Genomic DNA, 115,343 nt, shown 5'->3' with positions numbered 1-115,343 from the left:
TTGTCTCGGATCCATGCCGGGAATGAAGCCGGAGAAGAAGAGAATGCGACCGAGGAAGTAGTCGCAGTCCGCACTCAAGATCGCCGGAATCCCCGCCTTGTCCTTTTTCACGTTCTGGGAAAACTTGTCGGCGACGGACATTGCCAGCGTGTATGAGCTGATGAAGTCGCGCTCGAAGTATTCAACTTCGTGCTCGAACAGCTCCTGAAGGACAATGCCTCTTCGATAGAAGATGTCCGATCTGCTTATGCTCGACGCTCCAGGTCGCCGCTCGATCCAATCATCGATCAGAACGTGCATCATCCTGTCGTTGAGCGTCAAGAGACACGCCAGTTCCTGCGTCGTGAGCATCGCGTCGCCCGGTCCGATGTCCGACAGCGTTACGATACGATCGATCGTCAGTCCGCGGATGATTGTCTTGAGATAGTTTTTGACGCTCCTCTTGAGGGCCAGCACGTTTCCCTTCAACCGCTTCGATAGGCCGTCCGACCATTCGCATGCGATGGTATCGCAGAAGAGCCGGGTCTTCGCCTCGCCGATTTTCTCGGAAAGCTCGCTGACGAATTCCGCCTCCATGTCGGACTTGCGGTCGACAAAGAACCCTAGGAGGTCGTTGTTTATTTCGGACTGCTCGACCGTGAGGAACCCGCCGGTGGACGGAGGCATGGCTCTCGCGATCTCTGAATCGTCGACATGCGCGGCTTCCATGAATCGATTGCGGAAGTCATCCGATGCGAAGTATTGCGGAAGACGGGCATGCCGCAGGGCCTTGTTGTTCGAGAGATCGACGTCGTCGGCGTCGCCCAATACAGATGAAGGCTTACCGTCATGCGGCGGCATTTCGCTGCTCCGCAGAACGACGGGTGCGCCTTACCACGTCGAAGTATCCTTCGATGGCCTGATCGCGCGGAATGGCGACGTCCCAGTGTGGCTTTGCCATGCCACGGAGTACCGATCGGCTGAGCAAGTTGTTTCGGCTAATGCAGCAGACTTCCGGAATCAGGATGCAGTCCGGACAGGCTCCCCCGCGCTCGTCGCATAAAGCTCCCGAGCCGCAGCGAAGGCTCGTCGGGTCCAGCATCGACGAGAGCACCAGATTGCCGTCGGTCGCATTGGTTGCCATCCGCCAGGCCGAACTGAGATAACCCAGATCCATCGTGGTGCCCCGGCGATACACGACGAAGGCCAGGTCGGGCAGGAAGATGTGCTCGGTCAGGCTTCCGAGCTCCAGTCCCGACACCTGGGCCACGGAATGCATCATCTGGTGAGCCATCGTGTGCAGCAGCGTGTAGACGTATGAACAGAGATTGCGGGATTCGGGTGTGGCGTTGCCGCGATACTCGTCCAGCCAACTGGAAAACCCGCCGCCTTCCGGCCTGGTCGTGTGATAGCCGTCGATGATCGCGGCGCCCAGTCGGCTCGTCGGGGCGGGCAGTTCGTAGGTGATCCCGTTCGCATCGAGCCATGCCCGGACGCAGCTCTCGTCCAGGCGCACGTAGAACGCTTCGTTGTCCTGCCTCATCACGTAGATCGGCTGGACATGCTCTTCGTGGAAGTACGCGCGCGGGAAAAGGTTGAGCTTCACGGGCATCTCCCACATCTCGCCCGTCTTGTCCCGGCTGACGCGGGGGCCGGATTCGACCCTCGAGTAGCCGAACGTGAATTCGCAGACCGGAAACTTCCGGACGAGACGCATGTCCTCGATGCCGAGCATCGAGAGGACGTTCGATACCTGTGACTTGGTCGCCTCGACTTCGTCCGGGCTCATGTCGGGCAGGATCGGATCCTTCGGCTCCCTGACGTTGATCACCTTGTCGGCGTCGTTGAGGACGTCGATTTCCAGCGTCTTGTGTTCGACCGCCTGCCGGATGGGATCGAATTTGCGGTCCCATTGTTCGGCGCGGATGTCCACGGCGTAGTCGAGCGCGGGAGTGCGTTGGTAGACATCGGGAATGAGTCCTTCCGTCCGCCAGCGATCAAGCTGATCCTGCCGCGCCTTAACCGAAGCTTCGGCCAGATCCTCGCGTTTCATGCCGCGCATCATTGCGATGATTTCGGCGTGGTTCTTGTACGAGAGCCACTCCGTCGCCCGGTTCTTTTCGCGCAGCGTGTTCTCGATGTCCGCCTCGGAAATCGCCGCGACGGGATAGGCGAAGGCCTTCGCGATGAAACCCTTCAGTTCTTCCGTGCGGCTACGCAGGAGCAGCGGGAAGTAGTCTTCGTTGGCCAAGGCGAGGACCCTGTCGCCCTGGACGTAGTACGCGTTGTTGGCGCGATACGACACGGGCTCCATGTTCACCTCGACCTGCTGGTTCGATCCTTGGTTCAGCCCGTCGCCGAGAACCCGCAAGCTGGTAGGATCTTTGAGCACGGGGAGTTTCGTGGCGCTCTTGCAGGCCGAACAGATCAACCGCCATTTGCTGAAGACTGGAGACGAGCGATCGAGGAGGTAGTGCGAATTGCCGCAGTGGCACTGGACGCGGTTCCAGACGATGTCCTGACGGTCGCGGTCCCACCTGTTGTAAAGCGTCGAGACACGGTGGTAGCCGCCGGACCAATGGACTTGGACCACGTCCAGCTGTTCCCAATTGGACCTGCAGGGCTCGTCCTGTATGCGGTGGGGACATCCGTCTTCGAGCGTGCCGCTCTTCGTCTCGAACTCTTCGACGCCACCGAAGTCCTTCAGAAGACCACACCGGCGGCAGACGAAGGTCAGCGGCTCCGGAATATAGTTCATCACGTCCGGAACGAGGAAGGCCAGACGGTCGCCGCGAAGACGAGGGGCCCCGTCGTCGTTGCGGAGCTGAGGGTCGAGCACCAGCTCCGGGTCGACCGGCGGCTGGCCCGCCGAGCGTCGGCAGTTCAAGCCTTGGATCTCCCAGTTCCGTACGCGTTCGTTGATGGTGTCGAGCACCTGATTTTTAAGCATCTCGCTGAGTTTGGCCTCGATGCGCGCGGCCGGCTGGGCGATGCACGCGCCCATGCCGCCCTCGAAGGTGAAGAACGCCCCCGGCGCGTAGATCGTCGCGAGCTGCGACCGGGACCGCTTCATGGTGAAGATTTCGTCAGTCATTGCGAAGCTCCGCGGTGGTTTCGATCATGCCTTGCGGCTTCCTGGTGCCGCCCTCCCTGATGAACCGCATCATCGTCTGGAAGCGGTCCTTGGCGTCCGCCTTGCGGGCATTGATGAGAGGACGGACGGTTCCGGGCGCATCGACGTCGCGCAAAGATGTCATCGGACTGTCGAGGTTGCCCCGAAAATGGTCCCAGAAGGCAGCGAGGTCGCCGTCCGCCGTCGGCATGTCGAGAAGTCTCACGAACTCCTGCAGCCGATCTCTGACCATCGTGGAGACGATCTGCCGTTGCGCGTCGGCCCCGCCGACTTCGGCGTCGATCCCGACGCACCCGGCGATGTACTTCTCCGCTTCGTCGACGAAAGTGGTCGACTTCATGCGGTTCACCAGCGAACGCACGAACGAAACCTTGCTGAAGATGCGCGTCCGCTTCTTTTCCGGATCCGCGTCCGCGACGAACTGCTCCTGATAGATCTTGCCGATGAGCCAGTTTTGGATGAGCGAAGGAATGACCCGGACGACGGCACGATCGGCCCACCGCTCGATCGCCGGGGGCGCGATCATGCGCTCGAGGAAACGATGGAAGGTCTCATGAACCTCTAAGATGAAGCGGTCCCGTCTGTTTTGCGGCGTCGGAATCAGCATCGAAAAGCCGACATGCGTGCGGCCGACGCGTGAACTCGCCTGGATGAACTCGTCGATCGCGGTGGGCATGCCCGCGAAGAACATCGAATTGAAGTTCTCGACGTCGACCCCATGCGAAACCGCCGAGGTGGCAACGATCATTCGCAGCGCGTCCTGGATGTCCTCCGTTGCCGGATCGAACTGCTTTTCGGCCTTGCGCACGATCGCCTCGACCGCCCCCGACTCGACGCCGCCGCTGATCAGATCGGTACGGATGCTTTCGACGACCGCACTTCGCCCGAAGTCCCGATGCTGTCGGTCCGCGATGCCTGGAAGCGCGGACAGTATCTGGTCTCCGCCCTTTTTGTTTGTGACGTAGGTGAGAGCGACGCGATGGAGGTCGACAGCGGATGCGACGATTTCGAAACGGCCGGACCCCGCCAGTCGCTCCAAGGCGGCCCTGTGCCGGGCGGAGACCGGCGTGTCGCCGAGGTTCGAAACGAGCATCCGGCACGCCTTGGCCTGGCGCTCGGGATTCCCGGAACACAGATCGCGCAGCAGTATTGTGACGACCGCGGTGAACGCGCCGAGGATCATGACCGATGCGGTCGTATGCGGTCGGCCGTTTGTCAGAAGACTGACGTAGACGCGCGCCCACGGCGCGAAGGTCTCGATCGCCTTGGCATCCACCGACGACGAGAGCGCGTCATTGCGCTCGCCGGCGCTGCCTTCGAACCGGCTAGGGTTGGCGTAGAACGAACGATACAGACGCGTCCCCTTGCGGGGAAACTGCCGCACGCGCTTCTGGTAGAGCACGCGGATCTGGCGCTCCGGGTCGGAGATGGTGGCGGTGGCGCAGACGACCTTCGGAAGGCGGATGTCCGAGTCATCTCCGGGGACGAGCGACATGCGGTCGCCGAGAATGGGACGCAGCGAGCGGAACCATTGATAGAGGGTGGTTTCGAACAGACCGGCGAAGGTCCCGAGGCTCTCCTCCAGCAGGTGCGCTTCGTCCTGGATGATTAGCGAAGGGACAGGATCGAAGAATACCTCGACGCCGCCTGCGAAGGACGGCGCGATCGGATGGCGCCCTTCCATGGCCTTCGCGACGTTCAGATCGTAGGGCGTCTCCAAGAGGCCGTTGTCGTCGATCAGGCGCGCGAGACCGAACATCCCGCCGATCCTGTTGATCGTGGACCAGTGCTGTCCGATGAGAGCGAGCTTGTCGATGGTGCCGAGGAGAATGCAAGGCGCGGACCGGTAGATGTCGTAATCCACCAGCAGGAATGGTAGCGGCCGTTCTACGTTGCTCTTGGTCTTGATGTTCCACTCGCACTCGGCGTTCCGGCAGACGATGCCGAGCCGCTGATTCTCCTTCGGGTAGCGACGCAGCGCGGTGTCCCGATCGCAGAAGGGGCATTTCGGCAGCTTGTTGTAGTCGCGCAGGGCGGCGGAGTACGCCGGGTCGGCAAGGTTGGCCTCCTCGTCCGCATGTTCCGGTGCGTCGACTGCGGGAATGCACCTGAACTCGTCGAGGACCTGATCGCCGTTCGCCAGGCGGTTAGGCGTGCTGCTGCCTCCGACCCAGAATCCGATCTCGAACGACGCGCCGTCGATGCCGTCGTTTCGGCGGACGATTTCTGCCTTGGCGAGCACCTTGGCCAGGCGGCGCGCTTGCTGCGCCGTCAGAAGGCGAAGCGGATAGCGGATCAGGGCGGAGATTCCGCGGCGCTTCCCGCGGATCCTGTCCAGAAAGAGGGTGAAAAGGAGCAGCCCGAAGAACGCCTCCGACTTGCCGCCTCCGGTCGCGAAGTAGAGCAGCGACGCCGACTCGATGGTCTGCCGGTTGGGCGCATAGAGATGCTCGAATTCCTTGATGCGGGTCGACGGCGAAACGATGTTCGACAGGATGAATCCGAGCTGGAAGAGCCGCCATGACGTCTTGTTCTCGATCAGGCCGACTTCATGAAAAGCCCGGTTCGTCAGATACCAAGCCCTGAACGGCGCCGCGGCGGGCGCTTTCGGATCCTTGAGCCATGCCGCTCGGCTCTGCTTCAACAGATTGATGCCGACGCGCAGATCTTCGATCTCTTCGCCGTAGCCGGCGATGTCCTTCGCGAACTTCGCGCGCTCGCGTTCGCGCCCATCCGCATCGTCGGCGGCGAGCCCAGAGGTCGGGTCAACGGTGCCGCTCTGCTCGTCGACCCAACGCGCGAAGGCATCCGGGACGAGTTCGAGCTGATCGATGGGCTTGTTCGGATCGGCCAGCGCCTTGAAGCTGATGTCCAGCTTCTCGATGCGGTTGGGAACGATGCGGGGCAGGTTATACCGGGGCATCCACGTCGTCGTAAGTCGGATGCCGTCCTCCAGCTCCTTCTGTGCGACTCCGGCGTTCCAGCCCGCGGCCGGTATCGAATGGAATCCTTGGATGTCGTAGGCAGGCTTGACGCGTTCGAGAACGTAGGGGATCAGCGCCGCGGCGGGACGCACGTCGATGTCCAAACGGACCTGGTAGAGCCCGCCGTCGCCGTCCTGATCTCCGACGGCGCCGCAGGTCCGGTGCATCAGGCCGATCGCGGCATGGATGATCCGGTCGTCGGCTGGACTAGTCGCCCACTCGAGAGCGATCTCGACGTTCTGAGCAGGCCAAAGGTGGGCTCTGTTGACCGGCGTCGCCCGGATTGTCGACAGTGCCGCGTCCCAGCTCCGCTGCGACCGGAAGGCGCTTGGCGGCAGACGCATCTTTCGCCAGCACCATTGCGTCCCTTCCTCGGAGCGCATGAAATCGTCGTAGGCCTTCGCGATCGCCCCGCTCATCAGGACGGCGTGTTCGCGGATCGCCTCGCTCCGTTCTCTGTCCGCGCTGCGCAACGAAAGGACCAGAGGAGGAACCACGACGGTCAACCGCCTGAATTTCATCGGGATATCTTCGGGAGAGCACAGATCGTCGGGGTACACGGCTCCGTCGGTCGTCTCGGCGACCTCGACCGGTGTCTCTTCGCCAGCCGTCTTTTTTTCGGTGCTCCGGCCCGGGCGAGGAACCTGCGGTTCGGCACCAAGATTCGTTTCCTCCTCCGGATTGACCGCTACGATGGTCTCAACTGTCCCGGCGAAACGTACGCCGCGTCGCATCAGCAACTGCCGCGCCGTCTCCGCAAAGATGACTTTCCGGGAACGCGTGTCGCCGCCGACGCGCGCGGCTTCGGCGATTGTGAAAGCTTCCGCGTTGACCTCCTGGCGTACGTGCGCCGACAATCTCGGCTTCGGACGAAGGCCCAGGACGTCGTTGTCGAGATCTTCCCATGCCGGCAGCACGCGCACGTAGACCGCCAGATGCGGCTGGACCGTGATTCGGCCGTCGGCATCTCTCCGGAGCTTGAGGCTCGCGCCGTGCACGGGGATCCGGATGTCGCTACTTTCGTCCTCTCCCGCAGGAGACATTTGGTTGAGGAGGAATCCGGATGCGAATTGATCGCGCGGTCGCTGTCCGAGCACGACCGTTCCGAACTCCCCTGCCCCCGAGGCCTTGCCGCCGACCGCGTTGACCAGCGCGTCGCAAACCGCCTCCTTAAGTTCTTGCGCGAGGTCGGGGTCGTCGCGAAGCGCGGAGTTGACGTTTGGCAGACCCGGTTGAGCCGCGTTCATCGGTCATTCTCCTTACGTTGTTTTCCTGAAACGAAGTGCCTGCTGAGGACCACGCTCGCGCTGCGCACCATCTCTTCCCAGAGCTGCTTGAGCTCCGGCTTCTTTTCGGAAGCGCGCGCGTAGAAGCCTTGCGGATTCATGACGAACTCCTGGGCTCTGCCGTGGGCGTGCAGTCCGACCTGGATGGCCATCACGCGCGAGCTGACGACCGCGTTGCGCCAATACTGCGCGGCGATCGTTTCGGGTACGCCGATGGCGTTCATGAACAGGGCGAAATTCTTGACGGATCGGGGGGCATCGGGACGGCCGTTCGCGCGGCCCGTCGACATCCAGCGGATGACGTTGGAGACTTCGTTGCGGCCGGCGTCGAACTCTTCGTCGATCAGCGCAGCCGCCGTCTTCATTCGCGTCAGTATTTCCAAAGCCTGCTTCTGCCGGTCGCCGGGGATCAAGGCGACGCGGTCTCGGACCGCCTGCTGATAGGACGCGAGCAGCGTCGTGCCTTCCGATTTCACCGGGCCCAAGAGAAATTCCAAACGATCGTGGAGATCCCGGCTGAAGACGAAGATGCGATCGCCGACCGAGACCTTGTCCGCAGGCTGTTCTTTCAAAGGCTTCAGTTCGTCTTCCTGGATGACGAGACATTCGGCGTGCGACGGCAGCCGGAGAAGGTACCCGTCTTCGGTATAGAGCTCCACGACCGGACCCTCGTACGGTCCGCCCTCCGAGGAGTCCTGAATGGTGAAGTCGAGCGTCAGGTCCGGCGCGAACTCGGGAATTATCGTCTTCTCGAAGTCGAACGCGGTCATGCGTTCCGCGTATTCGGCGAGGCTGGCCGACACGGCTTTAAGCCGCGCGGCCGGTTCGCCCTCGAACAGCGGCGTCACCGGCGCCAGAACGGTGGCGATCGCGCCGAGCGTTCCTCCGTCTCCTATTAAGCCGACTTTCCGGGGCAACGACGGCGACAGGATGATGCGCTCGAAGTGGCGGACCTTCGGATTGACTAGGAAAAGCGAGTCGACCGGCGCTCCCCGCGAAGTCGCGGACAATGTGGAGGCAAGCGCCTCGGTCGTCGTCATGATCAGCTTGCTTGCGAGCTTCGCTTGGTCGATGTCTTCGCGATCTGCCAGCCACTCCGACACGGCGGAGAGGACGACGCGGTCCCGGAACGCGACGATGGTGCGATTCGCCTTGCTTACGGCCTTGCCGATGAGCTCGCGGACGAGCTCGGCGACCTCCCCGCCGTCGGCATAGCGAACCACCATGCCTTCGGCCCGCTCGCGGAACGTGTGCACGGCATCTCCGAGGCTGTCGGCATCCCGCTCCGCTTTGCGGAGAGAATCGGCGACGCCGAGGAAACGATACTGGGCCGCGACATAGTCCGAGACCGCGCCGGCGCGCTCCATGTAGTCGAGATGCTCTCGGAAGATCGTTAGGGGAATCGGCAGGCAAGCGATCGTTCGCGCGAACGTGACGGCCTTGACGACGGCGTCGGCCGCGCCGGGATAGCCGGCGCTCCGGAGATTGGATGCCAGCGAGAGCGCGTCCTCGCGAAATTGGGCGAGCTCCCTAGCCTTCAGGTGGGCCGTGAACGAGGCCGCATTCCACGTTTCGAAGACCTCCGATTGCGTCGTGAAATCGTTGGGGACGGTCTTGACTACGCTGCGCACGCCAATGCGTTTGGGCCGCGCATGGTCGCCGCCGCCGGCCGACGCGATGATTTCGGAGGCCGTCTTGGCGATGACGCCGTCCTGCGTGATGACCACGATGGGCACCGACTGCCCGGCGCTGCGGGCGAGATGCGCGAGACGACGCAGGCCTTTGAGCCAGGAATCGGCCTGGCCGAACGCGACGTCGGTCGCGTCCGCGACGATCAGGTCGCATCGGTCGCCCAGCCGGGAATCGGCCTTGAAGAGGCGATTGATGCCGTCGACCGACGGGGGCAGACCGAGGATCGCGATGGGGGCTACGTCCTTCGACGATATCTCGCGGCGATACTTCGAGGCCTCCTTGATCAACGTCCTGCGCGAAGCGATGTCGCCGAGGAAGTCCTCGTCGCGGTCGGCGTAGCGGATCGTGTGGTTGTGCTCGATAGGCGCGAATGTCGGGATCAGTTCGCGCAGGTTCGGATGGCTGATCTTCGCGCTGCCGCCAGCCGCGGAGGCCTCCCTAAGGCCCTTCAAAAGGTAGGCGTTTTGATAGTCCGGCCCGCTATATTGGGAACGGTCCATCGCCCTGATGGTCTCGAGATAGCGGGCCGCAAGATCCTCCTCGTCGACGAAGATGGATTTGAGACTATGAGTCTTGCGGTCCGAGAAAGGATAATAGGCCACCGTGCATCGCAGCGTCGGCCGCGCCGACTGGGCCCGAAGCAATGCGGAAATCGTCACGCCAAGCGGCCTATTGATCCGGTCCGGCCACGTGAAGATCACGCCGCTCTTTCGTTTGATCACCGCATCGGCGACGGTCGAAACGGCGGCGTGCGCTGCGGATACATAATTCACTTCCGAATTCAGGTCGGAGCGATGGTAGAGCCGCAGCGCCGGCAGCACGGGGATCGCGGTCGGGGTCGCGGACTGCGCTTGGATCGCCGCGGGCGGCTCGGTCGGGGCTCTCGTCAGAAGGCTGCGGCGCCGCTCGAGATCGTTCCGTTGAGACTGTCTGATGACGTCGAGGTTGGAGCCGAAGCGGTTTCGACGGTCGCCGTCGCGTCCCTTCATTGACGCCCCCCGGTCTTCAGCACGGCCCGGAGCTGCAATTCGATTTCGGCGCGCGCGATCCTCACCCAGTCTCGTCCAACGACGATGTTATAGGCTCCAGCCTCGTTCGGACGGCGCCAATGCGGCCGATCCGTCTGCTGCAGATGATCGAGCGCGCGCCAGTAATCCCCGAACGACCTCTCGGCGCCGCGCGCCCCGATCGTCCATCCACGCAGCCGCATAAGGTCGGGAAGGAACAGCGAACCATCCGCCGCCCGCGGCACGAAGGTCCATTCGACGATCGCGTCCTCGCCATCCGCAGACGTATCTGCAACCTGCTCGGCGTCGAATTCCTGGAAAGGGGCCACCAAGCCCGAATTGATGGCCTCGATGGCTTCGCGCCAGCAGGAGCGAGACCAGTCCTTGCGGTCGGCGAGCCAGCCTCGCGCCGAGTGGGGGTCAGCCGATCCAGAGCCTCCGGTGAGCTGCCCGCGGGAAAGCAGGTTTTGGACGGTCTTGACGCTGACTCGGCCGAGCCATGCCAGTCCGGCGGCCGGCGCCTGACGCGTTCCTTCGTCCACCGCCAAGCGAGCCGACGCGATGTCGTGGACCATTTGAAGGTTCAGTCGTCCTGGAGTGGCTGCCGCCTTGGGCAAATTCTTCAAGAGCGAAGCAAGCGAATCCAGGTCGGATTCGATGCGGCGCACGAACTGCTCGATCGCACCCGGCAGATCGTCGTCGGGTAGCGTTCCGATCGAGCCATAGGCATGTAGACGCCGCATCGAGTCCACGAACGGACCCGAAAGGCTGGCGAGCGGAACCGCCGACCAAGCCCGGCCCGGTGGCGTCGTGGGGGGAATGTCGATCCGACCGGCGCGATCGCCGGTCAGATAGGTGCCGATCAATTCGGCAAGCTCGCGTTCCAAGTTCGCGACAGGGCCCACGACCACGGCCAAGGTTGCTGCCGTCCCGTACAGGAACGCTTCCAGTTCCGCCCACTCAAGGGGCGGAAACGGCCGGTCCTCCCAAGCATCGACGCGCGAACGTTGAGAGGCCCAAGCATCCTTCAACCGCTGATCGTGCTCTAGTGCATAATGGGAGGACATGGGATCATCCGATTTCCTGACACTTGACTTCATTAACCGCGAGATTCGCAGATGGTCAAATCCAGGTATTCAGGAAAATCCTTGTTCCCATTAACTAACAAAAGAATCTGCAGAGAGCGTTGTTTCGGAATGCCGACTTGTTCGGTAGAGTTTGGGCATGGGGCAACAGCAGCATCTGGTATACCAACACGCGACCACCCGCTTCTTCGGCGCGGTTCGCCGCGCAATCGAAACCTCGGAATGGCGCTGTGCGGATCCCGTCGCCAGCATCGCGCATGGGCGGCTTCCGAGGGCGCCTGTGGCCGTTCAGGCAGCGCATGCCCGGATCAAGTCGCTGCCTTTGGAATGGCGCGAGCATGCGGCCGCAGTCGTCGCCGCGCTGCAACTCAAATCAGGCGAGCGCGAGCGTCTTGGTGCGTACTTCACGCCTCCGTATCTAGCGGCATACGTGTTGAACAGGCTGACTGCGCAGGGCTACGACCCGACCCGGCACTCCATCATCGATCCGGCGGCGGGCGGAGCCGCCTTCCTCGCTCCGCTGCACGGCGTCATCAGCCGTTCGCTTCAAGGACGCAATCCGGGCAAGGCGCTCAAACTCCTGCGCGGCATCGAGATCGACCGCCGGCTCGCCCGGGTCTCGAAGGATCTGCTCGCCTGGCGGGTTGCTCTCGCGCGCGGGGCTGACGGTCCTACCGAACAGGACTGGGAAGCAGTCGAAAACTGCGTGGAGGTCGCGGACACGCTGGAAAAGGAAGCCAGCGGCAACTACGACGTGGTCGTCGGCAATCCACCCTACGTTCGCATCGGTCGCGACGACTACCACGCTTACGTCGAACGCTGGCCCGATCTGACCGAAAGAGGAGGCTATCTCAATTTGTCGATGGTCTTCCTGCATCATTGCCGCGGCTTCGTGAAGCCGGGCGGGCTTCTGTCGTTCGTGATGCCGGCGAGCATGATCGGAGGCCCCTCATTCACGGCGTTCCGCAAGTCGATCGCCGACGAAGTCATCGCGATCGATAGGATTGAGAACCGCCAACGCGTGTTCCTGGACGTCACACAGGACTGCATCATCGTGACGATGCGCCGTGGGGTCGAGCAGCGTTCTGCGGTCCGCATCGGCAGCCTGGCACACGATGGAAGGGATCGCGCTCTGGGCAACATCAGGCTCGACCGCGAAGGCGGGCGGTGGGAGCTTCCTACGTCGGACGTGATCTCGACGGGACGCTCGCTGTCCGAACTGGGATGGTTTGGGAAAGTGGGGCCGGTCGTTCCCCATAGATGGCAAGAGCGCATTTCGAAGACCCGCGCGGCTTCGTCCGTTGCGCTGCTGTGGGCAGCGGCAATTCGTCCGGACGGATCGCTGGACTTCGATCACATGAAGGCCAACGTGAATGGCCATCGCGTCACCGTGGATCCCGAGCTTTCCTATGTCATCCGCCGACCATGTCTGGTGGTCCAACGGACGGCGAACCGAAAGCAAAGGCGGCGCATCAATGCCGCCGTGGTCGACCGCAGGTTTTTGGAAGACGTCGGGCCCTTCGTTGCGGAAAACCACGTGATCGTGCTGACTCCGCCGTCCGATGCCTCGATGGCGGACTTGAGAACGATGGCCGACTTGCTCAATTCTCTTGAAATGACCGCCTTGTACGACCGCGTCTGCGGAACGGCATCCGTGTCCCTGAAGACATTGATGTCGATGAAGCTGCCGAAATTCAAAGCGGAACGGGCGCAGAAGGCGGCCTGAACCCGCCACATCTTTCGGGAAGCGGTTCGAGCGCCGCGGGCGGTGCTGCGCGGCTATTTCTTCCCGTCCTGGTGCCGCTCCAGCCATTCGGCGGCGGCCTGCTCCATCACCAGCGAGGCCGTCGTTTCGCGCAGCGCGGCCGCCGACTTGATCCTTCTGATGATCTCCGGGTCCATCGATGTCAGGAGCTTCTCGACGCCCGGCGGCGGCTTCACCGGCGAGAGCGGAGGACGGACGTCGCGGCCAACCGGGACCTGATCTTCGCGGTGGCGCGCCGTCTGGCCGAGAAAGCATCATCTGGCCGGCGCCGAGGTCGAGCGGCCGGCTGCAGGCCCGGCGCCGCCGCCCGACCGGGGAGGGGTACCGATGCCGCCCGTGGAGCCCGTCCGGCGCCCGGCCGCCCCGCCGCCGGCGCCAGCCGCCACGGCCTTCGGTTCAGTTCGCAAAATCGGAACTTCAAGGACTCAATTTCAAGGATTCGAGCCTTCAAGCATTCGATTTCAAAGGCACTCGATTTCAAGGATTCCAATTTCGGCAGATGAATCCTTGAAATCAAATCCTAGAAATTTGGTTGCGGGAATTTCTTGGGTTCGAAGCGCGGCCGGCGGGATCCGGCGGCGGCCGGCGGCGCCGGCGCGGGGCTGAGATAGCGGTTACACTCGGTTCGATCGAAGTCTCTATTCAGCAGCGGCATTAGATCCGCGATGGGGAGACATCGCGAAGGCGGTCGGCGATCAGCCAGCTTCGCTGCGACATGGCTGGCGGGGCGGGCATCACCTCCGATCCGCCGTCTCTCCGGGAAGAGCACCGATGAATTCGAACGGTTCGTGCGAACTCAGGGTACCCATCGTTTAGAGCCCCGCGGCTTCTTCCACCCGAGTGCCTTGGCCAGGGTTCGCTCGACGAAGGCAAAAAGATTCTCCCCGTTGTCCGCAGCGACGTCCTTGGCGGCAAGGATCAGATCGGGCTGGATGTACACGAGCAAGGCTTTCCGCCCGTCTGTCCGCGTCGATTCTGTCGGCACTGCAGATTTTGTTGCGCCCGCCTTGGTCGTCTTTGCCGCCTTCGCCATTTCAGTCGTACCCTTCCCGGTCCGGCCCGGATTCTAACAGGACGGCGACGCGGCGCTAAGAGGCGGTAACCATAAAGCTGTTGACTACGCGCAAGACGGCTATCTGGGCGATATCTTATAGATATCTGTAAGATATCTTTAAAATGACATTCCTCTTGACTTTATAGGGGTTTTGTGATCTTATTCGCACGCCCCACGATTATCAAAGATATGGGAGAATTTGCCGCCCCTCGGTTGACCCCGCGTGATTCGGCGCGAGGCGACCGCTGTTCGCCGTTTCATTTCGACGACATCAGCGAGGACAGATGCAGAAGTTGAATCTCTTCATCAGCCACAAGAGCACCCGGGCTATCCCCTTCGCCAGCACCGTGACACACGATTTCCTGGTCCAGTCGATGCTCGACGGCGACGTGAGACGCATCGAGTACCGGAACAACGTGGTCGTCGACGAGCGCATCGTGCCCGTCGAGGGCATCATCGTGGAAAGATTCGACGGCCGCTATGCCGTCGACATCGTCGACGGCGGCCTGGCCCATGACCCGGCGGCGGCATCACTGACGCAGCTCGCCTTCGCCAGCGGGTGCCACGGCGTCATAGAGGTCAGCGCCGCGGACATCCGTTCCGAACCCCGCTGTTCGGCGGCGCGCGAGGTCTGGAGCCACCGCGCCGTGCGTCTGCATTCTGACGATCGCGCAGAGATCCTCGAGACTCTCGAACGCGACGGGCCCGTCTCGCTCGCCCAGCTCATCGAGACGGTCGCGACCCGCGGCGACGCCCGCGCGCTGATCTTTGCGCTTGCGTCCGAGGGCGCGGTCGCACTCGACCTGCGCGGCGGCATCACCGACGACCTAATCGTTCGCTCGGGCTACACCGGCTCCTCCGCCGGCCTGCGCGCCTACGGCGCATAAACCCTAACATCGCCAGGTACCGGCTTCCCGCGTGAGCACGTCTCGCGCGGGAGGATCCGTTTTGCCGTGCGCGCCTAGCTTCTCGATGAGGAACCTCGAGGTCCGGGGAGCGCAACCGACGCCCCGTTGCCCGATTACGATCGCGGAGGACCGGCGGGCGGATCCGCCCGCACCAGTCAAGGATTCGCCTTTGATCGGCAAAGGCGCTTCGGCCAGCACACCATTGTCTGAAATGGGTCACGACTCGGCGCCCAACGCGCGAGATCTCGCGCCAGCCGCAAGGCTGCGCCGCGCTCATCGCTCACGTCCAACAAGCATGGAGATCCGCATGTCCGAACCTTCCGCAGCGACGACGACAATTGTTCACCGGCCGTTCGGCGGCATGGCGGGCTACCGCATCCTGTCCGATCGCGCGAGCCGTGCGGTGGTCCACGCCTTCTGCTTGACCGACCTCGCTGCCGTATCGTCGTCCGGGCTCCTCGCCGGCGGCTGCGCCTACCTGTTGATCGGTGCGGGCATGGCGTACGTCGGCGAGAGCGGCAAGCCGATGCGCCGTTTGGCCGAACACGCCGCCGACCCCACGAAGGCGTTCGCGCAGGACGCGTTCGTGATCAGCGGATGCGACGGGGCGGCATTCGACAAGAGCTTGAGCTTGGATTTCCAGTGGCGCCTGACGAGAGAGCTAGTCGATTTGGGCTCGGTCGCCGTGGTGAAGGGCGCCAATCCGGTCCGGCCCGATCTGCCGCTGGCCGACCGCTCCACGCACGACCGGATCTATACCGATGCCCTGAGGCTGCTGCACGATGCCGGCTGCACCATCTTCGCGCCGGCGAACCGGTCGAGGGACGTGGCCGGTTCATCTATTCCGACCGCGACGGATACGGCATCTGCCGGCGGAGCCGATGCGGAAGACAGCGGCCCGATGGCCATCGGCGTCTCTGCAGCGGCCGCCGATGGCGAGTCCTTCGAACTTACGTACTGCAACGTCTGGGCGCGCGCTTACCGGTCCGGAGGAAGATTCGTCGTCGCCGCCGGCTCCGACATCAGGACCGCCACCAACGACAGCGTCGATACGGTGACGCGGAAACGCAGGAGCGAACTCTTCCGGGCCGGCGTCCTCACCGAAATCGCCGGCGTATCGGATCGGCGCCGGCTCATGGTGGCGGTCGCGTTCCCCACCGAATCCATCGCGGCGAAGGTCGTGTGTGGTGCGCATTCCACTCCGCCGTGGACGTCTCTGCCGCCGCGGGCCGTGGTGTTGACGGTCTGACGGAAAGGCCAACCGGGCTGAACGTCGCATGAGGTGCTCGCCGCGATCGGCTCGGTCGCAACCGACGACGAGGGACGAGGACTGAGGTCCACGATTGTGAGGTCGCGTACATGACGAAGAAGCCGAAGACCCCGAAGAAGCAGATTGTCGCCCGATGGGGTTTCAAGCGCCTGTCGGACCAGCGGGTCGATCCGACGCTCGGCCCTGCGGATGCCGAACCCGGGGAGCAGGAGGGCGATGCGGTGCCCACGCCGTCCAGGCGTCCCCGGAAGCCGCGCGGCTCCGCCACCGACATCGTCGTGGGCGCGGCCTTGGAGGCGGCGACGACCGTTGCCGTCCGCAGGCGCCTCGCCCGCGGCCAGGCGCTCGCCGTGGTCGTGATCGTGCCCGGCCCCGCCTGGGTTGCGCCCGTGGCGGCCTACGTCAAGTCTGAATTCGGCTCCCGCTGGTGCTTCCACACCCGTGACGGCACGGACCGCAAGCGCGACGACGCCGGCTCGGTAGAGGCTGCGCGCGACCTGTCGCGGGGCTTCTGCGTGATGGGAGTGGCCTACGACGAAAAGCTGCTGCCCGCATCGCTCCAGTCTGCGGCGGACATCGTGATCCACATCGCCTCGCCGGACGGCACCGTGGTGCGCCGGGCGATCACCCGGTTCGTGCGGCGTTCGCCCGGAGAACTCGACCCGCAGATCGCCGCCGGCCTCGACCTGCCGGAGATCGTCGCCGCGTTCAGGCCCGACCAAGGCGCAAAGGATGTCGTCCGGCGGCTCGAAGCCGCACGCCGTTCGCACACCGGGTCCTCCGAGCGCGTGCCGGTTCTCGCGACCGCGGTCGAATACGGCGAGGCGCAGCGCTGGGGTCTCGACCTCGCGCGCGACATCGCGGACTTCAGGAACGGCAAGATCGCGTGGCGCGACGTCGACCGCGGCATCTGCCTGCATTCGCCGCCGGGCTTCGGCAAATCGTGGTTCGCGAGAGTGCTCGCGCAGGGCTGCGGCGTGCCGCTGGTGTCGACGTCCGCCGGGTCGTGGTTCGCGAACGGTCCCGGGTTCCTGGATTCCGTGGTCAAGGAGTGCCGGAAATCGCATGCGCTCGCGGTCGCGATGGCCGCACCGGTCTCGATCTGGCACATCGATGAGGTCGACGCCGCCGTACCGGAACGTGCAAATATGTCGGATCGCGCGCAAGAGTGGTGGAATGTCCTAGTTTCGGATATTCTGAATATTGTGGATTCCGCGTTGGCGGCGAGGGACGCGAAGCTCGTCGTGATCGGCAGCTGCAACAACATCAACCGCGTCGATTCCGCACTGCTGAGACCAGGTCGGCTGGAGAAGGTCGTCGCGCTCGATCCGCCCGACGCGGCCGGCATCACCAACATCTTGGCTTTCCATCTCCAAGGCGAACTCGCGGGCGAGGACCTCGCTGAGGTCGGCGCGGTGATGGAGGGATCGACCCCGGCAGAGGTCATGCACATGGTGCGGACGGCGCGGCGCGCCGCCAGATACGCCGGCCGCGGCCTGGCCATCGCCGATCTGGTCTACGCGGCGATGCCGCACGAAACTCATCCGCCGGCGCGCCTCTTTAGGATGGCGATCCACGAATCCGCGCACGCCGTGATCCTGCTCGCGTTGGCGGCAGGCACGGTGCGCCACGTCTCCCTCGCCAGCACCGGCGACGCGGGCGGCCGCACGTCGGTGCTCTACGCCGACGACGACCTCGCGACCCGCAAGGCGATCGAAGACCGCGCGACGGTCGGGTTGGCCGCGCGCGCCGCCGAGCGTCTGTTCACCGGCTCGGTCTCCACCGGAGCGGGCGGCGCCGCGGACAGCGACCTCGGCGCGGTCACGATCATGGTGGCGTCGCTCCACGCGAGCTTCGGCATGAGGGGCGCCCCGATCTATCTCGGCGCCGGCGAGGAACTGCTGAGGGCGGTCGCCTTAGACGCCGGCCTGCGCGAGGCGGTGACGCACGACCTGTGCCGGCTGGAGCGGAGGGCGGACCGGCTCGTCGCGGCCAACCGCGACGCCATCCTCGCGGTGGCCGCCCGGCTTGCCGAGAAGCGCCGTCTCGACGGCGCCGAGGTCGAGGCGCTGGTGCGCGGGCGGCTGCGCGGGCGGCGGCGCCGGCGCCCGGCCGGGGAGGGATAGCCATGCCGCCCGGGGGGCCGTCCGGCGGCGAGGCCGGTCCGCGCCGGCCCGCTGCCCGCCGACGGAGGGCCCGCCGCCGGACGCCGGCGCCGGCCGCCGCGGAAGCGGATTTATTTCGTGAAATCAGAAGGGCAAGGATTGGAATTCCATGACTCACTTTTCAAGGACTCGATTTCTAGGATTGGATTTCAAGGATTCGAAATTCGGCGGACGAGTCCTTGAAATCGAATCCTAGAAATTTTGATTGCCGGAAGTTTTTGAGCGAAGCGCGGCCGGCGGAATCCGGCGGCCGGCCGCGCTGGCGCCCGGCGCCGGCCTCGGCGGGCGGTCGGGAGGATGGCGCCGGCGATCGAGAAAGGAGACCAGCATGGCACCGAAGCCCCGGCGCGTCGCCGCCCGCCCCGATCCGAAGGATTGGCGCGACGACGAGCTTTTGACTTTTTCCGAAGCCGCCTCGCTCATGTGGCCGGACGGGCCGATCACGAGCAGCACGCTGCGCACCGCCTACAGGCAAGGACTCCTCGAGACGACGATGCTCGCGCGCAAGTTGATGACCACCAAGCGCGCTCTGGCGGCCATGACGGAGGCCGCGCGCAGGCCGGCGCGGGAACGCGCGTGACGGGACGCGGCGCCGGCGCGGCGCGGCCGGCGAAGTCCGGTAACGGAGCGGCCGAGGGCGCGGTGCCGAGCGATCGCATTCGCTCTGGACGGTCGCGGCCGCCGCGTGCAGGAGGGAGACGTCGCCGCAAGACGCCCGAGCGCGTCGCGCGGCGGCCCGATCCGGCCGAATGGTCGGCGGACGAACTGCTGGCGCTGCACGAAGCGATCGCTCTGCTGTGGCCCGCAGGTCCGCTGACCGTATCCAGTCTGCGGACGGCGATCGCGCGCGGCGATCTCGCCTGCGCACGCATCGCGGGTCGGATCTACACGACGCGCGCCGCGCTGGCGGCGATGACGGAGTGCCGACGCGCTTCCGCTTCCCGCGGACGCCCGTCGGATGCCGACTGGGAGGCTCACCTGGCGACTCTGCTGAAGAAGCGGCGCGCCGGATAAGGCCGACCGGAAGACCGAGAAGCGAAACGAAGTCTGGCGGGGGCGCGGATGCGCCGGTCCGTCGCCCAGGGGACGCATGTCCCGCAACCGAGAAGGAGAAGAACACGATGCCCGTTCAAGACGTCCTCGTCCTGCGGACGGCAAAGTCCACCAATCCCGACGGCTACGACATGACCGTCGAGCAGGCCCGGGCCATGCAGCCCGCGGAGTTCGAGCGCACCTTCGGGCTCGGGCTGAAGAGCCTGGACGACGTGCCTGCGGTCCAGCCCGGCGTCTTGCTCGAGCGCGCGCCGAAGGGCTGTCCGTACTACGTCCGGCACTGCGCACCGCCGAAGAACCCCGGACCGAAGGACCGCAAGGAGCCGGCGTTCGACTTGGTCGTCAAGGCCCCGCAGCGCGCGCTTCCCGAGGCGGGTGGCGGCATCGCCGTGCCGCCCCGGATCATCAGGCTGAAGGCCAAGGACGCGGACGGGGCCAGGCTCGAGGCGCTGGTCTTCCTCGCCCGCAAGCAGGGCCGCACGCGCCGCGCCACCGACTGGCCGATCGGAGCCATCCAGGCGCTGCTGGTCGCCGACGTGCTGCGCAGGTACAAGGCCGAGTGCCTCTCCGCCCCGCCGGACGGCGTAGAGGAGGCGAACAGCACCCGCCGGACCTACACGCAGTCGATCGACGCCTTCTGCAGGGCGCTGCCCGAGCTCGAGGTCGGCGACGTCAACGACGCCCTCGTCGCCCGCTATCTCGCCTGCCCGGTCCGCCGCAGCGAGACCTCGAAGCTCACCGACCTCTACACCGTGCGGCGGTCGCTCAAGGTCGGACTCGGCCTGTTCGGCGTGCCGCCGACCTACAACTGCCATTTCCGGATTCCGGACAAGGGCATGCTGCCGAAGACGCCCTGGACGCCGGACGAGTACGACCGCTTGCGGAAAGCCGCGGACGGCTGGGTCTTCAACCCCGACGGCACGCCGAAGATGATTCCGGGACCGCAGGGCCCGGTGCAGATGCGCCGCGCCGACGACTGGACCTGGTCCGGAAGGGAAGCCTGGCGTCGTGCGATCCCGTTCAAGGCCTACTTGGCGACCCGCCACGGCCGCCTGCCGATCACGCGCTGGGTGCCGCCCGAGGTGGAGCCCAAGGGCCGCAAGCTGCCGAAGCACGACCGTCCGTGGATGGAGGTGACCGACCACGGCATCTACTATCACCGCGACGGCGAGGTGCACCACGACGGCAACAAGAGGCGCGGCGCGAACAAGGTCCCCGTCGAGTTCGAGCCGGAGGTGCGCGCCTGGTACGAAGCCGACCTCGAACGCGGCTGCGAATGGGTCTTCCACAAGCGCGACGGCTCGCCCTACACCGGCAGGAAGCTGTGCCGGGAGACCTTCGACAACATCGTCAAGGACGCCGGAATCGACCCGGACCGCATCCCCCATCACCTGAAGGATCTTGCGGTGGAGTGGAGCGACGAAGCGGGCATGGACCGCGACACCTTGGCGGCCCACGCCGACACCACCGCGCGCACGCTCGGCAGGACGTACGGCGACCCGCGCCGCGAGGCCCTCAAGGAGAAGGCGGCCAGGCAGATGAGCCAGGGTCCCTGGCGCGAGCGGGGCGAGCGCAAGGCCAACGTCACCCGCCTGTTCAAGGAGGCCGCCGGCAGGCGCGCCGCGAACGCCGAGACTGCGGCGCCGCTTCCCTTCCGCCGACGGCGTTCGGCCGACAGCTAGGCCTCCTTCCGCAAGCCCGGCAACTTCCAGGGCCCGCCACGCTCCTCCGCGTGGCGGGCCTTTCTTCGTCCGGATCCTGCCGCCCTCGCGCCGCCGCGGCCGGCGGCGATCATGGCAACCGGGATCGCCTCGCGGCGTTTCGGGGTGCGCGGTGTGGACGGGCCCGTCGCCGCGCCGTCGCCGCGTCCACTTCTGTTCTTCGGAAATCGCTGGAATTACCGGGGATTCAAGGGGTTACCGGCCTTCGGATCCTTTTATGGCCGGTACCCGCGCGCATTGAAATCGAAGGATTTTTCGCGACGCCGTGCGGCACATCGCGGCGTTTCGGGGCCTCCGGTCGGGGGGAGGGGGGCCGTTCGTCGCCGCGCCGTAACCGCGGCGAGATCATCGCCGGCGCTTCGGGTGCCCCCGCAATTAAGTGTAGTTGTCCTATTGACAATGAGCCGACTACACTTAATTGAGGGGTCATCATCCCCGAACCCATGGAGTGCCCCACATGTCTGCAGCTACTACCGATCCCATCTCGCTTCGCCTTCCTCCCAACCTCCAGGCCGGCGTTGATGCCTGCGCCGCCGCCAGGGCCCTCAGCCCGGCGGAAGCCGTCGAATATCTCGTCCGCGAGGCGCTGCTCACCGGCAAATGGCTGACGGTCGACCAGCGGCTGCAGCTCGAGGCGGAGGCAGCGACGATGGCCGTCGTCGACGTCATCGTGACCCGGATCAAGGACGAGGACGCGTGGGGCGACGACGTTACGCGGACGGTCTTCGTCGAACTGCGCGACAAGCACCGCGCCGAATACGACGCCGCGATCGCCAACGGCGAGGCGGCGCGCGTCAATCGCGACATCGGCAAGCGGGTGCGCCGCCTGCTCGACGCCGACGTGGTGATCGAGAACGGCGGCTACCGCAAGATGGGGCAGGTCCCGCGCTCCGCCGACGAATTGATCAAAACTTACACGGTCCTGCGCCGCCGCGGCGTCGCAGAGCCGGCGGCCGCGCCTAGCTCTTAAGTGTGATGGCTATGGGGGGGTGCCGCCGCCTCGATCGGCCCAGCTGCGGGTCTTCGAGAAGGACGGCCAGACCACGGCGGAGTGGCGGGTGGTGCTGCCTCGGCAAACCGTCGACCCCCGCGGAGGCGCTCGCCGCCGCGAAGGCCTGCGCACTAGGCGGCGAACGACGTTCGCACCATCGTGCTGGACGATCCCAACGGTCACATCGCAGCCCGAGCCGTCGGCACCGCGACCACGTCACCGACGAAGCCCCGCCTGCCAGGCGGGGCTTTTCGTTGAGCGGGGAGCCAGTCTGCGCCGCGGCGGCCCGACCGGCCCTAGGGTATGCTGCGCCGGTAAGGCGCCATGACCTCGACCGGATCGAGCACCACCTGTGGGCAGCCGGAGGGGCTCCATCGACGCAGGCGGCCTCGCGCCCTGCCTCGATGCAGCCGGACCGGCCCGGCACACCGGCTACGATCACAAGCCCGTCATCAGGTCGTGATCGAGAACAGGTGCCACCGCCCCGCCTGCGGCCAGGGCGGCGTGGGCCCGCGACGCGCGGGCGTCGCCGGCGCAACCCGCTGACGCGAAGGGCGTTTTCGCGCGGAAGGCGAGCGGGCCGCCAACGTGCGCGAGGCGGCAGCGGCGGCCCACCCGCGACGACAAGGAATCGGCCTCGCGCGCGGCAAGGATCGAGAATTCGGGACGGCGGCAGCTCCCGGAACACCGCCCGTCAGGCGGCCGCGGCCCCCTCTCGTCCCGGCGCCCGGCGGCGGGTTTCGGGAGATCTTTGCCGAATTCAAGGATTCGTCTTTCCGCCGCAGAGGGTCGGGCGACCCCGCCGCCCGGTGAGCCGCGGGTGGCGACGGGCCGACCCGCTGCGGGCGGCCTCTGAATCCTAGCGACGCGGCCCTTCCGGCTTTTCCGCTCTTGGTTCGACGTGGATCCCAGGGCACTTCCGTAGTCCTGCGCGAATGCGGTCGAACACGCGGAGCAGGCCGGCAAAGTTGGATCCTTCACCGCCCGTTGCAATCGCAGCCGACACGCGTCGCTTTTATTTATTATAACACATTGATTTATAAGGATTATTTGACTGGACGCAGATTCCGCGCTTAGGATCTCCCGCGTCGGCCCAAGCGTGAGCGCGGAGGCCCGGATCGGAAGGAGATTTCAGCATGATCCGTTTTTTCGACCGCGAATACGTCCTGATGGAGCCGGATTTCCTGGCCGAGCCCTCCTGGCTGGTGGGGCCCCGTATGATCGGAACGGTGCTCGCCATGGATTATCGGGGCGCCTCAGCCGCGCTCGCCCTGTCGGTGCTCGAGGCCTACGACGAGACCGAGGGCGCCGTGCACGGGGCGGACACCCAGCGCCTCGGCCATGGCCACGTCTACGTCCATCCCTACGATCGTTCCGGAATGTTGGCCATGGACATCGTCTGCGGTCCCAAGGGCCGCGCCAGTTCGCTGCTGATCCGCGAGGGCATCCCCGTTTTCGGTTTGGAGGCGATGGCAAGGCGCCGCAGCACCGATCCCGCCGCGGACCGCCGCATCCGCACCCGCGCCAAGGGCTACGAGAAGATCCTCGCCAAGGGCCCCTGCAACGTGGGCGAAGCCTTCGACATCCAGCCCGCGCTCGACGGAGCCTGGCTGTTCGACACACCGTTCCGCGTCTACCAGCCGGTCGAGCCGATCGTCGACATCGAGGTCGGAACGCGCATCAACGTCGGCACCGACGCCCATCTGCCCTGGCGCTGGAAGTGGCGCAATCCGCCCGCGCCGGCGCGGTCCGAGACCGCCGCCTGATGAGGGAAACGACCCTCCGCATTCCGGCCGATTTCGAACCTCACGCAAACACCGTGATGTCGTTCGCGGTGCACCGCGAATGGGGGTCCGACCGCGAGTGCGTCGAGGACGAGCTCGAAGAGGTGATCCGCGCCATCGCCGAAGACGAACCGGTGACGCTGCTGACGCCGCCCGATCTCCTCGGCGCCGTGCGCTCGCGCGGCCTGCCGCCGGAGGTCGAGATCGTGCCGGCACCGGTCGACGACATCTGGATGCGCGACATCGCCCCGGTCTTCGCCCACGGCCCGGACGGCATCGTCGCCATCGATCTCAACTTCAACGGCTGGGACAATTCGTGGCGGCGCCCCTCGCGTCCGGGCGACCGTCTCGCGCGCATCTTCGACTTCGGCGTGCCGGTCGTCTCGGCCTCCTTTGTCGGTGAGGGCGGCGCGCTTCTCTCCGACGGCAGGGGGCTCGCGATCGCCACGCGCAGTTGCCTGCTCGCGCGCAATCCGCACCTGACCGAATCCGACCTCTCGGCGGCGGTGGCGGCGCTCGGCCTCAGCACGGTCCTCTGGCTCGACGGTGACCGGAAGGAGCCCATCACCTCCGGACATCCCGACGGCCATCTGGCCTTCCTGCCCGACGGCGGTCTTCTGGTCGAGACCATCGACCACGGCGCCGGCCACCGGGGCCGCCGCCGCGACGTCATAGCGCTCCGCCGCGCCTCGGCCGAGGGCATCGTCGGCGGACTGCGCTACATCGCGCGTCCGGGAGAGCGCTGGCGGGAATTCGCCGACAACCTCTTCGCCGCGACCTACGTGAACCTGTTCGTCACGCGCCGCCAGGTGATCACCGCCCGCTTCGGCAATCCGTTCGGCGACGGCGCGGCGGAGCGCACCCTCGCCGCCTGCTTTCCCGGCCGGCGGATCTGCATGCTCGATCTCAACAAGATCCTGCGCGGCGGCGGAGGCGTCCGCTGCCTGACCCAGCCGGTCCCGGCCTAGGGAGAGAAGGTTCGCTCGCCCTGCCTCTGGCCGCGGCGGCGCCGATCCACGGGCTTCGCTGGCGCCTCGATCTTGTACCAGCGGTATTTCTGGATCTCCGGCAGCATCACGTCGGGCCAGGACCTCGCTAGTCCTCGCGGACTCTGGTGCCTCGTTCCGGGCTCGTCGTATACATCCAGTCGCGGCGATACAACCCTCGAGCGAGCGACATGAGCGAAGATCCGTTTTTCAGCCTTTCGGAGGACAGCACCTGGAACGCCTGCATCGGGCAACAGGGTGACGAACTTCACTACGTCGAGGGCTACCTGGAGGCCGCGAGCGAGCTCGCCAACGCGGTGATCGACAAGAACATGCTCGACAAACGCGACACGCTCGTCCTTCCAATTCTCTACAATGCGCGCCATGCCATCGAACTCGTCCTGAAATACGTCGCCGGGCAACTGTTCGATTGCGGCGTCCTCGCGCAACGACATCCGGCCAATCACGACATCAAGGGACTTTGGGACCACTTGGTCGCGGCCGACGTCGCCGATGAAGCGATAAGGAACCACTTGAAGGCGCTGGAGCGCTTCGTCATCAGCCTCGATCGGATAGACGACGATGGACAGGAATTGCGGTACCACGTCAATCGCGACGGCGAGACGAGCCTCAAGGGAGAACCCCTGGCCAACATCGTCGTCATCCGCGACAACCTCAAGGAACTGTCGTCGGTGGTCGATGGATTGATGCATCGAACGATCAACTTCGTCGCCGAGCGGAAGAGCGGCACATACACATCCCGCTGCTCGCGCGCCGACCTCCGCGAGATCGCCGGCATGATGCCGGCGCTCGCCGACTGGGGCACCGAAGCCTTCACCCAGGCGAAGAACGCAGTGAAGGAACGTTTCACGCTCAGCAACACCCAGTTCAGCAAGGCCATCGACGCGATCAAGGCTAACCGTGAATTCTACGGAATGATCGGCGGCGAGACCGACCTTCCTTATCTTCTTGACGACGAGGTTATGCTAGTTGTCGAGCAGTGGCGCATCCTTCACCCCGACCGCGAGGAAAAGAAGCCTGAGGTCGGCCAAGGTAGCCGGTTTAGGTCAGCGGGCCTCATCGCGAACATCAAGAAGAGACGCGAATGCGTCGATGCCCTTAGCGGGACCATCACTAGCCATGAAGCCGCGGACCTCGAAGCACTGTTCTATCTGGGCCGCGGAGATTTCTTGCCGGAACAGTTCGAAGATCGGGCTGCAACCTACCTGGAGCCGCTTAGCGACGACGCCGAACTGCGCGCACAGACCGGAAGAATGTTGGACAAGACGAACCTGCTCGTCTGTCTAGAGCGAGGTGCGCGTCGGGCGGGACGACTGTCTCTCGTCGAACGGCTGAACAGCCCCCCGGCGCAGCATCCGCCGCAGGAGGCCAAAGATCCACAAGCGAGGGAATGATGGCAGGCAAGGTCGTGGCGTCGCAATTCACCGGCGCCTTCGCACATCTGAACGTCTCGGCGGACATCACCGCCACACGGGCCGACATCATTCGTTCGCTGCTCACGGTGGGTTATCCGAGCCGCAAGAAGGCAATACGCAAAGTCGGGCCTTGGCGGACTCGGATGTTGTCCGCCCTAGCCATTGGCTATCTGGACAGGGCACTGCGAACCACCGAATACTTCCGCAATCTGGAGCAGACGGAGAAGGTGGGCGTATCCTTCCTGCTAGGCCAAGCCTTCACGCATTGGTTCGCTCAGGATCGGATGGATATTCCGTTCCTCGTCCACGTCGCCGGCCTCAAGACGACCACGTGGGGCACATCGTCTGCCGCCGTACCAACGAAGACAGGTGCGTCAACTCCGTCGCCGAAAAGCCGACCCGACTTTATCGGTGTCAAGAAAGCAGAGAGGCACGTGTTCGAGAGCAAGGGCCGCATCCGCAGACCCTCAAAGAGCGCCGTAGCAAAGGCTCTCGGACAGGTATCGGCGCTTCGCGCGATCAACGGCTCTCAACCCGCAACCCGCTGCGCGACGTTCTTCATGCTGAAGGCGTCGGGCGCCGAAGGGCAGGTCGTCGATCCCGCAGGAGCAGCCACCGGTGTCGAGGTCAAATTCGACGAGTGGGAGATGATCACGAATGCCTACGCGTTCTTTCTCGATGGCGAGAACGTCGACCTGCCGGAAGTGGCGGGCGAAGGGTACGTAGGACGTGAGATCGACAACGGCGTATTCTACGCGATCGACAAGAAGGTACTAAGCGCTCCCGCCGGACAGGAGCCCGCGTCGGCTTCCGAGCGCCAACAGAGGCGGAACGAGGTCTTTGAAATTCTCGAACATCGTGCGGGCACCTATCGGGAGCGCCACACCGAGGAGGTTTCGCCCGGACCGGACGGAACGTTGCTCATCGATCGACGCCCAGGCGGAATCCGGCCACGCCGCAAAAACGTTTGAGGCCGCAGCTCGAGAGATCGGTCTCAAGAATTTTCAGCACCGTCATCACTTTGGATTTTGGGTAGTGCAGGAAACTTAGCGGTTAACACCGGCGCGGATCTTAGGGTCGACACCGGTCGGGCCGGATCTAGTCCTATGGCGCAGCGGCCTCGTCGGCCCGCCTCTGGCTGCGACGCCGCCGATCAACGGGCTTCGCCGGCGCGTCGATTTTGTACCACGGATATTTCTGGATCTCCGGCAGCATCACGTCCACGGGGATCTCGCCGTAGTTCTCGCCGTCGGTCCGTGGGGCATGGCCCTGGATCGCGTCGAGCACCTGCCACAGCATCTTCGCCCGCCGTCCCTCAGTCTTGAAACGATGCCTCCACCCATGGTTGGGGGCGACTTTCGGGTTGGTGATCTGAAGGCCCTTGCGGACCCAGTCGGCGAGCTTGTTGCCGACGCTTGTGTAGGTCGGATTCTTCCGGTCCTTCTTTCGCTGCCGTTCGATCGCGTAGAACAGCGGAGTATCTCCCTTCTTTCGGTGCGCCCAATCCACGAACTGCATCTGCAGCAGGTGCGGATGGAGTGGAACGGTGCGCTCTGCCGTCTTCACCGTTCCCGCTTCGGGCCTGATGTGGATGCACGGGATCCCATCCTTCTCGATCACGTCGCATGCGCGCAATTGGGTGATTTCGTTCACGCGCGCGCCGGTGTAGGCGCAGAGCCACGGCACCCACCTGCGGGCGGCGGCATTCTCCTCGGTCATCCGCTCGTTCTGCGGCCCGAGCGCGGCCGCAAGGATGGTACGGGCCTCCAGATCGTCGAAACCGACCTTCTTCGTTTGCCTTTTCTTCTTTTCGGAAATGGTGACGACGACTTCGGCGGCCGGATTGGTCGCCAGTTTCTTCTCGTTCTTGGCCCACCCGAAGAACGCGCGGGCAGCGGCGATGTAGCCGAACTTTACGTTACGCCGCGACGCCTTCGATGCCAGCAGCGCGTCGCGCCAATCGAGCAGATGCTGTTCGGTCACGCTGCTCATGTCGTCCGTGCCGATGCGTTTGATCAATTGGCGGAAATACGGCTCCCACTTCTTGCGAGTCGACGCCGCCAGTTCCTTCGCCTCAGCGAACTCGGCCCACAGCACGTCGAACTTCTTCTCGGGATTCGGCGGCTTGAACTCCGGGAAGCGTTCGGCCACCGCCTTGTTGGGCGTGTAGTCCTTCTTCGCGTTCTGCAGGAGCTCCCGCTCGGCGAGCTCTTTGGCCTCGACGTAGGAGCGGATGAAGGAATGGAGCCTGTCGCCGACGAGATGGATTCCCTTCCGCTGCAGAAAAGCCCGCGCTTCGAGTCCGAACGTCACGTACAGGTGCGGATCGAGCGGGCCGATCGGCGGCCGTTTGCGCTTCGCGTGCTCCCTCAACGACCGTTCGATCTCGGCCGGAGGACCGGGCTCGTCGCGGCGGGCCGCCACCGTTTCCTTGTAGAATTCGCCGGCGAGCGCGGTGATCTGGAGGTGCGTGAGCTGCGTCGGCTGCTGGCCCGCCATCGCGCGCCACTCCCGCTCCAGCTTCAGGTTCTCCTCCTGGCAAAGGATCTTGGCCTCTTCCAGGTCGGTGGTGCCGAGACTGAACTTGATCTCCGCGGGCATCCCGAACCTGCGATATTTCGCCGGCACGCGACGCCTGAACCAATAGACCTTCGAACGCGGATTCTTCCAAGGACCAATCACGACAAGTCTCACGGTGACCACTCCTGTGTACCACCGGGACTTTTCGGAAAGCCTTATTTTATAGGTAAATGCGGAGTTTCAGGCGCTTAGCGGGGCCGATGGCGGAGAGAGTGGGATTCGAACCCACGGTACGGTTTCCCGCACACACGCTTTCCAAGCGTGCGCCTTAAGCCACTCGGCCATCTCTCCGGAGCGCCCTCTCTTGAAGGGGCGCCGGTGATTTTGCAAGGGATCGCGGGGAAATCGGGTGATTTTTCCATAAGATGTTGTAATTAAAAGATAATATCTGGCGCCCGCTGGCGCTTCGGAACCGCCCGATGGCTGAACCGGAAGCGGGTTTGGCGCGACGATTCACTCAAGACCGCCAAACACGACCGGGGACGCCATGACCATCCAAAAGACCATCGCCGCCCTTAGCCTGATTTCGGCCCTTGGCTCCGCGTTTGCCGTGCCGGCCGCCGCGCAGGTCTGCACCCGTCAGGGCGTCGACGTGAGCTGCGACGACGGGCGGCGCGGGGTGCTTTCGGGCGATGCCATCCTCTGGCCGGACGGGACGCGCTCGAGCGCCTCGCCGCATCCGAGCGTGATCATCGGCAACAAGAGCTCGGTGCATGTCGGACCCGGCGTGTTCGTCGGCCAGGGCAAAGGCATGGTGCCGCTGGACGATCCCAACGCGCCGAACAAGCGGCAATGCGCGATTTTGGACGGGGTGTCGTATTGTTATTAGGCGCCTCTCCCCGCAAGCAAGGGGAGAGCAAGAGAGCTCAAATCAGCCGCACACCTGATATCGCCGACTTCAGCCAGCGCAGCGCCTGCGGTGGCTGGGTCTCCAGCGGCGCGACGACGGCCTTCTCGGTCCGGCACTTCTCCAGCTCGGCGACGAAGTCGGCGGACCATTGCTGGATGGTATGGCCGCGCAGCTTCTTCATCATCGCATCCCAGCGCATCTTGCGCTCGGCGAGCGGCATCGCGGCCGCAACCGCGATCGCGCGCGCCATGCCATCGATGTCGTGCGGGTTGACCAGCAGCGCCGTTTCGAGCTCGTTGGCGGCGCCGGCGAACTTCGACAGCACCAGCACACCGGGATCGGCCGGGTTCTGCGCGGCGACATATTCCTTGGCGACGAGGTTCATGCCGTCATGCAGCGGCGTCACCACGCCGATCTGCGCGGTGCGATAGAGACCCGCGAGCACAGCCTGGCTGAAGCCCTTGTTGAGGTAACGGATCGGCGTCCAGTCGACCTCGCCGTGGCGGCCGTTGACGTCGGTGACGAGACGCGCGACCTCGTTCTGGAGATTGCCATAAGCCTCGATCGCACCGCGCGAGGGGTTGGCGATCTGGAGCAGCGAGATGCTGCGCGCGAACTGCGGATGCTCGGTCCAGAGCCGGTCGAACGCGCTGATGCGGTTGACGAGTCCCTTTGAATAGTCGAGCCGGTCGACGCCGATCGCGAGCCGCTCGCCATTGAGACTGCGGCGCAGCCGCGACACGTCGGGATGCGAGGCCGACTTCGCGGCGTAAGCTGCGAACTTCTCTGCATCGATGCCGATCGGAAAAACCTCGCAACGCGTACGGCCATGCTGCGAGATCGCAACGCCGTCCTCGACGGCGAGGCCGAGCTCACCCGCGACATAGCCGAGGAAATTCTGGCAGTCCTCATTGGTCTGGAAGCCGAGCAGATCGTAGGCCAGCATCGCCGTGATCAGCTCGCGATGATTGGGAACGCCCTGCATCACCGCGGCGACCGGCCACGGCGTGTGAAGGAAGAAGCCGATCGGATCATCGACGCCGAGATCGCGCAGCTCCGCGCCGAGCGCGAGGAAATGATAGTCCTGCACCCAGAAAGCCGTTTTCGCTTTCCGGAAGCGCATCAAGGCGCGCGCCATGAAGGCGTTGACCTCGCGATAGCTGACATAGTCGTCTCGCGAGACGCGGATCAGATCGCTACGCGAATGCAGGGCCGGCCACAGCGCCGAATTGGCAAAGCCTTCGTAGTAGCCGCCGTAATGCGCCGCCGGCAAGTCCAGCGTCGCAATCGCGCCCGAGCCCAGCGCTTCGATCTCGGCGAACGGCTCCTTCTGATGACCGTCACGCACGCGGCCCGATGAACCCACCCAAATAGCACCCGAATGTTCCACCACGGGAAGCAATGCGGCAGCCAAGCCACCCGTCATGGGCTCGTTGGGTTTTCCGCGCGCAACTCGATTCGAAACGACGACTAAGTTCACAGGTCGTCCCCTCCTGTTCATTCCACCCCGTTTAACTGCCGTTCATCAATATGGTTCCTGATCATCATTTGTACGAATTGAAACCAAAATCAGGCGCGTGCGTTGGAACCAGTTTTCCTGCAGGGAACCCGGCGGTTTCACTCAACAAAGTCAATTTTCGCGGCTGTGTTGCCCACCATGAATTGCGCGCGCGAGGGAACTACGCGAGCGACAATGTGGCCCCGAAGTGTCGGTGCCTTATTCCAACCTTGTATCGTCGAGCAGATGCGCGAGGAACGCGCGGACATCCTTCGGCTCGTCGAAATGGCCGTTGACGCCGATGGCGCGGCGGCCGACCGAGAAGGCGAGCCCGTTCATGTCGGGCATGATCGCGAACACGGTCTCATCGGTAACGTCGTCGCCGATGAAGATCGGACGGCGCCCTTTGAAAGGCTCGTGCTTCATCAATTCGCGCACGCCGGTCGCCTTGGTGAAGCCGGCATGCTTGATCTCGCAAACGAACTTGCCGGGCAGCACCTCGATCGGCGCATTGGGTAGATCGGCGCGGATCAGCGAGACGGATTCGTAGATCGCCTTCTCCGCATGTGGCGCGAGACGATAATGCAGTGCCAGCGAATAGCCCTTGTCCTCGAGCAGAATGCCGGGGCTGAGCTTTGCGATCGCGGCAAGGCGGCGCTTCAGCTCCTTGTCCATCGGCGGCGCATGCACGTCGTCGGCTTCATTGCCGACCGACAGGCGCATCTCCGCGCCGTGTCCGGCGACCGCGCGAAACACGTCGGGTGCGAAGATCAGATCGATGTCGTTGAGCGAGCGGCCGCTGACCATCGCCAGCGCGCCGGAGGTGCGCTCGGTCAGGCGGTTCAGCGTTTCCGACAGGCCCGGCGGCACCCACACCTCGCGCGGCGTCGGCATCAGGTCGAGCAGCGTGCCGTCGATGTCGAGCAGAATCGCGGTCTCCCCCAGATGCGGCACGAGCGCGTGCGGCACCGGCACCGCGTCGGGCGCTTCTTCGTCAACCATGGGGCGCTTCTGATCCAGTTCAGCCAGTTCCGATTTCATAGTCTACTCCATAAAGGCAAGCGGCCGCGCGATTTGTTCGAGCGATTTTCGTTCCGCGGCGACGGCGTAGCGCCACGCCACGATCGCAGCCGCGATCATCAGGAAGGCCCCCAGCAAATAGCCCGCGAACACGCTGGTGCGTGATCCCGTGTCGATCAGCGCGCCGAACAGCGCGGGCCCGATCACGCCGCCGATGCCGGTGCCGACCGCGTAGAACACCGCAATCGCCAGCGCGCGCACTTCCAGAGGGAACGTCTCGCTGACGGTCAGGTAAGCCGCGCTCGCGGCGGGCGAGGCGAAGAAGAAGATCACCATCCAGGCTATGGTCTGCCCCTGCGCGCTCAGCGCGCCGATCGAGAACAGATAGCCCGAGAGCGCCAGCAGCACGCCCGATACGCCGTAGGTGAACACGATCATGACGCGGCGGCCGAGCGTGTCGAACAGGCGGCCGAGCAGCAACGGCCCGAGGAAGTTGCCGGCAGCGAACGGCAGGAGATACCAGCCGACATGATCGGCGCTGATGCCGTAGAAGTCGGTCAGCACCAGCGCGAAGGTGAAGAAGATCGCGTTGTAGAAGAACGCCTGTGCGACCATCAGCACGAGGCCGACCAGCGCGCGCTGGCGATAGACGAAGAACAACGTGTGCACGACCTCCCTGATCGGCGTGTGGTCGCGCATCTTCAGCCGGATTTTCGCGAAGCGGCCGTCGCTCGCGTGCTGGTCGTGCCCGATCACCGAGCGCTCGATCTCGTCCACGATGGCGTGGGCCTGGTCGGGCCGGCCGTGGATCATCAGCCAGCGCGGGCTCTCCGGAATCCACATCCGCATCAGCAGCACGACAAGACCGAGGGCTGCGCCGATGAGATAGGCGAGGCGCCAGCCGAGATCGGGACCGATCAATGCGGGATCGAGCAGCACGATGGCCGCCACCGCGCCCATCGCCGCGCCGATCCAGAAACTGCCGTTGATGACGAGATCGGTCCAGCCGCGATAGCGCGCCGGCACCAGTTCCTGAATCGTCGAGTTGATCGCAGTGTATTCGCCGCCGATGCCGGCGCCGGTGAGAAAGCGAAACAGCGCGTAGCTCGCGACATTCCACGACAAGGCGGTCGCTGCGGTCGCGGAGAGATAAAGCGCCAGCGTGATGAAGAACAGTTTCTTGCGGCCGATGCGGTCGGTGAGCCAGCCGAAGCCGAGCGCGCCGAGCACCGCACCGGCAAGATACGCGGAATTGGCGATACCGAGATCGAGATTGGAGAATTGCAGCGACGGACTCTGCTTCAGCGCGCCGGAGAGCGCGCCGGCGAGCGTCACCTCGAGCCCGTCGAGGATCCAGGTGATCCCGAGCGCCAGCACGACGCGGGTATGAAAGCCGCTCCACGGCAGCGCATCGAGCCGCGCGGGGATGCTGGTCTCGACGATGCGGTCGGCCGCGGCCGCCGCAGAGACTGCAGGTCCATAATTCAGCGCTGGGCTTTGCTGCAATTCCATCGCGTTGCTGGGTCTAACCAATGGAAGCGGCCCCGGTTCACATGGTGTGGACGGGGGCGATCCGATCATCGGGGGTGCGGCATTCCGCCTGCCACCTGCGACAACGTCTGCGGCAAGGGCAGGTTCCCGCAGGAACAGCCCTGGGGTCGTCCGTTTGCGATGGAGCCGCAGGGTGTTGACGCATGGCTCACGTCAGAAAGACGACACATTCTCGAAAGGCAGGAGCGCGGAAAACCAGTGCGAGGCGCCGCACGACCACGCGCAAGGGCACGACGCGCGCCTCGCCAAAGCGCTGGTCGCAGCGCGTGACGAAGGAGAGCGATGCACTCGACCTCAAACAGAGCGTGTTCAGGCTGACCAGCGCGAAGAACATCGCGACCTCGCTGAAGCGCTCGGCCGAACACAGCTCGCGCCGCAAGACCGGCGCCTACCGCTCGGCGCGCTCGATGCTGACCTTCTACATCAACCCCGCCGGCAAGACCCTGCCCAAGACACAACGCGCACGGCTGGAACGCGCGAAGGTCGAGTTGAGGCGGGCGTTCGGGTGGGAGAAAGACTCGGTCTGAGTCTTAAGCCGCCCGGATATTCCCCATGAAGCGATCGAGCTCGGCGCGCAGGCGCGTGCTTTCGGATGACAGCGTCTTGGCCGAGTTCAGCACCTCCTCCGAGGCCGAACCGGTTTCGGCGGCGCCGCGGTTGACCTGGCCGATGTCGGTGGCGGCGGTCTGGGTGCCCTGCGCAACGGTCTGGACGCTGCGCGCGATTTCCTGCGTCGCGGCGCCCTGCTGCTCGACGGCGCTCGCAATCGACGTCGAGATCGACGAGATCTGGCCGATGGTGGCGCCGATCTCCTTGATCGCTGCGACCGATTCGGCCGTCGCGCCCTGCATTCCGGTAATGTGGGAGGAGATTTCGTCGGTCGCCTTCGCGGTCTGGCTCGCCAGCGACTTCACTTCGCTGGCGACCACGGCAAAGCCGCGGCCGGCCTCGCCCGCGCGCGCCGCCTCGATGGTAGCGTTGAGCGCCAGAAGGTTGGTCTGCTCGGCGATCGCGGTGATCAGCTTGACCACTTCGCCGATCTGCTGGGCGGCGTGCGAGAGCTTGCCGATGCGGCCGTCGGTTTCCTTAGCCTGCACCACGGCAGCTTCCGCGATGCGGCTGGAGTCACGCACCTGGCGGCCAATCTCCTCGACGGAGGCCGAGAGCTCTTCGGTCGCGGTTGCGACCGACTGCATGTTGCTGGAGGCCTGCTCGGAGACACCGGCGACCTGGCTCGACAGGCTCTGCGTGGTCTCGGCGGTGCGGGTCAGCGTGGAGGCCGCCGATTCCAGTTGCACGGCGGAGGCGGAGACGTTGGAGACGATGGCGCCGACGGCGCTCTCGAAATCATCGGCAAAGCGAATCAGCTCGGAGCGTCGGCTTGCGGCCTGCTCGCGGTTCTGGACTTCGCTGGCTGCGGCGTCGCGCTCGGCTTTCGCGACCGCCTGAACCTTGAATTCCTCGACTGCACCGGCCATCTCGCCGATCTCGTCCTTGCGGCCCAGGCCCGGCAACACGACGTCGAAATTGCCCGACGCAAGCTCGCGCATCGCCTTGCACATCGCGATCATCGGACGCGAGATGCCGTTGCCGAGCATCAGGGCCAGCACGGCACCAATGGCGAGGCCGCCGAGCGCCATCATCAGCATCAGCCGTTCGGTCTCGGTGATGGTGGAGTTGGCGCTCGCTTCGATGCGCTGCTGATCCGAGGTCAGATCGGACCGCAACTCGGCGGAGAGTTTCAGGATCCCCGTCGCCGTCTTGGTCATCTCGCCGTTCAACTTGACGATGACCTTCACGTTCTCGGTCAGCTTCGCAAACGAGGTGCGGTACTGCTTCAGCAGATTGCCGATCTCGGTGACGCGGTCGGTGATCTTCTGGTCGTTGGCATAGATCGAGACCAGCAGCGTCTCCAGGAATTTGATGCGGGCGATCACGCCGTCGGCGGTCTTCGGCTCCGGCTTGGCGACGAAGGCGCTGACCGAGGTCGAGACCGCGAGATATTGCGAGGTGACGTCCTTGGCGGTGGTCTGAACCGAGTTCAGGCCCGCCAGCGCGGCCGTATCGGCGAGATCGTCGAACTTGAAGCGGATCTTGTTGCCGACGCTGTTGAGCTCGTCGGCGGCGATCTTGTTGTTCTCGCGCGTCAGCGTGATGATCTCACCGAACACCTTGGTGAAGCGCTGGAATTCGGCCTCGAGCTTGCCCACCTGCTCGCGGCGCGCCGCGCCGGTCGTGGCCGCCACCGACTTGGCGATCGCGCTCTTCAGATTCTCTTCGGCGGCCTTGGCCGCGGTCTCGTCATCGGTCGCGCCCGTCAGCGTATAGGCCCGCGCCAGTCCCTGATAGGCGATCAGCTCGCGGTCCACGGTCCGCGCGAGGTCCGCTTCCGACACGCTGGCCCGGTAGGAGGTTACGGCGGCCTGGATCCGCTCGAAGCCGAAATAGGCGAAAGCCATGCTGACCGCGAGGATTGCCAGCACCGCCACGAAGCCGAGGATGATTTTTGCACGAAAACGCAGGGTGAAGAGCTTCGATGTGTTCGGCGTCGACTTGACGGGCATTCCCCACCCCATTCCATTCGCGGAAAACCAGGCGCAGCCCGGAAGCAGCCCGCTTCCTGACTCGTGCGCACGGTAGAGTGCAAAGGATAAGCCGCGGTAAATTTATGGCGTCGCAACTTGCGGTTAGGTGACGCGGGGAGAAGCGTACTCCGCTGTCGTCCCGGACAAGCGAAGCGCAGATCCGGGACTCATAACCACAGGGAGTGGTTTGGCGAGGACTCGGAGTTACCAGCTCACACCGCGATTTCTTCTTGGGGTTATGGGTCCCCGCCCCCCGTGCGCAATTGCGCACTAGGCGGGGACGACAGTGGAGGGTGGCGCTACAGCGCCCCCTTAAGCCGCCCGGATATTCCCCATGAAGCGATCGAGCTCGGCGCGCAGGCGCGTGCTTTCGGATGACAGCGTCTTGGCCGAGTTCAGCACCTCTTCCGAGGCCGAACCGGTTTCGGCGGCGCCGCGGTTGACCTGGCCGATGTCGGTGGCGGCGGTCTGGGTGCCCTGCGCCACCGTCTGGACGCTGCGGGCAATCTCCTGCGTCGCGGCGCCCTGCTCCTCGACGGCGCTCGCGATCGAGGTCGAGATCGACGAAATCTTGCCGATGGTGGCGCCGATTTCCTTGATCGCGGCGACCGACTCGGCCGTCGCGCCCTGCATGCCCGCGATGTGCGAGGAAATCTCGTCGGTGGCCTTCGCGGTCTGGCTCGCCAGCGACTTCACTTCGCTGGCGACCACGGCAAAGCCGCGGCCGGCCTCGCCTGCGCGCGCCGCCTCGATGGTGGCGTTGAGCGCGAGAAGATTGGTCTGCTCGGCGATCGCGGTGATCAGTTTGACCACCTCGCCGATCTGCTGGGCGGCGTGCGAGAGCTTGCCGATCCGGCCGTCGGTCTCCTTGGCCTGGACTACCGCAGCTTCGGCGATGCGGCTGGAATCGCGGACCTGGCGACCGATCTCCTCGACGGAGGCCGAAAGCTCTTCGGTCGCGGTTGCGACCGACTGCATGTTGCTCGAAGCCTGCTCGGAGACACCGGCAACCTGGCTCGACAGGGTCTGCGTGGTTTCGGCGGTTCGGGTCAGCGTGGAGGCCGCCGATTCGAGCTGCACGGCGGAAGCCGACACGTTCGACACGATGGCACCGACCGCGCTTTCAAAGTCATCGGCAAAGCGAATCAGCTCGGAACGGCGTGCGGTGGCCAGTTCCTTGTTCTGGGCTTCGCTGGCGGCGGCGTCGCGCTCGGCCTTGGCCACGGCCTGAACCTTGAATTCCTCGACCGCGCCGGCCATCTCCCCGATCTCGTCCTTGCGACCGAGGCCCGGCAGCACGACGTCGAAATTGCCCGACGCAAGCTCGCGCATCGCCTTGCACATCGCGATCATCGGACGCGAGATGCCGGTGCCGAGCAGGAAGGCGAGGATCGCGCCGAGCAGCGTGCCGCCGACGGCCAGCATCAGCACCAGTTGCTCGGTCCGTCCGATGGTCGCTTCCGACTCCGAATCCAGCCGCTGCTGTTCGGCGACGAGGTCTGCCTTCATGGCGGTGGCGCCTTGCAGGATCGCACCGGCCGAACCGCTCATCTCGGTGACAAGCTCATCCACCATCTTGGCGTTGGCGATCAGCTTCTCCAGCGCTTCGCGATAGGCCACGAGGATCGTCTTGGCATCCTTCAGGCCGGCGACGATCTTGTCGTCCATGGAATAGACCGCGCCGAGCGAATTCTCGACGAATTTCAGCCGTGCCAGCGCGCTGGTCGCGATCGCCTGATCGGAGGTCAGCACGAAATTGGTGGCTGCGGCGCTCGCGGTCTGGAACTGGGCGTTGACCTGCTTGGTGCCGAACTCGATCGACTGCGCCTCCGAATCGGAGGCGTTGTTGCCGATATCGTCAAGCTTGTATTTCAGGAGATTGGCTTGGCGCGTGAGCTGGTTCTGCACCAGCAGCGCGCTGTCGCGCTTGGCCTGGAGGACCTTGGCGAAGGTTGCGGAGAAGTTGGAGAATTCCTTGGCGAGCTTGTTGAGGCCCTCCTGCCGTGCCGGCTTCTGGGCACTCTTGACGGCCTGATCGATGGCGCTCTTCAGGCCGGTCTCGGCTTCCAGCGCCGCCTTGGCATCGTCCTCCTTGCCGGTGACGACGAAATATTTGACGGCCGAACGGTAGGCGAGCAGCTCGCGGTCGATGTTGCGGGCGAGATCGGCCTCGGTGACGCTACTGCGGTAGGATCCGACCCCGGACGAGACCCGCTCGAAGCCGAAATAGGAGAAAGCCATGCTGCCGGCGGAGATCACCAGCACCGCGGCGAAGCCGAGGATGATCTTGGCGCGGAACCTGAGGGTCGGAAATATTGTACGCTTCGACGGCGACGCGATACGCCCGGACATTCCAACCCCCATTTTCTATTCAGCCGTGATCCGGAGGCGCCCCGCCCCCGGACCCGGATGCGCAAAACTAGGGCACAATGGATAAAGGGCGGTAAATTCGGCAGGCTCGTGCAATCCGGGGCTTTATCGGCCAAAGGCCGACCGGATGGGATGACGGCTGGCATCCCACATGGGCCGACCATTTTGCGGCTGTCGACCCGCTCCGCCCGCCCAAGTCATTGCCCGCTCGTCAGGATCGATGACTTTTCCATGACCGGCGTGACCAAAATCCTAGTTGCAAAGTCCGGGGGCGGCGGTCTCTAATTAGAAACAATCAAAATCAATCCGGGGAGGTATGTTCCGTGTCTACAGTCAAACTGACGGTGAACGGCAAGGCCGTTGCCGTCGACGTCGAGGACCGCACGCTGCTGGTCCAGCTCCTGCGCGATCACCTCAACCTCACCGGGACCCATGTCGGCTGCGACACCAGCCAGTGCGGCGCTTGCGTCGTACACGTGGACGGCCGGGCGGTGAAATCCTGCACCATGCTGGCGGGCCAGGCCGACGGCGCCAGCGTCACCACCATCGAAGGCATCGCCAAGGGCGACGAGTTGCACCCGATGCAGGCCGCCTTCCGCGACAATCACGGCCTGCAATGCGGCTATTGCACGCCGGGCATGATCATGTCGGCGATCGACATCGTGCACCGCCATGGTGGTGAGCTCGACGAGCCCACGGTCCGCCAGGAGCTCGAAGGCAACATCTGCCGCTGCACCGGCTACCACAACATCGTCAAGGCCGTGCTGGACGCAGCCGGACGCATGAAGGTCTCGCAGGCGGCCGAGTAAATCGGCGCGCCTCGAATAAAGAACCACCGCTGCTGCTTTCGAGGGAAAGCGCAGTCAAGACAATTCCGGTCGGGAGGACCAGACATGGGTGTTGAAGGCATCGGCGCGCGCGTCGTGCGCAAGGAAGACAAGCGTTTCATTACCGGCAAGGGCCGTTACGTCGACGACATCAAATTGCAGGGCATGACCCATGCCCATTTCATCAGAAGCCCGCATGCGCACGCCAAGGTGAAGAAGATCGATTCTTCCGCCGCGCTGAAGATGCCGGGCGTGGTTGCAGTGCTCACCGGACAACAGGTCGTCGACGACAAGGTCGGCAATCTCATCTGCGGCTGGGCCATCACCTCCAAGGACGGCAGCCCGATGAAGATGGGCGCATGGCCCGCGATGGCGCCGGAAACCGTGCGCTTCGTCGGCCAGGCCGTCGCCGTCGTGATCGCCGACAGCAAGAACCTCGCGCGCGACGCGGCCGAAGCTGTCGTCGTCGACTACGAGGAACTTCCCGCGGTCGCCGATATCCACGCCGCGATCAAGTCCGGCGCACCTCAGCTTCACCCTGAAGCCCCCGGCAACCAGGTCTATGACTGGGTGATCGGCGACGAGGGCGCGACGGATGCCGCCTTCGCCAAGGCCGCCAATGTGGTGAAGCTCGACGTCACCAACAACCGCCTCGCCCCGAACGCGATGGAGCCGCGCGCGGCGATCGCGGACTACGACGCGGCGGAAGAGCACTTCACTCTCTATACGACGTCGCAGAACCCGCACGTCGCCCGCCTGGTGCTGTCGGCGTTCTACAACATCGCCCCCGAGCACAAGCTGCGCGTGATCGCCCCCGATGTCGGCGGCGGCTTCGGCTCAAAAATCTTCATCTATCCTGAGGAGATGGTGGCGTTGTGGGCCTCGAAGAAGGTCGGCCGCCCGGTAAAATGGACCGGCGACCGCACCGAGGCCTTCCTCACCGATGCGCATGGCCGTGACCATGTGACCCATGCCGAGATGGCGTTCGACGCCAACAACAAGATCACCGGCTTGAAGGTGAAGACCTACGCCAATTTCGGCGCCTACATGTCGCTGTTTTCCTCGTCGGTCCCGACCTATCTCTACGCGACGCTGCTGTCGGGCCAGTACAACATCCCGGCGATCCATGCCGAGGTGGTCGGGGTCTACACCAACACCACGCCGGTCGACGCCTATCGCGGCGCAGGCCGTCCCGAGGCGAGCTACCTGATCGAACGTCTCATGGAGACGGCCGCGCGGCAGCTCAAAGTCGATCCGGCTCAGCTGCGCCGGACCAACTTCATCACCCAGTTCCCGCACCAGACGCCCGTGATCATGGCCTATGACACCGGTGATTTTAACGCTTCGCTCGATGCCGCGATGAAGGCGATCGACTATGCCGGCTTCGCAGCCCGCAAGGCCAAGGCGAAGGCGGACGGCAAGCTGCGCGGCATCGGCGTGTCCTGCTACATCGAGGCCTGCGGCATCGCGCCCTCGAAGGCGGTCGGCAGCCTCGGCGCCGGCGTTGGTCTGTGGGAATCCGCCGAAGTGCGGGTCAACCCGGTCGGCACCATCGAGATCCTGACGGGGTCGCACAGCCACGGCCAGGGTCACGAGACCACGTTCTGCCAGCTTGTGGCGGATCGCCTGGGCGTTCCCATCAGCCAGGTCTCGATCGTTCATGGCGACACCGACAAGGTGCAGTTCGGCATGGGCACCTACGGCTCGCGCTCCGCGGCCGTCGGTCTGACCGCGATCCTGAAGGCCATGGAGAAGATGGAATCCAAGGCCAAGAAGATCGCCGCGCATGCGCTTGAAGCGTCCGAGGGCGACATCGTCATCGAGAACGGCGAGTTCAAGGTGGCCGGTACCGACAAGGCGATCGCCTTCCCGATGGTCGCGCTCGCGGCCTACACCGCGCACAATCTGCCTGACGGGATGGAGCCGGGCCTGAAGGAAAGCGCCTTCTACGACCCCTCCAACTTCACCTTCCCGGCCGGCGCCTACATCTGCGAGCTCGAGGTCGATCCCGGCACCGGCAAGACCTCCTTCGTCAACTTCGTCGCGGCCGACGATTTCGGCCGGTTGATCAACCCGATGATCGTCGAGGGACAGGTCCATGGCGGCCTTGCCCAGGGCATCGGGCAGGCGCTGCTCGAGCACGCCATCTACGATGCCAACGGCCAGCCCGTCACGGCCTCGTTCATGGACTACTCCATGCCGCGCGCCGACGACCTGCCCTCGTTCAACCTCTCCCACACCACGACGCTGTGCCCGGGCAATCCCCTGGGCATCAAGGGCTGCGGTGAGGCCGGCGCGATCGGCGCCTCTGCGGCCGTGATCAACGCGATCACGGATGCGATCGGCAAGAACAACCTGGAAATGCCCGCAACCCCGGACCGGGTGTGGCGCACGATCCACGCGGCCTGAGAGGAGCAACAAGATGTACCAGACCACTTATCATCGCCCCTCCTCGGTCGACGAGGCCGTCGCCCTGTTCGGCAAGAGCAGTGAGGCGAAATTCCTCGCCGGCGGCCAGACGTTGCTGCCGGTCATGAAGCAGCGGCTCGCCGCACCGTCAGACGTGATCGACCTCGGCAAGATCAAGGAGCTGCAGGGCGTCGAGCTCTCGGGCGACGTGCTGACCATCAAGGCCGGCACGACCTATTTCGACATCATGCAGAATGCCGATGTGAAGAAGGCGATCCCCGCGATCGCCTATCTCACCTCGGTGCTCGGCGATCCCGCCGTGCGTTATCGCGGCACGATCGGCGGCTCGATCGCCAACAACGATCCCGCCGCGGATTATCCGGCCGCGCTGCTCGCGCTCGGTGCCACCGTCAAGACCAACAAGCGGTCGATTTCGGCCGAGGACTTCTTCCAGGGCCTGTTCACGACGGCGCTGGAAGACGGCGAGATCATCACCGCGGTGTCGTTCCCGGTGCCGGCGAAGGCGGGCTACGAAAAGATGCGGCACCCGGCCTCACGCTTCGCGCTGACCGCCGTGTTCGTCGCGCAGACGAAGTCGGGCGAGATCCGTGTTGCCGCCACCGGCGCCTCGCAGAGCGGCGTGATGCGGGTGCCCGCGATCGAGGCCGCGTTGAAGGCGAACTGGTCGCCGTCGGCGCTCGACAATGTCAGCATTCCGGCGAGTGGATTGCTGGCCGATATCCACGGCTCGGCGGAATACCGCGCCAACCTCGTCAAGGTGATGGCGCAGCGCGCGGTGGCCGCCGCGGGCTGATCGGGTCGATAAAGCGCGACAGCGCGTCGCGCCTTAGCGCCTCAACACAAATCTTCCGCGGCGCGCAGCAATGCGCGCCGCTTTTATTATGCGCCCATGCATGAAAACCGCTTGCCTCGCGGACATGAAGGCGAGAAAAGTTAATCAGCCAATTAACTCGCCCCGAAAGAGGAACGTCAAAGGCGATCGCCGGACCACCGGCATTCGCCGGCGACCCGAGGAAACAACAACGTGCTCGATAAACCAGCGCCCACCTCCTCCGTCCGCACCTCCGGCCCGCTCTCGGGCTTCCGCGTCGTCGAATTCGCCGGCATCGGACCCGGCCCGTTCGCCTGCATGATGCTGGCCGACATGGGCGCCGATGTCGTCACGCTCGATCGCGTCGGTGCCAAGAAGAGTATGAAGTCGGTCGCGGGCCGCGGCCGCAAGGTGATCGAGCTCGACCTCAAGGACAAGGCGGCGATCGCAGAGGTGCTCGACCTGCTTGCTAGCGCCGATGCGCTGGTCGAGGGCTTTCGTCCCGGCGTGATGGAACGGCTTGGGCTCGGCCCGGACGTGGTGCTCGCGCGCAATCCGAAGCTCGTCTACGGCCGCATGACAGGCTGGGGCCAGGAAGGCCCGCTCGCCAACGCCGCCGGCCACGACATCAATTACATCTCGATCACCGGTGCGCTCGCCGCGATCGGCACCAAGGAAGCCCCGGTGCCGCCGCTCAATCTGGTCGGCGATTTCGGCGGCGGCGCGCTCTATCTCGTCGTCGGCGTGCTCGCCGCCCTCCTCGAAGCGCAAAGGTCCGGCAAGGGCCAGGTCGTGGACGCCGCGATGTGCGACGGTGCGGCATCGCTGATGTCGTTCTTCTTCGACATGACCACGATCGGCCGCTGGACCGAAGGCCGCAACCAGAACTTCCTCGACGGCGGCGCGCATTTCTACGGCGTCTACGAATGCGCCTGTGGCCATTTCGTCTCGATCGGCTCGATCGAGCCGCAGTTCTACGCGCTGCTCCGCGAGCACGCGGGCCTGACCGATGCCGATTTCGATGCGCAGATGGACCGCAAGGCCTGGCCCGCGCTGAAGCAGAAATTGCAGGCCGTGTTCAAGAGCAAGACCCGCGAGGACTGGTGCAGGATCATGGAAGGCACCGACATCTGCTTCGCGCCGGTGCTGACCATGTCGGAAGCGACCGAGCATCCGCACATGGTCGCCCGCAACGTCTTCCTCGAACGCCACGGCGTGAAGCAGCCGGCGCCGGCACCAAGGTTCTCGCGCACGCCGTCTGCGGTGCGGGAGCCGGAGGGCGCGGAGATTGGTGCGGTGATGGCTGCGTGGAAAGCAGGCCGCTAACAGTACGCCCGCACCACGTACTGCGCCGTCGTCCCGGACAAGCGCAGCGAAGCGGAGCGCAGATCCGGGACCCATAACCACAGGGAGTAGTTTGGCGAAGACTCGGAGTTATCAGGTCGCGCCGCAACTGCTCCCTGTGGTTATGGGTCCCCGCCCTCGTGCGCAATTGCGCACTAGGCGGGGACGACACCGATAATGCGGATGCAGTTCGCGTCTAACGCAGCGACCTACGCCGCGTTATCCACCTTCAACACGCCGCGGCGGATCTGGTCCTCCTCGATCGACTCGAACAGGGCCTTGAAATTGCCCTCGCCAAAACCATCGTCGCCCTTGCGCTGGATGAACTCGAAGAAGATCGGACCGATCGCGTTGGCGGAGAAGATCTGCAGCAGCACCTTGGTCTGGCCGCCATCGACCACGCCCTCGCCGTCGATCAGGATGCCGTTGGTCTGGAGCCGCGCGACGTCCTCGCCGTGCTTGGGCAGGCGCGCGTCGATCCGCTCGAAATAGGTCTCCGGCGGCGACGGCATGAACGGCAGGCCGGCTTCGCGCAGGCCTTCGATGGTGGCGTGGATATCGCGGCAGCCGCAGGCGATGTGCTGGATGCCCTCGCCGCGATAGATATTCAGATATTCCTCGATCTGGCCGGAATCGCCGGCGTCCTCGTTGATCGGAATCCGGATCTTGCCGTCGGGGCTGGTCAGCGCGCGCGAGAACAGGCCGGAGGCGCGGCCCTCGATGTCGAAGAAGCGGATCTGGCGGAAGTTGAACAGCTTTTGGTAGAAGCCCGTCCACACATCCATGCGGCCGCGATGGACGTTGTGGGTGAGGTGATCGAGATAGAACAGGCCGGCGCCGACCGGCCGCGGATCACGTGCGCCCAGCCACTCGAACTCGGTATCATAGGCCGAGCCCTTGGCGCCGTAGCGATCGACGAAATAGAGCAGGCTGCCGCCGATGCCCCTGATCGCGGGCACATCGAGCGTCTTCCGCGCCGACGACACATCGGCAGGTTCGGCGCCGAGCGCGATCGCACGGTCATAGGCAGCTTTCGCGTCGACCACGCGAAACGCCATCGACGGCGCGCAGGGGCCATGTACGGCGACGAAGTCGAAGCCGTGGGTGCCGGGCTCCTCGTTGACGAGATAGTTGATGTCGCCCTGGCGATAGACCGTGATCTTCTTGGTCCTGTGACGCGCGACGGGCGCATAACCCATCAGCTTGAACAGCGCGTGCAGTTCTTCCGGATTGGGATGCGCATATTCGACGAACTCGAACCCGTCGGTGCCCATCGGATTGTCGGCGGTGATGGTGGCCGGCGGTGCATCGTGCGGAAACGGACCCATGGTGCTCTCCAATTGCTGCTGCCATGAACTATCCTTCACCGGTCGTGCAATGAGCGTGCAAACAGGATGTATTTTGGCTATCATATGCACGATCCGTGCATGAAATGGATAAATTGCGCATGACCTCGGTAGACACCTTCGACCTCAAGATCCTGGGCGCGCTCCAGGATGACGGCCGCCTCACCAACCAGGAACTCGCCGACCTGGCGGGACTCTCGGCCTCGCAATGCTCGCGGCGGCGGATGCGGCTGGAGGAGGAGAAGGTGATCTCGGGCTATCACGCCGATCTCTCCAGCGAGGCGCTGGGCTTCGGTGTGATCGCCTTTATCCAGGTGGGGCTCGCGACCCACTCGCCGGACAATTCGAAACGCTTCCGCACCTTGGTCAACCGCATCGACGAGATCCAGGAAGCCTATTCGCTGACGGGCGACGCCGATTACGTGCTGAAGGCGGTTCTCCGCGATCTCAAGGGTCTCTCCAACCTCGTCAACGACGTGCTGATGCCGCACCAGAGCGTGGCGCATGTGCGTTCCTCGATCGTGCTCGACAGGCTCAAGGAGAGCTCGCGGCTGCCGCTCACGGACTTGAAGGCTGGCTGAAATCGAGGGAACTACGCCATTCGCGCCTCACGCGCCGTCTGCGATGATCAAGCCAATCTGCGGAGATTCAGCCATGGCCCTCCAGCTTCGACCGAACTGCGAATATTGCGACCGCGACCTGCCGCCCGATGCGACGGACGCGCGGATCTGCTCCTATGAATGCACGTTCTGTGCGGATTGCGTGGAGACGAAACTCTCCAACGTCTGTCCGAATTGCGGCGGCGGTTTTGCGCCGCGCCCGATCAGGCCGACGCAGGAATGGCGGCCGGGCGTGTGTGTCGCCAAGCACGTGCCATCGGACAAGCGGGTGCATTTGAAGTACAGCGTGGAAGATGTCGCGGCGCATTGCGCGCGGGTGCGCGGCGTGCCGCCGGAGCGGCGGTAATTTCGAGGCCGTCGTTCCGGGGCGATGCGCAGCATCGAACCCGAACCTCGAGATTCCGGGTTCGCGCTACGCGCGCCCCGGAATGACAGTGACCCTACTCCGCCGCCAAAATCGTCCCCTCGACCTCGCCGAACCCGACGCGATAGCCGTTACCCTGGCACCAGCCGCGCATCACGAGGCTGTCGCCGTCTTCCAGGAACGAGCGCTTGGCGCCGCCGGGCAATTCGACCGGCTCGGTGCCGTTCCAGCTGATCTCCAGCAGGCTGCCGCGCTGGTTCTTCTCCGGGCCGGAGATCGTGCCGCTGCCGAGGAGATCGCCGACATTCATCGCACAGCCGCTGGAGGCGTGGTGCATCAGCTGCTGCACCGAGGACCAGTACATGTATTTGAAATTGGTGCGGCTGATGCCGGCGGGCGCATTGGCGCCGGCCGCGCGCAGGGACACGTCGAGCTCGAGATCATAATTCTGCGGCTTCGCCTGCTTGAGATAATCCAGCGGTACCGGCTCTTGCTCCGGCCCCTTCAGCCGGAACGGCTCCAGTGCCTCGCGCGTCACCACCCACGGGCTGATCGAAGTCGCGAACGCTTTTGCCAGGAATGGGCCGAGCGGCACATATTCCCATTGCTGGATGTCGCGCGCGCTCCAGTCGTTGAGCAGCACGAAGCCGAAGATCATCTCCTCGGCCTGTTGCTCCCCAAGCATGCCGCCCATGGCTGAGGGCTGGCCGACCACGACGCCCATCTCCAGCTCGAAATCGAGCCGCTTGCACGGCCCGAAGCTGGGTACCTCGACATTCGGCGGCTTCAACTGCCCGCGCGGCCGCTTCACTTTTGTGCCGGAGACCACGACGGTCGAGGCACGGCCATTATAGGCGATCGGCATATGCAGCCAGTTCGGCTGCAGCGCGTTGTCCTTGCCGCGGAACATCACGCCGACATTGGTGGCGTGCTCCTTCGACGAATAGAAGTCGGTGTAGCCGGAGACCGCGAAAGGTAGATGCAGTCTTGCATCGCGCATCGGCACCAGCACCTGCTTGCGCAACTCCTCGTTGTCGCGCAGCTCCGGATGATCGTGGCGCAGCAGCTCGCTGATCCGCGCCCGAGTCTTCGTCCAGACTTTTGGTCCGAGCGCCATGAACGGATTGAGCGAGGGACCGGAGAACACGCCGAGCGGACCGACATCGAGCCGGCAATCCTGCTCGAGCGCCCAGAGATCGAACACGTAGTTGCCGATCGCGACACCGACGCGTGGCGTCGGATTCGCCGCGGTCGAGAACACGCCATAGGGCAGGTTCTGGATCGGAAAGTCGGAGGCGGGATCGACCTCGATGAAGGATCGGAGGCTGGGGTCGTTGGGGTGGGGCATTGGTTTCCCGTGGCGCAGCGGTGATGGTGTCACCCTCCCCTGGAGGGGGAGGGTCGGCTCATATTGAGCGCAGCGAAATATGAGACGGGGTGGGGTGATCTCTCAACACGGGCAGTGCTCCTTGCGGAGAGACCGCCACCCCACCCGCTACGCATTCCGCTTCGCTGCATGCGTGGCGACCCTCCCCCTCCAGGGGAGGGTAAGCAAGACTACCGCCTGTTCGGATCGAACCGCTTCTCCAGGCCCGTCCAGCAATCCGCGTAATTGTCCTGCAGCGTCGACGACTTCGCGGCATGCGCCGTCACGCGCTGCGGGTAGCGGGTCTCGAACATGAAGGCCATGGTGCCGGTCAGCTTCACCGGCTTCAATTCACCGTTGCTCGCATGCTCGAAGGCATCGCGATCCGGGCCGTGCGGCAGCATGCAATTGTGCAGGCTGATACCGCCCGGGACAAACCCCTGCGGCTTGGCATCATAGACGCCGTAGATCAGGCCCATGAACTCGCTCATGATGTTCATGTGATACCAGGGCGGGCGGAAGGTGTTGTCGGCCACCATCCAGCGCTCGGGGAAGATCACGAAGTCGATGTTCGCGGTGCCCGCGGTCTCCGACGGCGAGGTCAGCACCGTGAAGATCGAGGGATCGGGATGATCGAAGCCGATCGCGCCGACCGGGGAGAAGGTGCGCAGATCGTATTTGTAGGGCGCGTAATTACCGTGCCAGGCCACGACGTCGATCGGCGAATGCGGCAACGTGGTCTTGAACAGCGATCCGCCCCATTTCACATAGAGTTCGGTCGGCGTGTCCTTGTCCTCGTAATGCGCGACCGGCGTGAGGAAGTCGCGCGCGTTGGCGAGGCAATTGGCGCCGATCGGCCCGCGCTCCGGCAGCGTGAAGGCGCCGCCGTAATTTTCGCAGAGATAACCGCGCGCAGGACCGCTCGGAATCTCGACGCGGAATTTGACGCCGCGCGGGATCACCACGATCTCGCCGGGCTCGGCGTCGATACGGCCGAACTCGGTGACGACGCGCAGATTGCCCTGCTGCAGCACGAACATCAGCTCGCCGTCGGCATTGTAGAAGTGCTGGTCCACCATCGATTTGGTGATGAGGTAGACATGCGCGGCCATGCCGGCCTGCGTGTTGACGTCACCGGCGGTCGTCATGGTCTGCACGCCCTGAAGGAAGGTCATGTCCTCCTTCGGGATCGGCGCCGGGTCCCAGCGCAGCTGCGCGATCGGCAGATCGTATTCATGGCAGGGCGCCGAGCGCCACAGGCCGGCATCGGCCTTCTCGAAGCGGCCGGAATGCTTCACCGACGGGCGGATGCGATAGAGCCAGGAGCGCTCATTGGTGCCGCGCGGCGCGGTGAAAGGTGAGCCGGAGAGCTGCTCGGCATAGAGGCCGTAGGCGCAGCGCTGCGGCGAGTTGCGTCCGATCGGCAGCGCGCCCGGCAGCGCCTCGGTCTCGAAGCTGTTGCCGAAGCCGGACATGTAGCCCGGCGTGACCTGCGCCGAGCTGCGGATGATCTGATCAGGCGAGGTGTTGACGTTCATGACTATCCTCCTCCTTGCAGGGCGGCCCACATTTCCTGGTCGCGCTTGTCGGTCCAGATCACGGGGTCGTCGATCCCCGACGCCTCGTCATAGGCGCGCGATACGTTGAACGGCAGGCAGTGCTCGTAGATGGCGAAGCTGTGGAATTTCGGATCCATGACTTCGCGCGTCGCCGCCATCGATTCCTTCAGCGTACGCCCCCTGGCGACCGAGATTTCGGCCGCGCCATAGAGCGTCGTGACGAAGTCGCGCGTCATCGCGATGGCTTCGCGCACGGTGGCCGTGCCCTTCAGCGCATCGCCGCGGCCCGGCGCGATCGCCTTGGGATTGAAGTTGCGGATCTCGTTCAGCGTCAGCGGCCATTCGCGCAAATGCGCGTCACCGCAATAGCAGGCCGAGTGATATTCGATAAGGTCGCCGGAGAACATCACTTCGGCATCCGGCACCCACGCGACGATGTCGCCGGAGGTGTGGCCGGCGCCGAGCTGCATCAGCCGCACTTCGCGCTTTCCCAGATAGATCGACATCTCGCCTTCGAAGGTCAGCGTCGGCCAGGTCAGGCCGGGAATGCTCGCTGCATCCTGGAACAGCCGCGGGAAGCGGCCATATTCGGAATCCCAATCCTGCTGGCCGCGCTCCTCGATCAGACGATAGGTCTCCTGCGAGGCCACGATGCCCTGCGCCTTGTAGGCGGAGGCGCCCAGCACGCGCACCGCGTGATAGTGCGACAGCACGACATATTTGATCGGCTTGTCGGTGACGGTGCGGACGCGCTCGATCACCTTGTTGGCCATCGCCGGCGTCGACTGCGCGTCGAACACCAGACAGCCGTCATCACCGACGATGATCGCGGTGTTCGGATCGCCCTCCGCGGTGAAGGCATAGAGATCGGTGCCGATCTCGGAGAAGGTGATCTTCTTTTCGGAGAGATCGCCGGTGGATGCGAAGTTCTTCGCCATCAATTCGTCCTCAGGTCTTTGGGTTATTGTTGTTGCTGTTGTTGCTGCTGGCCGTCGGTCATGCGCCGCTTCGCGAGCACGATCGCTTCCCGCAACACGTCGATGTCGCCGATATGGTTGGCGAGGATCAGGACCAGTGCCGCGTCGAAATCGGCGCTCTGCTCATCGGTGAAGCCGCGGTGCGCCTCGACGATGGCACGAAAGGCATCGTCGGGCCGCGCGAAGTTGGAGCTGGTTGAAAGCGGCATGCGAATCCTCAATTCAAGCCTTAATTCAAGCCTTGGGCCCGCGACAAGGCGGCCGCGATCGCCGCACGCGTCGGATGGCGGAAGCGCGCCGCAACATAGCCGTCGGGCCTGAGCAGATAAGCTGTATCAGGCTCGGCGTCATAGCGCTTTGCGACCAGGCCCGAGGGATCGGCGAGCCCGCCCTCGCCACCGATGCGGATATCCTTCACACCATCGGGTGCATCGATCGCCGCGCCATTGCTGAACGACAGCAAGGTGAAGTCCGTTCCACCCCGGCGGAATGCGTCCGTCAGATAGGCCTGCTCGCCAACGGGGGCGTCCAGCATGGAGGAGCCGGGCAACGGTCCGCCGCGCCATGCCTCCGCATCGGGCGATGACAGCGGCGAGTCGTAGCTGCACGGCACCGAGAGCCGCCCGCCATTGACCATGCGCTTGCCGAATTCGGTCTCCTTGGCCAGCGACAGCACCGCTTTGCGCAGCCGCGCTTCCTGATGCGAGTTCGGCGCCATGAAATCGGTCGAGCGGGTCGATTCGCGGATGTTCTCGTCGGCAGCCAGGCTCCGCTCGACATGGTAGCTCTCGAGCAGGCTCCCGGGCGAGGTACCGCGCAGCACGCGGTCGAGCTTCCAGGACAGATTCTCCGCGTCCTCGAGCCCGGAATTGGCGCCGCGCGCGCCGAAGGGCGAGACCTGATGTGCGGAATCGCCCGCAAAAATCACCCGGCCGTGGAGGAAGCGATCCATCCTCCGGCACTGGAATTTGTAAAGCGATATCCACTCGAACTCGAACTTGTCGTGGCCGAGCATGCGTGCGATCCGCGGCCGCACGTTCTCCGGCTTCTTCTCGACGACGGGATCGGCAAAGCGATTGAGCTGGAGATCGATGCGCCAGACGTCGTCGGGCTGCCGGTGCAGCAGCGCGGAGCGCCCGGCATGAAACGGCGGATCGAACCAGAACCAGCGCTCGGTCGGGAACTCCGCCGTCATCTTGACGTCGGCGATCAAAAACTGATCCTCGAACACCTGTCCTGCGAACTCGGCGCCGACCATCTGCCGCAGCGACGAGCGCGCGCCGTCGCAGGCGACGACATATTGCGCGTGCATACGATAGGCGCCCTCCGGCGTCTCGATCGTCAGCGCGACGGAATCGTTGCGCTGTTCAAGCGCCGTCACCTTGTTGCGCCAGCGCAGATCGATCTCAGGGAGATCGCTGATGCGATCGACCAGATAGGCCTCGGCATAATATTGCTGGAGGTTGATGAAGGCCGGCCGCTTGTGACCGTCTTCCGGCAGCAGGTTGAACTGGTAGAGCTGGGACTCGCCATGGAAGATGCGGCCGACGCTCCACACCACGCCCTTCTCGACCATGCGGTCGCCGACGCCGAGCCGGTCCCAATATTCGAGCGACCGCTTGGAGAAGCAGATCGCGCGCGAGCCTTCGCCGATCCGGTCGGCGTCATCCAGAAGGACGACGCGCTGGCCGCGCTGGGCCAGGTCGATCGCGAGCGACAGCCCCACCGGCCCCGCGCCGACGACCACCACGGGATGCTCGGCCGCACTCTGGCCGGGACGATCCTGGTCGGGGTGGCGGCGATAGCCGAACTGGGTTTTGGCCTGCTGCGTATTGGCCTGCGCCATGCGCTAACCTCGGCTCTGGTCAAGAGAGGACTGATCTGCTAGATAGTCTCACGTGCAACTATTTTGGACCGGAGCCGGCCGGCCGTCAACTGGAATTCGGAGCGCTCTCCTTGGCGAGGACATCCAGCGACATCGCGCTGAAGGCACGTGAGGCCGATGAGGCTTCGTCGCGGCCGAAGTCGCGGCTCGATTTGTTCAAGTTCGTGCCGTTCCGCCTCAACCGGCTTGCTGCGGAGGTGAGTTCCGCGCTTGCGGTCGAATATCAGGAGCGTCACGGCCTCGACATTCCAGCCTGGCGCGTGATCGCCACGCTCGGCTTCCGCAACGATGCCTGTAGCGCGCAGTACATCTCGCAATGCACCCGCACGCACAAATCCACCATCAGCCGCGCCGTGACCACGCTGCTGCACCAGGGGCTAATCGAGCGGGTCGAGAACGAAGCCGACCGCCGCGAATTCCGCCTGCAACTGACGAAGAAGGGTCGCGCGCTGTACGAAGAGCTGTTCCCGCAATTGCTGCGGCGGGAAGACGAGATCCTCGCCTGCCTCTCCGCGCAGGAGCGCAAGCAACTTTCGGCCCTGCTCGGCAAGATCGAACAGAGCCTCGACCTGATCCAGACCAGCGAAGAGGCCGACGCGAAAGAGGCGTATTAGGGCGCATACTCATAGAGGTGCAGACGTCGGCTTTTGGGAGGCCGATTGAGAAAGCTTGGCAGGTCCGTGACGGCACTGGCTTATATAGCGGCGCTACTTGTGGCGTTTGCCGCAACTCGCGCATACGCCGCTGACATAGGTTATCTGGCTCCCCCCGGAGTCGCTGCAAACGAGTTTCCCTCACCACAGCGCCCTGTTGCACGGATCGTCAGCCCGCGCCGCGCCGCCGAAGAGCGCCGAGACGCCCTCAATGAAGCCGGTCAAATCGCACGTGCTCTTGAACTGAAACCAGGCATGACAGTCGGCGATATTGGAGCAGGCAGTGGCTACCACACGGTCAAGCTCTCCCGCCTCGTCGGACCCGCCGGCTCTGTCGTTGCCCAGGATGTCACGCGGGATTACCTCGTCGAGCTCGCCAGGCGAACAGAACGTCTGAAGTTGACGAACGTGCAATTCGCCCTCGGCGAACCACACGATCCGCGTCTGCCCGCTTCCTCGCTGGATGCCGCAATCCTCGTGCACATGTATCACGAGGTAGCCCAACCCTACGCCTTCCTCTACAATCTCGCGCCCGCCTTGAAGCAGGGTGCGCGGGTCGGGATTGTCGATCTCGAGCTTCCGACGTCGAAGCATGGCACGCCAATTGAGCTCTTGCGCTGCGAATTGACCGCCGTCGGCTATCGCGAGGTCGCCGCATATAAGCTCGCAGGGGACGGAGGATATTTGGCGGTATTCTCTCCGCCGGAGGTAGCGGCTCGAAAATCTCCCCGCGATATCGTTGCTTGTGCGGATCCTGCCGGCACTCGCTGACACCACGCCCGCCGCCCGCCTCAGAGGCTGAACATGTCCGAAGAAGAAGTCAGACCGCAAGTCGCCGGCTGAGGCTCGGACCGGCGCTTTTGATCCTAAGCGGTCATCAGAGACGGACAACCAACGATACCGGCATGGACGCTTCGTTCCAACTGTCTTAGGTTCAAGCCGCAGGTGATCTACAGGCGAGCATGGAAGAACGCTCCTCCGGCAGTTCTAAAGAGCGCGCGAATAATCGCTCCACTACGCAACCGTTAATATGGTGGTTCGTTCTAGCCCTCATGGCGCTAGTTGCGTCACAAGTCATGCGGCTGCATCAACATCAAGCGCTAAGTTGGCTTCTCTGGGACTATGCGGGTCGGATCACTGCTCTCACCATTTTGGCGGCAGTGCCTCCTGCTCGGATCGCTGCATTTCGAACAGGTGAACGTCAAATTTCACTTTTTGAGATTGTCCTTTGGATCGTCGGAATTTGCTTGCTAGATCGCTTTGTCCAGTTGCCGCAATCTCTCCTCAATGCGGCATTCCCGACAACCGTTCTCGGCGCATATCCGCACCCGACCGGATGGCTAAAAGCGTTCGATCTTTTTCTTGGCTTAGCCTTGGTAGCTATCAGCGAAGAAGTCATATTTCGCCGATACATCCGGCTAGCATTTCGGCCTTATCTGGGTGACGGCATCTTTGCCGTTCTCGCTACGTCAGTTTTGTTCGGCGCATCTCATTGGTGGGCCGGCCTTGGTAATGTCCTTTCTGCGGCCACTGTTGGCCTCTTCCTCATGTTAATGCTGCGGCGGTCGGGTGTGCTATGGCCGGTGGCACTCGCGCATTACCTGATAGATTTGATTAATTTCGCCTAACGCGCCTTGCAGGTTCGGAAGTCTTACGACTGCTACTGGCCCGAATCGAACGAACGGCGATGCTCCTTTGCGCGCTGCTTTCAGGAGCGCAGCGGACACCAGGCTCGCCTGATCTGAGCCGCGCTTAGGACTCGCAAGTACACGCCCCGGATTCCGTCACTTCGCAAACGACCGCGACGGCGGCAAATGCAGCGCCCAGGCATCGACCTTGTCGCTGGCACGCGGATAAATTTCCGTCACGATCGGATCGTGGCCGGGGATGAAACGATCGGGATGACCGGCGAGGCGTTCGATCGTCTCCCAGCCCTGCGCCATGTCGCCGATATTGTAGACGATGGGGAACGGGCTCTTGCGCTGCAGATTGGCGTAGTAGTGTGCGGCATCGGACGCCAGCACCACCGTCCCGCGCGCGGTCTCGACCTTGACCACCTGCAAGCCGTCGGAATGGCCGCCGACACGGTGTACGGTGACGCCGGGCGCGATCTCGCCGTCGCCGGAATAGAAGGTTACGCGTTCGCCATAGACATGACGCACCATCTGCGTGACGTGCTCGACCGAGAACGGATGTCGCAGCAGTCCGTTGCACATGCAGCGTCCCGTCGCGTAAGCCATCTCGCGCTCCTGGAGATGGAAGCGCGCATTCGGAAAGCGATCGAGATTGCCGGCGTGGTCGTAATGCAGATGCGTCACGATAATGTCGCGAACGCTCGAGGCCACGACGCCAAAGCGCTCCAGCGCATCGACCGGATTGAGCGTCAGCTTGCGCGCCCGCGCGCTCGCCTCCTCGGCATTGAAGCCGGTATCCACCAGGATCTCGCGGCCGCCGCCGCGGATCAGCCAGACGAAATAGTCGAGATCCTGCGCCGCGCCGTCATGCGGGTCGGGCTGAAGGAAATTCATGTTGGGGGTGCGTGGCGACATCGTCGCATAACGTAGGGCGTAGATTTCGTAGGCGTTTCCCATGATTTTCTTTTCTGAGTTGGACCTTCGGGGACGATCGAGCCCACCAAGCCATCGTCCGCCGCAAAGGTCAAACAGTGGAAGGCCGCGACAGCGTCCGGCCTGCTATGTGAGAACCCTCACATCTTCTTTGTCGCGGCGGCTCCAGCATCCTGCCGCAAAGTCGAACCAGATGGCGCCGAACACATCCGTGACAGCCCGTTCATTCCCCTCCCGGCGTGCCCATGCATCGCGGTCAATTGTCGCGATAATGCCGAATCTCCAAGCGGTTGACGCCCCCCTTCCGCGGTTTGATAATGCACATTGCGTAAGTTAAGGTCGCCGCGGCGCAAGCTGGTAACGGCGCCTTTTTGGCTGGACCGCGCTGATTATGAAAATTCGCTTCCTTTTTCTTCTGCCCTTGCTCGTTTCGCTCGTCCCGGTTGCGCCATCCCTGGCCGCCGGCGACCGTTATGCGTTGGTCATCGGCAACGCCAAATATCCGGACGCGGACGCCCCGCTGAAGGAACCGCTCAACGACGCGCGCGACGTCGCCGACGAGCTCAAGCGCGACGGCTTTTCCGTCGAGATCGGCGAGAACCTGACCGGCGACGGCATGCGCCGCGCGTTCGACAAGCTCTATGGCAAGATCAAGCCGGGCTCGGTGGCGCTGATCTTCTTCAGCGGTTTCGGCATCCAGTCGGCGCGCCAGAGCTACATGCTGCCGATCGACGCGCAGATCTGGACCGAATCCGACGTCCGCCGCGACGGTTTCAGCCTGGAGACCGTGCTCGGCGAACTCAATACCCGCGGCGCGGGGGTCAAGATCGCGCTGGTCGACGCCTCCAGGCGCAATCCCTTCGAGCGCCGGTTCCGCAGCTTCTCGGCCGGCCTGACGCCGGTCATCGCGCCGAACGGCACGCTGGTGATGTACTCGGCGGCGCTGGCCTCGGTGGTCTCGGACGCGGGCGGCGAGCATAGCCTGTTCGTCCAGGAGCTCCTGAAGGAGATCCGCGTCCCCGACCTGATGGCCGAGGAGACGCTGAATCGCACCAAGATGGGCGTCACCCGCGCCTCGCGCGGCGAGCAGGTGCCGTGGATCTCCTCGTCGCTCGCCGAGGATTTTTCGTTCATTCCGGGCGCCGGCGGATCGCGTCCGTCGGTGACGGCACCGCCGCCATCGCCGCCGCCGGTCGTCGCCAACAACCCGCCGCCGGCTCCGCCCGCACCGCCTCCGCCGCCGAAACCGGCGGACACGGCAGCTGCACCTGCTCCAGCACCTGCACCTGCTCCGGTACCGGCACCGGCGCCCTCACCGAAACCGCAGGTCGAGGCCGCCTTGCCGCCGGCGCCACCGCCGGTGAAACCAGCCGAGACCGCCCCCGCACCGAGCATGGATAGCGGGCCGAGCGCGGCCGCGCTGGCGGAGGATCCGACCATCAAGGGCCTGACGGCCAAGATCGCCGCCAATCCGGACGACGTGAACGCGCTGTACCGGCGCGGTCAGGTCTATGCCAGCAAGGGCGCCTACAATTTGGCCATCAAGGATTTCGACGAGACGCTTCGGATCAATGCGAAGGACGTCGAGGCGCTGAACAACCGCTGCTGGACCCGCACCGTGGTCGGCGACCTCCAGGGCGCGCTGAAGGATTGCAACGAGGCGCTGCGGCTGCGGCCGAATTTCGTCGATGCACTGGACAGCCGGGGACTCGTCAATCTGAAATCGGGAGCGGTCAAGAACGCCATCGCCGATTTCGACGCAGCCCTGAAGATCAACCCGCGCCTGACCTCCTCGCTCTTTGGCCGCGGGATTGCCAAGCAGCGCAACGGCTCGGCGCAGGAAGGCGCGCTCGACATCGCCAATGCCAAGGCGATGGACCCGAACATTGTTCAGGAGTTCGCAAGCTACGGAGTACGCTAGTATTTTTTTGAGTTGAGGCGGCAGACGCCTCGAACCCTCGGCAGCCCAGGGAAGACTAACGGACGGATGCCGCAGGCGGCCTTTCCCGGGGGGGCCATTGCAGGAATTTTGGAACCGCGCATGTCCGCTGCGCAGGAGGGACTGGCAATGAGATTGGCTGCAAAGGGATTTACCGCGATCCTGTCCATCATCACGGTCGGCGCGGCTCTGTCGCTGACGACCCCGCTCGCATTCGCGGGCGACGACGGCAACAGCAAGAACGTCACCGAGGACGAGATCGTCCGCGCGCTGGCGCCGCCGCCGAAGAAGCCGTTGACCCGCGGCCTCTCGATCGCCCCGCAGGCCGATCCCGCACCCAGTGCGGCGGAAACCAAGCTGATCCAGTCCGTGCGCGGCCGCTCGACGCGCTCGCTTTCGTCGACCGAGCGCGAAGAGATCGCGTCGGTGGCCAAGGACAAGCCGAACATCGATCTTGAAATCACGTTCGACTACAACTCGGCCAATATCAGCGCCAAGTCGCTCGCCTCGGTACAGGCGCTCGGTCGCGCGCTGACCAGCCCCGACCTGAAGGGCTCGACCTTCGTGGTGGCCGGCCACACCGACGCCGCCGGCGGCGAGGGCTACAATCAGGACCTGTCGGAGCGCCGCGCGGATTCGATCAAGCGTTACCTCGTCGACAAGTACGGCATCGCCGCGACCGATCTCGTCACCGTCGGCTACGGCAAGAGCAAGCTGAAGGATCCGGCCCAGCCGATGGCGGAGGTCAATCGTCGCGTGCAGGTCGTCAACATGGAAAACAAGACCACCGCATCAAAGTGAGAGCACGACGTAATCCTTTGAAGTGCCAAATCCTTTGAAGTGCCAAGTCGTGATGTGGTGTAAGGTCTTGTTTCAAAAGCGCGTCCCGCGTCCTTGCGGGACGCCGCTTTATTTCAGGGAAACGCTCTCAGCAGGCCTCGTGCGGATGGCCGTGAGCCAGGCCAGGACAATCCGGCGATGAACGCCTCCGAATATCTCAAGCCTGCCGGAACCGTGGTGTTCGTCGTTGCACTCGGCGTCGGCTATTATCTGTTCGAGCATCGGCATCGCCCCGAGGCGAAGGAAACGCCGAGCGAGGCGCTCGTCATCGTGACGAAGTCGACCAACGCCTGCTTCTCCGACCTCGTGCGGGTCACCGGCTTCTTCGTGCCGCGCCGCGAGGCCGTGGTCGTCGCCGACCAGGAAGGCTCCAAGGTCACCGACCTCTTCGTCACCGAAGGCGCCATGGTCACCGAAAATCAGGAGCTGGCGCGGCTGACGGCGCCACCGCAGATCCCCGGCCAGCCGCAAAGACCCGGCCCGCAAGGCCCGATCTCGCTGAAGGCGCCAGCGCCAGGCCTCGTCACCGAAGTACGTACCATCGTCGGCGCGCCCGCCTCGCCGCAGGCCGGCCCGATGTTCCGCATCGCCGTCAACAACGAGATCGAGCTCGACGCCCAGGTCCCGGCGGTGCACATGCCCAAGCTAAACCCCGGCGCGACCGTGCGCATCAGCCGCGACGACGCGCCCGATTTGATCGGACGGGTCCGGCTGGTCGCGCCCGAAATCGACCGCACCACGCAGCTCGGCCGCGTCCGCATCAGCGTCACCAACAATCCATCGCTCAAGGTCGGCGTGTTTGCCCGCGCCTCGATCGACGCCAAGCGAAGCTGCGGCGTCTCGATCCCCAAGACCGCGATCGACCATCTCACCATTCAGGTCGTCAAAAACAATATTGTCGAGACGCGCAAGGTACGGGTCGGGCTGTCGTCCGACAGCGCGACGGAAATCCTGGAGGGGCTCGAGGTCGGCGAAATCGTCGTGGCCGACGCCGGCTCTTCGCTCCATGACGGCGACCAGATCAAGACCATGTTCGCCGATGAACTCGATCGCACGCGGGTACGCTGATGGCTCTCAATATCTCGGCTTGGTCGATCCGCAATCCGCTGCCGTCGGTCGTCTTCTCGATCATCCTTCTGGTCCTCGGCTGGGTGTCCTTCACCAAGCTCGCGATAACGCGGCTGCCCTCGGCCGACATTCCCGTGATCTCGGTCGTGGTGTCGCAATTCGGTGCAGCACCAGCAGAACTCGAATCCCAGGTCACCAAGACGGTTGAAGACGCTGTCTCCGGCGTCGAGGGCGTCAGGCACATCACCTCATCGATCACCGACGGCGTGTCAGTGACCACCATCCAGTTCGCGCTGGAGACCAACACGGACCGCGCGCTCAACGACGTCAAGGACGCGGTGACGCGCGTGCGCTCCAACCTGCCGCAGAACGTCACCGAGCCGCTGATCCAGCGCGTCGACGTCATCGGCCTGCCGATCGTCACCTATGCCGCGATCTCGCCCGGCAAGACGCCGGAGCAGCTCTCTTACTTCGTCGACGACGTGGTCAAGCGCGCGCTGCAGGGCGTGCGCGGCGTCGCCCAGGTCGAGCGCATCGGCGGTGTCGAGCGCGAGATCCTGGTCTCGCTCGATCCCGACCGCCTGCAGGCGATGGGCCTGACCGCGGTCAATGTCAGCCAGAGCCTGCGAGGCACGAATGTCGACGTCGCCGGCGGCCGCGCCGAGATCGGCAAGAACGACCAAGCGATCCGCACGCTCGCGGGCGCCAAGACGCTGGGCGATCTCGCCGGCACCATGATCCCGCTGTTCGGCGGCGGCGAGGTCCGGATCGACGATCTCGGCACCGTCACGGACACCATCGCGGACCGCCGCACCTTCGCCCGCTTCAACGGCGAGCCGGTGGTCGCGCTCGGCATCAAGCGATCCAAGGGCGCCAGCGACGTGAAGGTGGCCGAGGCCGTGGAGAAGCGCATCGAAGCGCTCAAGGCGGCCTATCCCGACGTCGACCTCAAGCTGATCGACACCTCGGTCGAATACACCAAGGGCAATTACCACGCGGCGATCTCGACCCTGTTCGAAGGCGCCATCCTCGCCGTCATCATCGTGCTCCTGTTCCTGCGGGACCTGCGCGCCACCATCATTGCCGCGATCTCGCTGCCGCTGTCGATCTTCCCGGCGTTCTGGGCGATGGACCTCCTCGGCTTCTCGCTGAACCTCGTCAGCTTCCTCGCCATCACGCTGTCGACGGGTATCCTGGTCGACGACGCCATCGTCGAGATCGAGAACATCGTCCGGCACATGAACATGGGCAAATCGCCCTACCGTGCCGCGCTCGAGGCCGCCGACGAAATCGGCCTCGCGGTGATCGCGATCTCGCTGACCATCATCGCGATCTTCGCGCCCGCAAGCTTCATGTCGGGCATCGCCGGACAGTTCTTCAAGCAGTTCGGCATCACCGTCTCGGTGCAGGTGTTCTTCTCGCTGCTCGCGGCGCGCTTCGTCACACCGGTGCTGGCCGCCTACTTCCTCAAGCACCATGCCCACGAAGAGCCGCCGCCCGGCCGCGTGCTGCGGACCTATCACAGGATCGTGGCCTGGTCGGTGAAGCACCATTTCATCACAGTGCTGATCGGCTTCGGAGTGTTCGCCGCCTCGATCTGGAGCATCACGCTGCTGCCGCAGGGCTTCCTGCCGGCGCAGGACAGCGCGCGCTCGCTGCTGGCGCTCGAGCTGCCGCCGGGCACCCAGCTTGCCTACACCGAGAAGGTCACCGAGGACATCGTCGCACGCCTGCGCAAGCGGCCGGAGGTGAAGAGCATCTTCGTCGATGGCGGGCGCGTCCCGCCGGGCACCCAGGAAGTCCGGCGCGCCTCCTTGATCATCAACTACACGCCCAAGGACAGCCGCGACATCACCCAGCGCGAGCTCGAATTCTCGATCAGCCAGGAGCTGGAGAACGTTCCCGACATCCGCTTCTGGTTCCTCGACGAGAACGGCCTGCGCGCCATCTCGCTGGTCGTAACCGGCGTCGACGCCAACATCGTCAACAACTTCGCCAGCGAGCTCGCGACGCAGATGAAGCGGATTCCGACGATCTCCAACGTGATCTCGGAAACCACGCTCGAGCGGCCCGAGCTGCGCATCGAGCCGCGCGCAGATCTCGCTGCGCGCCTCGGCGTCTCCACGGAAAGCCTGTCGCAGACCATCCGCGTCGCCACCATCGGCGATGTCGGGCCCGCGCTCGCCAAGTTCGACGTCGGCGACCGCCTGGTGCCGATCCGCGTCCAGCTCGAGGACGCCGCTCGCGGCAATCTGAGGACGCTCGAACAATTGCGCGTGCCGCTCGGCGAGCGCGGCGAGAAGGGCGGCGTGCCGCTCTCGGTCATCGCCGACGTCAAGCTCGACCAGGGTCCGACCAGCATCAACCGCTACGATCGTGAGCGGCAGGCAACCGTCGCCGCCGACCTCGTCGGCTCCGCCGCGCTCGGCGACGCGACCAAGAAGATCTACGACCTGCCGGTGATGAAGAGCCGGCCGAAGGGCGTGAAGGTGTCACCCTCCGGCGACGCCGAGAGCCTGAACGAACTGTCCGACGGCTTCGCCACGGCGATCACGGCGGGCCTGATGATGGTCTACGCCGTGCTGGTGCTGCTGTTCGGCACCTTCCTGCAGCCGATCACCATCCTGTTCTCGCTGCCGCTCTCGATCGGCGGCGCCATCGCCGCCCTGCTCATCACCGGCAAGCAGCTTACCACGCCGGTGTGGATCGGCATCCTGATGCTGATGGGTATCGTCACCAAGAACGCGATCATGCTGGTGGAATTCGCCATCGAGGCGATCCGCGCCGGCAAGCCGCGCGAGGAAGCGATGATCGACGCCGGCATGAAGCGCGCACGCCCGATCGTGATGACCACGATCGCGATGGCCGCGGGCATGATGCCGAGCGCGCTCGCGGTCGGCGCCGGCGGCGAGTTCCGCTCGCCGATGGCGCTCGCGGTGATCGGCGGGCTGATCTTCTCGACCATCCTGTCGCTGGTATTCGTGCCCGCGATGTTCATGGTGATGGACGATCTCGGCGCCCTGATCTGGCGATTTGCCAAGCGGCTCATCGTGCACAGCGAGGATGCCGAGACCGCCGACCATCACGGCGCGGCGCCGGATCCGAAGAACGTTGCGCGCCCTGCGGCGGAGTAGAATTTGCGCCAACGTCGGCACGATCGTCGAAGAGCTTGACGACAGCATGGTGCTTGTCGAATTCAGTGACGATGATGGGCGACCATATGCCGTCGCCCCGTGCCGACGATCAGAGCTGCCGACTTTGCACTATGCGCCGGAAGCAGCGTAGCTACCTCCCTACTCGTTCCGCGCGATCGCCGTCAGCTTGGTCATGTTCCGCAGCAGGATGCGGCCGCGCTGGAGATCGAGGATCGCCTCCTTGCGCCAGGCCTGAAGCTGGCGGTTGACGCTCTCGCGGGCCGCGCCGACGAAGATGCCGAGCTGCTCCTGCGAGATGTGGACCTCCGAACCGAAATCGGCGGCGAGCGCGCAGAGGCGCCGCGCCAGCCGCACCGGCAGCGGTTGCAGCATGGATTCTTCCATGCGCTCGCTCTGCCAGCGGATGCGCTGGCAGAGCAGCGCGATGATCTTGATCGCGACCTTCGGCTCGCGTTCGAGGAAGCTGAGAAAATCCTCGCGCCGCAGCACGAACAGTTCGCTGGCTTCGCCTGCGGTCGCATCCGCAGTGCGGCTCTGGCCGTCCAGCACCGCGACCTCGCCGAACAGGTCGCCCGGCCCCATGAAGTTCAGTGTCAGACGGCTGCCGTCGGAGGCGCCGGTCTCGATGCGGACCTGGCCCCGGCGCACGCCGAACAGCGCGTCCCCCGCATCGCCCTTCTGGAACAGCACCTCGCCATTCGCCAGATGCTGGGTGTGGCAGAGATTCGACAGCCGCTGGAGCTCGTCTCCGCCGAGATCGGCGAACATCGCGTTCATCTTCAGGATGACCGCAAATTCGGCCTGCTTGCTCATTTCAATGTCCTTGTGAATTTCCTTAGCCAGTTTTCCTGGCAAATCGCTTGGAACCATCAAATCAGGATCGCGTAATACCGAGCCGGGGAAGTGTGTCATAAGTCACATAACTTTGCAGCACCCCCCGACTATTTTTACGTGCTTGGAGCCGCTTCCCGTCCGGGGATAAACTCAGGCGCAAAGGACGGATGCATAGGACGGTCATCTGCGGGATTCGCCGCCGATTGTCCGTCGTTGGAAAGTCGACATGAGAGCAGTGAAATTCGCCGGCGCGGCGATAGCCGCCGTCATCATCGTGATCGGGCTTCTCCTCGTGGTCGGGATCCCCTCGGGATTCCTGACCACGACGGTTGCCTCGCGGGTCGAGAGCGCGACCGGCTATCGCCTGTCCATCGACGGCACCACGAAGATCAGCCTGTGGCCGACACTGAACGTCACGCTCAACGATCTCACGCTTCAGGACCCGAAGGACCGCAGCGGTATCACGCGCCTGACGGTCGACAGCGTGCAGGCCGACATGTCGCTCGCGAGCGTATGGTCGGGCAGCCCGAAGATCAGCCAACTCGTCGTCACCCATCCCGTGCTCCATCAGCCGCTGCTGCGCGAGCGACTGCCGAATGCCGGCACCGCGTCGAAGCCGCTGGCGCTCGACACCGGTGGCGCGACCATCGACCGCGTCAAGGTCATCGACGGTGAAGTCGCATTCGAGCGCGTGCGCGATCGCGTCGAGGGCCGCATCAGCGCCATCAATGCCGATGCCGTCGTTGGCCGCGACCGCAAGGTCGACATCGCCGGCACCGCGCGGGTCGGCGATCACCCGACCAAGTTCGACATCAAGGCGTCGACGCCGGCGACGCCGGCCGACCGGCCGACCATTCCGGTGGATTTCGCCATCGACATGCCTGATGTGCTGAAGTCCCAGCTCGCCGGCCATGCCGAGATGCGGCTGAGCGGCGATGTCGTGATGATCAACGGCGTGAACGGCAGGCTCGGCGACGGCGCCTTCAACGGCTGGGCCTCGGTCGATATTGCGAGCAAGCCCCTGGTCAAGGTCGATCTCGACTTCCAGCGGCTCGCGATCCCGGTGGCGAAATCGCCGGACGGCACGTCGGGACAACCCTGGAGCAATGCACCGATCGACGTGTCCGGGCTCAATTATGTCGACGCACAAATCAGGATCTCCGCGAACGAGGCCGTGATCGGCGATGCGCGCCTCGCGCCGCTGGCGCTCGACGCGAAGCTCGCCGGCGGCGTGCTGAAGGCCGGCACCGCCAATCTCGGCGCCTATGACGGCCAGGTCTCGGGCGAAGTGATCTTGGATGCCACAACCGGCGCACCGAGCTTTGCCATGCATTCCGATCTCGTCGGCGTGCGCGCGTTGCCGCTGCTCCAGGGCCTTGCCGAGTTCGACCGGATCGACGGCAAGCTGCAGGCCAAGCTGGCGCTGCGCAGCGCCGGCACCAGCCAGCGCGCGCTGATGGCGAACATGCAGGGCACGGCCTTCGTCAATTTCCAGGACGGCGCCATCCGCGGCATCAACATCGCGCAGATGATCCGCTCGCTGACATCGGGCACGCTGTCCGGCTGGCAGGACAGTGAGGCCCAGAGCACGGATCTGTCGCAGCTCTCGGCGTCGTTCCGCATCGACAAGGGTCAGGCGGTGACGACCGATCTCAATCTGATCGGACCGCTGGTGCGCGTGACCGGCGCCGGCACCATCGCCCTCGACACCAAGATGATGGGTTTTCGCGTCGAGCCGAAGCTCGTGATGACCACCGAAGGCCAGGGCCGCGCGTCGGAGCCGGTCGGCTTCGGCATTCCCGTGATGATCCAGGGCTCCTGGTCGCAGCCGCGGATCTACCCTGACATGGCCGGCATGCTGGACAATCCGGACGCCGCCTATGCCAAGCTGCGCGAGATAGGCAAGGGCCTGTTCGGCCCCGACGGCGCCGGGCTCGGCAATATCCTGGGCAGCCTCGGCTTGGGCGGTACCGCCGCGCCGGGCGGCGGAAACGCGGCCGGCAATGCCAATCCACAAACCCAGCAGCCGGGACAGAACAACCCACTCGGCGGCTCGCTGGGCGAGGCGATCGGCAATTTGATCCAGCAGGGGCTTTCCAGCGGCGCGGGGACCAGCACTGGCACCGGCCGCAGCCGCGGCCTGCCGGCGACACCGTCCACCCCCGCTCCGCAGGCCTCTCCCGCGCCCCCGGCCCAGGACGACCCGGCTGTGGCGCAGCAGGACAGCCAGCCGATGAACGACGTGCTGCGACAGCTCTTTAATCGATGATTGGCCGACCAACGCACTGGACTCCACGCCAATCCTTACATCGGCCTCCCCGTCCGCCGCTTCCTCCAAAGGGATGAGGCCGCGACAATTCACGCCCCTTGCGGCCCAGCCCGGCCTCGAAGTGGGTAACCACGCTGGCCGGTCCACAGGTCGCTGGACGGTCCGCTGGCCCGAATTGTGGTAGAAGGGCGCCTGGACCGGTACGGCCCGTAGCGCCGGCGTCGATGACGGCGCGAGAGGATCTGGATGGCGGGAGCGAAAGACAAGACACGGTTTCTGCGCGAGGGCCTGTTCGCCAAATATGTCGTCTCCCTCGTCGGCCTCGTCGTGTTTGTCCTCGCCGTCAACGGCGCGATGGAGACCTGGATCTCCTATCGCGCCACCAAGACCCAGCTGACCGACGGGCTCGACGACAAGGCGCAAGGAGCCGCCCGGCGGATCGAGCAGTCGATCTCCGAGCTCGAGCGCCAGATCAGCTGGGTGACGCGGGCAAGCCAGGACACGCTCGAGAAGCGCCGCGCCGACTACGCATCGCTCCTGCACCAGGTCTCGGTCGTCACTCAGCTGTTCCAGCTCAACGGCGAGGGACGCGAGGTGCTGCGCGTCTCGCGCCAGTCGACCACGACCGGCGGCAATGCCGACCTCTCCCGCGACATGCGCTTCACCGACACGGTTGCCCGCGGCGTCAGCTACGCGCCGGCCTGGTTCTCCGACCGGACGCCGATGATGTCGATCTCGGTGGCGCATTCCGGCTTCAATGCCGGCGTCACCGTGGCCGAGATCGACCTCAGCTTCCTTTCCGACTTCCTGTCCGACACCCAGGTCGGCAAGGCCGCATTCGCCTATGTGGTCGATCCTCGCGGCCGCGTGCTGGCGACCTCGTCGAAGGGGCCCGATGTCGGCAAGGACCTGTCGAAGCTGCCGCAGGTGGCGGCGGCGATCGCGCCCGGCCGCGAGCCCGACACCTCGGGCACCGACTTCAACGGTCATGCGGTGATGAGCGCCGCAAGCACCGTGCCAAAGCTCGGCTGGAACGTGATGTTCGAGCAGCCGACGACGCAGGCGTTCATGCCGATCCGAGACCAGCTGGTGCGCATCGCGCTCTTGATCGGCATGGGCCTGATGGTCGCGATCCTCGCCGGCACGCTGCTCGCCCGCCGCATGATCATCCCGATCACGGCGCTGCGCGACGGCGCGCACAAGCTCGGCGAAGGCGATTTCAGCCACCGCATCGACGTCCACACCTCCGACGAGCTCGAAGACCTCGCCGGCCAGTTCAACCGCATGGCCGGCCAGCTCCAGGAAACCTATTCGGACCTGGAGACCAAGGTCGAGGAGCGCACCCGCGATCTCGCACAGTCGATCAACGAGCTCAAGGCGCTGGAAGAGGTCGGCCGCGCGGTTGCCTCCTCGCTCGATCTCAACGCCGTGCTGCCGACCATCGCGGCGCGCGCGATCGAGATCACCCATGCCGATGCGGTGCTGATTTATGGCTTCGATGCCGAGACGCACCGCTTCAACCTGATCGAATCCAACGGCATCGACAAATCGGCCGACGGCGCGCATGTCACGATCCAGCAAGGCGCGAACATCCTGAGCGATGCCGCCGACAGCGGCGAGCCGATCGCGATCGCCGATCTCGACCGGGCCTCCGAGCAGCCGCTGCGCGACGTCGCGATCGACGCCGGCTTCCACTCGGTGCTGGTGGTGCCGCTGGTCGACCAGCAGGGCACGCTCGGCTCGCTGGTGGTGCTGCGCCGGGCCGGCGGCGAGTTCGCCGGAAGCCTCATCGGCCTGATGCGCACCTTCGCCAACCAGGCCGTGCTGGCGATGCGCAACGCGCGGCTGTTCACCGAGGTCGATCACAAGGGCCGCGAGCTCGCGGCTGCGCATAACACCGTGCAGCAGCAGGCGGCAAAGCTGCAGGAGCAGACCGAGCAGCTTCGCAACTGGAACCGCTCCCTGGAAGAGCGCGTCGAGAAGCAGCTCGGCGAGATCGGCCGCATCAAGCGGCTCGAACGCTTTCTCGCGCCGCAGGTCGCCCAGCTGATCGCTTCGTCGGATGGCCATGACTCGCTGCTCGACAGCCATCGCCGCGAGGTCACCGTGGTGTTCTGCGATTTGCGCGGCTTCACCGCCTTCACCGAGGCGACCGAGCCGGAAGAGGCGATGAACGTGCTGCGCGAATATCACGCCGCGCTCGGCAAGCTGATCTTCAAATACGAGGGCACGCTCGACAAATATGCCGGCGACGGCGTGATGATCCTGTTCAACGCGCCGATCCAGTTCGAGGACCACACGCGGCGCGCGGTGCAGATGGCGGTGGAGATGCGCGACACGATCGGCCCGCTGACCGAGAAGTGGCGCAACCGCGGGCACACGCTCGGCTTCGGCATCGGCATCGCGCTCGGCTATGCCACGCTCGGCCAGGTCGGCTTCGAGCAGCGGCTGGAATATGCCGCGATCGGCAGCGTCACCAACCTCGCCTCGCGTCTCTGCGACGAAGCCAAGGCCAATCAGATCGTGGTCAGCCGCCGCGTCTACGGCATCGTCGAGCCCTGGGTCGAAGCCCGTGCGCTCGACGATCTCGTGCTCAAGGGATTCAATCACCCCGTGCTGGCGATGGAGATCCTGAGCTGGCGCGAGCAGGTGGAGAACGTGGTGGATGCGTCGGCGGCGCGGCGGAGAGGGTAGCCAACAACAAAAACGCGAAAACAACCCCATGCACAGTAGGCGGGGACTGTCGGATCAATGACTTACGCGGGTGCCGCGTGGTTTGACACGTCGGGCAAAACACCGGCAGCATGGCATCATCTCCCACACCTCTCCCACGAACCACATCCCTCCTCCCCGCGACTAACCATCGCCTCAACGACGAGGCGAGAATTCGGATGGGAGACGATCGTGGCGTTTGCCTTGCCTTCGCGCGCGTATGATTTGCAGATGCTGGACCGTCCCGCTGATCGTGCGCGCGATCACGGTTGGGTCTTTGGCCTGCCGCCGGGCATCACATCCGAACAATGGCCGCTCGATCCCGTCACCGGCTTTCCGCTGATGCACGGCTTCACCTTGAAGCTGCCGGAGGACTATCGCGTGCATGGCGAGGGCATCGTTGCGGTGTCGTTCTTCGCCACCGCGCCCGATCACAATGACGGCGGGGCGCCTGATGATCCCGAGATTCGCGAGGCCGTGGCGGCGCGACCAGCGCATCCGCGGCTTTCGCGCATGACCGACATTCTCGACTACGAATATGCCGCGCTGCTGCTGACCAAAGCCGAATATGAGGGCGCATTCGCGGCGCCGCCGGCACCGCTTCCGCTTGCGACGGCAGATCGGCCGCGCTGGCTCGACGTCGGCGGCGCCAGCGCCTTCTTCGAGGCCGCCGCGCCTTACGCAAAAAAGATGTTTGCCGCGCAGCCGCGCGCCGATCTCAGCGAGACCCGCGCGATCGCGCTTGTGCCGCGCGCGACCGATCCCAATGCCGGCAAGGGCCCGCAGGACGAGCACACCCGCCAGAACCCGCCGACCGGCTATCAGCCATACTATTACTATGTCGGCGGCGTGCCGAGCCGCGACAATTTCCGCCTGCATGACTGGGGCAAGGACCACGCGCACAACCATCTCGGCGGCACCATGCGGCCGTGCCAGGCCGTGCCGGAGATGAGCCCGTTCTACATCGAGTTCGAGGAATATTTCGGCGGCTACAATTTCGGCGGCGGCAATGCGCAGCTCGACTTCAGGGACATGAAGTTCGATTGGGCGTGCGGCTGATCACGCCCCCCGCTTCGGCCCGATCGCCTCGAAGCCAGCCTTCTGCTCGTCGCTCAAGTCTGCCTTGAAATCGTCGAGCGCGTCGGCGACGCCGCTCACCGCTCGCAGCATCGTCTCCAGCCGCGCCTTTACGGCGGTGAGGCGGGCCTGCGGCGTGGGCTCGGCCTTGGACGGGCACGCACTCAGCGTTTCCATGGTGCGGAGCGCGGTGTCCTGGAGCACCTCGAACCGGGCGCGAGCGGTGTCGTCGAGCCTCAGCGTGGACCCGATCTCGCCGGCGGGCCATTGCTGCTGCACGAGCTGCTCATATTGCCGCTGCGCCTGCACATCGTAGCGGGGATCGTAGCCGGCCTCGCAGGCGGCTGTTGGCGCCTGCGCGTCCTTGCGCTGTCCGGCCGCAAGCGCGGCACGGCGCTCATTGGCCAGCGCGTCGAGCTTTGCCCTCTGGCCGGCATCAAGAAGGTCGACGAATTTGGCGAGCGGCGGCGCAATCGCGTCCGTCGCCTTGATCATGGCCGCGAGGCGCGTCTGCATCAGGCCGAGGCGCTCCGCGGCGGTCGCGGGGGCCTGCGTCGGGCAGGCCGTGCGGATAGTGTCGCGCGCAGCGACCCAGGCGGTCGCGAGCTCATCGAGCGCGGCGCGCTGCAATTCGTTCGGCTGCACCAGGGCGGCGATACGGTCGACCGGCAGGCCGCCGGTATCGCTGGCATCGCAAACGGCCTCGACCGAAGGCACCTTTCGTGCGCGCCTGCCTGGCGGCGCTGTGTAGGCAGCGAGCTCCGTGGCCGCATAGGGCGCGAAGATCGCGGCGTAGATGTCGCCATAACCATAGAGCGAGAGGCTGGTCGTATCGCCCAGGATGATTGCGGTGGTGAGGTCGTCATGCGCGAACGGCCAGAACACCGGGCCCGCCCAGCCATAGCTGCCATCGGGGTGGCGCCACCAGCCCTGCGGGCGGCGGCCACCGTGCCAGCCCGACAGCGCAGCTTGCGCCGTGAGCGCCGCGCGCAGGATGTAGGGGTTGGCCGGCTGGCCGCGCTCGGCGCCGCGAGGATCCTGTGACCTCAACGCGGCGGAGCGGTATCGGCCGCCCCTTACCGCCATGCGCGAATGGCGCAGGCGCGACATGCCGATCACGTGGCCGACGGCAAAGCGCGCGACACCGAGCGGACCGCCGCGCAATCCGAACTGCGCCTCGGCCTTGTTCGGCAGCAGCACTGCCGCAATCATGAGAGCAGCGCCCGCCAGCGCCAGTCCCATGCGTCCCGACATGAAAGCGGACCTGACCACCTCGGCCTCCTCCCAGCGCCAAGCGCGCACTGGGTCGCATCACAATGACGCGCTGGGGAACCAAATGTTCCGGAGAGACGGTGGGCAAAGCGTCGCAACGCGCACCGGCGTTGCCGATGCGGTCTCAATCCGCCTTCCGCGGCACCACAAAAGTCTGGCCGGGATAGATCAGGTTGGGGTTGTGGATCTTGCCCCGGTTGGCGTTGAAGATCACTGCGTAGCGGGCGCCGTCACCGTAAGCGAGCTTGCTGAGAGCCCACAGGCTGTCGCCGCGGGAGATCACGCGGTTGCCGCCTGCTTCGGCCGGTGCGCCGCTGATGATTTCCGCCGGCGACGCCGATGCAACGGTCGTGGCCGCGGGCGCTCGCGCCATGACCCTGGGTTTCGGTGCACCGATAAATCTCGGCTGAACCGTGGGCCTGTCATGTGCCGATGCCTGGCGCGCCGATGCCGACGGCAGGGATGCCACGACATCAGACTTGTCGTCGGGCTTCTCGGCCTGCTTCACGGCCGGTGCCGGGCGCGCGGGCGGCGGCGCGGCTTCGGCGATGGTCACCGGCATGCTGCGGCCCGACTGCGTCACGGTACCGTCAGGCGCTTTCGCCCGCAGGGTCAGCTCATAGGAGCCGGCGGGAAGCTGTGGCGGGGTCATCACGAACTGGCCCGAGGCATCGGCGACCACTGTGTCGAGCGGCTTGCCGTCGCGCAGCAGCTCGACCTGTGCACCCGGCGCAGCGCGACCCGCGATCACCGCCGCCTCGCCGTGATCGTCGACGCGCGCGACGTCGAACCGCGGGCCGGTATCGGTCGTGGCTGCCGGCGGCTTGGCCGGCACGAGATCGGCTAGCGCTGCGGCCTGCTTCTGCGTCTCGGCCAGCGCATCGACCTTCGGCGCGGAGGCGGGGGGCGCCGATGGCGCAGGCGGCGCGGCGGCGAGCTTTGGCTCGTCCAGCTTCGGCTCTGGCTTGGTCTCGGCCTTAATCTCGGCCTTGGTCTCCGCCTTGGCTTCGGGCTTTGCCTCCGGCTTGGCGGCGACGGCGGTCTCGGTCTGCGCGCCGCCCGGCAGCAGGCGGCGCAGCTCGGTGGGACCGATCACCAGCACGGTACCGCCCACCGCGAGCAGGCAGAATGCAATGAAGGCCTTGGAAGCGGTGATCATCAGACAATGAACCCTTGGGTCGCAAATCAGCCGAGGCCGGCAAATTGCGCCGATTTGGCGGCGTCAGCAAGTCGATCATTGGGATGATGCACCTTTCGTTCCGAGGCGCCCGGCGTGAACCGACGGGACGCCGACGGCGTCAAATCACGGAGGCCGCATCGCGGTCATTCTTTAAGGATTTTTCCCGTGACCGCATTTTGCCGTCCTGCACCATGGCTGGCGCTTATCCTGACACTGGCCGCCTCTCCGGCGCTCGCCGCATCCGGCCCGCCGCCGGGGTTCGTCCTCACCGACAATGCCGGCCTCGCCTTCACCTCGCCCGACGGCGCCACCAGGATCGAGCAGTACATGAAGGACGGCGGGGATTGGGACGTCAAATGGCAGGCCTGGGCTCGCCGCGGCGAGCAGATGACGGAGCTGAAGCCCGAGCAGGGCTACGGGGCCGGCTTCCGCTTCACCAGCGACTCGCAATGGCTGGTGCGGATGCAGAAGACCGGCTCGGGCGAGCAGGATCTCTTTCTCTACCATGTCGAGAAGGGCGCCTTCGCGAGTGCGACGAAGAAGCCGCTCAGCAATCTCGCCTGGGCCTATTTCTACGGCCGGCCGGAGACGAAGAGGTTCGCCAAGCTCGACTTCCACATCTCGGCCAATCTCATGGAGGGTACGGAAGAGGCCTATCGCTCGCTCGGCATGGAGTGGCCCAACAACCGTTACCTCGTGATCTCGCTGTCGGGCGAATACGACAATCATCCCAAGAACGTCGCCATGAAGGGACTGGGCGGCTGGCGTTGCCGCTATGATCTCGAGACCGGAACGTTCGACGTGCCCGAGACGTTCGCCAAGAAGAATGCGGAAGCCTTGAGGTGGGAAATCCGCCGGTGATCCACCGCAATCGCATCAGCGTAAATCCAGCCATCCGAACTCTGGCCGATCGAGGGAAACCAACCCTCTGATTCCGTTCCGATTCATGTTTTCCTAACCCTTACTGGTAACGGGCTCTTGTCGGTTTTGCTGCATCTTGCATCCCACGGGAGGGCTGGATGGGCACATCAATTCGATGGACCACGCGCATGCGCGCGTTGCTCCGCCGTTGGCAGGGCGCGCCGCTGACGTGGCTGATCGCCGGCGGCTTCGTGCTGATGGTCGCGATGGCCATCGGCACCGCGCTCACCGTCGATCGTTTCCGGCAAAATGCGATCGAAAGCGGCCGCGACAGCCTGGAAAACTCCGTGCGCATGCTCGCCCGGCATTTCGACCGCGAGTTCGAGGACTTTGCGGTGCTCCAGAAGAGCGTCATCGCCGAACTCGAAAGTCACGGCATCGCATCCGCCGATGTCTTCCGCAGCGAGATGGCCACGCTGGCCATGCACGAGGTGCTGCGCGCCAAAGCCAGCGGCTGGTCCGACGTCGCCGGCGCCAACGTGTTCGATTCCAACGGCGTGCTGATCAACTCGTCGCGGCGCTGGCCGGTCGCCGATATTTCGGTCGCCGACCGCGGCTACTTCAATCGCCTCAGGAACGACCCGGCCTCGCAGGAAGAGATCGAGGTCGTGCCCGGCCGGTTCGGCAACGGAGCTGCGATCGTGTTCGCGCGGCGCGTCTCCGGTCCCCACGGCGAATTCCTCGGCATGGTGTCGCGGGCCATTTCGCCGGAGCAGCTCGAATCCTTCTTCGCCTCGGCCGGGCTCGGCGAGGAATCCTCGATCGCGATGCACCACCAGAATGGCCAGCTGCTCGCGCGCGTTCCACATGTCGACGCGATGATCGGACAGAATTTTCGCAACGGCACGCGCGAGCAGATGGCGGTGTTCGAGCGCACCTTCGTCACGACGCAGCTCGCCAGCCCGATCGACGGCAAGGACCGCATCGTCGCCGCGCGCCTCCTGACCGGCGAGCCGCTGGTCGTGGTCGCGACCAAATCGCTGGACGCGACGCTGGCGACCTGGCGGACGCAGACAAAATTCTTCGTCGCCGTCGCCGTGCTGTCGATCGGCCTGCTCGTGCTCACGCTGTTCCTGATCTTCCGCCAGATGACGCGCCGGCTCGCCGCGGAGAAGCAGCAGCTCGACACCGCGATGAACACCATGACGCAAGGCCTGTTGATGTTCGACCGGGACGAGCGGCTGATCGTCTGCAACCGGCGCTACATCGAGATGTACGGTCTGTCGGCCGAGGTGGTGAAGCCCGGCGCCTATTTCCGCGACGTGATCCAGCATCGCCATGACACCGGATCGTTCCACGGTGACGTCGCATCCTATTGCGACGACATTCTGAGCAATACCGGGCGAACCCAGAGCGCCGTCGTCGAGACCGCGGACGGCCGCCTGATCGAGATCAAGAACCAGCCCGGTGCCGCCGGCGGCTGGCTCGCGACCCACGACGACGTCACCGAACGCATCCGCGCCGACGAGCGCATCGCGCATATGGCGCATTACGACGCGCTGACCGACCTGCCCAACCGCGTGCTGATGCGCGGCCATCTGGAGCGCCGCATCGCGGAGCTTGCCCAGGGCCAGCCGTTCGCGATCCTCTACATCGACGTCGACGAGTTCAAGGGCGTCAACGATTCGCTCGGCCACGAGGTCGGCGACGAGCTGCTCCGCCAGGTCGCCAACCGCCTGCGCGCCTGCGTCAGCGGCAACGACCTCGTTGCGCGGCTGGGCGGCGACGAATTTGCCATCGTCAAGGCCGGCACCAATGACCAGGCCGAACTGACGGCGCTGGCGGAAAACATCCTGAAAGCGCTGCGTACGCCCGTGGACTGCAAGGGCCAGGAGATCCCGACCGATGCCAGCATCGGCATCGCGATCGCGCCCGATCACGGCGACAATCTCGACGATCTGCTCAAGCGCGCCGATCTCGCGATGTATGCCGCGAAGTCCGAGGGCCGCCGCACCTTCCGCCTCTTCGTGCCCGAATACGACGCCAAGGCGCGGCTGCGCCGCCAGCTCGAGCTCGACCTGCGCCAGGCCCTCGCCCGCGGCGAGTTCGAGGTGCATTACCAGCCGCTGGTCGATCTCGCGGCCAATGTGGTCAACGGCTGCGAGGCGCTGCTGCGCTGGCGCCATCCCGAGCGCGGCATGATCTCGCCCGCCGATTTCATTCCGGTCGCGGAAGAGACCGGAATGATCGGCGAGATCGGCGAATGGGTGCTGAAGCAGGCCTGCACCGAGGCGGCAAGCTGGCCCGGCGATATCCACGTCGCAGTCAACGTCTCGCCGGTGCAGTTCCGCGCCAGGACGCTGGCGCTCAAGGTTGCAGCCGCGCTCGCCGAGTCAGGACTTGCACCCGGACGGCTCGAGCTCGAGGTCACCGAGACCGTGCTCATCCGCGACGACGAGGAGGCGCTGACGATCCTCCAGCAGCTGCGTGAGCTCGGCGTGCGCATCGCGCTCGACGATTTCGGCACCGGCTATTCGTCGCTGAGCTATCTGCACCGCTTCCCGTTCGACAAGATCAAGATCGACCGCAGCTTCATCAGCGACATCGGCCAGTCCGAGGATTCCTCCCCGATCGTGCAGGCGGTGGTGCACATGGCGGCCGCCCGCCACATGGCGACGACGGCCGAAGGCGTCGAGACCGAAGCCCAGCGCGAGGTGCTGCGGCAGCTCGGATGCAGCCAGATGCAGGGCTGGCTGTTCAGCCCCGCCGTGCCGGCGGCGAAGCTGAGGCAGCTGTTGTCGGCGCAGGCGGTGGCGGCTTAGCGCGGCCAACCAACGTTCCGGGAGGTGCGAAGGTTCACATCAGCCGTTTTGCGGCACGCACTTCGGCGATTTCGGCATCGGGATGGCTGACAATGGTGGCAACCCAGATGCCGCTGATGATGAGCGACCAGGCGGTGTTCCAATAGATCCAAAACACGTGGCAGCCTCCGGTTCGACCTCGTCCGCTTGCGGGATCAGCATAACGGCAAGGCGAGGCTGACGTTCCCGGCGCGAAATACGGCGCTATTTTTGTTTGGTCGGCGGCGGCATGCGATCGGTTTGGCCGGTGTGGCGCTTTGCCACGACGTCCTCATCGCGCGGCCCCTCGCGCGGGCGCGGCGGCGGCTTGGGCTGGCCTTTCTGGCCGCCATGCTTGCCGCCCATGCCCGGCTTGCCTTCGAGGTCGTTTTCACGCGGCATATGGGCCAATGCACTCCCGCGGCATTGGTTCGCAATGCCGATGCGATGCGATGCTGCGCCTGTGAACGAGTTCATAGGATCGTCGCCGTTTGCAGTGCACGATCATGCCCGGACCCCGGGGCTTCAAACGACGGATGGACTTGGTCTGATGCGGAAACGATTGGTCGCCTGGACCATTTTGACCTGCGCGCTGCTGGCGGTGGCCGTATGGGGACTGCTGGGGGCACCCGACACTGCGCCCGGCCCGCATTTGCCCTCCCGCAGCCAGACGGCCGCAGTGCGGTAGCCTCCCCCGCGACCGATACAATTTCGGCATCGATCGATCCCAACTGGAATTTGGTACGGCGGCACAGCTCCCGCTATCCTGCACGACAAAACGACAAGGCCGTAACGCTGTCTGGAGGAGCCCCATGTTGAGACCGACACGTCGCATCGCGCAACGCGCTGCGATCGCCACCACAATCGCCTTCCTCACCCTCGTTCCTGGAGTCCGCCCCGGCATGGCCGAGACCTTCGCCTATGTCGGCAACGCCGACAGCAACGACATCAGCGTGTTCAAGCTGGCCGAGAGCGGCGAGATGACACCGGTGCAGACCGCCGCCTTCACCGGCGTCGACAAGCCCGGCTCCTCGACACCGCTCGCGATCACGCCCGACCATCGCGTGCTGATTGCCGGCGTGCGCTCGCAGCCATTCCTCGCGGTGAGCTTTGCGATCGATCCCAAAACGGGCCAGCTCAGCCCTATCGGCAACGGCCCGCTCGCCGACAGCATGGCGAACATCGCCGTCGACAGCACTGGCAAATTCCTGTTCAGCGCCTCCTATGGCGGCAACAAGGTCGCGCTGAATCCGCTCGGCCCGAACGGCGTCGTGGCCGAGCCGAAGCAGGTGATCCCGACCGGGCTGAACGCGCACGCCTTCCTGCCCTCGCCCGACAACCGCTTCGTGTTCGCGACCAATCTCGGTTCGGATCAGGTGCTGACCTTCGCGTTCGATGCAGTGGCGGGCACGCTGACGCCGAACGACCCGCCGGTGACCAAGGTGCCGGAGAAATCGGGGCCGCGGCACTTCGTGTTCCACCCCAACGGCAAGTTCGTCTATCTCATCCATGAACTGAACGGCGACGTCGCGGCGTTCAGCTATGAGGCCAAGAGCGGCGCATGGGACGAGATCCAGCGCACCACCGCGCTGCCGGAAGGCTTTACCGGCAAACCCTGGGCCGCCGACATCCACATTACTCCGGACGGCCGCTTCCTCTACGCCTCCGAGCGCACCACCAATACGCTCACCGGCTACAAGGTCGACGCAACAAGCGGCAAGCTGACCACGATCGGCAGCGTGCCGACGGAGAAGCAGCCGCGCGGCTTCCACATCGATCCGTCGGGGCGCTACCTCGCCGCGGTCGGCGAACTCTCCGACAGCATGACGGTCTATGCGATCGACCAGAGCAGCGGCGCGCTCGCCAAGCTGAAATCCTATCCCACCGGCAAGAAGCCGAACTGGGTGGAGTTCTTGAGTTTGCCGTGAAGCTACTTTCCTACCCTCCCCCTCCAGGGGAGGGTAAGGGGCGGCGAACCTCTTGGCTCACGCCACGACTAATCTACCAAGCGGCATCGCGCCGCCTGCGCTGCGGCATTCTCATCCGGCCGGCCCATGGTCCGCCGCGGTTGCTTCTGCTAACGATGAGGCCGTCAAGGCCCCAACCGGAATGACCGATGCGTCCATTGCCTGCGCGTTCCTTTTCCAAAAAACTCGTTGCACTCGCCGGACTGGTCCTGCTGTCCGCCCAGCCCACGCGCGCCGCCGATGACGACGCGCCCAAGGGGCCCGCGGTCACGGTGCTGAAGGTCGCAAAATCCTGCTTCTCCGACATCGTCGAGGCCACCGGCACGATCATCGCGCGCGAGGAGACCTCCGTGCGGCCGGAACGTCCCGGCCTGAAGGTCACGGACGTGCTGGCGGAAGCCGGCGACACCACCACGGCCGGTCAGGTACTGGCGCGGCTGGCGCTGCCCGAAGGCGGCACGCTTCAGGTTACCGCCCCCGTGGCGGGCGTGATCGCGACGTCGACCGCGCAGATCGGCAACCTCGCCTCGGCCAAGGGCGAGGCACTGTTCACGATCGTGGCGCGCAGCGAATATGATCTCGTCGGCCTGGTCGCGACCACCGATATCCGGAAGCTCGCGGTCGGGCAGCAGGCGACCGTGCGCATTGCCGGCGCGGGCGATCTCGACGGCAAGGTGCGCCGCATCGGACCGACCGTCGAGCCGAACATCCAGCAGGGCATGGTCTATATCGGCATCTCCTCGCAGAAGCGGCTGCTGCTGAACGCGAGCGGGCGCGCGCTGATCAAGACCGGGCAGAGCTGCAACGTCGCGGTGCCGCTGACCTCGGTGCAGTATTCCACCGCCGGCACCGTGGTGCAGGTGATCCGCCGCAACCGCGTCGAGACCAAGCGGGTCGAGATCGGGCTGATGTCGGGCGGCAATATCGAGGTTCGCGACGGCCTCAACGAAGGCGATATCGTCGTCGCCCGCGCCGGCGCGATTCTGCGCGAAGGCGATCCGGTGCGCCCGGTGATGGCCACGGAAGCTGCGAAGTAGCAGACGATTTCGTAGGGTGGGTAAAGCGAAGCGTGCCCACGTCTTCTGTCGAAATCTTGGAGAGATGGTGGGCACGGCGCTTTGCGCCTTTGCCCACCCTACACTTTGCGGCTAGCCGCCGGCTGCTTCGCCGAAATGGACGTCCTCGAGCAGCGAGGAGGAGATGGTCGGGACCTGGTCGCCTTCGGAGGCGCGGGAGATCGCGACGCGGGTCTTGTTGAAGACGCTTTCGGCGCTGCCCTGCGCATTGAGGTTGGTGAGGAACTCGCTGACCAGCACGCTGTGCTCGCCCTTGCCGTCGTCGACGACCTTGCCGGGCGAAGCCGAGGACAGGATCAACGCGTTGTCGGGCGCGCTGATCGGTGCGAGGCCGTGGCTGTAGGAGCGGAAGCGGCGCTCGTAGGGATTACGGCGGGAGGCGTCGACGACGACGAGCTTGGCCTTGGCGCCCTGCTCCTTCATCATGTCGAGCACGCCGTCGATGGACACGCCCTGGCGGCGGACGTCGCTTTCCCTCCAGATCACGGCATCGACCGGCAGCATGTAGCTCTCGCGGCCGGCCTGCACGCCGTAGCCGCCGAAGAACAGCATGACGACGGTGTCGCGCTTGATCCGGGACTTCAGGCGGTTGACGGCGCGGACCATGTCGTCCTTGGTGGCGTCTTCCACCATGTCGACGTCAAAGCCGTTCTTGCGCAGCGACGAGGACAGCGCGCGGGCGTCGTTGATCGACTGCGTCAGCGGCGCGTTGGCGTCGGGATAATGTCCATTTCCGATGACGAGGGCCAGGCGGGACGACTGGCCGATCGAGCCGGTGACCTGGTCGGTCGACACGGCCTTGGCGGCATCGATCGCGCGCATGTTGAGGGCAGCATGGGCGCCGATCACGAGCGACACCGTGCCGATGAGGGCTGCGGCCACCGCGATCGTGCGTCTGGAAAGCTCGAGCTGCCTTACATTCATCTCGGTTCGTTCCTGTGCCAAAGACCAGCCAAGCGCGCGCACAATGTTTGAGTAGCGCGATGGTGGCTTCAGGTTTGAGGGATTGGCCGGGGATGTGCCCCCGAACTGCGCGCAATTTGCGGCGCCGCACCAAACAAACCCTTAACCGGATATGGCCTCGCGGGCAATAGATTGCCCAAAAATTGATCTAACCTGCTGAATATATTGGTTAATTCAGCAGGCCTATTTTCGCCCTTCTTATGCCTCCCCGCAGCCTTCCGGGCCCTGATCGTGCAGCCCTCGTGCCCGATATTTCGGTAACCACCATCGCATTTGTATTTCCTGCGAATCCGGATAGCTTTTTCAAAGACTTGCAGGGGGTGGTGCGCAGATGGGAGCGCGCCGGCCGGCCCCCGGCCAGGGCCCCGCGACCAGGTATTTCATGAACTTTCATTATTTTGCCGGTGCCGCCTGCCGGGCGCTGACGGCGCGAAAAGACGGCCCCTCGCTTTACGACGTCTGCGATCCCGTCTTGTCGGGCCCAGCCAGCGGCGATCCGCATCTGGCCAAGTTCTACAATACCGCGCTCGGCAATCCCGCATTGCGGATCCTGCTCCGTCGCGCCGGGCTGCCCGAGTTGCGCGACGAGGCAAAGCTGAGCCGGCTTCGCACGGCGCTGGTGCGGGCGCGCGACGACGCCGAGCCCGACTGGGCGGCGGTCGGCCAGCCAATCGCCGATCTCGTCGACAGCATCGCGCTCGATCATCCGAAACCGCCGCCGGCGATATTCACGGGCCTGGCGCCGCAACAAGCGCAGATCGACGGCGTGATCCGCGACTGCGCGCAGCATCTGCTCGGCTCGTACCGCAAGAACGGTTTCCTGCCGACCTATGCCGCCTTCAACCTGATCGGCGACCCCGATGTTCGCGGGCGCGAGCTGACCATGGCGCTGACGGGGCTGAACGCGCGCGGTTACAAGAACTCCTCGCTGCTGTTCAACCTCGCCCGCGTTTTCATCGCGCGCTCACAGGCAGCGGCCGTCGTCAATCCGCCCTGGAGCGGCATTGCCGAGCCGATGTGGGAGCCGGTGCAGATCCGACACCGCTCGGCCTATTACGACGCGTTCTTCATCGAGGCGCTGCTGAGCTATGTCGAGACCGGGCTCGCCTCGCCGGCCGACAAGATTGCAACCGAGCGTGCGATCGCCGACATGGTCGATTTCTGCGTCAACATCAGCCGCGAAGAGGTCGAGGGTATCGACGGCACACGCTTCAATGTCATCACCGCGCTCGCGCCGGCGCCGCATCCGCGCTTTTCCCGCTACTTCGCCCAGATCAAGCAGGACCTCGGCTTCGGCGTCTACGTGCCGGATTGCGACACCACGGCGTGCTCGATCTCGGCGGCGACGCAAGCTGGCTGCACCGATCCGATCATCGACCAGCCGCTGCTGGACTTCTATTCGGGCTATCAGGTGCTCGCCGGCGTCAACGAACCGCGCGTGACCGTGCCGCTCAACGACAACATCGACTACGAGGGCGGCGTCGCGACCTGGATCGACAACCTCAAAGGCGAGCGGCCCTACGGCAACGATCTCGATCCGACGCTCAATCTCGACATTCTCGAGGTGAGCTTCCGCAACCTCGCGCGCTGGAAGGTTTTGGAGACGCCGGCGCGGCTGGCCACCGTGCATCGCATCATCGGCTTCCAGAAGCGGCTCGCCGCCAGCGGCGCCTTCGCCAATCCGCGCTCGCACATCTATTATCTGCCCGAGCTCTACAGCGCCTATTTCGGCCGCTGCTATGCGGCCTTCCTGGCGCTGCCGCTGGCGGCGCAGGCTGTGATCGACCCCGACGGCGATTTCGATTTCATCCGTCATCGCGTGCTCTCCTACGTCAAGGGCGAGTTGATGGCCGCGGAGATGAACGTGTTCGACGCGGCGCTGGCGCTGATCGCGCTCGGCCATCTCGGCGCCGACCCGCGCGCCTTCGCGCCGGCGCTGAACGTGATCGTCGCGAGCCTCGGCGAAGGCGGCCGCCGCGGCCCATTCCGCGCTTATGAATGGAACAAGATGAAGACGCCGACGCGGATTCTGGTCGGTGGTCCCGAGGTGACGTCGGCCTTCGTGCTGATGGGGCTGGCCGTGGCGAAGCGGGCGATGGCGCGGGGGTGATGAGTCCAGCTCGCCACAATGACGGGAAGTTGAAAGCTCAATCGTTGGGCAGGCGCTGGCCGGGCGGCCAAAAGCCGACCACAATTGCCGGGTCTATCGACATTTTCATCACGCGCGGACCGGCATGTTGCGAAAATTCCTGATTGCGCTGTCTTTGCTCGCCATCCCCTCGCTGGCCGAGGCCGCTGACATCACCGGGACCGCAAAGGTCCGCGCCGGCGATTCCGTCCTGATCGGGAACACGCGGATCCGGCTCGGCGGCATCGACGCACCCGCAGTCGACCAGCTCTGCCTCAATACGAAAACCGAGCGCTGGACCTGCGGCATCGCGGCGCGCGACGAGCTCGCCAAATACACCGAAGGCAAGAGCTGGGTCTGCCACGCCCGCGCGATCGACCGGCGCGGCCGCACCGTGGCGCGCTGCGAGGTCGGCGGCGAGGACATCCAGAAATGGCTGGTGCGCAGCGGCTGGGCACTCGCCTACACCCGCGTCTCTCGCGACTACGAACCCGACGAGGCCGCCGCGCGCGAGGCAAAGGCCGGCATGTGGCAGGGCGCCTTCATCGCGCCGTGGGACTGGCGCGTCCGCAACAAGAAGACCACCATCCTGGGCGCCACCAAGCCGCCCGAGGGCGCGCATGCGGTGCTGCTCGCCTCGGCCTCCGGTCCGGTCGCGCCGTCGCCGGACTGCACCATCAAGGGCAACGTCAACACCGCCGGCGAGTGCATCTATCACCAGCCGACCAGCCGCTGGTACACCCAGATCAAGATGAAGATCAGCAAGGGCACCCGCTGGTTCTGCTCGGTGGAAGAGGCCGAAGCCGCCGGCTGCCGCGAGACCAAGAGATGAGCGCATGGTCCGGAAAAGTGTGAGGCGGTTTTCCGACAAGACCATGCTCGAAACAAAAACCACCCCAGACCTGCGTTTTGCGTGCTTTTCTTGGGCTTCCGCGGCGCGTAGAACGTGAGTCAGCGACCCACCAGCCTGTTCTCAAGCAACAAGGACCAACAGCAATGACCGTTCGCGCGGGCCGGGAATTTCTGGCCATCCCCGGGCCCACCACGATGCCCGACGAGGTGCTGCAGGCGATGCATCGTCCGGCGATCGACATCTACTCCAAAGAGATGCACGAGCTGACCGATACACTTCTCGCAGACATCTCCAAGCTGTTCGCGACCAAGGGCAAGTCCTACATCTACATCGCCAACGGCCATGGCGCCTGGGAAGCCGCGCTGAGCAACGTGCTGTCGCGCGGCGACAAGGTGCTGGTGCTGGAGAGTGGGCGCTTCGCGATCGGCTGGGGCAACGCCGCCGCCCTGATGGGCGCCGAGGTCGAGGTGCTCAAGGGCGACTGGCGCCGCGCGGTGCGGCCGCACGAGGTCGAAGAGCGCCTGCGCCGCGACAAGGAGCACACCATCAAGGCCGTCGTCGTCGTCCAGGTCGACACGGCCTCGGGCGTGCAGAACGACATCGAGGCGATCGGCAAGGCGATCAAGGCCAGCGGCCATCCCGCACTGTATATGGTGGACACCGTCGCTTCGCTCGGCTGCATGCCGTTCGAGATGGACAAATGGGGCATCGATGTCGCGATGTCCGGCTCGCAGAAGGGCCTGATGACGCCGCCCGGCCTCGGCTTCGTCGCGGCGAACGCGCGCGCGCTCGAGGTGCAGAAAAAGGCCAACATGTCGACGCCCTATTGGAGCTGGAGCGAGCGCGAGGGCAGCGAGAATTATCGCAAATATGCCGGCACCGCGCCGGTGCATCTGTTGTTCGCGCTGCGCCAGGCGATCGACCTGCTGCAGGAGGAAGGGCTGGAGAACGCATTCCGCCGCCACAGCCTGCTCGGCGAAGCCGCGCGCCGCGCCGTCGCCGCCTGGTCGGAAGGCCAGGTGCTCGGCTTCAACGTCGCGGAGGCGAGCGAGCGCTCCAACACTGTGACCACGGTGACCATGAGCAACGGCCACGATCCGGCGCTGCTGCAGCGCTATTGCAAGGACAAGTGCGGCGTCGTGCTCGGCACCGGCATCGGCGATCTCTCCGGACAAGCCTTCCGCATCGCCCATATGGGCCACGTCAATGCGCCGATGCTGCTCGGCACCTTGGGGGTGATCGAGATCGCCCTGAATGCGCTGAAGATCCCGCACGGCAAGGGCGGGCTGGAAGCCGCGGTCGCGTATCTCGGCGAGCAGGTGGCGGTGTAAGGCGGGCTCCGCCGTCGTCCCTGCGAAAGCAGGGACCCATACCGCGCGATCTGTCGATAAGGCGCGGCGCAGTACCCAAGGCCTTTCCACTACGAGTCTTCGCCAAACTCCTCCCTGTGGTTATGGGTCCCGGATCTGCGCTTCGCTTGTCCGGGACGACAGCGGAGTGTTTGGTTACGGCCGCGGCACGCGATACGCCTCGATCTGCGACTTGAGCTCTTCGAGCGATTTTAGCGCCGCCTCGGGATCGACCCGATACTCCTCGCTCGCCAGCCATTTCAGCACCATCGCGTCCACCGCCGGCGAATGGTGGATGACGTCGCTGTAATTGCCGAGATCGTGCGTCACCTCCCTGATCGCGCGGAAATCGTACAGATGCACATTCGGAAGCTGCGTCAGCTGCTCGGCGATGCGCGCGGTGAGGTCGGTGACGATCTTCAGCGTCGCAGGCGAGGCATCGCGCATCGCCACGAACTGCAGGATCGAGTAGGGCGGGAGGTAGATGTCGAAGGTCACGTCCGGATGACGCGTGATCAAGCCGACGGCGTCGCGTTCGAAATGCCGGAGCATGGCGTCGTAACCGTAGCCTTCGCCGAGGAAGCGGCTGCGCACGGGGCTCGTGATGTACGCGAACGAGGCAAGCGTCTTCTTCGCATTGTAGTCACGCTCGACGTCGAAATCGCGCGGCAGCGCGTAGATGTCGTCAACGTCAGGCAGCGCGAACTTGACGGGGAGAAACGGCGCCGCCAGCGTCAGCTTCTGCTGCAGCGGCGGGATCGACCGCAGCAGCGCGAACAGGGATTCCTTCGCCATCGCGGCGCTGAACAGATAGGACGCGATGCCCTTCGCTGTCTGGCGATAGAGGTCGACGGAGAGATAAGGATCGGCCTCGATATCGGCTGCATCGACAAAGATAAAATCGTCCATCGCCCAGATCACGCGCCGGGCACCGCGCTCGATCGCCCGCTCCAGCACAAAGCCCTGCTGGCGCGAATTGGACCCGGTCATTGCCAGCTTGAGCGAGTGGACGCCGAGCGCGCGATCGATGTCGCTCTGGCGGAAATGGATCGCGAGCGAGGTGCCCATGAAGGCGGTGTCGAACGACTGGCTGCGGATCAGCCCGGCATTCTGCACGCGCGTGTCGTCGGAATAGTAGGCCAGCCGCGACGGGCGAAAAAGTTGCAGGGGATCGACGAGATAGGTGAGCGCCGCCGCGCCCAGCACGCAGGCGATGCTGGCAAGCAGAAGGCGCCTCAGATGTGTGAAATTGCCCCGCATCAGAACCGGAAATAGATGAATTCGCTGTGGCTCTGGATGCCGAGAATCCCGAGAGCGAGCACCAGCGACGCGCCGTAGAGAAACACCGGCCGCATCCGCCCTGCCGGCAGGGCCTCGCCGACCCCGCGATTGTCGTGATCGTATCCCATGATTGCTTGCGTGTTCGGCGCCAGCCACACCAGCGCGGCGTAGATCGACACCAGAACCAATGCGGCGATCTCCTCGCGGCCGAGGACGATATTCGACGGATCGGCCATCGCGTGGAGGACGCGCAGCGCCCAAGTAACGCTCTCGGCGCGGAAGAAAACCCAGCCCACGACGACGGCGAGGAATGTCAGCACGGCTCCGACGATGCGGACCGGGCGCACGAGCAATGTCGGGACGTTGGGCACCAGCGCGTTGAAGGCGTGATTGACGCAGAGATAAGCGCCATGCAGCGCGCCCCAGGCGACAAAAGTCCAGGCCGCGCCGTGCCAGAGCCCGCCGAGCAGCATTGTAATCGTCAGATTGACGTAGCGCGGCACGCGGCCGCGGCGATTGCCGCCGAGCGAGATGTAGAGATAGTCGCGCAGGAATTGCGACAACGTCATGTGCCAGCGGCGCCAGAATTCGACGATGCTGGTGGCCTTGTAGGGCGAGTTGAAATTCACCGGCAGGAAGATGCCGAACATCAGCGATATCCCGATCGCCATATCGGAGTAGCCGGAGAAGTCGAAATAGAGCTGGAACGTGTAGGCGAGCGCACCACACCAGGCCTGATCAAAGCTCGGCGAGCGCGCCTCGAAGGCGAGCGCCACCAGGGGCTGGATGCCGTCGGCAAGGCAGGTCTTCTTGAACAGGCCGATCGCGAAGATGACGATGCCGCACAGGATCAGGTGCGCGTCCGGATACTTGGTCTCCTTCCGCTCGAATTGCGGGATCATGTCCTTGTGGTGGAGGATCGGCCCCGCGATCAGATGCGGAAAGTATGTTACGAACAGCGCATAGTGCGGCAAGGCATAACGCGCGACCTGGCCACGATACGCATCCACCAGGAACGCGATCTGGGTGAAGGTGTAGAAGGAGATGCCGACCGGCAGCAGGATGTGGACCGCGACATGCGTGCCGGCCAGCGCATTGATGTTCTCGGCGACGAAGCCGGCATATTTGAAGATACCGAGCACGAGGAGGTCACCGACGACGCCGAGCGCGAGCGCCGCCTTTCGGTGTATGGGGGCGAGCTTCGCCGCGATCAGGAGATGGCCGACGCCGTAGTTGAAGGCGATCGAGGTCAGCAGCAGGGCCAAGAACTGCCAGCTGCCGATGGCGTAGAAGGCGAGCGAGGCCAGCGCCAGCCAGATCACTGGCGCCAGATTGCTGCGCCGCCCGAGCCAGAAATAGCCGGCCAACACGGCCGGCAGGAACAGCAGGATGAACGGGTAGGAATTGAACAGCATCAGGCTGGACCGGCGGCGGCGGGGGTATCGCCCCTAAAGCATACAAGGGGCCGGTCAACAACCCGGCGACTTGGCGCAGTCCTTGGCGCAGCGGCGCTGGCAATTCGCGGAATCGGGACGATATAAGGTGGAACACGCAGTTGAATGAGGACCGAGTGACCCAGGCCAAGACACCTTCCCAGCCCCCCGTCGCCCCGCGCCGGCCGCATTCCTTCAGGCGGCACGGCATCACCGTGACCGACGATTATGCCTGGCTGAAGGACGAGAAATGGCAGGAGGTGCTGCGCGATCCCGCCGTGCTCGATCCCGACATCCGCAAATATCTCGATGAAGAGAACGGCTACACCGAGAGCCTGCTCGGCCACACCTCGTCACTTCAGAAGACGCTGGTGCGCGAGATGCGCGGACGGATCAAGGAGGACGATTCCAGCGTGCCCTCGCCCGACGGCCCGTTCGCCTATTTCCGCAGGTTTCGCGAGGGCGGCCAGCACGAGCTGTTCGGCCGCATGCCGCGCGACGGTGGTGAGGGCCAGATCGTGCTCGACGGCGATGCGCTCGCAAAGGACCACAAATATTTCAAGTTCGGCGGCAGCCGCCACTCGAACGATCACAAGCTGCAGGCCTGGAGCGCGGACACCAAGGGCTCGGAGTATTTTTCGATCCGCGTCCGCGACTGGGCCACGGGCAAGGATCTTGACGATTTGGTCGAGGAGACCGACGGCGGCGTCGTCTGGAGCAAGGACTGCAAGAGCTTCTTCTATGTGAAGCTCGACGACAACCATCGCCCGATGCAGGTGTGGCGGCACAGGCTCGGTACCAAACAGGCCGACGACACGCTCGTCTATGAGGAGCAGGATTCCGGCTGGTTCACCCATCTGCACGAGAGCACCAGCGGCCGCTTCTGCGTGATCGCGGGCGGCGATCACGAGACCTCGGAGCAGCGGCTGATCGACCTCGCCCACCCCGAAGCGCCGCCGCGGCTGGTCGCGGCGCGCGAGGACGGCGTGCAATATTCGCTCGCCGACCGCGGCGACGAACTCTTCATCCTCACCAATGCCGACGACGCCATCGACTTCAAGATCGTCACCACGCCGCTTGGCGCAACCGAGCGCAAGAACTGGCGCGACCTGATCCCGTATCGTCCCGGCATCTACATCATCGACCTCGATCTCTATGCCGGCCATCTGGTGCGGCTGGAGCGCGCCAATGCGCTGCCGTCGATCGTGATCCGCGATCTCAAGACGAGCGAGGAGCACGCGATCGCCTTCGACGAGGCGGCCTATTCACTTGATACAATGGGCTCCTACGAATTCGAAACGACGAATTTGCGCTTCTCCTATTCGTCGATGACGACGCCGTCGGAAGTCTATGATTACGACATGGTCAAGCGCACGCGCACCTTGCGCAAGCGCCAGGAGATTCCGTCCGGCCACGATGCGGCCGACTATGTCACGACGCGCATCATGGCGAAGGCGCTTGACGGCGCCGAGGTGCCGGTCTCGATCCTCCATCGCCGCGGGCTGAAGCTCGACGGCTCGGCGCCGCTGCTGCTCTACGGCTATGGCTCCTACGGCATGGCGATGCCGGCCTCGTTCAACGCCAATCGGCTGTCGCTGGTCGACCGCGGTTTCGTCTACGCCATCGCCCATATCCGCGGCGGCGCCGACAAGGGCTGGGGCTGGTATCTCGACGGCAAGCGCGAGAAGAAGACCAACTCGTTCGACGATTTTGCCGCCAGCGCCCGGGCGCTGATCGATGCGAAATACACCAGCGCAAAACGCATCGTCGGCCATGGCGGCTCGGCGGGCGGCATGCTGATGGGCGCGGTGGCAAACCGCGCCGGCGAGCTGTTCGCCGGCATCGTCGCCGAAGTGCCGTTCGTCGACGTGCTCAACACCATGCTCGACGACACGCTGCCGCTGACGCCGCCGGAGTGGCCGGAATGGGGCAACCCGATCGAGTGCGAGAAGGATTTTCGCACCATCCTGTCCTACTCGCCTTATGACAACGTCGCGGCGAAGGACTATCCGGCGATCCTGGCGATGGGCGGCTTGACCGATCCGCGCGTGACCTACTGGGAGCCGGCGAAGTGGATCGCGCGCCTGCGCGCGACCATGAGCGGCGGCGGCCCGGTGTTACTCCGCACCAACATGGGCGCCGGCCACGGCGGCGCATCGGGGCGGTTTGACCGGCTGGACGAAGTCGCGATCGTCTACGCGTTCGCGCTGTGGGCGGCCGGGATGGCGGAGGCCGGGGTGTAGCCCCTTGTAGCCCGGATGGAGCGCAGCGAAATCCGGGGTTCGTGCGGACGGCAAGACTGTTCCCGGATTGCGCTGCGCTCCATCCGGGCTACGGGCCGGCAGTCTTGTAGGGTGGGCAAAGGCGCGTCGCGCCGTGCCCACCATCTTTCTGCGATTGTGACGCGAGCGGTGGGCACGCTTCGCTTTGCCCACCCTACGGAAGCTTAGTCTGTCACTTCTCTCTCACACCGCCCCGTGCGCCTCGACGTACAGCGCGTACACCGAATGGCTGCTCGCCATGTACAGCCGGTTGTTCTTCGGACCGCCGAAGCAGAGATTGGCGCAGCGTTCCGGCAGCTTGATGAAGGCGAGCGGCTTGCCTTCAGGGTTGAACACCATCACGCCGTCGAGATCCTCGGACTTGCCCCTGAGCTGAAACACCCTGCGGCCGCCGACATCGGTGGGCTCGGATTGCAGCGCGCCGTTGGAGCCCCAGCCGCACCAGAGATTGCCGTCGCGGTCGACGCGAAAACCGTCGAGCGAGGCCTGGTCGGCGGCGTCGATCAGCTTGGTCTTGCCGCTCAAGGCACCGTCGTCGCCGACATTGTAGCTCCAGATGCTGCGGTTGGGCGTGCCCTTCCATTCGACGATGTAGAGCTTCTTCTCGTCCGGCGAGAAGGCAAGGCCGTTCGGATTGACGAGGTCGGTAAGGACGGCGCTGATCTTGCCGTCCTTGGCAATGCGGTAGACGTTGGTGGTGGCCTGCTCGGCCTTCTCCTTCTTGCCTTCCCACTCGCCGTTGATGCCGAACAAGGGATCGGTGAACCAGATGCTGTCGTCGGACTTCACCACGATGTCGTTCGGCGCGTTCAGCCGCTTGCCCTCGAACTTGTCGGCGAGCACCGTGATCTTGCCGTCCTTCTCGGTGCGGGTGATGCGGCGGGTCACGGAGTGCTCGCAGGTGACGAGGCGGCCCTGGCGGTCGCGCGCATTGCCGTTGGCATAGTTGGCGTTGGCGCGGAACACGCTGGTCTGCCCGGTCTTCTCGTCGAACTTCATGATCCGGTTGTTGGGAATGTCCGAGAACAGGAGATAACCGCCCTCCGGGAAATAGGCCGGGCCTTCGGCCCAGCGCATGCCGGTCGCGACCTGCTCGACCGTCGAGGAATAGAGCCGGTATTTTCCAAAGCCGGGATCGAGGATCTGGATGGCGGGATCGGGGTAGCGCTGGTTGGGCGTGAACGGAAACGACTGGGCACCGGCGGCGCGGGCCAGAAGTGCGGAAGCCGCCGCCGCACCGGCGCCGGCCATGAGACTACGTCGCGTGAAATTCATAAGTATCCTCCCTGCTCGATAAAAGGCCGGCGCTTGATGCGCCGGCTCGTTTCTTGACGTGACTTAGCTTCGGCCTAGCGGCCGTTCTTCTTCCGCCATTCCGCGAAATCGGTGAGCGTCTGCGGATCGGTGGCGGGATAGAGACCGAAGATGCCGCGGCCCTTGCCGACCTCCTCGGTGACGAAGTCCTCGAACGCGGTCATCTCAAAGGTTTCGTTGGCGATCTCGTCAGCGAGATGCGCGGGGATCACGATGACCCCGTCGCTGTCGCCGAGAATGACGTCACCCGGGAAAACCGGCGCATCGCCGCAGCCGATCGGTACGTTGATCTCGATCGCCTGGTGCAGCGTGAGGTTCGTCGGCGCCGAGGGTCGATGATGATAGGCGGGGATGCCGAGCTTGGCGATCTCGGCGGAATCGCGAAAGCCGCCGTCGGTAACGACGCCGGCAACGCCGCGCTTCATCAACCGCGTCACCAGGATCGCGCCGGCCGAGGCCGCGCGCGCGTCCTTGCGGCTGTCCATCACCAGCACGCTGCCGGGTGGACAATCCTCGATCGCCTTGCGCTGCGGATGCGAGCGGTCCTTGAAGACGTCGATGGTGTTGAGGTCCTCGCGCGCCGGCATGTAGCGCAGCGTGAAGGCCTCGCCGACCATGGTCGGCTGGTCGGCGCCGAGCGGGTGCACGTCCTGGATCATCTGGATGCGCAGGCCGCGCTTGAACAGCGCGGTGGCGACGGTGGCGGTGGAGACGGATTTGAGCTTGTTGCGGGTGGCTTCGGAAAGTTTGGTCATGTCATGCTCTCTCTTGTCGTCATTCCGGGGCACTCGCGTTAGCGAGTGAACCCGGAATCTCGAGGTTCCGGGTTCGCTTCGCGCCCCGGAATGACGGGGACATCAGTAGATGGACGGCTCGCCGATCGGCGCGCCGAAATCGGTCTCCAGGAAGTCGAAGTCACAGCCGTCATTGGCCTGTTTGATGTGTTTGGTGAACATCCAGCCATAGCCGCGCTCGAAGCGGCGCTCGGGCTGCTTCCAGGCGGCGCGGCGTTTTTCGAGCTCGGCTTCGCTCACATCGAGATTGATGGTGCGCGCGGCGACGTCGAGCGTGATGCGATCGCCGTTCTGCACCAGCGCCAGCGGGCCGCCGATGTACGACTCCGGCGAGACGTGCAGAATGCAGGCGCCGTAGCTGGTGCCGCTCATGCGCGCGTCCGAGATCCGCACCATGTCGCGCACACCCTGCTTCACGAGCTTGGTCGGGATCGGCAGCATGCCCCATTCCGGCATGCCCGGCCCGCCCTGCGGCCCCGCATTGCGCAGGATGAGGATGTGATCCTCGGTGACGTCCAGGTTGGGATCGTCGACCGCCTTCTTCATCGCGGGATAGTCGTCGAACACCAGCGCGGGTCCCGTATGCTTGAGGAAACGCGGCGCGCAGGCGGAGGGTTTTATGACGCAGCCGTCGGGCGCGAGATTGCCCTTGAGCACGGCGAGCGCACCCTCCTTGTAGATGGGATTGTCGACTGAGCGGATGACATCGGCATTGTGCACTTCGGCGCCGTCGATGTTTTCGCCGAGGGTCTGGCCGGTGACGGTGATGCAGTCGAGATGCAGATGCGGCTTGATCTGGCCCATCAGCGCCGGCAACCCGCCGGCATAGAAGAAGTCCTCCATCAGATAGGCATCGCCGCTCGGACGGACATTGGCGATCACGGGCACCTTGCGGCTCGCCTTCTCGAAATCGTCGAGGCCGATGTCCTGGCCGGCGCGGCGAGCCTGCGCGATCAGATGGATGATCGCATTGGTCGAGCACCCCATGGCCATGGCCACTGCAATGGCATTCTCGAAGGCTTTTCGGGTCTGGATCGTCTTCGGCGTCAAATCCTCCCACACCATCTCGACGATACGGCGGCCGCATTCAGAGGCCATCCGGATGTGGTTGGCGTCGGCGGCCGGAATCGAGGAGGCGCCGGGCAGCATCATGCCGATCGCTTCCGCAATCGCCGTCATGGTCGAGGCGGTGCCCATGGTCATGCAGGTGCCGTAGCTGCGCGCAATGCCGGCTTCGATATCGAGCCAGTCCTTGTCGGAAATCTTACCGGCGCGCCGCTCGTCCCAGTATTTCCAGCCGTCGGAGCCGGAGCCGAGCGTCTTGCCCTTCCAGTTGCCGCGCAGCATCGGTCCCGCCGGCAGATAGATCGCCGGGATGTTCATCGAGGTCGCGCCCAAGAGCAGCGCCGGGGTGGTCTTGTCGCAGCCGCCCATCAGCACCACGCCGTCGACGGGATGGCTGCGCAGCAGCTCCTCGGCGTCCATCGCCAGAAGGTTGCGGTAGAGCATCGTGGTCGGCTTCAAGAGCGATTCCGACAGCGACAGCGCCGGCAGCTCGATCGGCAGGCCGCCGGCCATCAGGATGCCGCGCTTGACGTCGTCGACGCGCGACTTGAAGTGCATGTGGCAGGGCTGCGCGTCCGACCAGGTGTTGAGGATCGCGATGATCGGGCGGTCCTTCCACTCCTCGGGGGCGTAGCCCATCTGCATGGTGCGGGAACGGTGGCCGAACGAGCGGAGGTCGTCGGGCGCGAACCAGCGCGCGCTGCGGAGCTGGTCGGGCGTGATTTTCTTCTTGGTCATGATTGGGTGCCCCATTTCTGGACCGTATTCCGCTCGATGGCGCGGAAGATCAGGTTCTCGACAAAAAGCCCGATGATGATCACGGTCAAGAGGCCCGCGAACACTGCGGGTATGTCGAGGAGATTGCGGTTCTCGAAGATGAACCAGCCGAGCCCGCCCTGCCCCGAGGACACGCCGAACACCAGCTCGGCCGCGATCAGCGTGCGCCAGGCGAAGGCCCAGCCGATCTTCAGGCCGGTGAGGATCGAGCCGAAGGCGGCGGGAATGAGGATCTTGGCCACATAAGGCAGCCCGCGCAGGCCGTAATTGCGCCCGACCATGCGCAGCGTGTTGGACACGCTCTTGAAACCGGAATGGGTGTTGAGCGCGACCGGCCACAGCACCGAATGGATCAGCACGAAGACGAGACTGCCGTTGCCGAGGCCGAACCAGATCAAGGCGAGCGGCAACAGCGCGATCGCCGGCAACGGGTTGAACATCGCCGTGACCGTTTCGAGGAAATCGGTGCCGATCCGCGTCGAGATGGCGAGCACGGTAAAGATCGCGGCCAGCACGATGCCGGCCGAATAGCCCATGAACAGCACCTTCAGCGAGGTCCAGGCGCGCATCGGAATGGTGCCGTCTTTCACGCGGTCGTACAGCGTAGCGATCGTATCGTGAAGCGTTGGAAACAGCAGGGGATTGTCGAGAAAGACTCCGTAGGCCTCCCAGACGGCCGCGAGGAACAGGATGATCACACTCTTGCGGACAAAGCCGTCGTTCCACAACAGCTCCGGCACGCTCAGCTTGCGCTCGACCTCGCCCGCACCGCCGGTCGCGGCGACCGACGCGTTACGCAGCAATATTCTCGCTTCGCCCATGAGAGGCTCCCCTAGTGCGCCGTGGCTTCGGCCGCGAACAGGAGATCGTGGATCTCCTTCTCCAGCCGGCCGGCGCTGCCGTCGCCATTCGAGACCTTGTCGACATCGACCACCTCGGCCTTGACGCGGCCGGGATGCGGCGACAGCAGCAGGATGCGGTTGCCGATGCGGATCGCTTCCGCGATCGAATGCGTCACGAACAGCACCGTGAACTTGGTCTCGTTCCAGAGCGCAAGCAGCTCGTCCTGGCAGGTGCGCCGCGTCAGCGCGTCGAGCGCGGCGAAAGGCTCGTCCATCAGCAGGATATCGGGCTCCATCGCCATGCCGCGCGCGATCGCGACGCGCTGCTTCATGCCGCCGGACAGCGTGTGCGGATAGGCATCGACGACGCGGGTGAGACCGACCTTCTCGATATAGGCCCGCGCCTTCGCCTCGGCGTTCTTGCGCGACAGCTTTCGCGCGGTCAGCAGCGGAAACATCACATTGGCGAGCACGCTCTTCCAGGGCAGGAGCTGGTCGAACTCCTGGAAGATCATCATGCGGTCGGCGCCCGGACCATGGATCTCGCGATCGTTGATGCTCATGCGGCCCTCGCTCGGCGTCATGTAGCCGCCGACGGCCTTGAGCAGGGTCGACTTGCCGCAGCCGGACGGCCCGAGCAGCACGAAGCGGTCGGACCTGTCGACAGTGAAGCTGACCCTTTCGGTGGCGGTGACGACCGCGCTGGAGGTCTTGTAGCGCAGCGTCACCCCGTTGACGTCGAGCAGCGCCATCAGTTGCCTTTCAGATCGTGCGCGACGGGGAGATAATAGTCGGTCCAGGCCTTGGGCTGGTTCTTCAGCGTGCCGGTCCTGAACAGATGGGCTGCGAACTTCATCGTGCCCTGCGGCTGGAGATTCCATTCCATCATGCCGGGCTCCTTCAGGAGATCGAGCAGCTCTTCCACCGAGGTCTTGTCGCCCGTGATCTCCTTGTAGATCTCGACCGCCTGCTTGGTGTCGCTGCGGATCAGATCCTGCGCCTCCTTGGTGGCATCGCGCACCGCCTGGATGATCTTCGGATTGGCGTCGGCGAATTTCGTCGTGGTGAAGAACTGGGCCTGGCTCAGCGGACCGCCCATCACGTCCGGCGAGTTCAGCACGACATGCGCGCCCGGCACGTTCTTCAGCTCGAGGAAGGTGAAAGGCGGGATCGAGAAGTGGGTGTGCACCTCGTGCTTGGGATTGGACAGCGCCGCATAGGCGTCGGGATGGCCAAGCTGCACGGTGTTCGCGTCCAGCTTCGACCATTGGTCGGCGCCGAAGGCCTCGGCGGCCGCGATCTGGAGCACGATCGCCTGCGTGGAAACCTTCACCGTCGGCACCGCGATCTTGTCGCTCGGACCAAAATCCTTGATCGACTTGATGTTGGCGTCGCGGCTGATCAACGTCATCGGCTGCGCCGAGGTCGCGACGATGCCCTTCACGCCGCCGCGGGTGCGGTCCCACAGCAGCAGGAGATTGCCGGTGCCGGTGTTGAGGATGTCGACGCCGCCGGCGAGCAGCGCATCGGTCTGCGCGCCGCCGCCGGAAAAGGTCACCCATTTGGTGGTGACGCCGGGTACACCGAGCGAAGCTGCGTGCTTCTCGATCAGCTTCTGCTTTTCCATGATGTGGCTCGGCATGTAGAAAATGCCGGGCTGGCGCGACAGCGAGATCTCGGATTTCTGCTGCGCATGCGCCGCGGATGCCGGCAGGACGGTTGCGGCGATCAGGGCGGCAGCCGCAAGCTTGCTACGAAGATGCTTGATCATTGTTGTGTGTTTCCTCCGGGTGCGCGTCGCACTGCGTTGACCCTGCTGATGCACTAATATATTAGTGCATCAAAGGCAAGCCTGCGGGACCCGCCATGGAAGCAACCCATACCGCGCCGCGCGCGGCAAAAACCGCTTCGAGACGTGCCGCCCGGCTCGACCGCGCCCGCCAGGCCGCGCCGCAGGTGTTCGAGCGGCTGCGCAATGCGATCATCGCCCTGGAACTGCCGCCGGGCGCGCCCCTGTCGCGCGCCGAGCTTGCCGGCCAGTTCGGCGTCAGCTCGACACCGGTGCGCGATGCGCTGATGCGACTCGAGGAAGAGGGTCTGGTCGACGTGTTTCCGCAACACGCAACTGTCGTCAGCCGGATCGATATCAGCCGCGCCGAGCAGGCCCATTTCCTGCGTCAGGCACTGGAACTGGAGATTGTCCGCCTGCTCGCCGCCGGCAGGGGCGCGGCGCTCGTGGGCCGCCTGGATCATGCCATCGCGCTACAACAACAATTTGCCAAGGCCGGCGACTTCGAGGCCTTCATGGCCGCCGACAACGACTTCCACGCTCAGCTCTACGCCGCCGCCGGAAAGCAAGACCTGTGGACGCTGGTGCGCAGCCGCAGCGGGCATATCGACCGGCTGCGCCGGCTGCATTTGCCCTCGCCCGGCAAGGCCCAGAACATCGTCCGCCACCACAAGCTGATCACGCGCTCGATCGAGGCCGGAGAGGCCGATGCCGCGCAACAGCATCTGCGCAAGCACCTGTCGGGCACGCTGAGCGAGCTCGACAGGATCCGGAGCCACCATCCCGAATACCTGACCGATTAGGCGCGCGACACGAGCCGGGCGCGCGTCAGGGACTTCATGTGCACGTAAGCAGGCATATGGCCGACCTCGCCGGAATCGCGCGAGGCGGACAAGGTCTCGGCCGCGAAGTGCTTGCAGGCTGGACGGAATCCGCGCAACAATTTCGCATTTGATGCTTTGATTTGGGGCCGCTGGACGTCCCATCCGGCCCGGAGGGTTTCATACGTGGCCAACATCCTGATTGTGGATGACGACCCGGCCGTGCAGCTCACTATCCGGCTGATCCTGGAGAGAGCGGGTCATCACGTCACGGTCGCCGGCGATGGCTACGAGGGACTTGCCCGGTTCGAGACGAGCCAGTTCGACCTCCTGTTCCTCGATATATTCATGCCCGGCATGGACGGACTGGAGACGATGCGCCACATCCGCGTGCTGCAGCCGGCCCTTCCGATCATCGTCATTTCCGGCCGCCGCGCCGTCACCCCGGACGCCTATGCTGAGCCGGACTTTCTGAAGATGGCGACCAAGCTCGGCGCGGCCGCAAGTCTGCAGAAGCCGTTCCGGCCGGACGCCCTGCTCGCCGCTGTCGACGGCTGCCTCACATCAGCGCCGCAAGCTAATGTCGGCTCCGGCAGTCGATGACGGGGTGATCCATGTTGCAGCGTAGCAGGACATTCGGGACCGCTCGCGACGCGGCGCGAAGGCCGATATGACCCTCGCGACCCGGCTGGCCATCGCAATGATCCTGCTGGTCGCGGCTGCGGTCGCCGCCGTCGGATGGCTGAGCCATTACAGCCTGGAGCAAGCCTTCCTGCCGCGCGTGCTCGACCGTATCGAGGGCCACTCGAGGCTCCTGGCCTCGCAGCTCGAAGCGCATGTGAACGGCGCCCGCGCCGACGTTGCGACGTTCCGCTCCCGTGCCGCCGCGCGCGGCATGATCGACGCCCATTTCAACGACGGGGTCGATCCGGTCGATCACCTCGCGGAGAGGACCTGGCGCGACCGGTTGCTGACGCGCCTCGTCGCCGACGTCGGCGCCAACCCGGCCTACGCAAAAGTCCGCATCATCGGTGCCGATGGCGTCGAATATCTGCGCGTCGACCGCTCCGGCCCGAACGGAGCGGTGCGAGCAGTTCCCGACGATGCCTTGCAGAACAAGGGCGAGCGCTCCTTCTTCCAGGCGGCGGTCAAGCTGGCAGAAGACCGGGTCGTCGTCTCCCCGGTCGAACTCGACGTCGACGACGGCGTGGTTCAGATGCCCTATGTTCCGACCTTGCGCGTCGCGGCGCCCCTGTTTGGCTCCGATCACCGGCTGTTCGGCATCGTCGTCGTCAATGTCGACATGCGTCAGGTGTTCGATCGTATCAGGATATCGATCCGGAACGGTGAAGCGGTCTATGTGGTCGGCCGTAACGGCGATTATCTCGTGCATCCGGACCGCACCCGCGAGTTCGGTTCGCAACTGGGGACACCAACACGCTGGCAGGACGACTTCCCCTATTTCGCAGCCATCACCGGATCGACGCTGGGCGCGACCCAGGTCGTGCCGGGCAGTGACGGCAAGCCGAGCGGCACCGCGATCGCACCCGCAATCCTGGCCGAGGACCAGTGGGTCGGTGTCATCCGCGTCGTGCCCAACGCCGTCTTCATGGCGCCGGCCGCCACCATCGAGAAATCGACCATCACGATCGGCGTCATCGCGGTGCTGGTCGCCGCCCTGCTGGCCGTGCTGCTGGCGCGGTCGTTGACCCGGCCGATCGGGCAGCTCACTGCTGCGGTCGAGTGGCTCGGTCGGGACAATTCCATCAGAATTCCAACCGACGCCCCCGGCGAGACCGGCGTGCTGGCGCGGGCATTTGCCCGTTTGATCGATGAAATGCGGGCGAAGACGGCGGCGCTGGAACATGAGGTCGAGGAGCGGCGGCGCACCGAGGCCGCGCGCGACCAGCTCGCCGTCCGCGAACGCCTGTTCAGCGCGGCGGTCGAATCCTCCGACGATTCGATCGTCATGCAGACGCTCGACGGCATCATCATCGGCTGGAATGCGGCGGCCGAGCGCCTCTACGGCTATACGGCCGAGGAAGCGGTCGGACAGCCGACCTTGATCCTCCTGCCACCCGATCGCCGTGAAGAGGGCAGGGACTATCTGCGGCGGATTGCGACCGGCGAGCGGATCGAGCATTTCGAAACGGTGCGCCTGCGCAAGGATGGCAGTCCGGTCGAAATCTCGGTGAGCCTGTCACCGATCAGGGACGATTCGGGCGAGATCATCGGCGCGTCCGGCACGGCGCGCATCCTGACCGATGCGCGACGAACCGAGCGCGCGCTGCAACAGCAGATCGAGGAACGGCGGCAGCTGTTCGACGCCTCGGAAGATCTGATCATGATCATGAACTCGCGGGGCCATATCGTGCAGATCAGCCCGAGCAGCCAGGCCGTGCTCGGCTATGCGCCGGACGAGATGATCGGCCGCAGCGGCGTCGATTTCATCCATCCCGCGCATCTCGAGCAATCCCGCGAGGAGATGCGCGCGCTCCGGCGCGGCGGGCACCCCAAGCTCGCCGACACCCGCTGCATCCACAAGGACGGACGCGAGGTCTGGCTGTCCTGGCTCGGCAACTGGTCAGATCAGGCCAAGCGCTTCTTCTTCGTCGGACGCGACATGACCGAGGCGCGGCGCACGGAAGAGTCCTTGCGCGAAAGCGAGCTGCTCGCGCGCAACATCGTCGAGACCGCGCTCGACGCCTTCGTCCAGACCGATGACCGCAGCATCATCCTGAACTGGAGCTCCCGGGCCGAAGAGCTGTTCGGCTGGCGGCGCGACGAGGCGCTGGGCAGGAACGGGGTCGACCTCATCGTCGCCGAGAGCGAGCGGGAGCGGGTCAAGGCCGGCCTCGCGCGCTTCCTCGAGTCCCAGGACGGCCAGACGCTCAATCGCCGCCGCGAGCTCACGGTTCGCCGTCGCGACGGCAAGGAATTCAGGGCCGAGCTGAGCGTCACGGCGCTGAAACGCCGCGAAGGCATTCTGTTCAACGTGTTCTACCGCGACCTCACCGACAAGATCGCGTCCGAGGAGCGCATCCGCCACGCCGAGAAGATGGAGGCGGTCGGCCAGCTCACCGGCGGCGTGGCGCACGACTTCAACAACATCCTCACCGTCATCACCGGGACGATCGAAATTTTGGCCGACGCGGTCGCGAAGGAGCCGGAGCTTGCGGCGATCACGAAGATGATCGACGAGGCCGCCGGGCGCGGCGCCGAGCTGACCCAGCACCTGCTCGCCTTCGCGCGCAAGCAGCCGCTCCAGCCGCGCGAGGTCGACGTCAACGCGCTGATCATCGACACCGCAAAGCTGTTGCGCCCGACGCTGGGCGAGCACATCCAGATCGAATCGGTGTTCGAGGACGAGAGCTGCGTCGCGATCGTCGACCCCAACCAGCTCACCACCGCGATCCTCAACCTCGCGCTCAATGCCCGCGACGCCATGCACGGCGGCGGCAAGCTGATCGTGGAGACGGGCGCCGCCTATCTCGACGAGGTCTATGCCAGCGTCAACGACGTCAGGCCCGGACACTATGTGCTGATCGCGGTGAGCGACACCGGCACGGGCATTCCTGCGCACATGCTGGCCCGGGTGTTCGATCCGTTCTTCACCTCGAAGGGACCGGGCAAGGGCACCGGGCTCGGGCTTTCGATGGTCTACGGCTTCATCAAGCAGTCCACGGGCCACATCAAGATCTACAGCGAGGAAGGCCACGGCACCACGATCAAGATGTATCTGCCGCCCGGCAAGACGCCCGCAGCCGTGGGCGAAGGCGTGCCCCCGTCGACGATCGAGGGCGGACACGAGACGATCCTCGTGGTCGAGGACGACCGGCTGGTGCGCGACTACGTGCTGGCGCAGCTGCATTCGCTCGGCTACGTCACCTTGGAGGCCGCGAACGCCGCGGAGGCGCTCGCGATCGTCGCCACCGGCAAGCCGTTCGACCTGCTGTTCACCGACGTCATCATGCCCGGCAAGTTGAACGGACGGCAGCTTGCCGACGAAGTGTCGAAGACACGTCCCGACCTCAGGGTGGTCTACACCTCAGGCTATACGGAGAACGCGATCATCCATCACGGCCGGCTGGATTCAGGCGTCCTGCTGCTGGCGAAGCCGTATCGCAAATCCGATCTGGCGCGGATCATCCGCAAGGCGCTGAGCGGCTGAGGCGCTGTAGCCCGGATGGAGCGCAGCGCAATCCGGGACAGTCTTACCTCATGTTCGCTCCCCGGATTTCGCTACGCTCCATCCGGGCTACGACACGTCACCGATAGAGTTACGACGCGCGCTGGGCCGCGGTCATCACGATGCGGATCAGATCGGCGGCGTTGCGTGCCCCGAGCTTCTTCATGATGTTGGCGCGATGGTCCTCGATGGTGCGCGGGCTGATGCCGAGCGTGCGGCCGGCTTCCTTGTTGGACGCACCGGAAGCGAACTGCTCGAGCACCTCGCGTTCGCGCCGCGTCAACGGCTCGCGTCCGGGGAAGTGCAGCGAAGAGAATTTCGGCGACACGCTCTCTGCCTGCCTGCGTGCATAGGCTCCGATCGCCTCGTCCAGCCGGCCGACGATCTCGCTGCCGCGGAACGGCTTTTCGATGAAATCGAGCGCGCCGCTCTTGATGGCGCCCACCGCCATCGAGATGTCGCCCTGCCCCGAGATCATGAAGATCGGCGCCGGATAATCTTCGCCGTGCAGTTCCTTCAGAATGTCGAGGCCCGACTTTCCGGGAATGTGCACGTCGAGCAGGATCGCAGCCGGCGTGCGGTTCCGCGCGACGGAGAGCAGGGCTGCGCCGTCCGCAAAGCAGATCACCTCATAACCCGCAGCCTTCAACACCATCGACAAGGTGTCGCGAACCGCAGGGTCGTCGTCGACCACGAAGATTTCACCACGAGAGGTTTGCTCGGCCATGTGCCACATCCAGTTGGCATTACGGACTCGCGTCCGCGCCAACCGTTATGGCGTTCGGCGCGGATTCGGCCCACCCGTATTTGTACGGGACATAGACTTAACGCACAAGTAGCGGCATTGCGCCTAATTGCAGGAGACGGAGAATATCCATGCTAAATTTGGCCGATACGCCGCCGCAGGTCGCGACATCCGAGGCCGACAGCCAACGATTGATTGCCGCCGACCTTCGCTTGCTGATCGCGCAGATCGAGACCAGTATGCGCCGGATCGCCGCAGCCATGGATCGAGAACACAGCAACGATCCGGAAGGTTCCGCCGACGTCTTCATACTCGACGACGTCACGCCGCGTTATGCCACCGCGAACGCCGCTCTCAACGCGTGTTGGGTAGGCCTTGGCCACGCCCTGCAATGCCTGTCTGAATCCGGCAACCCGGCTTGAATTGCGACCGGCGCGGAGTGCCCGCGTCCGATCGCATGGCAGCTCCGCGCCTCAGGCGCGGTGCCGTTCCACGATCGCGTCGGTGGCGACGCCGCCCCAAGTGTGCATCGCCGGCAGCCCCATTGCGGTCTTGCCGAGATTGGCGAGGCTGATGCGCAGTGCCGCGAGATCGAGCGGCTTCGGCAGGCCCTGGAGCTGGATCCCGACGGAACGGGCGAAGCTGCGGGCGGCGCTGCGGCGCTTGCCGTCCATACCGCTGATGACGATCACATGGCCTGCGAATTTCGCCGCCGCCATCTCGCGCAGCACGTCGATGCCGTCGCCATCCTCCAGCACCAGATCGAGCGTCACGCAGTCGAAGCGGGCGGCGCGGAGCTTCTCGATCGCCTCGGCGACGGACGGCGCCACCGTCACTTCATGGCCGGCCTGCCTGGCGGCGACCGTGATCAGGCTGCGCTGCGTGGCGTCGTCGTCGACCACCAGAAGCTGAAGCGCACGCCGCTCGGCGACGTCGGGCAGGTTTGACGGGATGGGGGAGAGGGAGCTTCGGGGCATTGCCGTATCCTGAGATTGAGACGGGCAATTGCTACACGGCTCGCGCTTAGGCCACGTAAAGCCGGTGCGGCGAATTCGTCCGGATGTTTTAGCAAATATGAACCAACGTCTCGGAAACCGGCGACGGGGCGCGCGGGACGAGGCCTATTTGGCGATCACGCCGCCTCGTCACGGCCGCCGGCGGCGCCGCGCTTCTTGCGGTTCTTGCCGCGCAGGAACTGGATGTCCATTTCGGCGCCGTTGACGCGCACCAGCTCGCAACGACGATAGGCGAGCCCGGTCGACGACAGCAGCAGAAAGAATTCCTTCAGGTTCAATCCCTGGATCGAGCCATCCACCGTGAGGATGGCGTCGGTGTCGGAGATCGCATTGAGCTTGCAGTCGCGCCGCCACGTGCCGTCGATCGCCATGATGCAGACATCATAGCCACGACTGAACGTGACGCGCTCCGCGCCCTTGCCATCCTCTGCCATGCCTATCGTCCTGCCATCACCGCCATGCGCGGCGGCGCGGCGCTGGCGATAACCGGTTTGGCTGCCGCTGCACGCGGGTCGTTCGGCTTGTAGAGACCGCGACGATCCGGGATCGGCCTGAACGTGTCGGTCAGTCCGACCACGGTTTCGGCCGCGCCCAGCACCAGGAAGCCGTCTCCCTCGATCTGGCGGGCGAGGCGGTTGAAGATGTTGATCTTGGTGTCCTGGTCGAAATAGATCAGCACGTTGCGGCAGAAGATGACGTCGAAGGTGCCGAGCTGGGCAAAATCGTGCAGCAGGTTGAGCTGCCGGTGCTGGATCATCGCGCGCAGCTCGGGATTGATCTGCCACGTCTCGCCGGTCTGCTTGAAATATTTCATCAGCATCTGGATCGGCAGGCCGCGCTGCACCTCGAACTGGCTGTAGATGCCGGCCTTGGCCTTCTCGAGCACCTCCTGCGACAGGTCGGTCGCGATGATCTCGACGCGCCAGCCGGTCAGGGCCGCGCCCATCTCCTTCAGGCACATCGCCAGCGAATAGGGCTCCTGCCCGGTCGAGCCGGCGGCGCACCAGATGCGCACGCTCCGTCGGCCGGCGCGCGCCTTGATGACCTCGGGCATGATGGTGTCGCGGAAATGATCGAACGGGACCTTGTCGCGGAAAAAGAAGGTCTCGTTGGTGGTCATGGCTTCGACCACGCTGGTGACGAGCGCGCTCGAGCCGCCCTGCAGCTTCTGCACGAGCTCGCCGATCCCGGAGAGCCCGGCCTTGCGGGCGAGCGGCAACAACCGGCTTTCGATCAGATATTGCTTGTCTGCGGACAGGTCGAGCCCGGAATGATCCCTCAGGAACTTACGCAGATACTCATACTCGGTCGGGGTCACGGATAGCCTCTCGGAAGCTTTACTGGGGACACTCTGGCTGAAGCGCTCGGGCCAGATACTCAGACCATGGCTTGTCCGACCGGGATCAAGCCGACTTCAGCGAACTTGTCGGCGATGATGTCTTTGTCAAAGGGCTTCATAATGTACTCGTTGGCGCCGCCGCTGAGCGCCTGGGCGATATGAGCCACGTTGTTCTCGGTGGTGCAGAACACCACTTTCGGCTGGTCGCCGCCGGGCAGGCGGCGCATGTGGCCCATGAACTCGAAGCCGTCCATCACGGGCATGTTCCAGTCGAGCAGCACCGCATCGGGCAACTGCCGCTGGCAGATCTCCAGCGCCTTCGAGCCGTCCTCGGCCTCGGTGACTTCAAATTGCAGGCCTTCCAGGATGCGGCGCGCGATCTTGCGCACGACGCTGGAATCATCGACCACCAAACAGGTCTTCATCTTGGTTCTCCGGCTTTAAAATGTCTTTCGTGAAAGTTCAGGCAGCCATTTGTACTTCGGTCTTGAGTTCGAGGACGCGATCGACGTCGAGGACGACCATGAGCTGGCCGTCGAGGCGGTGGACGCCGCCGGCGAGCTTGGCCATGCGGGGATCGAGGTTGACGGGGTTCTCTTCCTTGCCGTCCTCGGCAAGCCGCAGCACCTCGCCGATCTGGTCGATCAGGAGGCCGTAGGATTCACCGCGCAGGTCTACGCCGACCGCCATCGGGGTCTTGCCGTCCTCGGGCTTGGGCAGGCCGAGCCGGGCGCGCATGTCGACCACGGTGACGATGCGGCCGCGCAGGTTCAGCACGCCCGCGATCTCGCGCGAGGACAAGGGAACGCGGGTGACGCGCTCGGGCATGAACACGTCCTGGACCCGGGAGATCGGCAGGCCGAACAGCTGGCCGCCGATCATCGCGGTGACGTATTCGACCATGGCGCCTTCGCTGGTCTGCATCTTGTTGCTCATCTGCGTATCTCCTGATCCATCCCGCTCTTAGGCCGCTGCCCGGCTCAGCTCGGAGGCGCCGGCGGCGCCTGCGGTCTGTTCCTTCAGCGCCGCGATCAGACCGGGACGGTCGAACTTGGCGACATAGTCGTGGAAGCCGGCCTGACGGCCGCGCTCGATCGCCGCCGGCGACACCAGCGCGGACAGGCCGATGATCGGCATCGCGCCCAGATTGGTGTCGGAGCGGATCACTTCGGCGAACTCGAACCCGTTCATGTCGGGCATCTCGATGTCGGTCAGGACCACGTCGAAGCTCTGCGCACGCAGCGCAGCCAGGCCCTCCTGCGCGGTCGGCGCGGTGCGGACGCGGTAGCCGGCCGCCTTCAGCACCGGGGCCAGCATGTTGCGGAAGAACGCCGAGTCGTCGACCAAGAGCACCGACTGCGAATGCATCGACGGCTTCATCTCCTTGCGGGTGAACCAGTCGGCGAACGCCATCGGCAGGAAGTGGCCGACGTCGATCACTTCGGTGGCCTGGCCCTTGATCACGGCCGAGCCGAGGATGCCGGAGGCGGAGCCGCCGACCTCGATGTTGAGCCGTTCCTCGACGATGTCGATGATCTCGTCGACGACGAGGCCCATGGAGCGGCCGTCATCGGCGAACACCAGGATCGGCTGGGCGCCCTGGCTGGCGATGGTGACGCTCTCCATGGCGACGAGCGGCATCAGCTGCTCGCGGTACTGCACCATGTAGCGGCCGTTGGAGAACTCGATCTTGTCGGCCGGGAGCTCTTCCAGGCGGGTGACGAGCCCGAGCGGGACCGCCTTGGGCTGGCTGGAGCCGGCGCGGAACACCAGCAGCGAGGTGGTCTGCTCGCCACTTCCGATGTGATGCGCGCCGTTCTCGTCGCCCATGTCATGGGCCGATGAGCCGGCGGCGCCGAGCGCCTTGGCAATGCCGTTGGGGTCGATGATCATGATGACCGCGCCATCGCCCAGAATGGTGTTGCCGGAGAACATGTCGATGTGACGCAGCTTCGTCGACATCGGCTTGACCACGATCTCTTCGGTATGGAACACGCCGTCGACCACGATGCCAAACGTCTGGCTGCCGACTTGCGTAACCACGATGAAGCCGTTCTCGGGATCGCTGGCCGCGCCGTCGTCGATCTTCAAGAGCTTCTTGAGGTGGATCAGCGGCAAGAGCTTGTTGCGCAGCCTGAGGACCGCGGTGTCCTTGATGCGCTCGATGCGGTGCTCGCTGTTGGCGCGGGCACGGACGAGCTCGACCACCGAGAGCTGCGGGATCGCAAAGCGGTCGCCGGCGGCCTCGACGATCAGCGCCGAGACGATCGCCAAGGTCAGCGGGATCTTGATGGTGACGGAGGAGCCTTCGCCGGCGACGCTCTTGATGTCGATGGTGCCGCCGATCTGGTCGATATTGGTGCGCACCACGTCCATGCCGACGCCGCGGCCGGAGACCGAGGTGATCGCGGCTGCCGTGGAGAAGCCGGGCGCGAAGATGAACTTGTGGATCTGGGCTTCGCTCATCTTCTCGAGCTCGGCCTCGGTGACGAGACCGGAGGAGATCGCCTTGGCCTTGATCCTCTCGGTGTTGAGGCCTCTTCCGTTGTCGGCGATGCAGATGATGATGTGGCCGCCCTCGTGATAGGCGGACAGGCGGATGGTGCCCTGCTCGCCCTTGCCGGACGCGAGCCGCTCGGCGGGGGTCTCCAGGCCATGGTCGGCGGAGTTGCGCACCATGTGGGTGAGCGGGTCCTTGATCAGGTCGAGCACCTGGCGGTCGAGCTCGGTGTCGGCGCCGTGCATCTCCAGCTCGATCTGCTTGCCGAGTTCGCTCGACAGGTCGCGGACGATGCGGGGCAGCTTCTGCCAGGCATTGCCGATCGGCTGCATGCGCGTCTTCATGACGCCTTCCTGCAGCTCGGCGGTGACGTTGGACAGGCGCTGCAACGGCACCTTGAACTCGGTGTCCTCGTTGCGGCGGGAGATCTCCAGCAGCTGGTTGCGGGTCAGCACCAGCTCGGAGACCATGGTCATCAGATGCTCCAGCGTATCCACGTTGACGCGGATCGACTGGTTGGCGATGCGGTCGCCCTCGGCGGCGCCCTCGTCGGCCATCGACTTCTTCGGCGCGGCCTTCTCCTTGGCGGGCTTCGCAGCTTCTTTCGCAGCTTCCTTGGCGGCGGGCGCCGGAGCTTCAGCGGTCGGCTCGGCCTTGACGACGGGGGCCGGCGCTTCGATCGCGGTCTCGCGGAAGGCGCGCTCGAGCTCGTCGAGCGAGACTTCGCCCGGACGCAGCGGACGCTCCAGAGTCTGGTCGATCAGCGAGCCCGTGGTCATCTCTTTGGCAGGCGCGGCTTTGGCTTCGGCGGGGGCTTCCGGCACCAGCGGCGGCGCCTCAGCGACAGAAGCGGTAGCACCGGCCGCCATTGCGGCCATGCCCTGCTCGACCATCGCTTCCAGTTTGTCGATGAGATCGCGGTCGGTGCCCTCGGGCTCGGCTTCGGTCGCCTCGAGGCCTGCGAGGATCTCCTTGATGCGGTCGATCGAAGCCAGGATCACCGTCACCGCGCCGGCCGTCACTGGCATGCCGTCGCGGAATTTGCTCATCAGGGTCTCGCCGGCATGCGCCAGCGCTTCAAGCCGCGGCAGTCCGAGGAAGCCGCACGTGCCCTTGATGGTGTGGACCAGGCGGAAGATGTTATCCAGGATCTTGGCGTTGTTCGGCTCCTGCTCGAACTTCACCAGCTGATTGTCGACGGTGTCCAGGCTCTCGCTGGTCTCCGTCAAAAACTCCCGCAACAGATCATCCATGAGCTACGCCTTACTGAGCCGGACTTCGACGCCTGGGCCGCACCTGGAGTTCGGCGGAGGTCGGCAGCTGGATCGTTAGACAACCCCTTTCACGGTCCCGTTAATTTCAGCCTCCGTGCTAATACGGATATTGAAGACAAGTTTGCGTTTCGAGACCTGCGATGGCGTCTTTCGACAAAAGCGGCGGCGCATCTCACGCGACAGACGCGATAGGTAAACGCTCCGATAACAACACTGCGACGTGCGCGAAAAATCTTGCCGGCGAAGCACGATATGCACGGGCAGCGCGAATTGAATCAAATCACGCGCAATCAGAATCGCTCACGCGGCCGCCTGCTGCTCGCCTGCTCGATCCGCAAGAGCTGCGCTTGCGGTAAACGGACGCTTATTTCGCGGCCGCCGCGATTGCTACTGCGCTAACCCAATTGCGGAGACAGCACGATGCTCCGCAAGGCGTGCTCGTGAAGGATCCGGATCGACTCGAACCCGCGCATATGCGGCATGAAGATGTCGATCATCATCAGATCGACCTGTTCGCTTTCGAGAGCGCTGAGTCCGGCTTCTCCTCCGTCGGCAATCGTCCCCGGAGATGATTCCGGTGCCGATAGATCTCGATGGCCATGCACACCATCGGGTCGTCGTCGACAACGAGAATGTGACGCAGGTCTGCCGTCCCCGTTTGAGCTTCGCGTTTCGGCGATTCAGATCGCACCGTGGGACACGCCGTTCTCCTCAGGCTGGGGTCGAGACATTGATGGCCGCAAGCGTCAACGGTGCTGTCGGGAAATCAGGGACAGGTGCGACAGTCGCGGCGCTGCGAAGCCGCGCAGACAGTCCCGGATGGTGGGAAATGCGCGTTTGAGAGGCGAAGCCGCAGGTGTCGGCCGGCGTCTGATGGCGGCGCGGATGCGATGCTTCCGGCTCACGACAGCCCCCTTGCCGCTTTTTCCTGCTGCCCCGGCACAAGACGAACACCCCTGATCAGCGTGCGTTTCTCAATTTCCGCCGCAAATGCCGCAGCCTGTCTGCCCCCCAACGGGTATATGGACGGCTCCACAACCTTTACAATATGTTTTGGTCGCCGTGCAACTGGATGACGCACAGGACGCGGGGCCCGATCGTACTATTGAACGCGCCGGATTGACCTGCATGACCGCGAGCGGCCAACCGTCCAACCAGTTGCTGCAAATGCTCGACGCAGCGGATTTCGATCTGCTGCGTCCCCATCTCGCGACAGTCGAAATGGTCAGGGAATCTGTCTTGGCCGAGGCAGGCGCCGCGCTGCGACATGTCTACTTCCCGCACGGCGGATCCGTTTCGATCACGGTGGGTCTCTCCGAGGGACAGATGATCGAGGTCGCGATGCTCGGCCGCGACGGCGCCGTGGGCGGCGGCGCCGCACTTGCCGACGGCATCGCACCGACAGACGCCGCCGTGCTATTCCCCGGGACTGCGTCCGTGCTCGAAATCGCGGCCTTCCGGGCGGTGGCGGCCGCAAGCGCGCAATTTCGCGGCCTGATGATCCGCCATGAGCAGGTGTTGCTCGCGCATGCGCAGCAATCGGTGCTGTGCAATACGGTGCACCCGGTCGAAGCGCGGCTGGTGCGCTGGCTCCTGCGTGCCCGCGACCTGTCCGACAGCAAGTTCCTTCCGCTGACACAGGAGACGCTGGCCCAGATGATGGGCGTACGGCGCAACGCGATTTCTCTCGTCGCAAATGCGCTCCAGCGCGCCGGCATCATTCACTACACCCGCGGCCAGATCGAGATCGTCGACGAGCGCGCATTGGAGACGAGGTCCTGCGACTGCTATGCGGCGGTGAAGGGCTGCCACGCCCGCTTACTGGGAGCCCCGCGGTGAGGATAGCCCGGCGCAACCGGCCTGCTGCATGCCGGTGTGCACACAGCGCAGCGGGGGCGCCAGCGCAGCCGGACATCTTGTCCCAATTGCCAATATATCCCGACGGGAACATGATCAAACTTATCCGTGCAGCGAGCAGCCCGTCCGCTTCGAGTTCGGGGGCTGATTGAAACGGAGGCAGTCTTGGAAACGATGGCGCGCCCCTCCAACGGTTTCCTGTCCGCACTGTCGGCGGAGGATTACGAATTGATCCGCCCGCATTTGCGCATGATCGATCTGCCGCATGAAGCGATCCTGGTGGAGACCGGCGAGACGCTCAAGCGCGCCTACTTTCCCCACCGCGGCGTCATCTCGCTGGTGGTGAAACTCGCCAAGGGCGAGCATGTGCAGGTCGCCATGGTCGGCCGCGACAGCCTGCTCGGAACGCTCTCGACCATGGGCGATGCCTGCGCGCTGAACACGGCGGTCGTGCTGGTCCCCGGTGCCGCCTCCGTGATGGATCTCGACCGGCTGCGCGACGCGGCGGACCAGAGCAGCACCTTGCGGACGCTGCTCACCCGTCACGGGCTGGCCGTCTACGCACAGGTCCAGCAGACCGCAGGCTGCAACGCCGCCCATCCGGTGGAGTCGCGGCTGTCGCGTTGTCTGCTGCACACCCATGACCTGTCGGGCGACTACCGGCTGCTGCTGACCCAGGAGGCGATGGCGCAGATGATCGGGGCGCGCCGCAACAGCGTGTCGCTGGTCGCCAATACGTTGCAGCACGCCAATTTCATCCACTACAGCCGCGGACACATCCAGATCCTCAACCTGGACGGCCTGCGCCAGACGGCATGCGAATGCTACGCCACGGTGAAGGCCCAGTACGACCGGCTGCTCGGCCCGCGCTGACCGGCGCCTTGGTAAACCGCCGGCTAACGCCGGCCCGCAAACACGGATCGTCCTGCTACCGGAACTGAAATTCGGATGCCGTAGACACCGGGCGTGCCGCGCGCCGTACAGGCAGCGCAGCAGACGAATCGTGACCAGGACAGGCCAAAGCCATGTTTGAAGTGACCGCCGCGCCGATGCCAAAAGCGCTCGATGCCGCGCCCGCGCGCGAGCCGGGCGCCTATGAAGCGCTGGTGCGGGAGATCGGCGAGGACGGGGCCGGTGAAGTCCGTGACGTGTTCTGGAGCGAGACCTGCGCGCGCCTGCAACTGTTCCGCACGCTCTCGCTGGCGCGGCAGCTTGCCAGGATCATCCGCGAAGCGCATTCGCTGAAGAGCGCGGCCGGAACGTTCGGCTATGTCAGGCTTGCGGCGCTGGCGCTGCGGCTGGAGCAGACCGCGGAGACGCTTGGCGAGGCCGAATTCCACGGTCTCCTCGACCTGATGGATGCCGCCTACGCCGCCGCGCGCGCACAGGAGCCGCAGGGCTAGAGCCATTTTCGTTGCGATGGGATCGGAGCGGGGCTGGCGCAAACCCTATCCACCTCGCTCGAAAACACTCCGACGAAAACCCTGCCGAGCCCGCCGTACTTCTACGGTTTGGGATTTTCACAGATGGCTAATCATAGGTGGCGATAGTCGCCAGAAACCAGGAGGGTTTCCATGTTCACCTATGAGACTGCGGATCAGAAAGAGGTCCGTCGCTTCCGCATCGCACAGTTCAACGGCAGGACGGCGACCGTGAAGTCTGGCGAGGCGACGGTGACTGGTTTCGTTCGCTCGGTGCTGGAGCAGGAATCGAGCATGCCGCCGCGCTGGACCATCACGATCATTCCGAGCGCGCCGAAGGAAGAGCCCAAGTCGCTGCGGCCGCCGTCGCGGGTGCGCCCCTTCGCCGAGGATTATCTCTGAGCCCATCGGGTCCCCAGGCCATTCTCCGGCTTGATCGCCCGCCCGGCCGCTCAGGATAGAACCTCAATCGATCGAATGCAGCAGCGCCGCACGGACGAGGTCCGCGGTGTTGCGCGCGCCGAGCTTGCGCATCGCCTCGGCGCGATGGCTCTCGAATGTGCGCGGGCTGATCTGCATCCGCAGCGCGCCCTGCTTGTTCGAGTAGCCCTCGCTGATCAGCCTCAACACCTCGCGTTCGCGCTTGGTCAGCCGCTTCTGGCCCGACAGGCCCAGCAATTCGGTGCTCGGCACGCGCTGCTGCTGCTGTGCGCGGGCGGCGTTCGATTCGGCGCCCTCGGTCCTGGACGGGATCGGCAAGCCATCCCTGTGAGGACCGGCAAGCTGCTTGACCACGCCGCAAACACGTTCGGTCTGCGCCAGCGCATTCTCCACCACGCGCTGCAAATAGGCCCGATCGGCCGTAACCGGCGCGAACTGGTCGCTGTGGTGCTTGATCTCGCCCATGTAGAGCAGGAGCGCGGTCAGGGGGCCGTTGAGCTCGCGGGCGATGGCGGTGGCCATCTCGTCGGCGGCCTTGGCGCGGACTGCGTTCAGGCGGGCGAAATCGAGCTCTTCGGTCGGAGCAGAGCTGCTTTCGAACCATTCCGACGGCCGCGAATCGGTGGCCGTATCGTTCTGTGACCCCATGTGACTCGTTTAGCGGAACCGAGGCCGGTCTGTGGTTAACTTTTTGCTCCGTAAGACTACGGTAATTTTGGCGGTTTTGTGCTGAAATACCGGCGTAGGCACAATTTATGCTTGAGTATCCACGCAATCGACCACGCGCAGGTTGAGGTTTTCGCCCAGAATTTAAGCAGGCGACGAAATGCCTCCTTAACCAACGCTCCCCAGCGGGTGCCCGCGCCTCCCGGCTTTTACGGATAAATTAACAATGACTTGCTTCTCTTGGTCACGATTGAGAGCGCGCAAATGCCTCCACGCATGAGGCCGGTAGGCCTGCGGGAAACGCTGCGGAAGATTGCGTGCCATGAACGAGATCGATCGGCTGTCCGAGTTCTTGCAGAGGCTGACGCCGCTCTCGCGCAGCTGTCTGCTCAGTGAGCTCGAGCGGCTCGAACTGTGCGGCATCGACATGCCGGGCTCCTCCGACATCCAGGCGAAGTTGCGCGCCGAGTTCCGCAAGGACGGATCGACCCAGGCACGCGCCACCAGTCCCTCGCGCTATTTCTTCGCGCCGCTCGAACTGCTCCTGATCGACGGCGCACCCGAGCATGCCAATGCGGGGCGGATTTCACGCAACACGCTCACGCCGATCTGGGAGTGGATCTGCCGCGACCTGCTGCCGACCATGGCGCGCGACTACATCAAGGCGATCAACGACCAGGTCACCGCCAACAACCCGAAGGAAGTACTGAAGACTGCGTCGATCTTCCAGACCAAGGTCCTCAAGGTCCTCGAGAACACCCTGGCATCGGCGGAGAGCACCGAGTTCGCACGCGCCAAGCTCACGCAATACACGGCCTCGCGCACCGCCTTCGACGACGTGAGGAAGATGCAGCAGGTGCTGCGCGCCGGCGACGCGCTGCCGAAGTTCAACGAAAAGCTGCCTGAGAAGATCGCGAAATTCGACGACGGCCAGGTTGCCCAGATCACCGCGCAACTCGATGCGTTCAGGAAGTCCCACCCCGACGCGCTGCCCTTTGCGCTGGCGCTGGTGGCGAGGCGCCTGACGACGTCCTGGCAACTGATGCGCCTTGCCACCAGGACCGCCGCGAGCAAGAGCGTGGCCGACGTCGCCGCCACGCCCTATGCCTGCGTCGTTCCCATGGTGCTCGACCGGCTCGACGACAAGCGGCTCGCCCTGCGGGTCGCGCTCAAGCACAACCGTGTGCTGGTCGCCCGCGACCTGCTCGCCGACATCTACGACACCGAATATGCGCTCAAGGTCCGCATCGACGGCATCGAGGATTGCGAATGGGGCGTCCGGCTCCAGCAATTGATGGATGCGATCGCGGCGCTGGTGTCCGCCGAGGTGAGCCGCTTCCCCTCCAATGTCGGCCACATTCTCGGCTCGCGCCGGCTGCGCAGCCACGACACGCTCGGCGGCAAGCTGTCCTATCTGGCCTGGAAGGGACGCGACGCCGTGCAGGACGGCGCGGCGGCGTTTCGCAAATTGATCGGGCAAACCTGATATTGCGGCGCGGCTACTCCGCCCGCGGCAGGCACAGGAAGCGATCGGTAAATCGCCCTGACAGAACGAATCTGAACCACCAATACATCAATCGCCGCGTCGTCATTGCTGTAATCCTCGACAGCCCACCACCGGCTGCGCACAGCAATAGCGCAGGTGCAGCAAGACACATGTGATGTGCTTCACATTTGCGCCGCCGCAGCCGGCCACGTTGTCGCAGAACTGTCACGCGTAAACCATGGAGCATGCGCGCATCGCGTGAAAATGAACCCTCCCATCCCTGCCATCGCGTCGAACCTGCGATGCACCGCAAGAGCGACGGGAAGGAGGTTGCGATGAGATCGAACCGGCGGACATCGACGATGGTGGCATTGCACGCGCGCCAGCGCCGCGCGAGGCGCGAGCGGTTCGTGGCGCGTTGAACGAGCTGAATGCGCAGCTCGACAAGCACGTATTCTACAAGGCGTTTCCCGTGCTGACTCGCGGTCGCCAGCTGGTACTGCATGACCCAGCACACCACGGCCACAGACAATTGAGGCGTCCATTATTCAATTGGGCGAAGCGCGCGCGACCTCGTCCGATTACAGGACAGTGCGCGCGTCCGCAGCCAAGCCGCGTCTTGCAAGAATTGCGCGGGATTGCCGCACGCCCGCGCGCGACGCGCGGGCAGACGTAAAAACTTCCGGAAGAAGATCCAGACAATTTTAGACGTGATGCGGGCTTTAACGTTACCCAGATAATTCAACAATCGACTGAAGCTCTCCATATTTGAAACTGCTCCCATCGCTAACACCTGTCGCGGAACGGGAGTGGTTTGCGATGAACGATGAACTTGTTGAACTCGCCGGACGAAGGCCCAAAACCTTCGGACGGCGAAAGGTAACGCCGCGCGCATGCGTCGCCGACGGCAAGCGCCATCTGCGCGCATTCCTCGCCGAGGTGCTGGAGGATCTTGGTTTCGTCACCAGCGAATGCGCCAGCGCGGACGAGCTGCAGACCGTGCTGACCCGCGAGTTGCCGGACCTGATCCTGCTCGGCATCGCCGCCGACGGCATCGAGCCCGGCAGGTTTCTGGAGACGCTGGTGCGCGAGGCCTTCGACGGCAAGGTTCTCGCCGTCGGCGCCCGCGAGTCCATCATCGTCAGGGCCGTGCAGCAGGTCGGCGAGGAATATGGCCTCGCGATGCTGCCGCCACTGACCACGCCCTTTGCCGCGGAGACGCTGCGCGAACGCGTCGCGATGCTGCTGCCGGACGAGCCGGCGCCGAGCCCGGCCGTGTATGTCGGCGAGGCGCTTCATGCCGGCTGGCTCGAGCTCTGGTACCAGCCCAAGATCGACGCGCGCACCTTGGTCCGCAGCGGCGCCGAGGCGCTGGTACGGATGCGGCATCCGACCTGGGGCGTGGTGCCGCCCGCCTACTTCATCCCTGAAGAGCACGATCCGCATTTGCGCGAGCTCTCGGAGTTCGTGATCGAGCGCGCCTTGCAGGATTGGCACTATCTCCTGGAGCAGCAGAGCCCGGTCGATCTCTCGATCAACCTGCCGGCGTCATATCTGAAGGAGCCGCTGGCGGTGCGCGATCTCTGTCGCCGTATGCCGACGCATCCGGCCTTCGGCGGGCTGACGATCGAGATCGACAGCGAGGAGGCGATCCGCGATCTCGAATTCCTCGTCGAGGTCGCCCGTGAGGTGCGCCTGCACAATATCGGCCTGTCGATCGACAATCTCGGCGCCAACTGGCCGTCACTGATGGATCTGGACAAGATTCCCTTCATCAAGCTGAAGGCCGACCGGCACTTCGTCACCGGCAGCGGCAGCGATCGGCTGAAGCGCACGGTCTGTCGTCACATCGTCGAGCTCGCCCACGCCTACGGCGCGCGCACCGTGGCCGAAGGCGTCGAGAGCCGCGCCGACCTCGTCGCCGCCAACGAGCTCGGCTTCGACCTCGTGCAGGGTTTCCTGTTCGGCAAGCCGATGCCGCTGAAGAAGTTTGCCCGAAGCGCGCTGACGCGGACGGTTATGGGGCAGGCGTGAGGCACAGGCCTCACGCCAACCGCCGCGCGAAGAGGAAGATGCACACGAGCGCGATCGCTGCGATCACCCCCATGAAGGGCAGAGCTCTCCTA

At 64.8% G+C, this 115,343-nt stretch carries 94 protein-coding genes and 1 tRNA gene (1 of these 95 only partly in view); 51 read left to right on the top strand and 44 right to left on the bottom strand.

Annotated elements, in window-relative coordinates:
- The 5 genes in view from AB7008_RS02840 to AB7008_RS02820 are tightly spaced (each overlapping or abutting the next) and all read right to left on the bottom strand, a layout consistent with a single transcriptional unit that may run on beyond the window.
- Positions 1-840: the 5' portion of a hypothetical protein gene (locus AB7008_RS02840; protein WP_441258393.1), read on the bottom strand. 120 nt of this gene lie to the left of the window's left edge; 840 of the gene's 960 nt are visible here — the first part of the coding sequence; the start codon lies at positions 838-840; its stop codon lies off the left edge, out of view.
- Entirely contained in the window at positions 827-3,073 is a 2,247-nt protein-coding gene (locus AB7008_RS02835; protein ID WP_212447866.1) for a hypothetical protein, read from the bottom strand. Before AB7008_RS02835 ends, AB7008_RS02840 begins: the two co-directional genes overlap by 14 nt.
- Entirely contained in the window at positions 3,066-7,343 is a 4,278-nt protein-coding gene (locus AB7008_RS02830; RefSeq protein ID WP_049801907.1) for a helicase-related protein, read from the bottom strand. The genes AB7008_RS02835 and AB7008_RS02830 overlap by 8 nt, the downstream gene beginning before the upstream one ends.
- Complete coding sequence (locus tag AB7008_RS02825) at positions 7,340-10,063, bottom strand: hypothetical protein (protein WP_028141982.1); 2,724 nt, start codon at positions 10,061-10,063, stop codon at positions 7,340-7,342. Before AB7008_RS02825 ends, AB7008_RS02830 begins: the two co-directional genes overlap by 4 nt.
- Positions 10,060-11,148, bottom strand: a complete 1,089-nt coding sequence (locus AB7008_RS02820) for a hypothetical protein (protein WP_131233099.1) — start codon at positions 11,146-11,148, stop codon at positions 10,060-10,062. Before AB7008_RS02820 ends, AB7008_RS02825 begins: the two co-directional genes overlap by 4 nt.
- A gap of 157 nt (positions 11,149-11,305) precedes the next feature.
- Here AB7008_RS02820 and AB7008_RS02815 point away from each other — a divergent pair, with 157 nt between their 5' ends.
- Positions 11,306-12,892, top strand: a complete 1,587-nt coding sequence (locus tag AB7008_RS02815) for an Eco57I restriction-modification methylase domain-containing protein (RefSeq protein WP_028141983.1) — start codon at positions 11,306-11,308, stop codon at positions 12,890-12,892.
- A gap of 53 nt (positions 12,893-12,945) precedes the next feature.
- Here AB7008_RS02815 and AB7008_RS02810 read toward each other — a convergent pair whose 3' ends face one another.
- Positions 12,946-13,107, bottom strand: coding sequence for a hypothetical protein (locus AB7008_RS02810; RefSeq protein WP_162832265.1), 162 nt, complete (start codon positions 13,105-13,107; stop codon positions 12,946-12,948).
- Between the two features lie 620 nt (positions 13,108-13,727).
- Entirely contained in the window at positions 13,728-13,964 is a 237-nt protein-coding gene (locus AB7008_RS02805) for a hypothetical protein (protein ID WP_028141984.1), read from the bottom strand.
- A 305-nt stretch (positions 13,965-14,269) separates the two neighbouring features.
- Here AB7008_RS02805 and AB7008_RS02800 point away from each other — a divergent pair, with 305 nt between their 5' ends.
- The 11 genes from AB7008_RS02800 (at position 14,270) to AB7008_RS02750 (ending at position 27,270) form a co-directional block, all read left to right on the top strand.
- Positions 14,270-14,872, top strand: a complete 603-nt coding sequence (locus AB7008_RS02800) for a hypothetical protein (protein ID WP_028141985.1) — start codon at positions 14,270-14,272, stop codon at positions 14,870-14,872.
- 328 nt (positions 14,873-15,200) lie between these two features.
- Positions 15,201-16,142 (top strand): hypothetical protein, encoded by a 942-nt coding sequence (locus AB7008_RS02795; protein WP_244439194.1) that lies wholly within the window; start codon positions 15,201-15,203, stop codon positions 16,140-16,142.
- A 110-nt stretch (positions 16,143-16,252) separates the two neighbouring features.
- Positions 16,253-18,289 (top strand): AAA family ATPase, encoded by a 2,037-nt coding sequence (locus tag AB7008_RS02790; protein WP_049801909.1) that lies wholly within the window; start codon positions 16,253-16,255, stop codon positions 18,287-18,289.
- A 367-nt stretch (positions 18,290-18,656) separates the two neighbouring features.
- Complete coding sequence (locus tag AB7008_RS02785) at positions 18,657-18,908, top strand: hypothetical protein (RefSeq protein WP_049801910.1); 252 nt, start codon at positions 18,657-18,659, stop codon at positions 18,906-18,908.
- A complete protein-coding gene (locus AB7008_RS02780; protein WP_049824197.1) occupies positions 18,905-19,342 on the top strand; it encodes a hypothetical protein in 438 nt (145 codons plus the stop codon). The genes AB7008_RS02785 and AB7008_RS02780 overlap by 4 nt, the downstream gene beginning before the upstream one ends.
- A 107-nt stretch (positions 19,343-19,449) precedes the next feature.
- Positions 19,450-21,063 carry a hypothetical protein gene (locus AB7008_RS02775; protein WP_028141987.1) on the top strand — a complete coding sequence of 538 codons (1,614 nt, stop codon included), beginning with the start codon at positions 19,450-19,452 and terminating at the stop codon, positions 21,061-21,063.
- A 496-nt stretch (positions 21,064-21,559) separates the two neighbouring features.
- Positions 21,560-22,072 (top strand): hypothetical protein, encoded by a 513-nt coding sequence (locus AB7008_RS02770; RefSeq protein WP_028141988.1) that lies wholly within the window; start codon positions 21,560-21,562, stop codon positions 22,070-22,072.
- A 1,157-nt stretch (positions 22,073-23,229) separates the two neighbouring features.
- Positions 23,230-23,859 carry a DNA-3-methyladenine glycosylase gene (locus AB7008_RS02765; RefSeq protein WP_049801912.1) on the top strand — a complete coding sequence of 210 codons (630 nt, stop codon included), beginning with the start codon at positions 23,230-23,232 and terminating at the stop codon, positions 23,857-23,859.
- Positions 23,859-24,845 (top strand): agmatine deiminase family protein, encoded by a 987-nt coding sequence (locus AB7008_RS02760; RefSeq protein ID WP_131233100.1) that lies wholly within the window; start codon positions 23,859-23,861, stop codon positions 24,843-24,845. The genes AB7008_RS02765 and AB7008_RS02760 overlap by 1 nt, the downstream gene beginning before the upstream one ends.
- Positions 24,846-25,054: 209 nt before the next feature.
- Complete coding sequence (locus AB7008_RS02755) at positions 25,055-26,278, top strand: DUF3775 domain-containing protein (protein ID WP_028141990.1); 1,224 nt, start codon at positions 25,055-25,057, stop codon at positions 26,276-26,278.
- Positions 26,278-27,270 carry a hypothetical protein gene (locus AB7008_RS02750; protein WP_441258392.1) on the top strand — a complete coding sequence of 331 codons (993 nt, stop codon included), beginning with the start codon at positions 26,278-26,280 and terminating at the stop codon, positions 27,268-27,270. The genes AB7008_RS02755 and AB7008_RS02750 overlap by 1 nt, the downstream gene beginning before the upstream one ends.
- Positions 27,271-27,403: 133 nt before the next feature.
- On the opposite strand, the gene AB7008_RS02745 is transcribed toward AB7008_RS02750, so the two are convergent.
- Both AB7008_RS02745 and AB7008_RS02740 read right to left on the bottom strand, forming a co-directional pair.
- Positions 27,404-28,993 (bottom strand): DUF6538 domain-containing protein, encoded by a 1,590-nt coding sequence (locus AB7008_RS02745; protein ID WP_131233101.1) that lies wholly within the window; start codon positions 28,991-28,993, stop codon positions 27,404-27,406.
- A gap of 87 nt (positions 28,994-29,080) precedes the next feature.
- A tRNA-Ser gene (locus tag AB7008_RS02740) sits at positions 29,081-29,170 on the bottom strand.
- 196 nt (positions 29,171-29,366) lie between these two features.
- Here AB7008_RS02740 and AB7008_RS02735 point away from each other — a divergent pair.
- The gene (locus AB7008_RS02735) at positions 29,367-29,708 is read left to right on the top strand and encodes a hypothetical protein (protein WP_028159619.1); all 342 of its coding nucleotides are present in this window, start codon (positions 29,367-29,369) and stop codon (positions 29,706-29,708) included.
- A gap of 37 nt (positions 29,709-29,745) precedes the next feature.
- Here the strand turns inward: AB7008_RS02735 and AB7008_RS02730 are convergent, their stop codons facing one another.
- From AB7008_RS02730 to AB7008_RS02720, 3 genes are all read right to left on the bottom strand, one after another.
- Positions 29,746-31,209: a trehalose-6-phosphate synthase gene (locus AB7008_RS02730; protein WP_441258391.1), complete on the bottom strand. Its 1,464-nt coding sequence runs from the start codon at positions 31,207-31,209 to the stop codon at positions 29,746-29,748.
- 237 nt (positions 31,210-31,446) lie between these two features.
- Positions 31,447-32,268, bottom strand: coding sequence for a trehalose-phosphatase (otsB, locus tag AB7008_RS02725; RefSeq protein WP_028159621.1), 822 nt, complete (start codon positions 32,266-32,268; stop codon positions 31,447-31,449).
- Between the two features lie 3 nt (positions 32,269-32,271).
- Positions 32,272-33,759, bottom strand: a complete 1,488-nt coding sequence (locus tag AB7008_RS02720; RefSeq protein ID WP_264622135.1) for an MFS transporter — start codon at positions 33,757-33,759, stop codon at positions 32,272-32,274.
- Between the two features lie 182 nt (positions 33,760-33,941).
- Between AB7008_RS02720 and AB7008_RS02715 the strand changes: the two genes are divergently transcribed.
- On the top strand, positions 33,942-34,325 hold the full coding sequence (locus AB7008_RS02715; RefSeq protein WP_441258390.1) for a DUF3175 domain-containing protein: 384 nt from the start codon (positions 33,942-33,944) through the stop codon (positions 34,323-34,325).
- Between the two features lie 3 nt (positions 34,326-34,328).
- Here AB7008_RS02715 and AB7008_RS02710 read toward each other — a convergent pair whose 3' ends face one another.
- Together AB7008_RS02710 and AB7008_RS02705 are read right to left on the bottom strand one after the other, a co-directional pair.
- Positions 34,329-36,362, bottom strand: coding sequence for a methyl-accepting chemotaxis protein (locus tag AB7008_RS02710; protein ID WP_441258389.1), 2,034 nt, complete (start codon positions 36,360-36,362; stop codon positions 34,329-34,331).
- A gap of 333 nt (positions 36,363-36,695) precedes the next feature.
- Positions 36,696-38,735, bottom strand: coding sequence for a methyl-accepting chemotaxis protein (locus AB7008_RS02705; protein WP_304492408.1), 2,040 nt, complete (start codon positions 38,733-38,735; stop codon positions 36,696-36,698).
- Positions 38,736-39,076: 341 nt separating this feature from the next.
- Here AB7008_RS02705 and AB7008_RS02700 point away from each other — a divergent pair, with 341 nt between their 5' ends.
- The 4 genes from AB7008_RS02700 to AB7008_RS02685 all read left to right on the top strand — a co-directional run bounded on the left by AB7008_RS02700 (position 39,077) and on the right by AB7008_RS02685 (position 44,147).
- Positions 39,077-39,562 carry a (2Fe-2S)-binding protein gene (locus AB7008_RS02700; RefSeq protein ID WP_014490495.1) on the top strand — a complete coding sequence of 162 codons (486 nt, stop codon included), beginning with the start codon at positions 39,077-39,079 and terminating at the stop codon, positions 39,560-39,562.
- An 84-nt stretch (positions 39,563-39,646) separates the two neighbouring features.
- A complete protein-coding gene (locus AB7008_RS02695) occupies positions 39,647-41,989 on the top strand; it encodes a xanthine dehydrogenase family protein molybdopterin-binding subunit (RefSeq protein WP_248881085.1) in 2,343 nt (780 codons plus the stop codon).
- A gap of 13 nt (positions 41,990-42,002) precedes the next feature.
- Positions 42,003-42,803, top strand: a complete 801-nt coding sequence (locus AB7008_RS02690) for an FAD binding domain-containing protein (RefSeq protein ID WP_248881084.1) — start codon at positions 42,003-42,005, stop codon at positions 42,801-42,803.
- 231 nt (positions 42,804-43,034) lie between these two features.
- The gene (locus AB7008_RS02685) at positions 43,035-44,147 is read left to right on the top strand and encodes a CaiB/BaiF CoA transferase family protein (protein WP_304492407.1); all 1,113 of its coding nucleotides are present in this window, start codon (positions 43,035-43,037) and stop codon (positions 44,145-44,147) included.
- 227 nt (positions 44,148-44,374) lie between these two features.
- Here AB7008_RS02685 and hppD read toward each other — a convergent pair whose 3' ends face one another.
- Entirely contained in the window at positions 44,375-45,493 is a 1,119-nt protein-coding gene (gene hppD / locus AB7008_RS02680) for a 4-hydroxyphenylpyruvate dioxygenase (protein WP_304492406.1), read from the bottom strand.
- 119 nt (positions 45,494-45,612) lie between these two features.
- Here hppD and AB7008_RS02675 point away from each other — a divergent pair, with 119 nt between their 5' ends.
- Positions 45,613-46,092: an Lrp/AsnC family transcriptional regulator gene (locus AB7008_RS02675; RefSeq protein WP_304492405.1), complete on the top strand. Its 480-nt coding sequence runs from the start codon at positions 45,613-45,615 to the stop codon at positions 46,090-46,092.
- A 73-nt stretch (positions 46,093-46,165) separates the two neighbouring features.
- Entirely contained in the window at positions 46,166-46,477 is a 312-nt protein-coding gene (locus AB7008_RS02670) for a DUF1272 domain-containing protein (protein WP_304492404.1), read from the top strand.
- A gap of 94 nt (positions 46,478-46,571) precedes the next feature.
- Here AB7008_RS02670 and fahA read toward each other — a convergent pair whose 3' ends face one another.
- The 5 genes from fahA to AB7008_RS02645 form a co-directional block, all read right to left on the bottom strand.
- Complete coding sequence (fahA, locus tag AB7008_RS02665) at positions 46,572-47,843, bottom strand: fumarylacetoacetase (RefSeq protein ID WP_441258388.1); 1,272 nt, start codon at positions 47,841-47,843, stop codon at positions 46,572-46,574.
- Positions 47,844-48,052: 209 nt separating this feature from the next.
- Positions 48,053-49,399 carry a homogentisate 1,2-dioxygenase gene (gene hmgA, locus AB7008_RS02660; RefSeq protein WP_304492402.1) on the bottom strand — a complete coding sequence of 449 codons (1,347 nt, stop codon included), beginning with the start codon at positions 49,397-49,399 and terminating at the stop codon, positions 48,053-48,055.
- A gap of 2 nt (positions 49,400-49,401) precedes the next feature.
- A complete protein-coding gene (locus AB7008_RS02655) occupies positions 49,402-50,358 on the bottom strand; it encodes an MBL fold metallo-hydrolase (RefSeq protein WP_028159632.1) in 957 nt (318 codons plus the stop codon).
- 23 nt (positions 50,359-50,381) lie between these two features.
- Complete coding sequence (locus tag AB7008_RS02650) at positions 50,382-50,606, bottom strand: DUF2783 domain-containing protein (RefSeq protein ID WP_014490505.1); 225 nt, start codon at positions 50,604-50,606, stop codon at positions 50,382-50,384.
- 20 nt (positions 50,607-50,626) lie between these two features.
- Positions 50,627-52,243 (bottom strand): FAD-dependent oxidoreductase, encoded by a 1,617-nt coding sequence (locus tag AB7008_RS02645; protein ID WP_304492401.1) that lies wholly within the window; start codon positions 52,241-52,243, stop codon positions 50,627-50,629.
- A gap of 110 nt (positions 52,244-52,353) precedes the next feature.
- On the opposite strand from AB7008_RS02645, the gene AB7008_RS02640 reads away from it, so the two are divergent.
- From AB7008_RS02640 to AB7008_RS02630, 3 genes are all read left to right on the top strand, one after another.
- Positions 52,354-52,896 carry a MarR family winged helix-turn-helix transcriptional regulator gene (locus AB7008_RS02640; RefSeq protein ID WP_304492400.1) on the top strand — a complete coding sequence of 181 codons (543 nt, stop codon included), beginning with the start codon at positions 52,354-52,356 and terminating at the stop codon, positions 52,894-52,896.
- A gap of 45 nt (positions 52,897-52,941) precedes the next feature.
- Positions 52,942-53,706, top strand: a complete 765-nt coding sequence (locus AB7008_RS02635) for a class I SAM-dependent methyltransferase (RefSeq protein ID WP_441258387.1) — start codon at positions 52,942-52,944, stop codon at positions 53,704-53,706.
- Between the two features lie 191 nt (positions 53,707-53,897).
- A complete protein-coding gene (locus tag AB7008_RS02630; protein ID WP_304492398.1) occupies positions 53,898-54,563 on the top strand; it encodes a CPBP family intramembrane glutamic endopeptidase in 666 nt (221 codons plus the stop codon).
- A 156-nt stretch (positions 54,564-54,719) separates the two neighbouring features.
- Here the strand turns inward: AB7008_RS02630 and AB7008_RS02625 are convergent, their stop codons facing one another.
- On the bottom strand, positions 54,720-55,526 hold the full coding sequence (locus AB7008_RS02625) for an N-acyl homoserine lactonase family protein (protein WP_304492397.1): 807 nt from the start codon (positions 55,524-55,526) through the stop codon (positions 54,720-54,722).
- A gap of 367 nt (positions 55,527-55,893) precedes the next feature.
- On the opposite strand from AB7008_RS02625, the gene AB7008_RS02620 reads away from it, so the two are divergent.
- The 5 genes from AB7008_RS02620 (at position 55,894) to AB7008_RS02600 (ending at position 62,634) form a co-directional block, all read left to right on the top strand.
- Positions 55,894-57,423, top strand: coding sequence for a caspase family protein (locus AB7008_RS02620; protein WP_441258386.1), 1,530 nt, complete (start codon positions 55,894-55,896; stop codon positions 57,421-57,423).
- 147 nt (positions 57,424-57,570) lie between these two features.
- Positions 57,571-58,242: an OmpA family protein gene (locus AB7008_RS02615; RefSeq protein ID WP_208084008.1), complete on the top strand. Its 672-nt coding sequence runs from the start codon at positions 57,571-57,573 to the stop codon at positions 58,240-58,242.
- Between the two features lie 177 nt (positions 58,243-58,419).
- Entirely contained in the window at positions 58,420-59,349 is a 930-nt protein-coding gene (locus AB7008_RS02610) for an efflux RND transporter periplasmic adaptor subunit (RefSeq protein ID WP_304492395.1), read from the top strand.
- Positions 59,349-62,483 carry an efflux RND transporter permease subunit gene (locus AB7008_RS02605; protein WP_028159642.1) on the top strand — a complete coding sequence of 1,045 codons (3,135 nt, stop codon included), beginning with the start codon at positions 59,349-59,351 and terminating at the stop codon, positions 62,481-62,483. Before AB7008_RS02610 ends, AB7008_RS02605 begins: the two co-directional genes overlap by 1 nt.
- Positions 62,413-62,634, top strand: a complete 222-nt coding sequence (locus AB7008_RS02600) for a DUF4926 domain-containing protein (protein WP_441258385.1) — start codon at positions 62,413-62,415, stop codon at positions 62,632-62,634. Before AB7008_RS02605 ends, AB7008_RS02600 begins: the two co-directional genes overlap by 71 nt.
- An 8-nt stretch (positions 62,635-62,642) precedes the next feature.
- Here the strand turns inward: AB7008_RS02600 and AB7008_RS02595 are convergent, their stop codons facing one another.
- Complete coding sequence (locus tag AB7008_RS02595; RefSeq protein ID WP_028159643.1) at positions 62,643-63,317, bottom strand: Crp/Fnr family transcriptional regulator; 675 nt, start codon at positions 63,315-63,317, stop codon at positions 62,643-62,645.
- Positions 63,318-63,564: 247 nt separating this feature from the next.
- On the opposite strand from AB7008_RS02595, the gene AB7008_RS02590 reads away from it, so the two are divergent.
- From AB7008_RS02590 to AB7008_RS02580, 3 genes are all read left to right on the top strand, one after another.
- On the top strand, positions 63,565-65,607 hold the full coding sequence (locus AB7008_RS02590; protein ID WP_441258384.1) for an AsmA family protein: 2,043 nt from the start codon (positions 63,565-63,567) through the stop codon (positions 65,605-65,607).
- A 246-nt stretch (positions 65,608-65,853) separates the two neighbouring features.
- Positions 65,854-68,301 (top strand): adenylate/guanylate cyclase domain-containing protein, encoded by a 2,448-nt coding sequence (locus AB7008_RS02585; protein WP_441258383.1) that lies wholly within the window; start codon positions 65,854-65,856, stop codon positions 68,299-68,301.
- Between the two features lie 210 nt (positions 68,302-68,511).
- Positions 68,512-69,378 (top strand): hypothetical protein, encoded by an 867-nt coding sequence (locus AB7008_RS02580; protein ID WP_248881067.1) that lies wholly within the window; start codon positions 68,512-68,514, stop codon positions 69,376-69,378.
- Here the strand turns inward: AB7008_RS02580 and AB7008_RS02575 are convergent, their stop codons facing one another.
- Positions 69,379-70,650, bottom strand: coding sequence for a Spy/CpxP family protein refolding chaperone (locus tag AB7008_RS02575; protein WP_248883533.1), 1,272 nt, complete (start codon positions 70,648-70,650; stop codon positions 69,379-69,381).
- A gap of 142 nt (positions 70,651-70,792) precedes the next feature.
- Positions 70,793-71,827, bottom strand: a complete 1,035-nt coding sequence (locus tag AB7008_RS02570; RefSeq protein WP_248881066.1) for a LysM peptidoglycan-binding domain-containing protein — start codon at positions 71,825-71,827, stop codon at positions 70,793-70,795.
- A 186-nt stretch (positions 71,828-72,013) separates the two neighbouring features.
- On the opposite strand from AB7008_RS02570, the gene AB7008_RS02565 reads away from it, so the two are divergent.
- Positions 72,014-72,709, top strand: a complete 696-nt coding sequence (locus AB7008_RS02565; protein WP_441258382.1) for a hypothetical protein — start codon at positions 72,014-72,016, stop codon at positions 72,707-72,709.
- Between the two features lie 158 nt (positions 72,710-72,867).
- The gene (locus tag AB7008_RS02560) at positions 72,868-75,531 is read left to right on the top strand and encodes a bifunctional diguanylate cyclase/phosphodiesterase (RefSeq protein WP_441258381.1); all 2,664 of its coding nucleotides are present in this window, start codon (positions 72,868-72,870) and stop codon (positions 75,529-75,531) included.
- A 34-nt stretch (positions 75,532-75,565) separates the two neighbouring features.
- Here AB7008_RS02560 and AB7008_RS02555 read toward each other — a convergent pair whose 3' ends face one another.
- Both AB7008_RS02555 and AB7008_RS02550 read right to left on the bottom strand, forming a co-directional pair.
- The gene (locus tag AB7008_RS02555; RefSeq protein WP_014490523.1) at positions 75,566-75,688 is read right to left on the bottom strand and encodes a hypothetical protein; all 123 of its coding nucleotides are present in this window, start codon (positions 75,686-75,688) and stop codon (positions 75,566-75,568) included.
- Positions 75,689-75,774: 86 nt separating this feature from the next.
- A complete protein-coding gene (locus AB7008_RS02550) occupies positions 75,775-75,960 on the bottom strand; it encodes a hypothetical protein (RefSeq protein ID WP_441261297.1) in 186 nt (61 codons plus the stop codon).
- A gap of 139 nt (positions 75,961-76,099) precedes the next feature.
- Between AB7008_RS02550 and AB7008_RS02545 the strand changes: the two genes are divergently transcribed.
- The 3 genes from AB7008_RS02545 to AB7008_RS02535 all read left to right on the top strand — a co-directional run bounded on the left by AB7008_RS02545 (position 76,100) and on the right by AB7008_RS02535 (position 78,553).
- Positions 76,100-76,237, top strand: a complete 138-nt coding sequence (locus AB7008_RS02545) for a hypothetical protein (RefSeq protein ID WP_155256734.1) — start codon at positions 76,100-76,102, stop codon at positions 76,235-76,237.
- Positions 76,238-76,361: 124 nt separating this feature from the next.
- A complete protein-coding gene (locus tag AB7008_RS02540) occupies positions 76,362-77,477 on the top strand; it encodes a lactonase family protein (RefSeq protein WP_441258380.1) in 1,116 nt (371 codons plus the stop codon).
- A gap of 188 nt (positions 77,478-77,665) precedes the next feature.
- Positions 77,666-78,553 carry an efflux RND transporter periplasmic adaptor subunit gene (locus tag AB7008_RS02535; protein WP_441258379.1) on the top strand — a complete coding sequence of 296 codons (888 nt, stop codon included), beginning with the start codon at positions 77,666-77,668 and terminating at the stop codon, positions 78,551-78,553.
- 111 nt (positions 78,554-78,664) lie between these two features.
- On the opposite strand, the gene AB7008_RS02530 is transcribed toward AB7008_RS02535, so the two are convergent.
- Positions 78,665-79,516, bottom strand: a complete 852-nt coding sequence (locus AB7008_RS02530) for a caspase family protein (RefSeq protein ID WP_028160541.1) — start codon at positions 79,514-79,516, stop codon at positions 78,665-78,667.
- A 421-nt stretch (positions 79,517-79,937) separates the two neighbouring features.
- Here AB7008_RS02530 and AB7008_RS02525 point away from each other — a divergent pair, with 421 nt between their 5' ends.
- The 3 genes from AB7008_RS02525 (at position 79,938) to AB7008_RS02515 (ending at position 83,867) form a co-directional block, all read left to right on the top strand.
- Positions 79,938-81,665: a hypothetical protein gene (locus tag AB7008_RS02525; RefSeq protein ID WP_441258378.1), complete on the top strand. Its 1,728-nt coding sequence runs from the start codon at positions 79,938-79,940 to the stop codon at positions 81,663-81,665.
- Positions 81,666-81,789: 124 nt separating this feature from the next.
- Complete coding sequence (locus AB7008_RS02520) at positions 81,790-82,515, top strand: thermonuclease family protein (protein ID WP_304492383.1); 726 nt, start codon at positions 81,790-81,792, stop codon at positions 82,513-82,515.
- A gap of 164 nt (positions 82,516-82,679) precedes the next feature.
- On the top strand, positions 82,680-83,867 hold the full coding sequence (locus AB7008_RS02515; protein ID WP_441258377.1) for a pyridoxal-phosphate-dependent aminotransferase family protein: 1,188 nt from the start codon (positions 82,680-82,682) through the stop codon (positions 83,865-83,867).
- Positions 83,868-84,041: 174 nt separating this feature from the next.
- On the opposite strand, the gene AB7008_RS02510 is transcribed toward AB7008_RS02515, so the two are convergent.
- Positions 84,042-85,145 (bottom strand): hypothetical protein, encoded by a 1,104-nt coding sequence (locus AB7008_RS02510; protein WP_441258376.1) that lies wholly within the window; start codon positions 85,143-85,145, stop codon positions 84,042-84,044.
- A complete protein-coding gene (locus tag AB7008_RS02505; RefSeq protein ID WP_304492381.1) occupies positions 85,145-86,581 on the bottom strand; it encodes an MBOAT family O-acyltransferase in 1,437 nt (478 codons plus the stop codon). Before AB7008_RS02505 ends, AB7008_RS02510 begins: the two co-directional genes overlap by 1 nt.
- A 155-nt stretch (positions 86,582-86,736) precedes the next feature.
- On the opposite strand from AB7008_RS02505, the gene AB7008_RS02500 reads away from it, so the two are divergent.
- Positions 86,737-88,842 carry a S9 family peptidase gene (locus tag AB7008_RS02500; protein ID WP_441258375.1) on the top strand — a complete coding sequence of 702 codons (2,106 nt, stop codon included), beginning with the start codon at positions 86,737-86,739 and terminating at the stop codon, positions 88,840-88,842.
- Positions 88,843-89,064: 222 nt separating this feature from the next.
- Here AB7008_RS02500 and AB7008_RS02495 read toward each other — a convergent pair whose 3' ends face one another.
- The 6 genes from AB7008_RS02495 to AB7008_RS02470 all read right to left on the bottom strand — a co-directional run bounded on the left by AB7008_RS02495 (position 89,065) and on the right by AB7008_RS02470 (position 95,444).
- Entirely contained in the window at positions 89,065-90,156 is a 1,092-nt protein-coding gene (locus AB7008_RS02495) for an SMP-30/gluconolactonase/LRE family protein (RefSeq protein ID WP_304492379.1), read from the bottom strand.
- 74 nt (positions 90,157-90,230) lie between these two features.
- The gene (locus AB7008_RS02490) at positions 90,231-90,950 is read right to left on the bottom strand and encodes a ribonuclease activity regulator RraA (protein WP_264621734.1); all 720 of its coding nucleotides are present in this window, start codon (positions 90,948-90,950) and stop codon (positions 90,231-90,233) included.
- 102 nt (positions 90,951-91,052) lie between these two features.
- A complete protein-coding gene (gene araD / locus AB7008_RS02485) occupies positions 91,053-92,792 on the bottom strand; it encodes an L-arabinonate dehydratase (protein ID WP_441258374.1) in 1,740 nt (579 codons plus the stop codon).
- Positions 92,789-93,652: an ABC transporter permease gene (locus tag AB7008_RS02480; RefSeq protein WP_441258373.1), complete on the bottom strand. Its 864-nt coding sequence runs from the start codon at positions 93,650-93,652 to the stop codon at positions 92,789-92,791. Before AB7008_RS02480 ends, araD begins: the two co-directional genes overlap by 4 nt.
- Positions 93,653-93,663: 11 nt before the next feature.
- Complete coding sequence (locus tag AB7008_RS02475; protein WP_441258372.1) at positions 93,664-94,425, bottom strand: ABC transporter ATP-binding protein; 762 nt, start codon at positions 94,423-94,425, stop codon at positions 93,664-93,666.
- On the bottom strand, positions 94,425-95,444 hold the full coding sequence (locus AB7008_RS02470) for an ABC transporter substrate-binding protein (protein WP_038936699.1): 1,020 nt from the start codon (positions 95,442-95,444) through the stop codon (positions 94,425-94,427). The genes AB7008_RS02475 and AB7008_RS02470 overlap by 1 nt, the downstream gene beginning before the upstream one ends.
- Before the next feature lie 95 nt (positions 95,445-95,539).
- Here AB7008_RS02470 and AB7008_RS02465 point away from each other — a divergent pair, with 95 nt between their 5' ends.
- From AB7008_RS02465 to AB7008_RS02455, 3 genes are all read left to right on the top strand, one after another.
- On the top strand, positions 95,540-96,265 hold the full coding sequence (locus tag AB7008_RS02465; protein ID WP_304492375.1) for a GntR family transcriptional regulator: 726 nt from the start codon (positions 95,540-95,542) through the stop codon (positions 96,263-96,265).
- Between the two features lie 204 nt (positions 96,266-96,469).
- The gene (locus AB7008_RS02460) at positions 96,470-96,886 is read left to right on the top strand and encodes a response regulator (RefSeq protein ID WP_248881048.1); all 417 of its coding nucleotides are present in this window, start codon (positions 96,470-96,472) and stop codon (positions 96,884-96,886) included.
- Positions 96,887-96,953: 67 nt separating this feature from the next.
- Positions 96,954-100,454 carry a PAS domain S-box protein gene (locus AB7008_RS02455; RefSeq protein ID WP_441258371.1) on the top strand — a complete coding sequence of 1,167 codons (3,501 nt, stop codon included), beginning with the start codon at positions 96,954-96,956 and terminating at the stop codon, positions 100,452-100,454.
- Between the two features lie 109 nt (positions 100,455-100,563).
- Here AB7008_RS02455 and AB7008_RS02450 read toward each other — a convergent pair whose 3' ends face one another.
- Positions 100,564-101,199, bottom strand: coding sequence for a response regulator transcription factor (locus AB7008_RS02450; protein ID WP_028160526.1), 636 nt, complete (start codon positions 101,197-101,199; stop codon positions 100,564-100,566).
- 149 nt (positions 101,200-101,348) lie between these two features.
- Here AB7008_RS02450 and AB7008_RS02445 point away from each other — a divergent pair, with 149 nt between their 5' ends.
- Entirely contained in the window at positions 101,349-101,639 is a 291-nt protein-coding gene (locus AB7008_RS02445) for a hypothetical protein (RefSeq protein ID WP_304492373.1), read from the top strand.
- Positions 101,640-101,690: 51 nt separating this feature from the next.
- Here AB7008_RS02445 and AB7008_RS02440 read toward each other — a convergent pair whose 3' ends face one another.
- The 6 genes from AB7008_RS02440 to AB7008_RS02415 all read right to left on the bottom strand — a co-directional run bounded on the left by AB7008_RS02440 (position 101,691) and on the right by AB7008_RS02415 (position 107,325).
- The gene (locus AB7008_RS02440; RefSeq protein ID WP_304492372.1) at positions 101,691-102,194 is read right to left on the bottom strand and encodes a response regulator; all 504 of its coding nucleotides are present in this window, start codon (positions 102,192-102,194) and stop codon (positions 101,691-101,693) included.
- A 155-nt stretch (positions 102,195-102,349) separates the two neighbouring features.
- A complete protein-coding gene (locus AB7008_RS02435) occupies positions 102,350-102,667 on the bottom strand; it encodes a hypothetical protein (RefSeq protein WP_014490546.1) in 318 nt (105 codons plus the stop codon).
- 2 nt (positions 102,668-102,669) lie between these two features.
- Complete coding sequence (locus AB7008_RS02430; RefSeq protein WP_304492371.1) at positions 102,670-103,551, bottom strand: CheR family methyltransferase; 882 nt, start codon at positions 103,549-103,551, stop codon at positions 102,670-102,672.
- A 59-nt stretch (positions 103,552-103,610) separates the two neighbouring features.
- Positions 103,611-103,997 (bottom strand): response regulator, encoded by a 387-nt coding sequence (locus AB7008_RS02425; RefSeq protein ID WP_014490548.1) that lies wholly within the window; start codon positions 103,995-103,997, stop codon positions 103,611-103,613.
- Positions 103,998-104,034: 37 nt separating this feature from the next.
- Positions 104,035-104,508, bottom strand: coding sequence for a chemotaxis protein CheW (locus AB7008_RS02420; protein WP_028160522.1), 474 nt, complete (start codon positions 104,506-104,508; stop codon positions 104,035-104,037).
- Between the two features lie 27 nt (positions 104,509-104,535).
- Positions 104,536-107,325, bottom strand: a complete 2,790-nt coding sequence (locus AB7008_RS02415) for a hybrid sensor histidine kinase/response regulator (RefSeq protein WP_441258370.1) — start codon at positions 107,323-107,325, stop codon at positions 104,536-104,538.
- A 161-nt stretch (positions 107,326-107,486) separates the two neighbouring features.
- Between AB7008_RS02415 and AB7008_RS02410 the strand changes: the two genes are divergently transcribed.
- From AB7008_RS02410 to AB7008_RS02390, 5 genes are all read left to right on the top strand, one after another.
- Complete coding sequence (locus AB7008_RS02410) at positions 107,487-107,702, top strand: hypothetical protein (RefSeq protein WP_304492369.1); 216 nt, start codon at positions 107,487-107,489, stop codon at positions 107,700-107,702.
- Between the two features lie 772 nt (positions 107,703-108,474).
- Entirely contained in the window at positions 108,475-109,185 is a 711-nt protein-coding gene (locus tag AB7008_RS02405) for a Crp/Fnr family transcriptional regulator (protein ID WP_304492368.1), read from the top strand.
- A gap of 192 nt (positions 109,186-109,377) precedes the next feature.
- On the top strand, positions 109,378-110,076 hold the full coding sequence (locus AB7008_RS02400; RefSeq protein WP_304494309.1) for a Crp/Fnr family transcriptional regulator: 699 nt from the start codon (positions 109,378-109,380) through the stop codon (positions 110,074-110,076).
- 152 nt (positions 110,077-110,228) lie between these two features.
- Positions 110,229-110,606, top strand: a complete 378-nt coding sequence (locus AB7008_RS02395; protein WP_441258369.1) for an Hpt domain-containing protein — start codon at positions 110,229-110,231, stop codon at positions 110,604-110,606.
- A 171-nt stretch (positions 110,607-110,777) separates the two neighbouring features.
- Entirely contained in the window at positions 110,778-111,026 is a 249-nt protein-coding gene (locus AB7008_RS02390; RefSeq protein WP_014490555.1) for a hypothetical protein, read from the top strand.
- A 63-nt stretch (positions 111,027-111,089) separates the two neighbouring features.
- Here AB7008_RS02390 and AB7008_RS02385 read toward each other — a convergent pair whose 3' ends face one another.
- Positions 111,090-111,713 (bottom strand): LuxR C-terminal-related transcriptional regulator, encoded by a 624-nt coding sequence (locus AB7008_RS02385; RefSeq protein ID WP_441258368.1) that lies wholly within the window; start codon positions 111,711-111,713, stop codon positions 111,090-111,092.
- 340 nt (positions 111,714-112,053) lie between these two features.
- Here AB7008_RS02385 and AB7008_RS02380 point away from each other — a divergent pair, with 340 nt between their 5' ends.
- Positions 112,054-113,217, top strand: coding sequence for a hypothetical protein (locus AB7008_RS02380; RefSeq protein WP_248881042.1), 1,164 nt, complete (start codon positions 112,054-112,056; stop codon positions 113,215-113,217).
- 13 nt (positions 113,218-113,230) lie between these two features.
- Here AB7008_RS02380 and AB7008_RS02375 read toward each other — a convergent pair whose 3' ends face one another.
- Positions 113,231-113,722 (bottom strand): hypothetical protein, encoded by a 492-nt coding sequence (locus tag AB7008_RS02375; RefSeq protein WP_441258367.1) that lies wholly within the window; start codon positions 113,720-113,722, stop codon positions 113,231-113,233.
- A 314-nt stretch (positions 113,723-114,036) separates the two neighbouring features.
- Between AB7008_RS02375 and AB7008_RS02370 the strand changes: the two genes are divergently transcribed.
- Complete coding sequence (locus tag AB7008_RS02370; RefSeq protein ID WP_028158509.1) at positions 114,037-115,251, top strand: EAL domain-containing response regulator; 1,215 nt, start codon at positions 114,037-114,039, stop codon at positions 115,249-115,251.
- Positions 115,252-115,343 lie beyond the last annotated feature (92 nt).

Source organism: Bradyrhizobium sp. 521_C7_N1_3 (assembly GCF_052075975.1).
GTDB lineage: Bacteria > Pseudomonadota > Alphaproteobacteria > Rhizobiales > Xanthobacteraceae > Bradyrhizobium > Bradyrhizobium japonicum.
This window is presented reverse-complemented; position numbering and strand designations above follow the sequence as displayed.

What these genes read in the sequence shown, in the direction of transcription:
- AB7008_RS02795 (WP_244439194.1), top strand. Translation starts at nt 15,201, where the DNA reads ATGTCCGAACCTTCCGCAGCGACGACGACAATTGTTCACCGGCCGTTC.
- AB7008_RS02600 (WP_441258385.1), top strand. Translation starts at nt 62,413, where the DNA reads ATGCCGAGACCGCCGACCATCACGGCGCGGCGCCGGATCCGAAGAACG.
- AB7008_RS02395 (WP_441258369.1), top strand. Translation starts at nt 110,229, where the DNA reads ATGTTTGAAGTGACCGCCGCGCCGATGCCAAAAGCGCTCGATGCCGCG.
- AB7008_RS02525 (WP_441258378.1), top strand. Translation starts at nt 79,938, where the DNA reads ATGAACTTTCATTATTTTGCCGGTGCCGCCTGCCGGGCGCTGACGGCG.
- AB7008_RS02590 (WP_441258384.1), top strand. Translation starts at nt 63,565, where the DNA reads ATGAGAGCAGTGAAATTCGCCGGCGCGGCGATAGCCGCCGTCATCATC.
- AB7008_RS02705 (WP_304492408.1), bottom strand. Translation starts at nt 38,735, where the DNA reads ATGTCCGGGCGTATCGCGTCGCCGTCGAAGCGTACAATATTTCCGACC.
- AB7008_RS02480 (WP_441258373.1), bottom strand. Translation starts at nt 93,652, where the DNA reads ATGGGCGAAGCGAGAATATTGCTGCGTAACGCGTCGGTCGCCGCGACC.
- AB7008_RS02385 (WP_441258368.1), bottom strand. Translation starts at nt 111,713, where the DNA reads ATGGGGTCACAGAACGATACGGCCACCGATTCGCGGCCGTCGGAATGG.
- AB7008_RS02750 (WP_441258392.1), top strand. Translation starts at nt 26,278, where the DNA reads ATGGCAGGCAAGGTCGTGGCGTCGCAATTCACCGGCGCCTTCGCACAT.
- AB7008_RS02815 (WP_028141983.1), top strand. Translation starts at nt 11,306, where the DNA reads ATGGGGCAACAGCAGCATCTGGTATACCAACACGCGACCACCCGCTTC.
- AB7008_RS02380 (WP_248881042.1), top strand. Translation starts at nt 112,054, where the DNA reads ATGAACGAGATCGATCGGCTGTCCGAGTTCTTGCAGAGGCTGACGCCG.
- AB7008_RS02805 (WP_028141984.1), bottom strand. Translation starts at nt 13,964, where the DNA reads ATGGCGAAGGCGGCAAAGACGACCAAGGCGGGCGCAACAAAATCTGCA.
- AB7008_RS02415 (WP_441258370.1), bottom strand. Translation starts at nt 107,325, where the DNA reads ATGGATGATCTGTTGCGGGAGTTTTTGACGGAGACCAGCGAGAGCCTG.
- AB7008_RS02630 (WP_304492398.1), top strand. Translation starts at nt 53,898, where the DNA reads ATGGAAGAACGCTCCTCCGGCAGTTCTAAAGAGCGCGCGAATAATCGC.
- AB7008_RS02445 (WP_304492373.1), top strand. Translation starts at nt 101,349, where the DNA reads ATGCTAAATTTGGCCGATACGCCGCCGCAGGTCGCGACATCCGAGGCC.
- AB7008_RS02675 (WP_304492405.1), top strand. Translation starts at nt 45,613, where the DNA reads ATGACCTCGGTAGACACCTTCGACCTCAAGATCCTGGGCGCGCTCCAG.
- AB7008_RS02545 (WP_155256734.1), top strand. Translation starts at nt 76,100, where the DNA reads ATGCGGAAACGATTGGTCGCCTGGACCATTTTGACCTGCGCGCTGCTG.
- AB7008_RS02605 (WP_028159642.1), top strand. Translation starts at nt 59,349, where the DNA reads ATGGCTCTCAATATCTCGGCTTGGTCGATCCGCAATCCGCTGCCGTCG.
- hmgA (WP_304492402.1), bottom strand. Translation starts at nt 49,399, where the DNA reads ATGAACGTCAACACCTCGCCTGATCAGATCATCCGCAGCTCGGCGCAG.
- AB7008_RS02440 (WP_304492372.1), bottom strand. Translation starts at nt 102,194, where the DNA reads ATGCCCCGAAGCTCCCTCTCCCCCATCCCGTCAAACCTGCCCGACGTC.
- AB7008_RS02825 (WP_028141982.1), bottom strand. Translation starts at nt 10,063, where the DNA reads ATGAAGGGACGCGACGGCGACCGTCGAAACCGCTTCGGCTCCAACCTC.
- AB7008_RS02735 (WP_028159619.1), top strand. Translation starts at nt 29,367, where the DNA reads ATGACCATCCAAAAGACCATCGCCGCCCTTAGCCTGATTTCGGCCCTT.
- AB7008_RS02625 (WP_304492397.1), bottom strand. Translation starts at nt 55,526, where the DNA reads ATGGGAAACGCCTACGAAATCTACGCCCTACGTTATGCGACGATGTCG.
- AB7008_RS02620 (WP_441258386.1), top strand. Translation starts at nt 55,894, where the DNA reads ATGAAAATTCGCTTCCTTTTTCTTCTGCCCTTGCTCGTTTCGCTCGTC.
- AB7008_RS02465 (WP_304492375.1), top strand. Translation starts at nt 95,540, where the DNA reads ATGGAAGCAACCCATACCGCGCCGCGCGCGGCAAAAACCGCTTCGAGA.
- AB7008_RS02420 (WP_028160522.1), bottom strand. Translation starts at nt 104,508, where the DNA reads ATGAGCAACAAGATGCAGACCAGCGAAGGCGCCATGGTCGAATACGTC.
- AB7008_RS02760 (WP_131233100.1), top strand. Translation starts at nt 23,859, where the DNA reads ATGAGGGAAACGACCCTCCGCATTCCGGCCGATTTCGAACCTCACGCA.
- AB7008_RS02615 (WP_208084008.1), top strand. Translation starts at nt 57,571, where the DNA reads ATGAGATTGGCTGCAAAGGGATTTACCGCGATCCTGTCCATCATCACG.
- AB7008_RS02515 (WP_441258377.1), top strand. Translation starts at nt 82,680, where the DNA reads ATGACCGTTCGCGCGGGCCGGGAATTTCTGGCCATCCCCGGGCCCACC.
- AB7008_RS02520 (WP_304492383.1), top strand. Translation starts at nt 81,790, where the DNA reads ATGTTGCGAAAATTCCTGATTGCGCTGTCTTTGCTCGCCATCCCCTCG.
- AB7008_RS02535 (WP_441258379.1), top strand. Translation starts at nt 77,666, where the DNA reads ATGCGTCCATTGCCTGCGCGTTCCTTTTCCAAAAAACTCGTTGCACTC.
- AB7008_RS02435 (WP_014490546.1), bottom strand. Translation starts at nt 102,667, where the DNA reads ATGGCAGAGGATGGCAAGGGCGCGGAGCGCGTCACGTTCAGTCGTGGC.
- AB7008_RS02775 (WP_028141987.1), top strand. Translation starts at nt 19,450, where the DNA reads ATGCCCGTTCAAGACGTCCTCGTCCTGCGGACGGCAAAGTCCACCAAT.
- AB7008_RS02400 (WP_304494309.1), top strand. Translation starts at nt 109,378, where the DNA reads ATGGCGCGCCCCTCCAACGGTTTCCTGTCCGCACTGTCGGCGGAGGAT.
- AB7008_RS02490 (WP_264621734.1), bottom strand. Translation starts at nt 90,950, where the DNA reads ATGACCAAACTTTCCGAAGCCACCCGCAACAAGCTCAAATCCGTCTCC.
- hppD (WP_304492406.1), bottom strand. Translation starts at nt 45,493, where the DNA reads ATGGGTCCGTTTCCGCACGATGCACCGCCGGCCACCATCACCGCCGAC.
- AB7008_RS02425 (WP_014490548.1), bottom strand. Translation starts at nt 103,997, where the DNA reads ATGAAGACCTGTTTGGTGGTCGATGATTCCAGCGTCGTGCGCAAGATC.
- AB7008_RS02560 (WP_441258381.1), top strand. Translation starts at nt 72,868, where the DNA reads ATGGGCACATCAATTCGATGGACCACGCGCATGCGCGCGTTGCTCCGC.
- AB7008_RS02450 (WP_028160526.1), bottom strand. Translation starts at nt 101,199, where the DNA reads ATGGCCGAGCAAACCTCTCGTGGTGAAATCTTCGTGGTCGACGACGAC.
- AB7008_RS02390 (WP_014490555.1), top strand. Translation starts at nt 110,778, where the DNA reads ATGTTCACCTATGAGACTGCGGATCAGAAAGAGGTCCGTCGCTTCCGC.
- AB7008_RS02690 (WP_248881084.1), top strand. Translation starts at nt 42,003, where the DNA reads ATGTACCAGACCACTTATCATCGCCCCTCCTCGGTCGACGAGGCCGTC.
- AB7008_RS02650 (WP_014490505.1), bottom strand. Translation starts at nt 50,606, where the DNA reads ATGCCGCTTTCAACCAGCTCCAACTTCGCGCGGCCCGACGATGCCTTT.
- AB7008_RS02755 (WP_028141990.1), top strand. Translation starts at nt 25,055, where the DNA reads ATGAGCGAAGATCCGTTTTTCAGCCTTTCGGAGGACAGCACCTGGAAC.
- AB7008_RS02830 (WP_049801907.1), bottom strand. Translation starts at nt 7,343, where the DNA reads ATGAACGCGGCTCAACCGGGTCTGCCAAACGTCAACTCCGCGCTTCGC.
- AB7008_RS02575 (WP_248883533.1), bottom strand. Translation starts at nt 70,650, where the DNA reads ATGTCGGGACGCATGGGACTGGCGCTGGCGGGCGCTGCTCTCATGATT.
- AB7008_RS02820 (WP_131233099.1), bottom strand. Translation starts at nt 11,148, where the DNA reads ATGTCCTCCCATTATGCACTAGAGCACGATCAGCGGTTGAAGGATGCT.
- AB7008_RS02835 (WP_212447866.1), bottom strand. Translation starts at nt 3,073, where the DNA reads ATGACTGACGAAATCTTCACCATGAAGCGGTCCCGGTCGCAGCTCGCG.
- AB7008_RS02375 (WP_441258367.1), bottom strand. Translation starts at nt 113,722, where the DNA reads ATGCAGTACCAGCTGGCGACCGCGAGTCAGCACGGGAAACGCCTTGTA.
- AB7008_RS02645 (WP_304492401.1), bottom strand. Translation starts at nt 52,243, where the DNA reads ATGGCGCAGGCCAATACGCAGCAGGCCAAAACCCAGTTCGGCTATCGC.
- araD (WP_441258374.1), bottom strand. Translation starts at nt 92,792, where the DNA reads ATGACCAAGAAGAAAATCACGCCCGACCAGCTCCGCAGCGCGCGCTGG.
- AB7008_RS02770 (WP_028141988.1), top strand. Translation starts at nt 21,560, where the DNA reads ATGTCTGCAGCTACTACCGATCCCATCTCGCTTCGCCTTCCTCCCAAC.
- otsB (WP_028159621.1), bottom strand. Translation starts at nt 32,268, where the DNA reads ATGAAATCGGAACTGGCTGAACTGGATCAGAAGCGCCCCATGGTTGAC.
- AB7008_RS02410 (WP_304492369.1), top strand. Translation starts at nt 107,487, where the DNA reads ATGGCGTCTTTCGACAAAAGCGGCGGCGCATCTCACGCGACAGACGCG.
- AB7008_RS02540 (WP_441258380.1), top strand. Translation starts at nt 76,362, where the DNA reads ATGTTGAGACCGACACGTCGCATCGCGCAACGCGCTGCGATCGCCACC.
- AB7008_RS02370 (WP_028158509.1), top strand. Translation starts at nt 114,037, where the DNA reads ATGAACGATGAACTTGTTGAACTCGCCGGACGAAGGCCCAAAACCTTC.
- AB7008_RS02475 (WP_441258372.1), bottom strand. Translation starts at nt 94,425, where the DNA reads ATGGCGCTGCTCGACGTCAACGGGGTGACGCTGCGCTACAAGACCTCC.
- AB7008_RS02530 (WP_028160541.1), bottom strand. Translation starts at nt 79,516, where the DNA reads ATGAATGTAAGGCAGCTCGAGCTTTCCAGACGCACGATCGCGGTGGCC.
- AB7008_RS02800 (WP_028141985.1), top strand. Translation starts at nt 14,270, where the DNA reads ATGCAGAAGTTGAATCTCTTCATCAGCCACAAGAGCACCCGGGCTATC.
- AB7008_RS02510 (WP_441258376.1), bottom strand. Translation starts at nt 85,145, where the DNA reads ATGCGGGGCAATTTCACACATCTGAGGCGCCTTCTGCTTGCCAGCATC.
- AB7008_RS02720 (WP_264622135.1), bottom strand. Translation starts at nt 33,759, where the DNA reads ATGGAATTGCAGCAAAGCCCAGCGCTGAATTATGGACCTGCAGTCTCT.
- AB7008_RS02495 (WP_304492379.1), bottom strand. Translation starts at nt 90,156, where the DNA reads ATGAATTTCACGCGACGTAGTCTCATGGCCGGCGCCGGTGCGGCGGCG.
- AB7008_RS02470 (WP_038936699.1), bottom strand. Translation starts at nt 95,444, where the DNA reads ATGATCAAGCATCTTCGTAGCAAGCTTGCGGCTGCCGCCCTGATCGCC.
- AB7008_RS02585 (WP_441258383.1), top strand. Translation starts at nt 65,854, where the DNA reads ATGGCGGGAGCGAAAGACAAGACACGGTTTCTGCGCGAGGGCCTGTTC.
- AB7008_RS02695 (WP_248881085.1), top strand. Translation starts at nt 39,647, where the DNA reads ATGGGTGTTGAAGGCATCGGCGCGCGCGTCGTGCGCAAGGAAGACAAG.
- AB7008_RS02785 (WP_049801910.1), top strand. Translation starts at nt 18,657, where the DNA reads ATGGCACCGAAGCCCCGGCGCGTCGCCGCCCGCCCCGATCCGAAGGAT.
- AB7008_RS02655 (WP_028159632.1), bottom strand. Translation starts at nt 50,358, where the DNA reads ATGGCGAAGAACTTCGCATCCACCGGCGATCTCTCCGAAAAGAAGATC.
- AB7008_RS02710 (WP_441258389.1), bottom strand. Translation starts at nt 36,362, where the DNA reads ATGCCCGTCAAGTCGACGCCGAACACATCGAAGCTCTTCACCCTGCGT.
- AB7008_RS02455 (WP_441258371.1), top strand. Translation starts at nt 96,954, where the DNA reads ATGACCCTCGCGACCCGGCTGGCCATCGCAATGATCCTGCTGGTCGCG.
- AB7008_RS02790 (WP_049801909.1), top strand. Translation starts at nt 16,253, where the DNA reads ATGACGAAGAAGCCGAAGACCCCGAAGAAGCAGATTGTCGCCCGATGG.
- AB7008_RS02505 (WP_304492381.1), bottom strand. Translation starts at nt 86,581, where the DNA reads ATGCTGTTCAATTCCTACCCGTTCATCCTGCTGTTCCTGCCGGCCGTG.
- AB7008_RS02595 (WP_028159643.1), bottom strand. Translation starts at nt 63,317, where the DNA reads ATGAGCAAGCAGGCCGAATTTGCGGTCATCCTGAAGATGAACGCGATG.
- AB7008_RS02405 (WP_304492368.1), top strand. Translation starts at nt 108,475, where the DNA reads ATGACCGCGAGCGGCCAACCGTCCAACCAGTTGCTGCAAATGCTCGAC.
- AB7008_RS02610 (WP_304492395.1), top strand. Translation starts at nt 58,420, where the DNA reads ATGAACGCCTCCGAATATCTCAAGCCTGCCGGAACCGTGGTGTTCGTC.
- AB7008_RS02765 (WP_049801912.1), top strand. Translation starts at nt 23,230, where the DNA reads ATGATCCGTTTTTTCGACCGCGAATACGTCCTGATGGAGCCGGATTTC.
- AB7008_RS02715 (WP_441258390.1), top strand. Translation starts at nt 33,942, where the DNA reads ATGGCTCACGTCAGAAAGACGACACATTCTCGAAAGGCAGGAGCGCGG.
- AB7008_RS02570 (WP_248881066.1), bottom strand. Translation starts at nt 71,827, where the DNA reads ATGATCACCGCTTCCAAGGCCTTCATTGCATTCTGCCTGCTCGCGGTG.
- AB7008_RS02670 (WP_304492404.1), top strand. Translation starts at nt 46,166, where the DNA reads ATGGCCCTCCAGCTTCGACCGAACTGCGAATATTGCGACCGCGACCTG.
- fahA (WP_441258388.1), bottom strand. Translation starts at nt 47,843, where the DNA reads ATGCCCCACCCCAACGACCCCAGCCTCCGATCCTTCATCGAGGTCGAT.